Here is a 115343-nt window from a genome sequence, read left to right as displayed (position 1 = left end):
TACGTCTTTGTAGTCAATCTCTTGTACGCCTTCTGCAGTGAAACGGCAGAATTTACGACGACGGAAGAAACGAGCCATGGGCTATCTCCTGATCTTAAATTTAGTAAAGCGGTCTTTCACAATTATCGAAATAACTATCAACGACCTAAAACAAGTTGAGAATTTTTTAAGGCATTAAGCCAAAAAAGAATTACTCAGCAGCTGCTTCTGGTTTAGCTTCTGTACGCTCTTCACGACGAGGAGCACGCTCTGCACGCTCTTCTTTTTGCTTAAGCATAATAGATTGCTCAGTCACAGCGCCTTTAGTGCGCATGATCATGTTACGTAGAACTGCATCGTTGAAACGGAAAGCAGTTTCTAGCTCGTCAATCACTTCTTGACCAGCTTCAACGTTCATAAGAACGTAGTGAGCTTTGTGAAGCTTGTTGATTGGGTAAGCCATTTGACGACGACCCCAGTCTTCTAGACGGTGGATAGTACCGCCAGCTTCAGTGATAGAACCAGTGTAACGCTCGATCATGCCAGCAACTTGCTCGCTTTGATCAGGGTGAACCATGAATACGATTTCGTAATGACGCATTTGGTTGCTCCTTACGGATTATTAGCTTCCACGAGTGGCTCGGTCGTCCAGAGGAAGCAAGGAACTAAAGATAAATGACCGAGTTTTAAGGACGGCAAATGTTATAGAAAGAACCCGGTATTGGCAAGCGCTATTTGGTGAATAATGAAACAGTTTTTCTGTCGCCATCTAGCCATCCGACAAACCGATGGATTTTGCTATAACAGCCTAAAAAGAAACGCCCACCAGTAAGTGGTGAGCGCTAATAAATTCATAGACTTAAAGCAGCGTTAACGCATTACTGAGCTAAACGCTGTCTTACCGCTTCGAACAGGCAAATACCCGACGCCACAGAAACATTTAAGCTCGATACGCTACCTGCCATTGGAATCTTAATCAGATCATCACAAGTTTCACGAGTTAAACGACGCATACCGTCACCTTCGGCTCCCATCACAACTGCAAGTGGGCCTGTTAGTTTCGCTTGGTAGATATCATGCGTTGCTTCGCCGGCTGTACCTACGAACCATACGCCTTGTTCTTGCAATGCACGCATAGTACGAGCAAGGTTAGTTACACGTACTAGAGGAACCGTTTCAGCCGCACCACACGCTACCTTGCTAACCGTTGCCGTTAAAGGCGAAGAACGGTCTTTCGGTACGATAACCGCAGCAACACCCGCCGCATCTGCGTTACGCAGACAAGCGCCTAGGTTGTGCGGATCTGTTACACCATCTAGAACCAACAGTAACGGTTGTTCGTGCTGCGCTAGGATGTCGTCTAGGTGAGTTTCATTAAGCTGCTTAGCAGGTTTCACCTTAGCGATAATGCCTTGGTGATTCGCGCCTTGTGATTTTTCATCAAGCGGCTTACGACCCATCTGTTGAATCGACACACCAAACTGCTGCAGTTGGTTCAGCAATGGAAGAAGACGCTCGTCTTGGCGACCTTTCAGTACATACGCTTCGATAAAGCGTGCTGGATCTTTTTCTAGTACGGCTTTCACCGCGTGAATACCGTAAATAAATTCGTTACTCATTGTCTCAAATTACTCTTATTGCTCAGAGAAGAATGACATCAAACCGACGTATTCATCTCTGTATTGTTTATTTCGAGAGTATGCATCTTCCGCCTGATACTCTCGCATTTAGATACGCTCATATAAAATGAGTGAGGCGCTATAGCTGATTTAGCACAGCGCCTTATTGACCTTAAGATTTATCAGTCTTAAGACTTATCAGCCTTTGGCTTACGGGTTGCAGCACGTTTTTTCTTAGCACGCGCTTTAGCAGCACCGGTTTTGTTCGATGACTTTTTCTTCTTAGCTGGGCCTTCGCTGCTTCCATCTGGTCGCTTAGTTGGCTCAACCAAAGGCTTCGCTGAAACGCCCGGCTTATTGCTCTTCACCGCTGAGCGCTTCTTGCTTTTCGCCTTTTTCATCGCTTCTGCTGCACGCTTCTTGGCTGTTTTGCCTTTACCACGTGGCTGACGATCGGTGTCTTCTAAATCAAAGTCGATTTGGCGAGTTTCTAAGTTTACTGCAGAAACCTTCACTTTAACCGAATCACCCAATCGGTAGATGTTACCTGAGCTTTCACCTACCAGACGCTGACCAACAGCATCAAATTGGTAGTAATCGTTCGCTAGCGCAGAGATATGTACTAAGCCATCGATGTGCAGTTCAGTTAGACGCACAAAGAAACCGAAGCCAGTCACGTTGGCAATCACGCCATCCATCACTTCACCGACATGGTCTTGCATGTATTCACATTTCAGCCAGTCGTTCACTTCACGCGTCGCATCATCGGCACGACGCTCAGTCATAGAACACTGCTCGCCGTAGAAGTCCATATCATCGAAAGTGTAGTGGTAACCACCCGTCGGCGTCCAACGTTCGCTGTTACGACCGCCTTCTTTCGCAATTAGGTACTTAATCGCACGGTGCAATAACAAGTCAGGGTAACGACGAATCGGCGAGGTAAAGTGAGCATAGCGCTTAAGAGCTAAACCAAAGTGACCTGCGTTATCGGCGTTGTAGACCGCTTGCTTCATTGAACGCAATAGCATGGTTTGGATTAACTCACGATCTTCACGCTCGTTAATCTGTTGCATCAGTTGTGCGTAGTCTACCGGAGATGGTGACAGACCACCTTCCAGTGTTAAACCTAATTCACTCAAGAAGCTCTTGAAGCCCATCAAGCGTTCTTCACCTGGAGTTTCGTGAACACGGTACAGCGCAGGCTCTTTCGCTTTTTCTACGTAAGACGCCGACGCGATGTTCGCAAGAATCATACACTCTTCGATGATCTTGTGTGCGTCGTTACGAACAACAGGCTCAATACGGTCAATCTTACGATCCGCATTAAAGATAAACTTGGTTTCTACAGTTTCGAACTCAATCGCGCCACGCTCATCACGAGTCTTCTTCAGCACTTTGTACATCTTGTGCAACTCTTCTAGATGCGGCACTTCTTGAACGTAACGCTCACGAAGCTCTTCGTTGCCATCTAAAATCGCGCCTACTTTGTTGTAAGTAAGACGAGCATGAGAGTTCATTACCGCTTCGTAGTGCTTGTAGCCCGATAGCTTACCTTTGTCTGAGATAGTCATCTCACACACCATACACAAACGGTCTACTTGCGGGTTCAATGAACACAGGCCATTAGAAAGTACTTCTGGCAGCATAGGCACAACTTGCGATGGGAAGTATACCGAGTTACCACGGTTAATCGCTTCTTTGTCTAGCGCAGTGTCTGGGCGAACGTAGTAACTTACGTCAGCAATCGCCACCCAAAGGCGCCAGCCTCCGCCTTTCTTCGCTTCACAGAAAACGGCATCATCAAAGTCACGCGCGTCTTCGCCATCAATGGTAACCAATGGCAGCTTACGCAGATCAACACGGCCTTCTTTTGCTTCTTCAGGAACATGTTCACCTAGGTTTTCGATTTGCTTATCAACCGCTTCAGGCCACTCTTGTGGGATCTGGTGAGTACGGATCGCGATCTGCGTTTCCATACCCGGCGCCATGTTCTCACCAAGAACTTCAGTCACTTTGCCCATCATGTTACGAGAACGACCGCCACGATCCGTAATTTCAATCACAACCACATTACCCATTCGAGCTCCGCCTTTATGCTCGGTTGGGATTAGGATGTCATGACTGATACGTGAATCATCAGCAACTACGTAAGAGTGACCGTACTCAAGGAAAAAACGACCCACTAACGGAGTAGTACGCTCTTCAAGTACGCGAACCAAACGACCTTCACGACGACCACGCTTACTGTTGTCTGTAGGCTGAGCCAATACATAGTCACCATGCATGATGGTTTTCATCTGGTGGTGTGGTAGCAAGATATCGTTATCCTTACCCACGCTGCCATCTGGGCGAACCCAGCCATGACCGTCTTTATGACCAATCACATAGCCTTTAATCAGCTCTAACTTTTCAGGTAGTGCGTAGCATTGGCGACGCGTAAAGACCAGTTGTCCATCACGTTCCATAGCACGTAAACGACGACGCAGCCCTTCATATTGCTCCTCGCCAGCAAGGCCAAGAGCTTCGAATAGATCGTTGCGGTTCATTGGGATATTCGCTTCCGTTAGAAACGATAGAATGAACTCTCGGCTTGGTACTGGGTTGTCGTAATTTTTCGACTCTCGGTCGGCAAAAGGGTCAACATTGGTTGTAGCTGTCGTGTTTTCTGACATCGGTGTGTTTTTTGACATAGGCGGGCCTGCTTAAGCAAGGAAGGTATATACCCCTAGTATATCTGATGCTAGAGGTAAGCTACAGATATGCTTTAGAAAACCCTCAAATAACCTCAGATTGATACATATCTTCATTTTGTGAAACATCACTTCATAGCTGCGGACTATCATCAGATTTTTAAGCAAACGATAAAACAAACGTTTGCGCCATGAATGAAATACACTATTATCCACGCACTTTACCAACTCCTGTTCTGAGTATTGATATGAAATTAAAACGCACCCTATTGGCTTCAGCTATGGCGAGCCTAGCGCTGTTCCCATTCGCAAGTTCTGCAATGGAAAAAGCTGACCTAATGATTACCGATGCGATGGTTCTCACCATGAACCAAGACAAAACGGTTTATGAGAGCGGTACGGTTGTCGTCAAAGACAACAAAATTATTGCCGTTGGTGATGCTTCATTGGAAAAGCAGTACCAAGCGAAGCAAGTGTTAGACGTTGATGGCGATATTGTGATGCCGGGTCTTATCAATACGCATACTCACGTATCAATGACAGTTTTCCGCTCACTGGCCGATGATGTGCCAGATCGCCTACACCGCTACATCTTCCCACTAGAGAAGAAGCTAGTATCGCGCGATATGGTGCGTATTGGTGCCAACTTAGGTAACGTTGAAATGGTGAAAGGCGGTGTTACCACTTACGCCGACATGTACTACTTCGAAGACGAAGTGGCAAAAACCGTCGATAAAATCGGTATGCGTGCCATTCTTGGTGAAACCGTAATTAAGTTCCCAGTTGCCGATGCAGCCAATGCGGAAGAAGGCATCAAATACGCGTTGAACTTCATTGAAGAATACAAAGATCACCCACGTATCACGCCAGCATTTGCGCCGCATGCCCCTTACACCAACACCACAGAGATTCTGCAAAAGATTTCTAAGCTGTCATTAGAGCTTGATGTGCCTGTAATGATTCACCTCGCTGAATCACATCGTGAAGAAGAGAAAATTGCAGAACGCTCAGATGGTTTGTCTCCGGTTCAATACATGGACAGCATCGGTGCGCTAAACAAGAATCTAGTTGGTGCGCACATGATCCTTGTTGATGACCATGACATCGAACTTGTGAAGAAATCGGATATGGGTGTGGCTCATAACATGAGTGCCAACATCAAATCGGCAAAAGGTGTATCGCCAGCACTTAAGATGTATGACGAGAACGTGCGTATCGGTTTAGGTACTGATGGCCCAATGTCGGGTAACACTCTAAGCACGATTGATGAGTTCAACCAAGTGGCTAAGGTTCACAAGCTAGTAAACAAAGATCGTGCAGCGATGCCGCCGATCAAAGTGATCGACATGGCAACCATGGGCGCAGCAAAAGCACTACATATGGAAGATAAGATCGGTTCTCTTGAAACGGGTAAGCTAGCGGACATCATAGTGATCGACACTAAAGCGCCGAACATGGTGCCAGTGTACAACCCATATTCAGCGCTAGTGTATTCCGCGAACTCTGGTAACGTCCGTCACACGATCGTTGATGGCAAGATCATCATGCAAGATCGCGACATGCTAACGGTAGACGAAGACAAGATCCGCCAAGAAGCGCTCGATTTCACTAAAGTCGTTCGTGATACTGTGATTGAGTCAGGTGAAGTGGTTCAATAAGTTCGCTATCGAATAACATGACCATCTAAACGTAAAAAGCCCCGCACTAATTCAGTTAGGCGGGGCTTTTTATATCTTGTAACCTGTAACAATGAGTGCAGGGATCGTTACAGATTTCTTGATCGTATTACCAGAACACGTCTCGACGTTTTGCTCGAGCAATAATATTGTCTGGCATTCTTTGTTCTAAACCACTTCTAAGCACAGTAATACGCTTGTGCTGTCTTTGATCTGCGGTTACCGAGTTATATAACCAACGGTAAGCATCTTCATAATCCAACGGGCTGCCATAGTCGCGCAACAACAGTTCAGCTAAGTGAATACTCGCACTTAAATTGCCCATAGATGCCGCTTCACGTAGATACGGAATCGCGCGCTCTTTGTCTTGTTGCACCAAGGTGCCACGAGAATAATAACGTCCTAATTGCTCAAGTGCCGCTGGTAAACCTTGATGTGCTGCGTTTTCCATATAGTAAAGACCAAGCTCTACATCTTGTGGAACACACACGCCCCAAGCCAGCATATCACCGTATAAAAACTCATAAGAAGGCAAGCTAATACGCGTTGCACGAGCAACGATATCTTCGACTAACTGGCACTTATCAGCTTTCACTCGCTCTAGGTGTTGATTATTTTCGATTAATTTTATCAGTTCAGCTTCTGTATAGATTGGAACAGGCTCTCCCACATCAGCCAAATTAGCATGACTCAAGGGTGAGCTCAGCGCCATTATCAATGAAGCTGCTACAATTCGTAGCTTCATACCTGCACTCTATTATCTGTCGCTAAAGTTATCTATTGAGGGCGATAAACAATGTCTACACGCACCAAAACAGGGTGAACTTCACTTTCCATGATATCTGTATCGGCAATAACCTTGACGGCTTTAGACAAAACTTGCCGCTAATGGGCAATATTTTGCCAGATGGCGTTCAAAAGATCATCACCTACTGTTTCGATACTAAATTACAGGTATTAAAAAGCCGACTTAATAAAGTCGGCTTTTAGAAACGATTTAATTATCAAGCACTTTACGTGCTGTGGTAATCACTCAACAGGCATTATGCGCCGTATGGGTGAACCTTGATGATAGTTTCGTTACGATCTGGGCCAGTTGATACGATATCAATTGGAACGCCAGTTAGGTCTTCGATACGCTTGATGTAATCTAGAGCAGCTTGTGGAAGCGCGTCGATAGATTTAGCACCAAATGTGTTTTCAGACCAACCAGGCATTGTTTCGTAGATTGGCGTCGCTTCTTCGAATGACTCAGCAGCCATTGGAGAAACTTCTAGGATAGAACCGTCTTTCATCTTGTAACCAGTACAGATTTTCAGTTCTTCTAGGCCATCTAGAACGTCTAGTTTAGTTAGACACATACCAGATAGAGAGTTGATTTGGATTGCACGACGCATAGCAACAGCATCGAACCAACCAGTACGACGTAGACGACCAGTTGTTGCGCCAAACTCGTGACCAACATCGCCTAGGTGCTTACCAACTGGGTCTTGCTTCTCAAGGCCATCGTATAGCTCAGTAGGGAATGGACCTGAACCAACACGAGTACAGTAAGCCTTAGTAATGCCAAGGATGTAACCGATGTGACGAGGACCGAAACCAGAACCTGCAGCAACACCACCAGCAGTCGTGTTAGAAGACGTTACGTATGGGTAAGTACCGTGGTCGATATCTAGTAGCGTACCTTGAGCACCTTCGAACATGATCTTGTCGCCGCGCTTACGTGCTGCGTCTAGTTCGTCAGTTACGTCGATAACCATCGCAGTTAACATATCTGCGTAGCTCATCGCTTGCTCAAGAACTTCTTCGTAGCTTACTGTTTCAGCTTTGTAGAAGTGCTCTAGTTGGAAGTTGTGGAATTCCATAACTTCTTTTAGCTTCTCAGCGAATGCTTCTTTATCGAAAAGGTCGCCAACGCGTAGACCGCGACGAGCAACTTTATCTTCGTAAGCTGGACCGATACCACGACCTGTTGTACCGATAGCTTTAGCGCCACGAGCGATTTCACGCGCGTTGTCGATAGCAATGTGGTACGGAAGAATTAGAGGACAAGCTTCAGAGATGAAAAGACGTTCACGTACTGGAATACCGCGATCTTCAAGAGGCTTCATTTCTTTAAGAAGTGCGTCAGGCGATAATACTACACCGTTACCAATAACACATTTAACGTTATTACGTAGGATGCCTGATGGAATTAAGTGAAGAACGGTTTTTTCACCGTCAATTACAAGTGTGTGACCTGCATTGTGACCGCCTTGGTAGCGAACCACGTATTTTGCATCTTCAGTTAAAAGGTCAACGATTTTACCTTTACCTTCATCACCCCATTGGGTGCCTAGAACGACTACGTTATTTCCCATCTTTCCAATTTCTGTTGCTAATTAAAAATGGATTCTAGCACTGAATCACACTTCTTGCAGTCACTTTTTGTTCATAAACGTTAATGCTGTACAAAAATAAACCAGCGATATTCGAACGAAGATGTGTAAAGATACTGATATCATTGTGTTTTTACAGACAAAAGGCAGAAGCATGTCTCAATCAATTTGGCTCGCTATTGGGCTTGTTCTTATCGTCGAAGGGCTTGGTCCCTTAATTGCGCCCAATGGTTGGAGAAACATGGTCGCTCAACTCAGTGAGCAGCCAGACACTCAACTGCGCCGTATCGGAGGCTGCCTTGTTGTTGCGGGAGCGGTTATCGCGTTCATGACTTACCGTTAGGCTTTCTCAAAGCACAACGCTGTTGATCGACTCCCCTGAGATTCCAAAACAGTGAATGATCAGCAGCAAGAAAACAAAAAGGCTCCCATGATGGGAGCCTTTTTAATTTTTAGTGTGTTTCGCTACTTGAACTAAGCATTTGCTTTGCCAATTAACGAATCAGCTTATTTTGCTTGAACACCGCTTGCTTGATTCATGTATTGGAAGAAGTCTGTCTTCGGATCCAGTACTAGAATGTCGCTCTTATCGCTAAATGATGTCTCATAAGCTTGCAGTGAACGCATGAAGCCAAAGAACTCAGGGTCTTTGTTGTACGCGTCAGAGTAGATCTTCGCAGCTTCTGCGTCAGCATCACCACGAGTCACTCGAGCAGTACGGTCAGCTTCAGCAAGAACAGTCGCTACTTCTAGCTCAGCTTGAGCACGGATAACTTCTGCTTTCTCACGACCTTGAGAGCGGTGTCTACGAGCAACCGATTCACGTTCTGCACGCATACGGCGGTAGATAGATTCACTGATTTCGTCAGGAAGGTTAATCTTCTTCATTCTGAAATCAACAACTTCAACACCTAAATCAGCCATCGCACTTTCTGACGTTCCAGATAGAACGTTTTCCATGATCTTATCGCGTTCGCCATCAACTTCTAGAGCTTCTGCAGCCGCTACCGTTGTAACAACTTCGCTATCAGCAGAGTCTGGCAGGATGTCCTTATTACGAGGTCCTGATACGATCTGCTTAATTTCACGAGAACCAATCTCAGAACGAAGAACATCTGTCACTTTACGCTCAAGAAGTGCTTCTGCCGTCATGATATTACCGCCACCGGTACTAAGATAAAAACGTCCAAAATCAGCAATACGCCATTTTGCGTAGGTATCAATTAGAACGTCTTTTTTCTCTGATGTTACGAAACGGTCAGAGCGACCATCCATCGTTTGAATACGAGCATCAAGTACTTTTACGCGATCAAACATTGGCAGTTTAAAGTGCAGGCCTGGTTCATAGATTCGTGATACGCCGTTGTCATCGAGAACTCGACCAAAACGAATTACCATGCCACGCTCACCTTCTTGAATCACAAACAGTGACATCAACAGAAGGGCAATCGTCACAACTAATACAGGGATCATTAATTTACGCATTATTAGTATCTCCCTTGGCGTGAACTGTCTGAACGAGTTTGAGTGCTAGGCTTAGGATCCGCTTGAGTTTCTAACTCAATTTGATCGTAAGTTGATGATGCTTTTGCAGGGCGAGTACCCGACTGAGAACCACCTTGTGCGCCTAGCTTATCAATTGGTAGGTATAGCAAGTTACCGCTTGATTCAGAATCAATCAGGACTTTCGATGTGCTTGAGTACACTTTTTCCATTGTATCAAGGTACATACGGTTACGTGTTACTTCAGGAGCTGCTTGGTATTCAGGTAGCAGCTTCTCGAATTGAGCAACTTGACCTAGAGCACCATTAACTGTGCGCTCTGAGTAACCCACCGCTTCTTTCTTCAAACGCTCAGCACGACCTGTTGCTTTTGGAAGAATGTCATTTCGGTATGCTTCAGCTTCACGTTCGAAACGCTCTTCATCCTCACGAGCCGCGATTGCATCATCAAATGCATCTTTAACTTGCTCAGGTGGACGTGCTGACTGGAAGTTCACGTCAACAATAAGAATACCCATATCGTAGCTATCGATAATACGGTTTAGCGTTTCTTGAGTGCTTTGACGAATCTGTTGACGACCACTTGTCAGGATACTATCCATTAGTGAGTCACCAATTACTGCACGAAGCGCAGAATCTGTCGCTTGGCGTAAACTGTCGTCCGCATTCGTTACACGATACAAGTACTTGTATGGGTCAGAAACACGGTATTGAACACCCATTTCAACGGTCACAACGTTTTCGTCTTTAGTCAGCATGGTGCCTGACGCACGTAGAGAACGAATCGCTTGAACGTTTACTAGCTGCTCATCACTGATTTCATCGATGAAGCGTGGGTGCCAGTTAAGACCAGGTTCTTCGATACGGTCGAACTGACCCAGTCGAAGTACTACTGCTCTTTCTGCTTCACCAACGGTGTAGAAACCCGCGAAGAACCAGATAGCAATCGCGATAACGGCAATGACACCAAAGCCAATTGCACCGCCACCACCGATAGATGGTCCGTTACCGTTGCCACCTTTTTTACCAAACTTGCCACCTAACTTTTGACTTAGTTTACTAAACACTTCGTCTAGATCTGGCGGTCCTTGATCTCGGCCGCCGCGATTATTTTTATTACCCCAAGGGTCATTATCGCGGCCGTTATTATCGCCGTTGTTATTATTTCCAGGCTCATTCCACGCCATTAGAAAGCTCCATCATTTGATATGACGTTATACTGTAGCAGTCTCTTTGGTAACGATAAAGTCACCTAAGAGCGCCCCTTCTCTTTTTTCAAGTTTAGACCAATCTATTTGTTGCATTCGGATATCTATCAACAAGTTACCATTTTCATCATACTCTTCCTGTTGAATACATTTCATCTCGAAGAATAAGCTGCGAATACGGCCCTGATGTTGATGTGGAATACACAACCGGAATTGAACCATCTGGCTAGCTAAACGCTCAGTTAAAGCTTCGAACAGCAGTTCAATACCTTCTCCTTCCATTGCAGAAACCCAAACAGCGCGAGGTGCGCCCTCTTCGTCTCTTTCAATTCGAGGTTTTTGGTCTTCCATGCAGTCAATCTTATTCATGACTACAAGGGTTGGCACTTCATGAGCATCGATTTCTTCTAATACTTCATGAACCGCCTGAATGTTCTCACGAAAGCGGTCGTCACTGGCATCAACAACATGTAACAAAATGTCAGCTTCCTGCGTCTCTTGTAACGTAGCCTTGAACGCAGCGACCAAGTCGTGTGGTAGATGACGGATAAAACCTACGGTATCTGCGAGAATTGCAGGCCCGACATCTGCCAAATCAATCTTACGTAGTGTTGGGTCTAGGGTTGCAAACAGTTGGTCTGCAGCATAAACACCTGCACTAGTGATTCGATTGAAAAGTGTTGATTTCCCTGCGTTGGTATAACCAACCAAAGAAATTGTTGGGATTTCAGCTCGATTACGAGCACGTCGTCCTTGTTCACGCTGTTTAGCTACTTTCGCTAAACGACGCAATATTGCCTTTATACGGTCACGCAACAAACGTCGATCGGTTTCCAGTTGAGTTTCACCTGGACCGCGAAGACCAATACCACCTTTCTGCCTTTCAAGGTGAGTCCAACCACGAATCAATCGAGTAGAGATATGACGAAGCTGAGCGAGCTCAACTTGTAGCTTACCTTCATGAGTTCGTGCACGTTGTGCAAAGATATCTAAGATCAAACCCGTGCGATCAATCACACGACATTTACACAATTGCTCGAGGTTTCGCTCTTGGGCAGGAGAGAGGGAGTGGTTAAAAATCACAATTTCAGCACCGGTTAGCTGAACAGCTTGTGCGATTTCTAGGGCTTTACCTTCTCCAACGTAGTATTTAGGGAGTGGGGATTGTCGGCTACCAGTAATCACTTGTAGCGTTTCTACCCCCGCTGAGGAGACCAGCATTTCACATTCGCTCAGGTCTTCCCATTCTCCCTCTTGCGTGAAGTTGATATGAACAAGTACGGCTCGCTCGCCGGATTCATAACGGTCAAACAAGCAACCAACTCCTTATTACAGCGCAAGCTGTATCAATTGAACTATTAATCTTCAGTCTTCTCTGGACGATCAGATGGCGTGCGTTGCTCGCCGCTGTGGTGACTTACTGCACGTGCAGGTACCACAGTAGAAATCGCATGCTTGTAAACCATTTGGTTTACAGTGTTCTTCAATAAGATCACGAATTGATCGAAAGACTCGATCTGACCTTGCAGCTTAATGCCGTTAACAAGATAGATAGAGACTGGAATGCGCTCACGACGGAGTGCATTTAGGAATGGGTCTTGTAGCGATTGCCCCTTAGCCATTTTATTTTCCTTATTTGTATTTTGTTGTAATTATTTAGCTAGTGGTGCACAAAAAGGTGCGGCCTTTGCATCTGAGCTAAATGAATAAAAAAACTCCGTTGTTATTGAAAGGCTGTGATTTTTTAAAAGCCTCAATAACGGATCCTTTCCAGAGTATATTCACGCAAAAGCGATCACATTATACACAGCAATACTAATCAGATGCTATTGCATCTGAAAGAGTTTCTAACGCTTGTTCAATGTTTTCGCTATCTAACCAAGTTAAATCATCCCAGCTGCGCAACCAGGTGATCTGTCGCTTGGCCAACTGACGGGTTGCACAGACACCACGGAAAACCGCTTCGTCTAAATCACAATTACCGTCTAAATAATCCCACATCTGCCTATAACCAACGCATCGGATCGATGGTAGCTCAGGGTGAAGATCTTCTCTGGCGTACAACGCCTTCATTTCCTCTTCAAAACCCGCTTCTATCATCTTCTCGAAACGCAGCTCAATGCGGCGATGGAGTTCAGTCCTTTCCTTGGGAGCTATAGCAAATTGTTTTACACGAAATGGCAGGCTATCGCCTTTCGTTTGAGTTAGCTCAGTTAATGTTTTACCCGAAATTCGATAAACTTCCAATGCCCTTGAAAGCCTTTGTGGATCATTTGGGTGTATTCTTTCAGCGGATACGGGATCTATCTCTCTTAATTGATCATGCAGAGCCTGCCAACCTTGCTCGATAGATTCCGCTTCAATCTGCTTACGAATCTCTTGATCCGCTGCGGGTAATGGCGATAAACCTTCCAACAATGCCTTGTAGTAAAGCATGGTTCCACCAACAAGCAGCGGAATTTTGCCTTCCGCTACAATTGCATTCATTTCATTGATCGCATCACGACGAAAATCTGCCGCAGAGTACGCTTCGCTTGGATCAAGGATATCAATCAAGCGATGAGGCGCGAGCGCAAGCTCTTCCGCATCCGGTTTAGCGGTGCCGATATCCATGTCTTTGTAGATCAATGCCGAATCGACACTGATAATCTCTACTGGGTATTTCTGACGTAAGCGGATAGCTAAATCTGTTTTGCCTGATGCCGTTGGGCCCATTAAAAACAACGCTAAAGGTAATTTTTCAGTCATGATATTTAGTATTTGTTTCTCTGTTATAGCGCTTTATAGCAAAGGGCTTTATGTCGCGAGACATTCTGTTAAGAAGGAATGTCATCGCCAAAAGTTGAATCACAAACAGCCTAAGCCGTAAATAAGCTTAATGTACTCGTAAACTAAGCCATAAATGCCGCAATAGTCGCTGAAAAGTCGATAGGATTAACAAACTCTGGATCATCTAATGGAAGTAGACCATGCCAAAGTTGTTCAAGTTCCCCAACTAATTGAACCGCTTCAGATAAAGTGTAGTCGCTTTTTACTTGTGCGGTTTGAATCCCGATCCAGTTAACCAAGGATGGCAACAGGTCGTTAGACTGCTTCACTGCACTTTGGGCATTTATTGAAGCCGCGTACGATAACAGATCTGGGATCAGAATTTGTAAGTTTTGCTGCCTCAAAGGAGACGGCACACCCATCACCATCACAGCTTCACTGTTTCGAGCTCTAAGCTCAATACCCAGCAATGCCAATGTTGGGCTCAGCGCCTTCGCCACCTCAACCAACTCGCTACCAAGCTTGATAGATAACGGAACCAATAACGGTTGGCTTTTTAACGCGCCACCCCGAGTATCAAGCTGACCAACAACACGCAATAATTCAGCCTTAGCTAAGGAAACCAAAACACAGCCATTCTTGTTGCCCATCACGAGATACTGACGCTCAACAATCGAGACCGCTTTCCCTAAATCCGTCACAGGTGTTCTTGGCTTCGAGCTAACTGGTTTCTGTTGAACCACCTCTACTTCTGTTGGCGCTATTTGTGTCACTTGTTCTTGAGGAGGGGTGAGGGCCACAGTACGCTCATCAAAGTCTGGCGTTTTTAAAAGCTCTTTATAGGCCTTAACCTCGCGCTTTGAGGGCGCTGGCTCAGCATGATGTTGGTGTGGTTCTTTTTCTTTCTTCGGTGCAGGTCGAGACTCTATCCACTCTTGGCGAGGCGATCCTGTAAAGCTGCTTTCACTAGCAGACGAGCTTCGGCCTGTTGATGAACTTGGACTGATTGATGAGCTTGGTCTAGCTGATGCAGCATAGTGTCGCCCGCCATCATTAACGCTGTGTTGAGGCTTGTCATAAACCTGCTCAGATTCGATTTTTCTCGGGTAGGCTGGCGTTTGCTCAATGGCATGTCGCTCCCTATCTGAGACCTGTGTATCATCCGAGTTAGTCGGTGTGCTGTTTACTGGCTCAGAAAAGCCCGCACTATTATCTATGTCAGCTATCGAACCATCTTGTTGATAATTCGACGCTTCCGATTGGTGGAAAGCAGACTGATTGATAGGTGCAGCATCTATCTGCTTGCTCTGCGCTAAGCCATCACTCAATGCTTGATAAATAAAGTCATGCACAAGGCGCGCTTGATGGAAACGCACTTCATGTTTAGCAGGATGAACATTCACATCGACTTGATGTGGGTCCAACTCAATGAACAACACATACGTTGCGAATTGGTCTGGACGCAGGCTGGTTTCGTAACTTTGACGAATCGCATGATTGATCAGTTTGTCACGCATCATACGGCCATTCACATAACAGTATTGCAGGTCGCTTTGCTGTCTTGCGCCTTCAGGCGTAGTGATCCAGCCATGAAGTTTTAACCCTTGATGTTCAAGTTCAATCTTGAGCATGTGACGAACAAACGCATTACCACACACTGCAGCGATGCGCTTCTCAGCCTGAATATCGGTTTTTGCCGCACGATACTGACGAATCATTTTACCGTTATGACGAAGGTTGATCGTCACATCAAAACGGCTCAGTGCGATACGTTTCAACAGCTCATCAATATGCGTGAATTCGGTTTTCTCGGTGCGTAAGAACTTACGACGAGCGGGAGTGTTGAAGAACAAATCCAACACTTCAACAGAGGTACCAATGGGATGCGCCGCTGGCTGCAGTTTCACCTGCATATCTCGGCCTTCACTGTGTGCAGCCCACGCTTGATCTTGAGTCGCAGGGCGTGAAGTCATAGTTAAGCGCGCAACAGAGCTGATACTCGCCAGCGCTTCACCACGAAAGCCTAGACTGACGATTGCCTCTAGGTCATCAAGAGTATGGATTTTGGAGGTAGCATGACGACTCAGTGCCAAGGCAAGCTCATCTTTAACGATGCCCTTACCGTTGTCACGAACGCGGATCATCTTGGCGCCACCTTTCTCGATATCAATATCGATACGTGTCGCACCAGAATCTAAACTGTTCTCAACCAGCTCTTTTACAACAGAGGCTGGCCTTTCTACCACTTCACCCGCTGCGATTTGGTTCGCTAAGCGAGCTGGCAGTATTTTGATCGTCATATTAATTGCTACCTTACTGCCATTGATGAAAACGCTTTTACGCTTATGTTCGCACTTCTAAGTTAGTATTCTCACGCTTGAAGTCACTGAGTTGTTGCCAAAATTATTTATGCGGAATAATCAGAATTTGGCCTATCGCCAATTCATCAGAGCGTAACTTGTTCGCTTGGCGAATACTGTTAACGCTCACGCCATATTTCGACGCAATCTTGCCAAGGTAATCGCCTCTTGCGACTTTATGTTTGCGCAGAGGGACATCTTTCACTTCAACCGTAATACGTAACTTTTGGCCCACTCTCACCGTCTCTGATTTCAAGCGGTTCTCACGTTTGATATCTGCCACCGATACTTTGTAGCGGTTGGCTATCTTGCCTAGGTACTCTCCAGACTTAACCGTGTGAGTGATAGTTTTCGTTTTAACAGCACTGCTCGATGATGAACTTGAAGCGCTGCCCGGAATCTTAAGCACTTGACCGATCGCTAGGCTGCTTGATTTCAGATTGTTCAGTTTCATCAAGGCCTGTGTTGATGTGCCATATTTGCTCGCAATCACCGATAAAGATTCGCCGCGAGACACTTTATGCTGGCTTACACTACCCGTTGATGATGTCGCATTCGACAAGATAATCCCTTCAGGTGGGTTAGCTTTCAAATACTTCACTACGGCTTTGGTTACAGCACGCGCTAATTTGTCTTGGTGCGAACGTTGGAAAAGCAGCTTCTCTTCCGTCGGATTCGAAATAAAGCCAGTTTCGACTAGTACTGATGGTATTTGTGGTGAGCGCAGCACGGCCAAACTGGTGTTGATCGGCTTGCTGTTGTGTAGCTTAGCAACCTTGCCCATTTCAGAAAGAATTGCCGTTGCCAGCTTATAACCTTCTTTTTGCGAGTGACTGAACTGCAAATCCAATAAGGTTTGGTTTACGTTCTTATCATCAATATTGCCTGTGAACGCAGCACCGCTACCACCTAGCAGTTCAGACTGCTTCTCTTTGTTCTCAATCCAGCGAGAGATCTCTGTATTTGCACGTCGAGTATTCAATACAAACACCGAACCACCTCTTGGTTGAGGCGTCGTGAAAGCATCGGCGTGAATAGAGATCATCAAGTGAGCTTCATTCTCACGAGCAATCGCAACGCGTCGGTTCAGGTTTACAAAGTAATCGGCATTACGTGTTAAGCGTGTCTTTATTCCCGGCACTGCATTGAGATGTGCCGCGAGCTTTTTAGAAATGCTGAGAGTCGCGTCTTTTTCATATTTACGCGTCGGACCAATCGAACCCGGGTCTTCACCACCGTGGCCAGGATCAATCACGATCAAAATGTCTTTCTGACGCTTAACCTGATTAATGTCTTTGCTTACGGTCGGCTTGCTCGGCGTTGTAGCTGGTTTGCTCTTACTCTTCGCACCATGAGGGAGATCGATGACTAAGCGGTGACCATATTGACCACCCGGTGTTGGGCTCAGCTTAAAGAGCTCAGCATTAGAAGATTTCTTTAATTCAAAAACTAAACGATACGTCCCTTTCTGTGGTGGAGAGCTCTTACGAACTTTCGATAGCACAGGGCTATCTTTCACCACAACAGGCAGCTTGGTTGCTAACTCAGTATTTTTTAGATCGACGACTAAGCGACTTGGGCTACTCAGGGTGAAATAGCTAAAGTCGACTTCTGACTTGAGATCGATAACCACACGAGTTTCTTCAGGTGAAGGCCAAACCCTCAAACCTTTCAGTGAATTCGCAGAAACAAGTGATGAAAACAATAAAGAGAAAACAGCAGCCATCATGGCTACTGTTGAAAAAAGGCGTTTAGAAATCAACATAACTCCAACTGACTAAGTAAGCGCTGTCCGTATTCACTATTAGCGGTTAAAGAAACAATACGGTGATCGTCTTGGTAACGAATATCAATATCCATGTCCGCTTCTGGTAGCATGCCATAGCCTTTTTCAGGCCATTCAACCAAACAGATCGCGTCCGGAGTAAAGTAATCACGAATCCCCATGAACTCTAGTTCTTCAGGATCGGCTAGGCGATATAGGTCGAAGTGATACACCTGCCAATCTACAAGTTGATAAGGTTCAACTAGAGTATACGTTGGGCTCTTTACATTTCCTTGATGGCCAAGTGCTTTTACAAAGCCACGACTGAACGTCGTTTTACCTGCGCCAAGATCACCATGCAGATAAATAGTCGTCTGCTGTGAGCAAAGATTAGAAAGCTCCGTTCCTAGTTGAATCGTTGCTTGTTCATCTTTCAAAGTAAATTGTTTAGTGCTCATGAATACGTTCTCTAAAAATCGATCGTTGACTATATAAAAATCAAAAGAACAAGAATAGTAAACCGTGATGCTTTTGGGAGACAAGCACTCAAGTGTAAGTTCTATGAAAAATACTGATCAAAACACGTCTGTTCTGGTCAATACCACTAAGATCCGTTAAGATCCGCCCCCATTTTTGCCGAACCTAATTTTAATCGATAAGAATCAAGCCATGAACCTAGACCATCTTGCTGAAAAAATTAAAATTTGGGGAAAAGAGTTAGGCTTTCAAAAAGTTGGCATCTGCGATGTTGATTTACGTGAACACGAAGCTCCTCTTCAAGCATGGCTAGATGCGGGTAATCACGGCGAAATGGATTGGATGGCTCGACATGGAATGATGCGAGCACGTCCTGATGAGCTTCACCCTGGCACCATTCGAGTGATCAGCGCCCGAATGAACTACCTACCACCAGAAGCTCAATTTGCCTCTAACCTAAGCGATACCACTCAAGGCTATATCAGCCGCTACTCTTTAGGCCGCGATTATCACAAATTGTTCCGTAACCAGTTGAAAAAGCTGGGACAAAGAATAGAAAAAGAAGTCGAAGGTTTAGACTCACGCCCTTTTGTGGATTCAGCGCCTATCTTGGAAAGACCACTTGCTCAAAAAGCAGGGCTTGGTTGGACAGGTAAACACTCGCTTATTCTCGATAAAGACGCTGGGTCTTGGTTCTTCTTAGGAGAGCTACTGGTTAACATCCCTCTTCCGGTCGATCAGCCTAGTGTTGACCAGTGTGGTAAATGCACCGCATGTATCACCTCTTGTCCTACAGGGGCTATTATTGCTGATGGCGTTGTGGATGCGCGCAAATGTATCTCATACTTAACCATCGAATATGATGGCGTGATCCCTGAAGAATTTAGAGACGCGATAGGAAACCGTATCTACGGTTGCGATGATTGCCAATTAGTTTGCCCGTGGAACCGTGAAGCTGATATCACAGAGCAAACTGACTTTCACCGCAGAGAAGATTTCCAAGAGGCTGATCTCGTCTCCCTTGCAAGTTGGGACGAAGCAACCTTTCTGAAGAAAATGGAAGGTTCAGCAATAAGACGCATTGGCCATACTCAGTGGTTGCGCAATATTTTTGTCGCGATGGGCAATGCACCATTCCAACAACGTATTGTTGAAACGCTTGAGTCTCATCGAGGGGAAAGTGACTTATTGGATGTGCACATTGAGTGGGCTTTGCAAAAACAACTACAGCAGTTACCCAACTCAAATAGCGTGCAAGAAGGCAGCAGCAAAATCGCCACGAAAAAGCACAGATTGATACGTATTGTTGAGAAAGGCCTTCCAAGAGATGCCTAGCCCTTTAAGTATCAAGGATTGTCTCGTTACACCACATCAGCAGTCCAATATTTAAGACAACCCGTTGCACATAATTTTAGAACAATGTTTGACCTTGTTCTCAATTTTAACAATGTGGAAAAAATTCAGATCTCTCGTAAACTTCCGACACCCGCACAAAGTTAAACACAGTGCTGATAAATGATTAAGATCAAAAAACAACAAGTTAACGATCTTTTATCAAATTGAAGATGCACAGCTAACCTTATAAAAAACAGCAAGTTACCGACACCACAATTCAGCTAATATATTGAAAACAAGAAAGATCTTTTTGAGATATATAAAGAATTAAGCCTGAAATAACTTTATCAACCAAGTTATCCACATCGAACTATTTGTGGATAAGTCTGTTTATAGATGTGAAAAACCTCAAGTATCTGCTTCAGAGACCTGATGTTTACTAGCATTCCAGTTGCTAAGAAAAATTTAAGACAAAAAAATATCCACCATAATGGAGGATTATTTGCTTTTTTGGGGGATTATGCTTCGCAGCATTAAAGAAAGAGCGTGACCTTTAAGGTCGCCTTTAAACTCTGTGATCTAAAGAAAAACACGGTGGTTTAAAGTATCTTATTAGCTTTTTTAGAAGAAAGCTGGAGCGATACATCGGGTTCGAACCGATGACCTCAACCTTGGCAAGGTTGCGCTCTACCAACTGAGCTAGTATCGCATAAGTTAACCGCTGTCGCGTTTAACTGTAATGTGGTTGCGGGAGCCGGATTTGAACCGACGACCTTCGGGTTATGAGCCCGACGAGCTACCAAGCTGCTCCATCCCGCGTCCGGATGCATTGTTTAAGTCAATGACACTTTAAATTGGAGCGATACATCGGGTTCGAACCGATGACCTCAACCTTGGCAAGGTTGCGCTCTACCAACTGAGCTAGTATCGCATAAGTTAACCGCTGTCGCGTTTAACTGTAATGTGGTTGCGGGAGCCGGATTTGAACCGACGACCTTCGGGTTATGAGCCCGACGAGCTACCAAGCTGCTCCATCCCGCGTCCGGATGCATTGTTTAAGACAATGAGGCTTTAAATTGGAGCGATACATCGGGTTCGAACCGATGACCTCAACCTTGGCAAGGTTGCGCTCTACCAACTGAGCTAGTATCGCATGAGTTAACCGCTAGCGCGTTTAACTGTAATGTGGTTGCGGGAGCCGGATTTGAACCGACGACCTTCGGGTTATGAGCCCGACGAGCTACCAAGCTGCTCCATCCCGCGTCCGGATGCATTGTTTAAGACAATGAGGCTTTAAATTGGAGCGATACATCGGGTTCGAACCGATGACCTCAACCTTGGCAAGGTTGCGCTCTACCAACTGAGCTAGTATCGCATGAGTTAACCGCTAGCGCGTTTAACTGTAATGTGGTTGCGGGAGCCGGATTTGAACCGACGACCTTCGGGTTATGAGCCCGACGAGCTACCAAGCTGCTCCATCCCGCGTCCGGATGCATTGTTTAAGTCAATGAGTCTTGTCTCTAGGAGACTAATTTGGAGCGATACATCGGGTTCGAACCGATGACCTCAACCTTGGCAAGGTTGCGCTCTACCAACTGAGCTAGTATCGCATAAGTTAACCGCTGTTGCGTTTAACTGTAATGTGGTTGCGGGAGCCGGATTTGAACCGACGACCTTCGGGTTATGAGCCCGACGAGCTACCAAGCTGCTCCATCCCGCGTCCGGATGCATTGTTTAAGACAATGAAACTAAACCATTTTCATTCTGAGTACTTTCTCTAGGAGATGACTTCTAAGAATATGACTTCTTGTTCGAATAAAAGTGGAGCGATACATCGGGTTCGAACCGATGACCTCAACCTTGGCAAGGTTGCGCTCTACCAACTGAGCTAGTATCGCATGAGTTAATCGCTATCGCGCTTAACTGTAATGTGGTTGCGGGAGCCGGATTTGAACCGACGACCTTCGGGTTATGAGCCCGACGAGCTACCAAGCTGCTCCATCCCGCGTCCGGATGCATTGTTTAAGACAATGAGGCTTTAAATTGGAGCGATACATCGGGTTCGAACCGATGACCTCAACCTTGGCAAGGTTGCGCTCTACCAACTGAGCTAGTATCGCATAAGTTAACCGCTGTCGCGTTTAACTGTAATGTGGTTGCGGGAGCCGGATTTGAACCGACGACCTTCGGGTTATGAGCCCGACGAGCTACCAAGCTGCTCCATCCCGCGTCCGGATGCATCATTTAAGTTGATGATTCTTTAATTTGGAGCGATACATCGGGTTCGAACCGATGACCTCAACCTTGGCAAGGTTGCGCTCTACCAACTGAGCTAGTATCGCATTATAAAAGGTCTTTCACCTTTCGATTACCGCTTTCACCATAACCTACAAATTGGAGCGATACATCGGGTTCGAACCGATGACCTCAACCTTGGCAAGGTTGCGCTCTACCAACTGAGCTAGTATCGCAATCTGAAAACGTCTTTCGCCGTTCAGGGCTGCGAATTATAAGAGCATTTTTTTGTGATGCAAGTCCTTAATGCAAAATTACGAAACTTTTTACTCAACTGCTGTAAAAGCACACAGATTTGCAAAAAAATCAGCTCTTATGTCCCTGAAAAGTTAGATAAACGTGATCATTTTATCCGACTAGATGTTAATAATCGTTTTTCGGTAGTACTGCAGCTCTGCGATCGACTCTCGAATATCATCCAATGCTAGGTGACTTCCAGACTTTGAAAAACCGTCTAACACTTCAGGCTTCCAACGACGAGTCAGCTCTTTCAGCGTGCTTACATCGACATAACGGTAGTGAAAGTACTCTTCCAATTCTGGCATGTGTTTGTATAGGAAGCGGCGATCTTGACCGATGCTATTGCCACAGATTGGAGACTTACCTTTTGGTACCCACTTCTCAAGAAACTCAATCGTTTGTTGGATGGCATCTTGCTCTGAAACCGTGCTTTCTTGGATTCGTTTCACTAGGCCGCTGCCGGTGTGAGTCGTTGTGCACCACTCGTCCATCTTGTCTAATTCACTCTGAGGTTGGTGAATAGCCAAAACAGGTCCTTCAGCAAGGATGTTAAGCTCACTATCGGTAACGATAGTCGCAATTTCAATGATTTTATGAGTTTCAGGATCAAGTCCTGTCATCTCTAGATCAACCCAAATTAGGTTCTGATCGCTAAAGGACATAAGGCGTCGCCTATTTGTTTAAGTGTAAAAGAGGTACTATACCCAAATAACTATACTCAAACTAGCTTTAGGGCCATCGAAATCACGTGGCACCAGCAACACCCGGTTTGAGTTCCCAATCATCAAGTTAGATGTGTTAAGTGAAAAATTGTGGCTAAAAAAAAGAAGTTAACCAAAGGTCAGGTACGTCGAGTACGTAGCAACCAGAACAAGCGACTCAAGAAAGAAGATTCTATCCAATGGGATGAGAACATGCTGGGCGGAACCAAAAGCGGACTCGTGATTACGCGCTTTGGCCAACATGCTGATATCGAAGATCTTGAAACAAACGAAGTTCATCGTTGTAACTTACGCCGTAGTATCGAGACTTTGGTCTCTGGTGACCGAGTGACTTGGCGTGCAGGCTTAGAATCCATGGCTGGTATTTCTGGCGTTGTAGAAGCCGTTGAACCAAGAACTTCAATGCTGACTCGCCCTGATTACTACGACGGCCTAAAACCGGTTGCGGCTAACGTTGACCAAATGGTTATCGTATCGGCTGTGCTACCAGAGCTATCACTTAATATTATCGACCGCTACTTGATCGCTTCTGAAACGGTCAACATCGCGCCTCTTGTTGTTCTGAACAAGGTAGATTTACTGACTGAAGAGCAGATTGCGGAATACCGCGAAACACTCAAAGAGTACGAGAAGATCGGCTACAAAGTGATGTTCGTGAGTAAAGAGTCTGGCTACGGCATCAAAGAGCTGGAAGCTGAACTTAAAGATCGCATCAACATCTTTGTTGGTCAGTCTGGTGTAGGTAAATCAAGCCTAGTGAATGCGTTAATGCCAACACTGGACATTGAGGAAGGTGAAGTCTCTGAGAACTCAGGTCTTGGTCAACACACAACCACGGCAGCGCGTTTGTACCACTTCCCTTCTGGCGGCGACCTTATCGATTCTCCAGGGGTTCGTGAGTTCGGCCTATGGCACCTGGAAGCGGACGAAATCACTGAAGCCTTCATCGAATTCAAGCCTTACCTTGGCGGTTGTAAGTTCCGCGACTGTAAGCACAATGATGACCCGGGTTGTATCCTGCGCGAGGCTGTTGAAGATGGAAAGATCAGTCGACTGCGTTTCGACAACTACCATCGCATCATTGAAAGCATGGCAAACAACAAAGATAACCGTCAGTATTCACGCAGCAAAAAAGCGGATCTCTAATCGCGTTTTTGTGAACAAATGTGTGCATTTACTGACAATTGGCGCGAATTTAAGTAACATCTCGCGCCCTAAAGCGTCATCGACAGATTTAATTGAACAACACATAGCATTGGAAAATTAATACAATGGATAAGATTAAAGTTGGATTGCAGTACTGGATTCCACAACATGGACTGACTCGTCTAGTCGGCAAACTTGCGTCTGCTAAAGCGGGCGGCTTAACGACAGCGATCATCAACTGGTTCATCAAGCAATACAAAGTGAACATGGATGAAGCGCTGCATAGCGATCCAAAGCACTTTAAAACATTCAATGAATTCTTCGTACGTGAATTGAAAGAAGGCATGCGCCCTATCGCTGAAGGCGAGTCTGTTATCGTTCACCCTGCCGATGCTCGCGTAAGCCAATTTGGTCCAATTACTGACGGCCAACTGATTCAGGCTAAAGGTCACGATTACTCAGCTCGCGAGCTACTGGGTGGTGATGCAGCCTTAGCAGATGAGTTTAAAGACGGTGAATTCGCAACGCTTTACTTGTCTCCAAGTGATTACCACCGTGTGCATATGCCATGCGACGGCACACTACGCCAGATGATCTACGTTCCGGGTGACCTTTTCTCTGTTAACCCATTAACAGCAGAGAACGTTCCAAACCTATTCGCACGTAACGAGCGTGTCGTTTGTATCTTCGATACTGAGTTTGGCCCAATGGCACAAGTACTGGTTGGCGCAACTATCGTAGGTAGCATCGAGCAAGTATGGGCTGGCACCATCACTCCACCGCGCGGTAACTCTGTATACAAATGGGATTACCCAGCACAAGGCGATAAAGCAATCATCTTGAAGAAAGGCGAAGAAATGGGTCGCTTTAAGCTTGGTTCAACGGTTATCAACCTGTTTGCGAAAGATGCAATCAAGTTTGACGACACTATGCAAAATGGCGAGAAGACCGTTCTAGGTACACCTTTCGCGCACATTGCTGGTAAAGATGCTGAGACTGAAGCTGTTGATTCAGCAGAGAACACAGACCAAGCTTAATAGTTTGAGTTAACTCATTCAGTTTTAAAGGCGTGTTATTTTTCTATATTTAGAGAAGAACGCGCCTTTTTCTTATCTAGTTCGAGACACTTCCCTTCAAGATTTCAACCAATCTAACTACCGACAAGCTTGCTCTCAACGATCAGTACGTTGAATTCCCCAGAAAAAAGATTGACCAAAAACAAAACAACTGTCGAAACCTTAAACAATGTTTCGATTTTATAACCCGTCTCCAAGTACCAAAAAACCAGATAACTTATTCTATTTGAAGATATTTTATTCATAGGGTCTTTGTACATGCCTAAACTCAATGTTGGCGTTCTGGTCAAGCTGTTGATTTGTTTTGCGATTCCCTTAGGCGTGTTATTCATGCCGATAGATTCAATACCTATCGATGACCTAACGTTAATTCAACACCGCCTACTGGCGATATTCCTGCTTGCTGCACTACTTTGGGTGCTTGAGCCCGTTCCAGTTTTCGCCACCTCGATACTGATCATTGCACTTGAACTGGTGATGATCTCCGACAAAGGCCTGCACCTATTTCGAAATCCACCAGCAGGTCACGATCTCGGTGAGTTAATCAAATATACCGACATCTTCGGTGCGTTTTCATCGCCAATCATCATTCTATTCATGGGTGGTTTCGCACTCGCGATCTCGGCATCTAAGTACGAACTCGATAACAACCTCGCTCGAGTACTATTGAAACCATTTGGTACAGAGCCGCGCTTCATCATGCTTGGTTTAATGCTGATCACAGCAGTGTTCTCGATGTTCATGTCGAATACCGCTACCACAGTTATGATGCTGGCACTGCTCGGTCCTATCGTGGCATCTGCACCCAAAGGCGATATGGGGATCAAAGCACTCGTGTTGTGTATTCCAATCGCGGCCAATACTGGTGGTATCGCGACACCGATCGGCACTCCACCCAATGCCATCGCACTGCAATACCTAACAGGTGAAAACACCATCGACTTCCTGAGCTGGATGATGATGGGCTTACCCTTTGTGATCATCCAGCTCACCATAGCTTGGTTCCTTCTTCAGAAAATCTTTCCTTCCAAGCAGAAGAACATGGTGCTCAAACTCAATGGGCAATTTAGAAAGAGTTGGCGTGCGATCGTGGTTTACATCACCTTCGCAGCGACCATCTTGTTGTGGATGACTACCAAGCTGCACGGCATGAACACCTACGTGGTCTCTATCATTCCACTGGCTGTATTTACTCTGACTGGAATCATAGGCAAAGAAGAACTCAAGCTGATTAACTGGGATGTGTTGTGGTTGGTTGCAGGTGGTATTGCGATTGGTATCGGCCTGGATAAAACAGGTTTAGCGGCGGCGTTAGCACACGCGATTGACTATGAGTCGCTCTCACCTACTGCTGTAGTTCTCACACTATCTATCGTGTGTTGGTTGATGGCGAACTTCATGTCGAACACCGCGACGGCCAACTTACTGATGCCTATTGCCGCTGCGATCGGCGCATCGATGGAAAGCTTAGTCGCAATTGGTGGTCTACAAGGCTTGCTGGTTGTGGTCGCCTTCTCCGCCTCACTGGGTATGATTCTTCCGGTATCGACACCGCCCAATTCGTTGGCTTACTCAACCGGGCTTATCGAAAGCAAAGACATGGCGAAGATGGGTATCATCTTAGGTATCGTAGGCTTATTAATGGTCTACCTCGCGCTGTTTATTATCACCTAACACGGCTTATTATCACCTAGCACGTTAACTTTTCACTACAGCCCTCCAGATAGCAGTCCTAATTTCGCTAGCTGGAGGGTTGATCAGTTTTCAATCGATAAATAACTGTGATTCCACTTCACTGTTTGTCAAAAAGTAGAATCGATATATTTAGAATTTATGATTTTAAGCACATTTATTCCACTTGAGAGAGCGGCACTATACACGCATCAAAGACGCGTCAATTCACCATTAAGTACGTAATTAGGTTTTTGTCTAATAGAGAGGAATGGACCTTGAGACATACTATTAAATTTAAAATTCAGATCGCCATTGCGATCATTATCGCCGTTGTGAGTGGTACCCAAGCTTGGATATCGGTTAATCAACTCACTCAAGAAACTGAAATCGCGATCAACCAAGAAATGAAAAATGTCAGTGTTGGCACCACAAATTATATTGCTGATTGGCTCTCCATCCGTAGTGATATGATGCTTGCCAATGAATCGACCATTTCAAGCAATAGTAATTCTGACCGCGAGTTATTAATCACCAAACAAGCCGGGCAATTCCTGTCTGTTTATGCAGGGTTCAGCGATGGCACAATCGCTTATGGCGACAAAGGTGAAGATTGGCCAGCAGGCTACGATCCACGAACCCGCCCTTGGTATCAAGATGCCAGCGCAACATCAGACCTCATCATTACCGAACCTTATCAAGATTTTGACGGCAGTATCGTCATCAGCTTTGCCAAAGCATTCAACGGTGAAAAACAGGGCGTCCTCGCGGCGGACTTAACCGTTACCAGCATTATTGATACCGTACTCAATGTAAAACTCGAGAACGATGGTTTTGCATTTTTAGTGGATGGTAACAACAACATCGTGGCGTACAGTGATGAAGCCTTGAGTCAAAAACCACTGACCAGTTTGAATCCGGAACTAACAACCAGCAAGGTGTCACAACTACTCCAAGACCAAATGATCACTACGCTAACTTGGCCTGGTCAAGGCGATAAACTGGTCTATATTGCCAATGTCCCGAACACCGATTGGTCGCTAGGTATTGTTATCGATAAAGAAATGGCGTTTTCTGCAGTATCCGATGCCATTCAATTCATCACGCTGACCTCTTTGATTTTGTACATCATCATTTCAATAGCGAGTACCGTGGTTATCAACCGCCTACTTTCTCCATTACAAACACTGTCTACAGCGCTGACTCAACTCGCTCAAGGCAGAGGTGACCTCACTCAGCGGATTGATATCACACGCATGGATGAGATTGGTAAGCTTGCCGAGCTCGTAAACCAATTCTTGAGTCAGATGCAAAGCATGCTGAAAGGCGTTATCGAGCACAGCCATGATTTAAATAATCACGCAGAAAAAGCCAACCAATTGGCCACTCAATCCTCCATTCGAGTCGAGAATCAACAAAACGATATCAACCAAATTGCCACCGCGATTCATGAGATGTCAGCGACTGCTGCCGAAGTAGCAAGCCATGCGGAATTAACTGCGTCCGCATCTCAAGCTTCGGCGACCGCTTGTAATGATGGCCAAGAAGTTATTCAACAGAACCGCGATGCGATTACTAGCCTTGCAAGCCAAGTAGAAGACGCAGCCAATGTTATCCGAGAACTGGAAAACAATGCACAAAGCATCAACCAGATCCTGTCCACTATTCAAGGCATTGCCGAACAAACCAATCTATTGGCATTGAATGCTGCAATTGAGGCCGCACGTGCTGGTGAACAAGGTCGTGGGTTTGCGGTTGTCGCAGACGAAGTTCGAGTACTCAGCCAAAGAACGCATGGTTCAACGGAAGAGATCCGCGTGATGATTGATACCCTGCAAAAGAATACCGAACATGCCGTCGAAAGCATGACCACCAGCACTCAACTGGCAGAAAACAGTGTTGGTTTCGCAGAGCAAGCCCATGGCAGCCTCACGAAAATCACGCAAGCCATCACCGAAATCAACGATATGGCACTGCAGATAGCGAGTGCAGCCGAAGAACAACGCGCGGTTAGCGAAGACATCAGCCGCAATACACAAGGAATCAAAGATGCCTCTGACGATCTTGCACAACAAGCAGAAAGCAGCCGCAATAGCTCAAATGAAATGAGTAGCGCTGCTGAGTCGATGCGTCGAGATGTGGAACGCTTTAAAGTGTAACGCGTAATTAATCACATCAAGCCGAGCTGTAAACGTTCATGGTTCTTTTATTAAGAATCACTTTGTTCTCAGTTCGGTTTGATGCATATTGATGAGCTAATTTATCCCAGACACAAGGATGTTATTCAGATGGGATTCGAATGGTTAGCTCTTGCTGCCGCTTTTCTTTGGGCCATTGCGAGCCTAATGTCAGTGAAGCCTGCTCAACACTTAGGTTCTTTCGCCTATAGCCGCTGGCGCATGGGCTGCACTGCGGTCATCTTATCAAGCATGGCTTGGTTTACTGGTGGCTGGTCAACTGTCGAAGCAGATTTAGTCACACCGATGATGCTGTCTGGCCTGATTGGTATCTTCATTGGTGATACTGCCCTATTTGCCTGTCTGAACCGCATGGGGCCGCGCCAAGCTGGTTTGCTGTTCTCTTGCCACGCCATGTTCTCGGCGCTCCTCGGGTACTTCCTGTTTAGCGAAAGTATGACCTCTGGCGAGCTAATTGGCTCAGCGTTAGTGTTTAGCGGAGTGTTAACCGCGATCTTCTTTGGTCGTCGCGGACAAGCCAACAACCAACTTGAAACCATCAAAGGCACAGTTTGGATTGGCGTCGCTCTCGGAATCACAGCGGCTATCTGCCAAGCATTGGGCGGTATTATTGCCAAACCCGTAATGCAAACCAGCATCGACCCAGTTGCCGCCTCTGCTATTCGAATGATCACCGCCTTTGTCGCCCACTCCGCATTTCGTTTAACGGGTGCTAAGCTTTCACGCGCACTGAATCCGATGAATGGTCAAATATTCGCGATTACCGCAGTGAACGGTTTTCTCGCGATGGCAGTGGGAATGACGCTGATCTTGTATGCACTGCAAGAAGGGAACGTCGGCATGGTTGCTCTATTATCTTCAACCACACCTATCATGTTACTGCCAATTCTATGGTTTTACACCAAGCAGAGGCCAAATGCCTACGCTTGGATCGGTGCCATTGTTGCAGTGGTCGGCACGGGTATTCTTGTCAGCTAATCGCTCTGCTAGCTAACTTCTGTTAGCTAACTAACGTCAAGAACGTGGGAACGGGAAAGCGGTTACGCCATCGATATGGTCGTAACCCAAAGCCAGCATGATTAGCCTGTCGATACCCAATGCAACACCCGCACAGTCTGGTAAGCCTGCTTTTAGCGCCTCAATCAAATGATGATCAATAGGTTGAGGCGACAAACCCATCTCAATACGCTTGGCATTGTCGTCTTCAAAACGCTTAAGCTGCTCTTGTGGCTTATCTAGCTCATGAAACCCGTTTGCCAGCTCGATACCTTTGAAGTACACCTCAAAGCGGTCAGCCACTCGCGAATCACTCGGATTAATCTTAGCTAATGCCGCTTGTGAAGCTGGGAAATCATAAACAAATGAAGGCACTGATTGGCCAATCTTTTCTTCGACACCCACGCTGAACAGCAGTTGCAGTAAGGTGTCGCGGTCCTCTTCAGGATCGGCAATATCACTTAACCCAAGCTTCGCTGCCGCTTGTTTTAGGGCATCCATCGAATCTTCAAGCGGACACACACCCAACACGTCAATAAAGGCTTGTTGGTAAGTCATGCGTTCTGCCTCACCTGACTTTAAGATTTGTTGTAATAGCCGATCCATTTCATCCATCAGGTCATGATGATCAAAACCAACACGGTACCACTCCAACATGGTGAACTCAGGGTTGTGGTAACGGCCGTTCTCTTCGTTACGAAACGACTTACAAATTTGGTAAATACAGCCACTTCCTGCTGCCAACAAGCGCTTCATATGAAATTCAGGACTTGTCATAAAGAACAGGGGTTGGCCTTGCGCATAACCCGGACCGACGAATTCAGTTTTGAAGGTATGTAAATGCACATCCGTCACCGTGGCGTGACTCATGGCTGGCGTATCGACCTCCATCACGTCTCGCTCTGCAAAAAACTGGCGGATTTGATTAAGGATATCAGCACGTTGCTTTAACTGCTTAATGGTTGCGGCAGGTTGCCATGTTGAGTGCATTACTAAGTTCCATATCACTGAATTCTAGGCGACGAAAATTATCACTTTTCGCCGCTTTTGTAAGCTTCTATCTTTGTATTAATGAGGTCATCATACGGTTTTCATGAAGCCATAAAATCACGTTCTACAATACATTTATACATATTTGACCTCTCCCAGCATTGATAACAAAAATCATACTCAACAAGCCGTTAACACGAGCCTTGTGGGGGAATCGTTATCAACAATTGATTGCCGTGATTGCAGTCACATAACCTATAAATTCTATGCCTCCATATGCATTACCGAAGCAAAAACCTAAATACATCAATTTTTCAAACACCCTCCTCTCTTACACTGAACCTACCACTTAAGGCTTAGGGGTGATGATCGGTTGATGCCGTTTACTGCTCTCTAAATAGGCTTTTTATAATAACAAGCGGAATACTCCGCATCACACTGGAGAATAACTGTGAAGACAATTACCACAGATATCGCAGTCATCGGCGCAGGCGGCGCTGGTCTTCGTACAGCTATTGCTGCGGCTGAAGCTAATCCTGAACTGGAAGTAGCACTGATTTCTAAAGTTTACCCAATGCGTTCGCACACGGTAGCAGCAGAAGGCGGTTCAGCAGCGGTAATTAAAGACGAAGATAGCTTAGATAACCACTTCAACGATACTGTTGGCGGTGGCGACTGGCTATGTGAACAGGATGTTGTTGAATACTTTGTTGAAAACGCGACTCGCGAAATGATCCAAATGGAACAATGGGGCTGCCCATGGAGTCGTAAAGAAAACGGTGAAGTAAACGTACGCCGATTCGGCGGTATGAAGGTAGAGAGAACGTGGTTCGCAGCGGATAAGACGGGCTTCCACATGCTTCATACTCTGTTCCAGACTTCGATGAAGTACGACACAATCAAACGATTTGATGAGTACTTTGTGGTGGATTTGATCGTTGAAGAAGGCGAAGTACAAGGCCTTATCGCGATTCATATGTCTGAAGGTGAGCTTGTTACCATCAAAGCGAAATCTGTTGTTCTAGCAACAGGTGGCGCAGGCCGTGTTTACCACTGCAACACCAACGGCGGCATCGTAACGGGCGACGGTATGGCAATGGCTTATCGTCATGGTGTACCACTGCGTGATATGGAGTTCGTTCAATACCACCCAACAGGCCTTCCAGGTACTGGTATCTTGATGACCGAAGGTTGTCGTGGTGAAGGCGGTATCATCGTCAACAAGAACGGCTACCGTTACCTACAAGATTACGGCATGGGCCCTGAAACTCCAGTGGGCGAGCCGAAAAACAAATACATGGAACTGGGTCCTCGTGACAAAGTTTCTCAAGCATTCTGGCACGAGCAGCAAAAAGGCAACACCATCAAGCACCCGCTTGGTGATGTAGTACACCTTGACCTTCGCCACCTTGGTGAAGAGTACCTGCAAGAGCGTCTACCGTTTATCTGTGAGCTTGCAAAAGCCTACGTAAACGTCGATCCAGCAAAAGAACCAATCCCAATTCGTCCGACTGTTCACTACACCATGGGTGGTATTGAAACTAACGGTACTTGTGAAACTCGCATCAAAGGCCTATTCGCTGTTGGTGAATGTGCTTCTGTTGGCCTACACGGCGCAAACCGCCTAGGTTCTAACTCTCTGGCTGAGTTCGTAGTATTTGGCCGCGTAGCTGGTGAAGAAGCGGTGAAACGCGCTGCTGAATTCAAAGGCTGGAACGAAGAGTCTATCGCTAAGCAAGTTAAAGCGGTTGAAGATCGCATCGCAGGTCTACTAAACCAAGAAGGCGATGAGAACTGGGCTGATATCCGTACTGAAATGGGTCACACCATGGAAGCGGGTTGTGGTATCTACCGTCAAGAAGACTTGATGCAAGAGACCATCAACAAGATCACTGAACTGAAAGCGCGCTACAAGAAGATCAGCATTAAAGACAAAGGCAAAGTGTTCAACACTGACCTACTTTACGCTATCGAAGTGGGCTACGGCCTAGAAGTCGCAGAAGCGATGGTTCACTCTGCGATCCTTCGTAAAGAGTCTCGCGGTGCACACCAACGTCTAGACGACAACTGCACAGAACGTGATGACGTGAACTTCCTGAAACACTCTCTATCGTTCTACAACGAAGATGCAGCACCAACTATCGACTACAGCGGCGTGAAGATTACTAAATCTCAACCTAAAGCTCGTCTATACGGTGAAGCAGCAGAGAAAGCCGCTGCCGCTGAAAAAGCTGCAGAAGCTAATAAGTCTGCAGAAGCTGGTGCTAAAAAAGATGAGAAGAGCGAAGAGGAGCAAGCATAATGTCAGCGAACCGTATCCAAAAAGTAGACATTCTGCGCTACGACCCAGAGAAAGATGCAGAACCTTACATGCAGACTTTCGAAGTCCCATTCGATGAAACCATGTCAGTACTTGATGCGATTGGTTACATCAAAGATCACCAAGACAAAGACCTTTCATACCGTTGGTCTTGTCGTATGGCGATCTGTGGCTCTTGCGGCATCATGGTTGATGGCGTGCCTAAGTTAGCGTGTAAGAGCTTCTTACGTGACTACCCGAACGGTCTAACTATCGAGCCGCTTGCAAACTTCCCAATCGAGAAAGATTTGATTGTCGACATGACGCCGTTCATCGAGCGCCTTGAAGCGATTAAGCCTTACATCATTGGTAACGACCGTAAGCCTGAAGACGGCACTAACATTCAGACTCCAGAGCAAATGGCGAAGTACAAACAGTTCGCTGGCTGCATCAACTGCGGTCTTTGTTACGCAGCGTGTCCTCAATTCGGTCTGAACCCTGAGTTCATCGGACCTGCGGCTCTTACTCTTGCTCACCGTTACAACCTAGATAGCCGTGACAACGGTAAAGCTGAACGTATGAAGCTTATCAACGGTGAAAACGGCGCTTGGGGCTGTACGTTCGTTGGTTACTGTTCTGAAGTATGTCCGAAGAAAGTAGACCCAGCAGCGGCAGTGAACCAAGGTAAAGTTGAGTCTTCAATGGACTTCGTTATCTCGATGTTCAAGCCAGACGGGTCGCAAGTAAAAACAGCAGAGGAGGCATAATATGAGCAATCGTAAGCCTTATGTTCGTGAGATGAAGAGAACGTGGTGGAGCAACCATCCGTTCTACCGCTTCTACATGCTACGTGAAGCAACTGTACTGCCTTTGATTCTGTTCACTGTGTTCCTAACCTTTGGTTTAGGTGCGCTAGTGAAAGGCCCTGAAGCGTGGGCGGGTTGGCTGAGCTTTATGGCGAACCCTATCATTGTCGGTATTAATATCGTGGCACTGCTAGGCAGCTTAATGCACGCTCAAACCTTCTTCAGCATGATGCCTCAAGTGATGCCAATCCGCCTGAAAGGTAAATTGGTTGATAAGAGAATCATCGTACTGACTCAGTGGGCAGCGGTGGCTTTTATTTCTTTAATCGTTCTTATTGTGGTGTAAGGAGCTTTCGTTATGAACACAAATTACAAAGTAAAACCTGTTAACCACAATCCTCAACGCTCTGATGAGCCAATCTGGTGGGGTCTGTTTGGCGCTGGCGGTACTTGGTTCGCGATGATCACACCAATCACGATTCTAGTGTTAGGTATCTTAGTGCCAATGGGTATCATCGATGCGGACGCAATGAGCTACGAACGTGTGTCTGAATTTGCCACCAGCATTATCGGTGCGCTATTCATCATCGGTACGCTAGCACTGCCAATGTGGCACGCAATGCACCGTCTTCACCACGGCATGCACGACCTGAAATTCCACGTCGGCGTTGCAGGTAAAGTGGGGTGCTACTTCTTTGCAGGCCTAATCAGCGCGTTATCTGTTATCTTCATCTTTATGATTTAACAGTTAAGAGCAGATTCGGGATTCGAGTAATCGAGATGCGAAAAGTTTAAGAGCGAAAAGACTAAAAGCAGAGCTAGGTTATCCGGCTCTGCTTTTTTGTTGCTTGTCGAATTTCACACATCCAGATAGCTTGCTCTTCCAGGTCTTCATATCCCGAATCCCGTTTACTCGTATCTGCTCTTCCCTCGATCTCCAGATACAAAAAAGGCCGCCTAAGCGACCTTTTTCAGATACTTGAAGTAAATTACTTCACACGACCAACGTATTCGCCAGTACGAGTATCAACTTTAACAACTTCACCGATTGCGATGAATAGAGGTACGCGAACTACCGCGCCAGTTGCTAGAGTTGCAGGCTTACCGCCAGTACCTTGTGTGTCGCCTTTAAGGCCAGGATCGGTTTCTGTTACTGCGATCTCAACAAAGTTTGGTGGAGTTACTGTGATAGGGTTATCATTCCACAACGTTAGAGTACATACGTCGTTTTCAACTAACCATTTAGAAGTCTCGCCTACTGCTTTTGCATCAGCAGCGATTTGCTCGAATGTTTCGTTGTTCATGAAGTGGTAGAATTCGCCATCGCTGTATAGGTAGCCTAGTTCAACGTCTACAACGTCCGCTAGTTCTACTGTATCGCCTGACTTAAATGTTTTCTCTAACACTTTGCCTGACAGCAGTTTACGAAGTTTAACACGGTTAAACGCTTGGCCTTTACCTGGCTTAACGTATTCATTTTCGATAATTGAGCAAGGCTCGTTATCCATCATGAATTTTAAACCGCCTTTGAATTCATTGGTGCTTACTGACGCCATGATTTTCTCTTCCACATCTTTGAGTTAATTTCAATGCCGCATATCATAACCCGAAAAGTCGAATCTGTTGAGCAAAACTGGCTCAAACAACTATCGAATGCGATCTCTGACCCGACAAAACTGCTTGAGGCATTGGAAATAGACCCAACACCGTGGCAAGCAGGCTTTGCTGCACGTGAGTTATTTGCGCTTCGGGTTCCTCTTAGCTTTGTCGAACGAATGGAAAAAGGCAACCCACACGACCCTTTGCTGCGACAGGTTTTGCCGCTAAGCGAAGAGTTTGAGGTTCATCAGGGCTATTCCGCCGATCCATTGGAAGAACAAGACAACGCTATTCCCGGGCTACTACACAAATACAAAAATCGCGCATTGATGATTGTAAAAGGTGGCTGTGCGATTAACTGTCGCTACTGCTTCCGTCGTCATTTTCCGTATCAAGATAACAAGGGCTCAAAAACGGTTTGGCAAACCAGTCTCGATTACGTAGCTCAGCACCCGGAGATCAACGAGGTCATCTTATCTGGTGGCGATCCTCTAATGGCTAAAGACAGTGAAATAGAATGGCTCATTAAAGCCATTGAGCACATTCCACATGTCAAAACCGTTCGTATCCATAGCCGCTTACCGGTTGTGATCCCCGCTCGAGTGACTGACGAGCTGTGCCAAACATTGGCTAACACTCGTTTAAATGTGGTCATGGTTAGCCATATTAATCACGCTAATGAGATCAATGAAGAGCTCAAACAAGCCTTCCAAAAACTTAAGCAAACTGGTGCAACTCTGCTTAATCAAGGCGTGATGCTGAAAGGTGTCAATGATAGCGCTAACTCATTGAAAGATTTAAGTGAAAGGCTATTCGATGCCGGTGTTTTACCTTACTATATGCATGTACTTGATAAGGTTCAGGGCGCGGCGCACTTCTATATTTCGGATGAAGAGGCAAAGCACCACTTCAAGGGTTTGATCTCTGAGGTTTCTGGCTACCTAGTACCAAAACTCACTCGCGAGATTGGCGGTCGCACCAGCAAGACCCCACTCGACCTACACATTGAATAGAGAAGTCGTATCAATGAAATGCCTCAGTTATGCCACCAGCGACAAAACACCGTTCAAAAGGCTTCACCATTATTGAATTGGTTGTGGTGATTGTAATTCTGGGTATTGTGTCAGTGACAGCGGCTTCTAAGTTTCTCAACCTTCAAACCGATGCTCGCATCTCGACATTAAATGGTCTCAAGGGCGGAATGGAGGGCGCAAGTGCTATGCTTTATGGTAAGACATCAGCACTAGGCTTAGATAAGGCTGTCAGCGCATCGATTAATGTTGAAGGTGACGATATATTAGTGGCCTATGGCTACCCCGCAGCGATGAATAAACAGACTTGGTCACAACTCATCGAATCCACCTTCTTAGATGCGGTTTGGGATACAGGTCGAGCAGACTGGTTCTTTACCAATGTAAGTGCCGGAGATGGGACAATTATCTATGCTCCTTCTAGCCGAAAAAATCAGTCTGATAACTGCTACCTTGAGTACCAAGAAGCGACTGAGACCACGACACCAGTCTTCACCTTAACAACAGACGGCTGCTAGACTTTAAGTCATCTTTATCAATCGTTAAGACAAAAAGTTTTTGTTCGATCGTACGGTCTATTATTAGCATACTCGGCTCTATTCTAAATTTTTAGGAGGGGTGATATGACACAATTTATAGAACAAACTCTCAACCTTGCCCCCTTTAGCTGGGCAGGCCTTGCTGTGTGTATGCTGTGTGGTTCGTTAATCGGCATAGAGCGACAAACGCGAGGTAAACCAGTAGGAATCAGAACCTCGATTCTGATCATAAGCGGTACTTACTTCTTCCTCACCATGGCGATTAGCCTTTCCCCCAATACGCTAGATCAAGCTCGTGTGCTTGGTCAGATCATTACTGGTGTAGGTTTCCTTGGTGCAGGCGTGATGATGACGCTCGACGGCAAGATTCATGGCGTGACCTCAGCTGCAATTATCTGGGTGCTTGCTGCACTTGGGATGATGATTGCCCTTGGCCACCTTTCTCAATCGGTCATTATCACGCTAATGGCGCTAGTGATTTTGCTTGGCGTCGACAAGGTAGAAAACAGCTTCCAAAGCTTGCGTCGTGGTGTTCACCAGAAGTGGATGCGTAAAGGTCGCGTGAAGAAATAATACCGCCCTTTATAACCTTTTGTCTCAAGACCTCAATGCACGACCACTGATGCAAAGAAGCCTAGTCAATCGACTAGGCTTTTCGTTATTTGGTGAGTAGCTACTAATACACCTCAATACACACTTGATTCTTACCCGCAGCCTTCGCTTTGTAGAGTTGTTGATCAGACGAACGAATACTCTGGTTCTCCCACAAGTGCCCGACGCTTTCAAACTTATACAGAGAGTAGAGCGTCGCACCTCCAGAGACAGAGATACTGATTTTATCGCCTGTTGGGCATCGATAACTCTGCAAACTGATGTCGTTTTGAATTCGCTCAAAGATCGATGAAAGCAGTTCAGATGATTCACCCGTGATCGCGACAACAAACTCCTCACCACCAAAGCGAGCTACAATGTCTTGTTGCCTAACGCTGTTCATCATCAGTTGAGCAACGTGGCAGATCACCTCGTCTCCTACTTTATGGCCATGTTGATCGTTCACCACCTTGAAGTCATCGATATCAAACACGCCAACACCAATAATCGGCTCTTCATCTTGTGCCAATAATCGAGCTTCAAAACCGCGTCGATTCAATAACCCTGTCAGTGGATCTTGCATCGCTAAATCGTTTAAACGCTTATGTTCTTGCTTGGTATAAAAGCGCCACAGTGACAAGGCTGATACAAAATACAAAACCAGTAAAATGAATAACTGAACCCGCTCCATCTCCAACACATGTAAGAAGTGCTCGCTCTTATCCTCTTCGATAGTCAGGTAGAGTTGTGTGTTGATGCCATCGACATACAAAGGTCGTGAATGGGTAAAGTCCATCAGGCCATATTTGTTGGCACCTCTGACACTCGTCACCTCATAACCATGTGCTGGATTCGATACGAGATTAGAGACATAACCATCAACACCTAACACCCCTTTAAACTCACCATTGACGTAGATCCCTTTGGTTAAAGTCACGACTTTTTTCCCGGTAAGGTAGTCATCATATTGCCCGGTATACACCACCTGCTCTTTGCCCTGAGAGAGACCAAAGCGAATCGTATTCACCCAATAAGGACGGCTGTTCACGACCGAATCAAAGGTATCGCCCTTAATGTAGCTAGCAAAGTCAGAAGGTGAAGAGATGATGAACTTCTCTTTCGAGATGAAGTAAATCGCAGAGATGGTCTCTATAGTATTGGCGAAATAAGCCATGGTAGGTGCGATGAATAAGCGCTTGGCCGCTTCAGAGTGAAGTTCTGAATTAGGGTCGCACATCTCGCTCGGGCCAGAGAACATAAAGTCAAAACGAGGGGCTTGCTGCTCCTCACTAATGAAGTAACACGTCTCACCGTCTACCTTTTTGTCATGCGAGAATACATAAGTATCTCCATGCAATGGGTAAAGCGCAGTGATGTTGTACTCAAGCGCATTAATGATCTGTGTGAGCTCGGTTAAAGAGCGTGTCACGCCTTGGTTTTCAATTCCATACTGTTTATCTGATTCTTCCGCTGAATCAACGAGCAACAAGCTCAAAACTACTAAAAAAATGGCGGTCAGGCTTAAAAAAGCCCTTTTAAAATCGACGGTATGGTGATTAATCAAAGCATATAAATCATCGCTGGGAATTTATCGAACATTGTACTTATAAATGAAAATAGCGCAACATTAAATATAAAACAACATGCTTATCTGTTTTGGAGGGGCGTTTGGAAATCTATAAGAAAATGCTGAGTTGCAATAACGCCTAAGTCAGATGCACTTAGGCGTTATGAATCACTATAGTAACACTAAGCCTTACTTAGCAAAGTTTACAATCGGGAAGCACGGGAAGAAACCGTTATCAGCACAGTTGATCAAACCAACCTGTACGCCTTCGATTTTGTTGGTTTTGTTGAAGATACCAACCTGAACCGTAGACACTTCTGAAAGGTTCGCTGCGCCAACATCAACCATAGTGTTACCTTCTGAGTAGTTGACGAAACTCACGTTCGCGCCTTTCACATCGTTAGTGATGTTAACTGCACCTAAGTTAAGACCCGTTGTTTGGCCTGTGTTCCAGTTAAAGAAACCCAGTGACGCGCCTGTCATTTCTTGGTTCACTTTAGATGCACCAAAAATACCCAGGTTCACACCTGTTGTTGTTTGCGTTTCTGACATACCCACAACCGCAAGATCAAGACCTTTAAGATCGTTAACTTGTCCATGAAGTAAAGCCAAACGCACACCGCCAACGGCATCTGAATCAGGTGCGTTGAAGCCGTTGATTGTTGAAAACATAACTGGCGAAGAAGCGAATGCCGCAGGTGCCATTACTGCTGCCGACACAGCAAGTACTGAAAGTAGTTTTTTCATTGGGGAGTCTCCACTGACTTATTGTTGACTTGATTTATACATTATCAATCAAGCGTTTATTGTCCTTTATTCAACAGCTATCCATGTTAAATCGATGTCATAACCGTACTGTTGAATATAAGACTCTAAATCATAAAGAGCAATATAAAGAAAGGGATACGATAAGAGGTAAGAGTAGCCGTCGGCACACATTTCGATGCACAACACTAAAGATTCCCAATCACGCTCGTGCCTCGCTGTAAGGAATGACGAATTCAAAACATAAAAAAACGGAGACCTAAGTCTCCGCTTTAAAGCTTGTGTATGGCTTTCTCTGCTATAGAGAAAGGGGATGATACATCATGCCGCCCATAGCAACCTAAGCTATTACTTTAAAAGAAAATTAAAAGTAAAGCATAACAAAATACCCTTCATTACACCCTCAACTATAATCAAATGATTGAATCATCGGCAATATATAGCTTTATCGTTACACTTAGAAGAATGGCACAATATCAATCTCTTTTATACTAAAAAACGAAGCACCATATAATCAAGTGATTCCAGAAGGTTAAGCTCCTGTAATGCGGTATTCATTTCTTTGTCAAATTAAAACCCTAGTGTTTAATATCGAGTTGGTAGAAACTAACCTGAGTATAATCTCCAGCCTCAATACCTTCGTTTTTACAACGTACAACACCCGTACTACATTGATTGTATGCACCCGCTTTAAAGAAGAACCATTCATTTTTATATCCAGCATCGTACTTATTACCAAGGTAGTGCCCCTTCGCTAAGTCAATCGCAAAAGAACGAGTGATTGGCATTTTGCTCTCCAAGTTTTTCGTGAACTCGAGATACATTACATCACCATCAACTTGGATCTCGTAGGAAAATTTCTCCCCGAGTTTGATACCATCAGTGGGTTCTGGCTCACCAAATCGAATTTTAGCCTTACCAAAAACATTGTGAGAAATATCCAAACGACGATGGTAATCATCACCTAATGCGTTATTTTCATAATTCCAATATACCGAACCATACTCTTGATCAGGCAACTTACGGTAGAAAATTTTAAGAGGTTCATTCGTCCCTGCATGAATCTGTCCAATAACAACAGAGAAAGAGTCATTATGACGATGGTCACCACTTTGGCTTACATGGTCGACAGCAAGAGTCGCATTCATTTTTCCACCAATGGCACCAAACTCATCAGCATCAGGATGTGATGCAAGGACAAAATTGTTCGCAGGTTCATAAGGGCCAATCGATGCATTATCTGAGATTAAAGCATGAAGCTCAGACCGAGCATTACTCGAATTCGGTGTCGTCATCGCTTTATTCGGAGCCGCAAACACCATTGCGCCACTTTCTTTGTCGGTATAAAACCACGGTGCATGTTGGTAGTCTTCATTCAACTCAGCTTTGGATATTTCCATCACTTTACCTTTACGCTCAGGTTTTGTGTCTTCCATCGGAGTTACTATTTTCCACTTGGACAAATCAAAATTTTCAGACGGTGCTTTGCTTGGATCAAGTTGCGCCATCGCATGAGAAGAGATAGCCGAAATGCTCAACGCTAGTAGGGTTTTAGAAGTAATATTCATTGTTGTTTCTCTTTATTGTTATGTTGAAAACCCACCGCAATAGCATTGCAGCGGGTTTGGTGTATCACTGTGGTTGAAGAAGACGCTCTTTGACTCCGAGATGAAAAAGCACACCGTCCCAATCGATAACTGCCCCCTCTTCATTTAGATGACAGCTCAAGTTCACCTCCTTTACACAATTCATCAGTACACGGTGGTTAAAACGTGCTGGTAACTGCCACTCTAGATGGTTGATTTGCTTCTGAGCATCCGATTCAACGTCACCATAAAAGTCACTAGCATCATTGATTTCTGGAACGAACCTGGGGCTCCCCATATCTTCTCCAGTAAGCTGAAGGCAGTACTCAAGATTGCCTTGAAGAAGTCGAGTCTTATCAGCTCCAAGCTCGACGTCACTCGGAGTGTGCAAACGCCATTGGAGCTCTCTCGCTTCAGTTAGCTCGATGTCGTCAAAAATCACCACACCTTTATCTGCTACTTGAACAAGCGTTCGCCAATAATGTTTGCAGCCCACGTAAGCCTCGGTTAAATCAAGAACAACGTAGTTGAAATCCGCGTCGTTTTTCTGTTTGATCAATTGAGCAACACCTGAAGGACAATCCAGCTTTTGCCCCATTCCAGCAATCAAAGGCAAGTTGTGCGCTTGAGTGGTTCGAGTCCACAAGCTGTGATGTTGGCTACCAAATCGATAACCATAACTGCCACTTGGGGTTAAGATATTTTGGCCCTGATCAACGAAGGCAAAGTTACCTTGGTCGGCATGACGGTGTGAGCTGTTGCCAAATTGACTCGCGCGGTAATACAGAGCCATCTTGTTTTTCGACAACTTGCCCAGGCCAGCGTATGAGTAATAAATATGCGCTAAGTCATTTGAATACTCGTCGACGCCATCCGTCACCTCACGATGGCTCAACTGCGGTATGGTTGGCACCACATCTAATAGATGCAGTTTGTAAGACTGGACTTCATCTTCTAGCACTTTATCCAAACTACGGGCGGCCTGATCACCGTAGCGTTGTGCGTAAATACGTAGTGGATTTTGAGCGAAGAACCCGGGCCACTCTTTGCCTTCTCGTTGACACCAAAAGCCGTCACCAAACGGGTGAATACGTTCTTGAGTCGCCACAAAGTCCATTGCAAATTTGACATAGTTTTTGTAAAACGGATGATTATAGAAAGAGAATCCACTCAAACGCTCCACAGCTAAAAAGAATGGATGATGCCATTTGGTATAAGACGACGAATAAAAAGGCCCCTCTACCCAACTTCCATCTTCGCCTCCATAAAATGGCAAAACACCTCGATAAATCGTCAATGCGTAGTCCAACCAACGTTCACACGTGGTGATATCAAACTCTTTATGCAAAGTAAGGGCGGCAATACCTAAGTAAGCAGGAAGCCTTGATGTATGAGAATGTCCCGGAAACTGCTTAAACTGGTCTTGTTCTAGCCTTTCTTCCATTTGAAACGCTAAGCGAACCAATAATGGACGAACAAAATCACGTTCTTCCTCTGTCAATAAAGGCGACAGCCAGTGGTAAGCGAGATATAAGTTCCTTGCTAAAGACAAACCGACCTCATCTCCCCAAGTACATGGGCGAAGCAAAGAAGCGGGTCCCTCTGGACTCCACTCAGCAAGGCGCAATAACACCTGACAAGCTTGATGACCAGCAGTATCGTCACCCCAAACTCGATAGAGTAACGTTAAGGCAATCAAATCACGGTCAATCCAGTTACGCACATTTGCGATGGCTGTGCGCTTCCCTTCTTCTTGCCCTCTGCGATAGTGATTAGGGTATTGGATAGCTTCAATATCAATGCCTTCAACACTTGCAGCAAATTTCGATCGAAACTCTGAAACCGATTTTTGTATGGTTGGGATATCAATGTCGAAATACAGTAAGAACTGCTCATGCTCTTCACATAAAGCAAACAGCTCTTTCGCAGATGGAGCTAAATATCCCTCGGTCTCCGCATCAATAGAGAACTCGTGCCAAAGAGATAATTCACCACTTTGTTCACATCTTACTCGCCAACGGTAGTTGCCCTGTTCAAGGGAAAAGTCCAGCTGCATCGGAGACTGAATACGCTCCCAATGCCATGATTTTTTATGATCTACAGCCTCTAACTCAAGACAATACAACGCTTCATAACGCTCATGAGGCCAGTTAAAACTGGGCGGATTTACCACGACAGTATGCTTTGTTGGTGAAGTGAATAACTGAAAGTCATGTTTTCTTGTTAGGGTTAACATGGATTAATTACTCCTTATTAAACCAGTGATATTGGCCTGACTCAGGGTCAATCCGACCAATTTGTTTAGCTGGTGTGCCAGCAACTATCGCATAAGGGAGAACATCTGATGTAACCACGGAATTGGCACAGACAAGCGCGCACTCACCGACCGTCGTTCCTGGTGTAATAACGACACCAGAGGTAAGCCAGACGCCTCTTTGAATGACTACGCTCCCCTCCTCCCAACAACTTCGTCCACTAAAACAATTCGTCATTGGGTCAAACACATGGTTACCCGCAACAATAGAAACGTGAGGACCAATCGCGACATCTTCACCAATGACGATGTCACCGTTGATGTAGCTGTACAAACCAACATAGCTACGTGGACCTAATTGATTGTCTCCAATGCGAACGATGGCCCCCGGCGCAATACGCACATTTTCATTCGTGAAACCAAGAATTTGAGCTCGTGCTTCATCGTCCTGTTTGTTGTTGCTTTGAGTGGTATATAAGGTCAATTTGCGAAACTCTTCATCGGTGAGTTCGCCACCAAACTTTTCTTGTACTGACATAGTGAGATCCTTGGGCTGAACGAATTCAGCCCATTTTGATTAAACATTATTTGTTATAGATATGGGCTTTATTGAGCGGCTGGCTCTTTTTGAAGCAAGTAGAAGTAGGCCACCAATACCACCGATGATCAGAGCAACAATCATAAACAACATGCGCCCCCACATTGGATTCGGAATAAGAACCAACATAGAGAGGAACACCGCGGCAACCAGCAGCATTTTTCCAAGCATATCGCGCTGTTTGTTGTCCATTGCGATGCTCGTAACGTTGTCTTCCACCAGGACTTCAGTATCAACATTGCTAAAGAAACGATTAACTTCAACTTCTCGCTCAGGAGTGTGCCCTTTATAGAAGAACTGGGAGAGAACAAAGAACGGCAAAGTAATTGACATATGGCCAACCACGCCAAGCGTCACTGATTTCATTTCCGCAAACTCACGAGCAGATAACGGTTGGTCGAGCCCAAGAATGCCTTGCATCACCTCTGGTGTGATGAAGAACGCAATGATAGATGACACCACCATACCGACTAAGATAGTGCCCCATCCGGCCCAATCTGGTGTTTTTCTGATGAAGAAACACATAATAGATGGAATAAGGACAGGGAATCCAACCAAGGTGCCAACAAGCATCATGAGGTCAAAAAGACCAAACTGCTTCAAAGAAGTGAGGAACAGGGCAGAAATGATAATGATGATTCCGAATGCAGCGGTAAGCACTCGGCTCGCACTCATTAATTTAGCTTCTGTTGCCTCTTTACAGAAATAAGGTTCGTACACGCTTTTTAAGATGATCCCTGCGTTACGGTTTAGTGCAGAGTCCATTGATGACATTGTCGCGGCGAACATGGCTGCCAACATCAACCCAACCATACCAACTGGCATCTCGTTCTTAACGAACATGTAGTAAGTTGCGTCTGCGACTTTACTGCCTAAACCTTCAAGTCCCCAAGTGCTGGTATCTGGATAATTTCCCGCGACAAACCAAGCAGGTAGGAACCACATCAAAGGACCAATGATCATCAATCCACATGCTAACAGCGCTGCTTTACGAGCATTCTTAGTGTCTTTTGATGCAATAAATCGATAAGAGTCCACCATGTTGTTGGTACTGAAAAACTGCTTAACAAAAATACAGATAAACCAACCAACAAATAGATATGAATAACTGTAGCCATCGCCGATGAGCTGTTGTGTCGGTAAACCCACTTCAAGTAAGTTGCCAACACCACCTGATTTCCAGATAGCAACCATCGCAGCAATAAAGGTCATGACGGTGATGATGATCATCTGCATAAAGTCAGAAGCGATAACAGCCCAGCTGCCACCAACCAAAGAAATAAATAGAACAACCAGCCCCGCACCTACGATAGTCTGTTCTAAAGGGACGCCAATTACGGCGCTAGTGAAAACGGCTAAACCATTCAGCCAAATAGCAGCTTGCAGCACACTTAGGGGAACGTTAGCCCATGTAAATACTTGTTCATTGACACGGCCAAGACGTAAACGTACACCTTGGATCGGGCTGATCACACGCATTTGGCGGGCTTTCGCCGCAAAGAAAAGATAGTTGACAAAATATCCAAGGGCGTTAGCGAAAAAAACAATCGCAACTGACATACCACTAGTCAGTGCTTTACCCATCAGACCGGTGAATGTCATGGCACTCAGCGCCATCATGAAGGCGCTAGAACCGACCATCCACCAAAGCATCTTACCACCACCACGAAAGTACTCGCTCGTGTTCGCTGCGGCAGAACGAAACACCCAACCCAACCCGATAAGGAAGGCGAAGTACCCTAAAACTATAATTACATCAATGTCCATTTTTTGTTTCCTGTTTTGTAGGGAGGTATGCACATCTCATGCAGTTCGACACGCTCTAATCGACATGTTTTAGAAACAACTGAGACTTACACCATAAACAAAACTAAACGGACTTAAACAAAGTTGGAAATAGCATTAATGTATAACAATAATACAAACAAAAAATAGGCACTCGATGGATCTAAAAACACTCACCACTTTTGTCACAGTTGCACGTTTGAAGAACTTCACAGCAGCCGCTAGAGAACTTCACACGGTACAGCCGACCGTTTCTCGTCATATTTTTGATCTAGAAAATGAACTGCAAACAAAGCTGTTTGATCGCACGACCCATCAGGTGGATCTGACCCCATCAGGAGAACGATTACTGCCAGAAGCCCTACATATCATCGAGAATGATCAACGAGTAAAATCCGTAATCAAGCAAATAGATTCTGATGAACATCAAGAAATTAAAGTCGGATATCTTGCTACGGCGTGCACTTTTTTCCTTCCGGAACTGATTAACCGATTTCGCGCCAGGTACACCAATGCCCAACTGCGTCTGTATGAAATGACACCTGCCGAGCAAATTGAGGCCATGGTCGACAATAAAGTTGATATCGTTTTCAGTCGTGAAAGCCATCACTTAGACGAAAGTTATTTTTCTTCTTATCTTGTCTACGAAGACAGCTTGACTGCACTCTTGCCTCGCAATCATTCTCTCGCGGCTAAAAAATGCATCGACATTGAAGATCTCCAAAATGAAAGCATTCATCTATTTCATCGCAATGAATGGTTAGGTGTTTATGAGAGAATCATTCGGGTTTGCAGGGAAAACGGTTTTGCGCCCAATGTCGTTGGAAACCCAATGAATATGCGTCACTTGGTTACGACCGTCTCTTCAGGGTTAGGTATCTCCATCACCCCTCGGTGCATTAAATTTATCGCCGATGACAGTTGCGTGTGCAGGCCAATCAACCAAATCGACATTCAATTACCTTTAACAGCCTATTTCCGTAAGTACAACAAAAGCCATATCGTCGATGAATTTATTTCGCACACTATTGCTGAGAGCACCAAAATTCAAGCAATGCTTTAAACTTAACAACCACCTACTAAAGTAGGTGGGTTAGTATTACGGACTGAAAGTCCGGATACGGGTCAAAGACCCGTTGTTAGTCGCTTTCAGTTCGGAAGTTATCTTCGACCTTTGGCTCAAAATGATGCTCTAGGTATTTGTTTGAGTTAACTAGCCCGAAGTAACACAGAAGTAACCTCGAGCCCAAAAATGTCGACCCCAATACCTTCTTTTGAGATCTGGGAAACTCTCAAACAATTTGCTAGAAGAACGCCCTTTGATTCGACGCATTATTTCGCTAGGAGCCATATTAGATGGTGCTGATACCAAAAGATGCGCGTGATCCTTACTGACTACACCTTTGAGTATGTCGATTTCAAACATTTGACATGTTTGTCTGATTAATTCACGTACTTTCAATCCGACATCACCAGACAAAACCTAATACCGATATTTTGTAACGAATACAAAATGATACTGAATTTTAAAAACCGTATGACCATCCGTAACGATGGTACATGACCAACTCCATCTATGTACAGAGTTGTAAAGTATCATAGCTAAAGCTGATCGACTAAAGTCGGTGGTTTTAACCTTTTAGGAGACTAATAAAAACGAGGTTCATTGCAGGTTTACAAGAATGATAAAGGGACAACTCGCGTCCCTAACTTCAGATTCGACCAATGAGATAATCAAAGTTGTAGAAGAAAACCAGAAGCTCATCAACGAAGTGACCACCATGATGGCTGAAATGTCGTCCATTACGGAAGAAGGCAATGCCAAAATTACCCAAGTCTCGACCGTCATGGATGAGATCCATAAAGGTGCAGAGAATGTTTCGAGCACAGTGATGAATCTTTCTAATAGCCAATAGTAATCAACAATTTAGCGATAGATCAATTTACGACGTGATAGAGAAATTCACGACATGATAAGCCCGCAAGCAGGTCGCTCCGTGTTAACTCAGCGCGAGGTAAACACCATTGAGTCGCCGATCGGTTAGTCGGCTGTTCGGTTAATAGGTTAATAGGTTAATAGGTTAATAGGTTAATAGGTTAATAGGCTAATAGGCTAATAGGTCAGTCGGTTAATGACAGAGCTTAAGCTAAAACCTCAGCCTTGAATAACCATAAGCTTTGGAACTGAAACCTTGTCATTAAAGGCAAAGAAAAGATCCGAGCCGTGGTTAATATATCGAATAGAGTTGTGCATTTTATTGGATGTCTTACTTGTTGGATTTCTTATTTGTTGGGTGTCTTAGAAAATAGAAACTAAAATGTATGGTCCGCCCCGTTATTGCAACTACAATTAAGTAATAACGGAGTTGGTTTGCGCTAATGTATTCGGAGTCCTTGTTGGGAGCACTAGCTTCCCAGCTCCACGATGATATCCGCGCCAGATTATCCTTAAAAAGCCCAAAGCATTAATTGCTATTTTTTGTGTCAGGTTCTTAATCTGGCCGATTGACCGTTTTTGTCATCACGTTCATTGGCGTTGCAAACTTGGTTATAGCTAAACAGCCTTAAAAGCTTGGCGGTGGTATAACACCGCCCAAGCTATCCTCACTAGCTTGTTGGCTAATGCGACTACCACTACATTAAATGGTTTGGTGGCTCGTAGATTCACAAGCCACTCTCCAAACACTTTCCCTGTCGTCTCTAGTCTAGAGAGTACAGCCCTTGCCCCATGGATAAACAGAGTTCTGAGGTGTTTATTCCCTCGTTTACTCATACCAAGTAGCTTGGTCTTTCCTCCCGTTGAGAATTGCCTTGGCACAAGCCCCAACCAAGCCGCCATCTCACGGCCATTGGTAAAGTTACTCGGAGAGCTTACATCGGCAATACACAATGTGGAGGTAAGATCACCAATTCCAGGGATAGTTTTTAATAATTGAGCACTTTCGTTATTATTAACAATAGTTTGAAGCTTGTTATCTTGAGTTTTGATTTGTTCATTAAGGTACTTGTAATGTTCGTGAATAGATATCAATTCACATAGCAAGCTTTTTGGTAATGAGACGGTTTGTTCTGCTAACCATTGAAACAGAGACTTCATCTTTGCATGCCCTTTGGGAAAGCTAAGGCCGAACTCAAGTAAGATCGCGCCGATCCGCGACATAGTGGCGGTTCTCTCCTTGATATAACTATCTCTGACTCGATGAATCGCTGCGATGACTTGAGCCTCTTCACTTTTTACAGCTACAAACCTCATGGTCGGTCGACCCGCAGCCTCTGCGATCGCTGAAGCATCGATGAAATCGTTTTTATTGCCTTTGACATAAGGTTTAACATACTGAGGAGGAATAAGTCGGGGTTGATGTCCAAACTCACTACACTTTCGAGCAAGCCAATGAGCACCGCCACAAGCTTCGAAAGCAATGGTTGTTGGTTCTATTTTACTAAGAAAGATTAAGAGTTGAGTGCGATTAAATTTACGACGCAGCACCTCCACGCCACAACGGTTATGTGCGATAGCATGGAAGCAATGTTTACCTAGGTCGATACCTAAAATATGAATAGAAGACATATGGTTCACCTCATTCTGAGAGCCTACTCTAAGCTTAAGGGCTTGAGAGTGAGGCGGACCATATAATTAAGCCCCGTAAACACAACGTTTACGGGGCTTTTCAGACTTTATAGGATTAAGTCAGGGGGATGACTACATCATGCCGCCCATACCACCCATACCGCCCATGCCACCCATATCAGGCATTGCAGGAGCTGAATCTTGAGGCTTGTCAGTGATCATCGCTTCTGTTGTGATCATAAGACCAGCAACTGATGCTGCGAACTGAAGTGCAGAGCGAGTTACCTTAGTTGGATCTAGGATACCCATTGCAATCATGTCGCCGTATTCGCCAGTCGCCGCGTTGTAACCGTAGTTACCTTCGCCAGCACGAACGTTGTTAGCAACAACAGATTCTTCATCACCTGCGTTCTTCGTGATTTGACGGATAGGCGATTCCATTGCACGTAGTGCAACACGGATACCGACGTTTTGCTCTTCGTTGTCGCCTTCAAGGCCAGCAACTTTAGATGCAGCGCGGATAAGTGCAACACCACCACCAGCAACCACACCTTCTTCAACGGCAGCGCGAGTTGCGTGAAGTGCATCTTCAACGCGGTCTTTCTTCTCTTTCATCTCAACTTCAGTTGCAGCGCCCACTTTGATTACTGCAACACCGCCAGCTAGCTTAGCTACGCGCTCTTGAAGTTTCTCTTTGTCGTAGTCAGACGTTGCATCTTCGATTTGTTGACGGATTTGAGAAACGCGACCTTGGATCATTGTTTCTTCGCCCGCGCCATCGATGATGGTTGAGTTTTCTTTAGTGATAGTTACACGCTTAGCTTGACCTAGGTCTTCTAGCGTTACTTTCTCTAGGTCTAGGCCGATCTCTTCAGAGATAACCGTACCGCCCGTTAGGATAGCGATATCTTGTAGCATAGACTTACGACGGTCACCGAAACCAGGCGCTTTAACAGCCGCGACTTTCACGATGCCACGCATGTTGTTCACAACAAGCGTTGCTAGCGCTTCGCCTTCTACATCTTCAGCGATGATAAGAAGTGGACGAGATGCTTTTGCTACTGCTTCTAGAGTCGGAAGAAGCTCACGAATGTTCGAAATTTTCTTGTCGATAAGAAGAATGAATGGGCTTTCTAGATCAACAGAACCCGCTTCTTGGTTGTTGATGAAGTAAGGAGATAGGTAACCGCGGTCGAACTGCATACCTTCAACTACGTCTAGCTCGTCTTGTAGAGCCTGACCTTCTTCAACAGTGATAACGCCATCACGGCCTACTTTTTCCATCGCTTCAGCAATGATGTTTCCCACTGTAGCGTCAGAGTTTGCAGAGATAGTACCGACTTGCGCGATAGCTTTCGTATCTGCACATGGAACAGAAAGGTTCTTCAGTTCTTCTACAGCCGCGATAACCGCTTTGTCGATGCCGCGCTTGAGATCCATTGGGTTCATACCCGCAGCAACCGCTTTTAGGCCTTCAGCGATAATCGACTGAGCCAATACTGTTGCTGTTGTTGTTCCGTCGCCCGCCGCGTCATTCGCTTGCGAAGCCACTTCTTTAACCATTTGTGCGCCCATGTTTTGGAACTTGTCTTCAAGTTCGATTTCACGTGCAACTGAAACACCATCTTTAGTGATAGTCGGTGCGCCAAATGATTTGTCTAGAACAACGTTACGGCCTTTAGGACCTAGTGTTACTTTTACTGCGTCAGCCAGAACGTTTACACCTTCTAGCATTTTAATACGTGCGTCATTACCAAATTTAACGTCTTTAGCAGCCATCTTAATTTCCTTTCAAATTCTTTGTTTCGGGGCGTCTCAGCGTTATCGCGTCATTCTGAACAGTGAGGGACGAACGTGATTCAGAATCTACTCAAATCGCACTCTGTTTAGATTCCAGATAATTCGTTCCTCATTTCTGGAATGACGATATGAATCATCCAATACTGGCTCTGATAACTTTTACTGAGAGTTAAATGAAAAATAGATTACTCGACGATCGCCATGATGTCGTTTTCAGACATGATCAGAACTTCTTTGCCGTCGATTTTTTCAGTTTTCGTGCCGTAACCTTCAGCAAAGATAACGGTATCGCCAACTTTTACGTCCAACGGTTGCACTGAACCGTTTTCTAGAATGCGGCCTTTGCCAACAGCTAGAATGATACCGCGAGTCGATTTTTCTGCGGCAGAACCAGTTAGAACGATGCCACCAGCAGATTTAGATTCAACTTCTTGGCGCTCAACGATAACTCGGTCATGTAGAGGACGGATATTCATCGGTCTTATCTCCTGATAATTTCCATTTAAATTTTGATAGTTGCCACGATTAGCGTGGGTCAAACAATATGTTGGGGACAATGTGATGAATCCCAAGGGGGGAACGAAAAAATTGTGAGCTAAAGTGCAGATTCTCACCCCTCATCTTTCCCTGCTTTTCGTTTACTCGTATCCCGCATCTGTTTATCCTACGGTTTTAGTTTCAATCGGCGTTTTACATGCAAGATAAGCACGGGCTATTAACCGCCCCTATTGAGAGTACATTGCGTACCATGACCATACCGACCATATTCGGTATGGTGGCGATCTTGATGTTTAATCTCGTCGATACTTTCTTCATCTCATTGCTCGGCACCCAAGCCTTAGCAGCGGTGAGTTTTACCTTTCCAGTCACCTTTGCCATCAACTGCATCACCATGGGGATTGGTATTGGCTTATCGACATGTATCGGTCGGTTACTTGGCCAAGGTTGTGCGCAAAATGCGGCTCGCTTTACCTGTCACGGTTTATTGCTTGCAGTTCTTCTTGTAGGTTTTGCATCAACTCTGGGGCTCGTAACGCTAGAGCCTATGTTTACACTGTTGGGAGCAGAACCTGAGTTACTGCCACTGATATCCGAATACATGTCGGTCTGGTATTTATCGATACCACTGCTTGTCATTCCTATGGCAGGCAACAGCGCAATACGTGCGAGTGGCGACACCAAAACACCCGCTAAGATTATGATGCTGGCTGGCCTGATTAACGGCATTCTCGACCCGCTGCTGATCTTCGGTTGCGGGCCTTTCCCTGAGCTAGGGATTCAAGGTGCAGCCATTGCTAGCGGATTCAGTTGGTTTGGTGCATTGTGTGGCTCACTGTATGTATTAATCATACGAGAAAAGCTACTTGCTCCGCCCAAACTAAAAAGCATCATCGATGACTGGAAACAAATTCTCACTATCGGCACTCCAGCTGCACTCTCCAATGCGCTAAACCCACTAGCTGGTGCCATCATTATGATGATGTTAGCCAAGCAAGGGACTGAAGCGGTGGCGGCGTATGGCGCAGCGCAACGTATTGAGTCCATTCTTATCATTGTGTTGATGTCTCTTACTTCGGCTCTGACGCCTTTCATGGCGCAGAACTTTGGCGCAAACAACCCTCAGCGCAGTTTTAAGGCCCTGTTTCTAAGCATGCGCTTTGCCCTACTATTCCAAGGGTTGGTCTTCTTAATGATGGTGCCACTGAGCATCCCTTTGGCCGCTTTGTTCTCTCAAGAAGAGTCGGTGCGAGGCATATTGTGGCATTACCTGCTAGTCGTGCCCTTTAGCTATGGGTTCCAAGGCATTGTGATGATGTTGATCAGCGGCATGAACGCGATGCACCAACCACTTAAAGCCTTCCAATGGAGCTTCATGCGTCTGTTTGTGTTTACCTTACCCTTTGCGTGGATAGGCAGCCAAATCGACGGCGTTGAAGGGCTGTTTATTGGTTTAGCACTCGGCAATGTTCTGGGTGGTATATCCGGGTATTGCTTTGCGCTTCGTGTTAGAGCTCAAGCCAATGCGGAATGCGAGTAACCGAAATACGAAAGGCTTTAAAGTAACAGCAGATAAAAGACTAGAAGACTAGAAGACTAGAAGACTAGAAGAAGGAATATGACATGGAAGACACCACTTACAAAATGCTCTACAACGCGCCAATGGGCAAAATGGTCATCATAAGCAATGGCGATGCAATCATTGAAATTGACCATCTCAATACCGAACCAGAGCTGACAGAAAATCCCGACTCGTTATGCCTTGAAACCGCTCGCCAACTGGACGAATACTTTGCAGGCCAATGCACTAGCTTTGACTTACCTTTAGAACCCAAAGGTACCGATTTCCAACGCAAAGCCTGGGTCGCCTTAACCAGTATCCCTTATGGAGAAACCATCAGTTATGGCGAACAAGCAAAGAGAATGGACAAACCAAAAGCCGTCAGAGCAGTGGGTGGTGCAAATGGCAAGAATCCATTTAGCATCGTAGTCCCCTGCCACCGAGTCATCGGTGCGAATGGAACATTAACTGGCTACACCGGCGGCATGAACCGCAAAGAGTGGTTGTTGGATTTTGAGCGTTCGGTTTTAGATAGAACGCAATAAGCCTTATCATGCTAGACCGATCATATAAAGTTTCACCATCAAGAAGTGCCGTTGTCATCAGACTAAATATAGTCTACATTTAAACCTCCACATTAAGAGGTGATGATAATGTCAACTGAAACGATAAGTTACTTAAAAAAGCACGCGGCCAACCTCGATTTATCTGAGCCTATGACCATTACTCAAAATGGTAAGCCCGCTTATACGATTGAATCCTATGAAGATCGAAAGCGCAGAGATGAAGCTATAGCGCTAATGAAACTATTGTCGTTTTCTATTGATGATGAAAAATATGGCCGAGTAAACTCCAGCTCTCAGGTTCGAGATAAACTGGCAAAGCGTAAGTAGTCGGCTCAATAATATGACCACCATCGAGTACACCAACACCTTTGAGCAACTACTTGATGCTTTAATTAATTACTTAAGTGATTATTCGAGTGAAGTGGCTGTTATTGAACGCATAGAAGCTCTTCTCGACCGATTTGAAGCCTTAGTCTCTGATAACCCTCATGCTGCAAACATTGCCCCTTCTTTACTAGAGCTTGGAGTGAAAAACTTTCGCGAATTTCATCTCGATAGTTTTCGTATTATCTACCGAACGTTACCGTCAGCTCATCCGAAAGAAACGAGAGTCGTTGTTGATGTGATCGCATTGCAAAAACAAAATTTAGAACAACTACTCATTCAACACTGCATACTCTACAAATAGCGTTTAGCTCTTCGAATCTCGATTACCTACATCCCGTACCCGCTCTTTCTCATTACACTTTTTACAACATCATTCCCTACAGCGAGGCACGAGCGTGATAGGGAATCTCTCTTGATGTAAAACACCAAATATGAAAAGTAATACGTGGTACGAGATTCCAGATATTTCGTTCCTCAATTCTGGAATGACAGTCTAGAGCAGATGAGAGTAACGAGATTCGAGATGCGAATATATATAACAGCTCTCATTCTGTTAGTGACCGGTTTACTCGCATCCCGTATCTGCTCTTAAAGCTCTTCGAATCTCGTTTACCCGCATCCCGAATCTGCTCTTCGCTCTTCGTATCCCGTTTACTCGTATCTCGCATCTATAAAAAAGCCCGCACTTTGAAGTGCGGGCTTTCAAAATCGTTAAAGCTCAACGTGAACCGCTGAGCCAAACAATTACTTAACGATCACGTCACCTGACATCTCAGCCGGGATTGCGATACCAGACAGAGAAAGCATCGTTGGTGCTAGGTCAGACAGCTTACCGCCTTCTTTGAACTCAACGTCTTTGTTACCTACGTAGATAAGTGGCACTGGTAGGTTAGTGTGTGCAGTATGGATGCCGCCCGTTTCTGGGTTAACCATCATTTCTGCGTTACCATGGTCTGCTGTGATAAGCAGTTGGCCGTCAGCTTCTTTGATTGCTTCAACCACTTTGCCAAGACACTCGTCTAGAGACTCTACTGCTTTCACTGCTGCATCGTAAACGCCAGTGTGGCCAACCATGTCACAGTTAGGGAAGTTACAAACGATAGCGTCGTACTTGCCACCTTTGATTGCTGCAACTAGCTTTTCAGTTAGCTCTGGAGCGCTCATTTCAGGCTGTAGGTCGTAAGTCGCTACTTTTGGAGATGCAACAAGTTGACGCTCTTCGCCTTCGAACTCGTCTTCGATACCACCATTGAAGAAGAAAGTCACGTGCGCGTATTTCTCTGTTTCAGAGATACGTAGCTGTGTTTTACCTTCCTTCGATAGCCATTCACCGTAGGTGTTCTCAAGAGAAGCCGGTGGGAATGCACATAGAAGCGGGATGTCTGCAGCGTATTGAGTCAGCATCACGAAATCGATCGCTGGGAATACGTTGCGAGCAAAACCATCGAAATCAGGAACGAATGCACGTGTAATTTCACGAGCACGGTCAGCACGGTAGTTCATGAAGATAACCGCATCGCCATCAACGATAGCTGCAGACTCTTCGCCTTCTGCTTTGATTTCAGTCGCTTTAACAAACTCATCGTTCTCGTCACGAGCGTAAGCCGCTTCTAGGCCAGCTACTGCAGTGTCGAATGTGAATTCTGCTTTTGCTTGCGTAAGCAAGTCGTAAGACTCTTGAACACGATCCCAGTTGTTATCACGGTCCATTGCGTAGTAACGACCAATAAGCGAAGCAACACGACCTTTACCCAGTTTAGCGAATAACTCTTGGAAGCGTGCTAATGTGTTTTCTGCGCTACGTGGCGGCGTATCACGACCGTCTAAGAATGCGTGTAGGTAGATTTTCTCTGCGCCACGCTCTGCTGCCATTTCAACCGCTGCATAGATGTGGTCTTCATGAGAGTGAACGCCACCTGGAGACATAAGGCCCATGATGTGAACCGCTTTCTCAGCTTTCACCGCTTTATCGATAGCGTTAACTAGCGTTTCAGTTTGGCCGAACTCGCCATCTGAAATTGACTTAGTAATACGAGTAAGGTCTTGGTATACCACGCGACCCGCACCGATGTTGGTGTGACCCACTTCAGAGTTACCCATTTGACCATCTGGTAGGCCTACATCTAAGCCAGAAGCCGAGATTAGCGTGTTAGGTTGGTTAGCAATAAGACCGTCTAATACAGGTGTATTAGCGTTCGCGATAGCGTTGTCTTGGTTGTCTTCACGGTAACCGTAACCGTCAAGGATCACTAGAGCCATTGGCTTCTTAGCTGACATAGGACTGACCTCGTTCAATTCAAAATAAATCGGTATAAAAACAAATTAGCGTAATTTTACTACAGTTTACAGTCAAAACTGTAGTGGAAGATCAAGAAAGGGCGCAGGTAGGATGATCGAACATGAAAAAAAGCGTCATTTTAGGAGGGAGTAAAGTAGGGATATGAACACTTATATCCCCACCATCCATATCGAAAAAACGCAACAACGGTAGCCTCACGGCTCTTCAGTTTAGAAGATTAATTTCAGTGTCATGATCTTCATCATCGTCCTGTGATTTTAGATCATGCACCACCGGTTGCTCTATCACTGTGGTTTTGTTGGTAACATATTGAAAGCTAAAATCATCCCACAATATTTGATCCAAACTTTCTTCAATTTCTTGATTAGATGAAATATCTATTATCATGATTACTGCCTCATATCGCTATTAAAGCTCATAGTAATTATGGACAATAAACAGAACATCTTCGAAAGAATTGTGTAAACAACACGCTAACGGAAGGTCATAATTCACATCACCGAACCCAATATCGGTCTAGGTTCTAGGTTCTAGGTTCTAGGTTCTAGGTTCTAGGTTCTAGAAGGAGCGTCTCTTTGTACTGAGCAGCATTCCAAACCAAATCCCCTATCCCGTCTGTCGGCTTAAACCCAGTTGGTGCATCGAGCAGAAGCCGGCGAATCGTATCATGTTGTAAGTTGTGACAAGCGAAATCCAAAGATTCAAGTAGCGTGTCATATTCATTAATCGGTAAGAAAACTTCTTGTGCAGCCATGATTCGCTCATGAGCTGTTGGGGATACATTATCGCCAATCAATAACTCTTCATAGAGCTTCTCACCTGGACGTAAACCTGAGAACTGAATCTCAATATCACCATGAGGATTCTCTTCATTCTTAACTGAAAGACCAGAAAGGTTAATCAAATTTTCTGCAAGGTCGGTAATTTTGACTGATTCGCCCATATCAAGAACGAATACATCACCGCCTTTACCCATTGCCCCTGCTTGGATAACCAACTGTGCCGCTTCAGGGATGGTCATAAAGAAACGGGTAATATCACGGTGGGTAACGGTGAGTGGACCACCGGCTTTAATCTGCCTTTTAAACAGAGGAATGACAGAGCCAGACGATCCCAGCACATTACCAAAACGAACCATACAAAAACGAGTACCGTGCTCTTTTTGGTTCTCTTGTTCAGCCAAGGCTTGCAGCCCTAATTCCGCCATACGCTTGGTCGTGCCCATCACGTTAGTTGGGCGTACCGCTTTGTCTGTTGAGATAAGCACAAACGATTCAACACCCGCTTCGATCGCCGCTTTCGCCGTATAGTAAGTCCCGTAAACATTATTACGCACACCTTCTACCACGTTGTACTCAACGAGAGGAACGTGCTTATAGGCTGCTGCATGGTAAACCGTTTGCACACCAAAAGACTGCATTGAGGTTAACAATCGATGTGAACGCTGCACCGAACCTAATAGTGGGACGATCTCCACTTCATAACCTTTAGTTTCTTTGACGAGCGAAAGCTCACGATCAATTTGGTATAAGCCAAATTCAGACACTTCAAACAACACTAATGTTTTAGGTTGTTGTTTAAGGATTTGACGACAAAGTTCAGAACCAATAGAACCGCCAGCACCGGTCACCATCACCACTTTGCCTTTGATATTGGCTTCCATCAGTGCTTGCTGAGGTGCCACCGCATCACGACCGAGCAAATCTTCGATAGGCACATCGGTAAGCTCATCAATTTTTGCTTTACCTGACACAATATCGGCCATTTCAGGAACGGTTTGAATCTCAACTGGCAGCTGTGCCAACAAATCCAACACTTGCTTACGACGAGCACGAGAAGCGCTAGGTATCGCGAGTAAGATTTTAGAAACGTCGTGCTTCTCAATTAACCCTTCCGCTTTATCCAAATCAATAACAGGCAAACCCAAAATAACAGTATTGGTGAGCGTTTTATCTTCATCAATAAACGCGCGTACTCGATAGTTTTCAGACGCTCTTAACGCGACTGCCAATTGTCGGCCACCAGAGCCTGCACCGTAGATCAGCACTTCTTGACGAATATCTTTTGACGTCGTCGCGACAAGATTGCGAACCACCAAACGAGAACCACCGCACAACAAGGCTAAATAAGCACCGTAAATAATAGGCACCGTACGAGGGACAGGTTCTTGCAGGTAATAAGCAAACAGAGCCAAAGAGATTGCCGACAATATTGCGCCAGCCGTTACCACAAACAGCGCTTGAAAGGTGAGAAACCTAAGTACTGCGCGATAAAGCCCTAATTTAGTAAAAATAAGCACGGTAGTTATTACTGTTAAGCCTGTCAGTAATAAATTATCGCCATCATTCAAAAATTGGAAATCGCCTAGCCTTGTCCACAGCGCAATGTGCAGAGAGAATATAATGAGTAAAGCATCAATAGAAACACTGATAACCCGCTTTTTAAAACGAGAAAGGTGCCATATGAAGTTTAGACGTTGCATAAAGTTATTCTTATTTATGAGTATTTAATAAACCACAAAAACTGCATGAGTGGATGTGTTGAACATTATTTAAATTCGCAAAGAGAACTTGCAAAAGATAACCCGAATATTTAATTCGCGCTTTAATTTGTTATTGATATAAAAGCCCCAACAGTTCGACAACTTTCAGCTATTGGGGTATTTGTGACGTGTCCAAGAAAACATCTTATACGAGCGTCCATTTCATACCTGAAACGCCTAATCCAGAAAACTAATAATAAAAGCCGCGAAGAAATACCTTTATAATAGGAGTGCCATTTATCAAACAACAACTCTCGTTACCAGACACATTGTTATTTAGTCCTTAATCAGAACCAAATAAATCGCGTGTATACACTTTATCTTTCACATCCGTCAACTCTTGGGCCATACGGTTTGAGACAATCACATCACAGCTTGATTTAAACTGCTCGAAATCCGTTAGCACCAGTGAACGGAAAAACTCTTTTTCTTTTAGTTCTGGTTCAAACACCACCACTTCGATACCTTTGGCTTTGAGGCGTTTCATGATGCCTTGAATACTAGAAGCACGGAAGTTGTCAGAGCCTGATTTCATTACTAATCGATAAATACCAACACGTCTTGGGTTGCGTTTGATAATCGAATCAGCAATAAAATCTTTGCGAGTGGTGTTCGAGTCTACAATTGCACCAATAATGTTATTTGGTACATCTGAGTAGTTCGCACGTAACTGTTTAGTATCCTTTGGTAAGCAGTAACCACCGTAACCAAAAGAAGGGTTGTTGTAGTGCGAGCCAATACGCGGGTCTAAACAGACGCCATCAATGATTTGACGCGTATCTAGCCCGTGTGATTCTGCGTAAGTATCTAGTTCATTAAAGTAAGCTACGCGAAGTGCCAAATAAGTGTTAGAGAACAGCTTTACGGCTTCGGCTTCTGTTGAATCGGTATACAGGATTTCAACATCTTTTTTAACCGCCCCTTCTAGCAACAAGTTCGCAAAAACTTGTGCGCGTTCAGAGCGTTCACCCACCACAATACGTGATGGGTGCAGGTTGTCGTATAGCGCTTTACCTTCACGTAGAAACTCAGGAGAAAACATGAGGTTTTCACACTCTAGCTCTTGCTTAATACGCGCGGTATACCCCACAGGAACGGTAGATTTAATCACCATCACTGCATTTGGGTTAATCGCCATCACATCTTTAATTACCGCTTCAACGGAAGAGGTATTGAAGTAATTAGTTTCAACATCGTAATCAGTAGGAGTGGCAATGATGACGTATTCCGCATTGGAATACGCTAACTCTTTATCGAGTGTCGCAGCGAAGTTTAATGACTTATTCGCCAAGAAGTCTTCAATTTCAGCATCAACGATTGGAGATAATTTATCGTTCAGTAACCTCACTTTCTCTTCTATAATATCGACTGCGACAACGTCATGATGCTGTGATAACAGCATCGCATTTGATAAGCCTACATAGCCTGTACCGGCAATTGCAATTTTCATTTTCATTTTCATTTTCATTTTATTCTTAGTTGACGTTGTAATAAATTTGATACGTTCTTAAATAGGGGGAAATTATTACTTTCCCTATCAAGATACATTGTTAAAGCTGAGCTTCGAGTAGAACGGTACGTATAACTTCAGCCGTTTTATTGATCTCTCCCAGCGTTAAGGTTGGGTGCACTAAAAACATTAAGCTGGTTTCACCTAGCTCAACCGCATTCTTTAACGGTGTTTCTGGCCTGTAACTTGTGCCATCAAATGCTTTTTCTAGATAAACCTCAGAACAACTGCCTTGATATGCAGGCACACCGTGTTCAACAATCGCATCAACAATTTTATCGCGAGTCCAACCTGGTTTTAGATGTTCAGGGCGAATGAACATATAATGCTTATATTCAGCATGTTCAATGTATTCAGGAATATCCACACGGCGAACAATTGGAAGATCAGCCATCTCCTCTTCAATCACAGCAGCGTTAGCTTGACGCTTTTGCGTCCAATCAGTCATACGTTGAATTTGGATACGACCAATAGCGGCTTGCATTTCTGTCATGCGCCAGTTGGTCCCAAAGCTTTCATGAAGCCAACGGAAGCCCGGTGGGTGCTCGCGGTTGTAAATGGCGTCATAGCTTTTACCATGATCCTTATAAGACCACATAAACGACCACAGATCTTTGTCGTTAGTGGTTACCATGCCGCCTTCGCCGCCAGTGGTCATGATCTTGTCTTGGCAGAAAGACCAAGCACCAATATGACCTATAGTACCGACACTGCGACCTTTGTATTTTGCGCCGTGTGCCTGAGCACAATCTTCAATAACCTTAAAGCCATGCTGTTCAGAAAGCGCCATGATCGCATCCATCTCGGCTGGCATACCTGCAAGGTGAACAACAATCACGACCTTGGTTTTTGGCGTAAGTACCGCTTGTATCGATTCAGCAGTGATGTTTTGACTGTTCAGATCCACATCCGCAAAAACAGGCGTCGCACCAGCTGTCACAATAGAGGAAGCCGATGCTAAGAAAGTACGAGATGTGGTGATCACTTCATCACCTTGACCAACCCCAAATGCTTTTAATGCAAGATCTAACGCTAATGTACCGTTACCCAGAGCCACTGCATATTCACAACCAACCCAAGCCGCAAACTCTTTTTCGAATTCACGACCTTCTTGACCCGTCCAATAGTTAACTTTATTTGAAAGTACAACCTTACTTACGGCGTCCGCTTCCTCTTGAGTAAACGAAGGCCAAGGGGAAAAATGAGTATTTAACATTTTGTATCTCTCTAAGGAACATAAAGCTCTGCAACACCATCGATAACTGTCTTATTTCTCACTTTACAAACGGTATCAAAAAAGACTCGACGTTTTCTATCGTCAATTTTCGTAACGGTTGCTGTTGCTGTAACAGTATCACCTAAATAAACAGCTCGTTTAAAATTAAAAGACTGAGCAACATACACACAACCAGGCCCCGGAAGTTTAGTACCAAATAACGCAGAAAAAAAACTACCAGAAATCAATCCGTGGGCAATTCTCTTTTTAAAGCGTGAGCCTTCTGCAAATTGCTCATCCACATGAACAGGATTATGATCACCAGATAATCCGGCAAACCCTTTTACATCAGCATCTGTTATTGTTTGTGAATAACTAACAAACATACCGACTTCAATATCTTCAAATAGGACACCAGAAACGACTTCTTTCACTACTTCCCCCTTTTTAAAGATTTAGCAGGATTACCAAATACGATATCACCCGCCTTAACACTCTTGGTTACTACAGCCCCCATACCGACGACTGCGCCTTCACCAATAACAATTGGGCGTTTAGGTGTACCTTGTTTGATAACTGCACCAGTTCCAATGTATGCAAAATCCTCGACGACGACATTCCCATTACATTTAACTGATGGCGCAAAAGTAACATAATCACCAATGACACAATCATGCGCAACATAACTGTATAAATTAGCATGGAAGAAATCACCAATTTGAACATTTGAGGTAATAGTTGTAAAAGGGCATAAAATACTCCCTTTACCGATTTGGTTGCTGTCTAAAAGCACTGAATTGTTAGAGTGAACATCTAAATGCTCAATTCCATCTGAAGTTAATTTTTCTGCTAATGCTTTTCTAACATTAGAGTCTGCAATAGCTATAACTGCATACTTTTTGCAATAATTAGTATTTATGAATTCTTCATACTTAAAGACTTTGTAATCATTTAAATTGAGACCATCAAAATTATCGTCAATAAACACCAAATCATAATAAGAACCATATACAGATTTCACTAATGGAATCACTTCCTTTCCAAAACCACTAGCTCCATAGACTGCAATAATATTTTCATTTTTCATTAAAGTTACCTTTAAAAGCTGGCATAGTAGCTTCACCTTCTGCTGAAATACCTTCTTTAATGAATACCTTTTTAACAGTTAAAAATAATATTTTCATATCTAATAAGAAAGTTCGATTATCAACATACCAGACATCTAGTGCGAATTTATCTTCCCAACTAATTGCATTTCGACCATTGATTTGCGCCCATCCCGTTATCCCAGGACGAACGTCATGGCGGCGAGCTTGCTCTTTGTTATAAAGGGGAAGATATTGCACTAATAAAGGACGAGGGCCGACTAAACTCATGTCCCCTTTCAATACGTTCCAAAGACCTGGTAACTCATCTAGGCTACTTGAGCGTAACTTGTCACCAAACGGCGTCATACGCTCATCGTCTGGTAGTGAGTTGCCATTAGCATCAACAGCATCTTTCATGCTGCGAAACTTCACCATTTCAAATGGCTTTCCGTTCAACCCAGGACGAGTTTGCCGAAATAAAACGGGAGAGCCAAGGTTTTTGCGAATCTTCCAAGCAACTAAAGAGATAACAGGAGCTAAACAGATAAGTGCAATAAGAGACGCGAGAAAATCAAACGGTCTTTTCATTGTTGACAGCCTCCAAGAGCGCATCTTCTAATCGTTTAGCCATGATATCCCGCGAATAATGGTTATAGGCTAAATCCTTACAAGAAAATTTAGCAGAAACGTAAGCTTTTTCGTCATTTAAAAACTCATTGATTGTTAAAGCTGCTTGTGAAAAATCTTTCTCATGTAAAACAACTCCACATTCATATGTTTCAATTAAGTCTTTTTGCCAGCCGCCATAATTAATAGCGATAGGAGTTCCAGAAGCTAAAGCATCAAACAACTTATTGGCTGAATTATGCCACATTTCTTCTACTGGGCCGAAGAGGGATAATGATAGGTCAGCGGCCGATAAAAGCTTTACTATTTCAGTTTTTGGGACGGGATCTAATATAAACAAGTTATTATTTAAAACCCCCTCTGATTTTGCTAACTCGAGAACTAGTTCTTTTTGCATACCGGAACCAATGGCAACAAAACACACGTTACTTGATTGATTTAAAGAAGCTTTAGCCAAACTTACGATATAACTCACATCATTTATTGGTCCGAATGTTCCTGTATAAACAACAAGTTTTCTATCGCCGACAAAAGATACCTTTTCTTTCTTATAGGTAGCCCCGACATTTTCATCTACATCGAAAAGCTCGGTATCACAACTATTGGTCGCAAGAGTTATCTTATCACTGGCTATACCTTTCCTTTTGATGCCATCACACATGCCAGGAGACAGCCCAATTAACCTAGTTGCATTATGATAGGCATAGCTTTCGAGATTTTCTGCCAACCATATTAAAACTTTATTTTTAATAGCACCAACAGCAACTGGCAGCTCTGGCCATAGATCTCTAACCTCAAAGACCATGGGGATTTTATTTATCTTAGAGCAAATTATCCCGGGGATTGCAATAGTAAGTGGTGTACTTGTAGCGAGAATAACATCTGACTTAACTTTTAATGATTTTGGGATAGCCTTTAAAGAAAACTGTACAAATTTCAAACTTCTTTTCAAATAAGAATCGTTGTTAGAGTATGGCAAATGAAGTACATTTAATTTAATCCCCTCAATATCGATTTCATTCCACCCTGAAGAAAGACAATAATCTTCAGATAGAAAAGCGGAAGAGGTAATAAATGTAACATTATGCCCGTTTGAAACAAAGCGTTTTGCCATTTCAAACGATCTCGTGCCCCCATTTGATTCAGGTGTTGCAAAATATTGATGTAGATATAAAATATTCATTAAAATAACCTTTTTACCCAACGCTTGAAGCCACTTTTATTTGGTGCAATAGGATAACCTTTATGCAATGAGAAAAACAAAACTGATAACATTTTGAATAAGCTTATTTTTCTCGCTCTACTTATACAAGAAACAGCTGCTATCTGTCTGCCTTCACACAATTCTCTTTTCACAAAATCATTATATCTACATAATACTTTAAATCGAGAATCAACAACTTGCTCACTAATAACCTTTGTTAATGAATTATGGCTTTCAACAACACAATAAATTGTTTCATTAGAAACCTTGAAATTATCTCCATAAAACCCTGTTAATAATGAAAACATAACATCATTAGATGCAACAACCTCATCAAACAAGATATTTCTTTCTTTAATAAAGCTTAATTTAAAAAGTTTACTCCAGGGTACAAAGTATTCATACCTTATTGTATCATCACTATTTTCAAGATATTTTATAACCAGGTCATTATATTTATAATGTCTTGTTGATGGTGTCCCGTCATCATAAGTACTTGTAGGCGAGAAATATACAACATCATGCTCCCCAGATAAATAAGGATTTATAGTACTAAAGGCCTCTGGCACAAAATAATCGTCAGCATCAGCAAACAATACATACTCTCCCCTGGCATGACTAAGACCTTTATTCCGAGCTGCGCCAGCCCATTTTTTTCCTACGTCCTGTGTTAAAAATTCAACCCAATTGAAAGCACGACGAACATCAGTCAAATCTATTGAACTATGGTCATCGATTACTATAACTTGACAAGAATCTACTCGTGGAATGGAAGATAACAGTCTTTCTAAGCTTGACGGAGAATTGTAGTGGGGAATGATTACAGTTAGTAAGATTTTATTTTCTAAGTTCATTAGCCTACCATTTTAGAAAATACCACTTTTAGCTTGAAAAGCTAATAAGCGGAAATTAAAATAAAGATCACGTATCATTAACTTTCATATCAAACACGTAAAAACACAAAGTATTAGGTTAGTTATACATGAATAAATTTATATCATCGATTCCTATATTCTGGAAATTAATAAACAGATATGCATGGTATTGCTGACCGAATTAGACCAAAGGCAGGTCTATCATAGCTACTAGATAAGTTATTTATCGCTGAAAAGTTCGTTCATAAAAACTAAGGTTGATGTAAAATCAAAATAAGGTCATGTATAAAAACCCAGCAACAGAACGCTTTATCATATAATTTCAATTAAAATAAGGGAAAACAATTACACACTAAATTTTGTTTGAAATTTTTTCGACAAGCATTTTAGCCCCATGTTTTGACAGATGATCATCATCGAAATAATAAAAGTTAGAGTCATTATTTGCTAAACACCCAATTTTCGGTGAACAAAATAAGTTTTCAGGATAAACTCTAAAAACGTTAACACCATCAACTGCATCAAATACAGCGTACGAAGAAAAAGTTCTGCTCTTGAATAGAGAGTAAGAAGTTGTTATTAATTTTTCAATCTTATCTTTATACACTAGAGGCTCTAGGTTATTGATAAAAGCATACTTTGTTACATCCCAACCAACCTCAGGGACTGGATAAACAAGGATTAATTTGTGCCCTAAAGCATTCCAATGGCTTAACTTACTCGATATTTCTTCTCTAGAATTACGTTCTGTGGTTGACTCAACCCAAGCCTTAGGTTTTGACTCTTTACCGCCTTCTCCATTATCAAAGCGTTCGCCACTCAGATATAGAGGCATCCTCACCATGTAAACAATCGTATATCTAGGTGATATGGAATTTTCTAGATGATCAGCAACCTCCTTACTAACACTAGTACAGCGAGTATCTTCCTCTTTACCAAACCGAGATTCATTGTATCTTACAACAGTGTCAATTTGTGTACACCCACCATGTGTAAATTGCCTATATGAATACCCTTTTTCATCCGATAAAGCGTAAAGTTCAGCTGCGATTGTCCCAGCATGACTGTCGCCCAATAAAAGAATATTAGGTTCTAGTGAACGACTACGCCCACAAGACGATTCGAAGTTTGCCGAATTATGACATTTTTCACCATCGACAACTAAGCTAAAAGAATCACTTAAATTCAATGTAATATCACTACTAAACCTTTCTGGGTATCCTTTCTTCAAATATATAGAACTTCCTAATATAATAATCAAAATTGATAAATAGAGTGGCGGACTCTTTAACAGGCCAGAGAAATTAATATTTTTTTTAAAACGAACAGTTTCAATAAACCTATAACTAAAGAAACCTACAACGATAGACAATAACAGACCAACAAACTCGGAACCAATGATATTTATCTTTTGATTAAACAAAACGAAGATTGGCCAGTGCCATAAATAAATGGAATATGACCAACGCCCCAAATATTGGCTAACTCGATTTGAGGTAAAAATGCTATCCTGCCTATTTGATATAATAACCAGATACGTGCCCAGCACTGGTAGAATTGCCATATATCCTGGCCACAGTGTTTTTTCAGATACAAAGATAAAAGAAGAAAAAACAAAAAGAAGCCCTAGTCCTTCAATTGTTGCTTTCCCTCTACCCTTAATATTTAAAGGATAGATATACGCAACTCCTCCGGCTATCATTTCCCATGCCCTTGTAGGCAATAAATAATATGCAGCATCGGGCCAAATTTGTGTTGCAAATGCACTGTATATAAATCCAAAAATCATTCCTGAAAAGATTATACGTTTTACTAAGGAAATAGAGAAAAACCTTTTCAAAAAGATCAAAATAATCGGATAAAGGATATAAAATTGCCATTCTGCCGATAAAGACCATGTATGAAGTAACCACTTTTCATGAGACTCTTGCGCAAAATATCCAGATTCGTGCCAATAAAAAAAGTTAGAAAAGAAAGTGACACTTGAAGTTATGTGTTTACTCAGCTGTATGTAGTCTTTTGTTGATAAATAAAAAAAACCAAAAACTATTAATATAAAACAAAGGAAAGCCAGAGGCGGTATGATCCTATTCCCTCTTGAAATATAAAAATCAACAAGACTAAAAGTATTATTTTCTAACCCTTTTAAAATAATACTAGTCATCAAAAAACCAGAAATAACAAAAAAGACGTCAACTCCAGCAAAACCTCCTGGAAGCCAACCTGAATTGAAGTGAAATATAACTACAGCAATTACAGCTATGGCTCTTAAACCGTTAATGTCATGCCGAAAATTCAATTTTTTTTCCTATTTAAAAGAGTAAATTTACAAAAATTAGTTTTATTAAAGATTGATATCCTAAAAAACCTATAGCAGAATTGAAACTGACAACTTGAGAGGAACAATGAAAACAATATATATAACTTGGTGGAACATTTAACTCTAAAACACCGCAGCCTTTAATATTGCACGAAATATAGATTGAACCATAAAGCACCTTTACAATATTATTTTTGTACTTTGGATTCTAAACTATATGGTGTTTACAACGCCAATAGACATCTGAGAGCTTATATTTGTATAATCGTCCATATAGATGTTTCCTCTTACTTGTGGTGAATAAAAGGTTACTTTTAGCAGGCGCACTTCTTCAGTGCTATAACCTCAAGGAGAAATCCCCCCAATCCTAGGCGGTAATTCTGAGAATCAAATAAAACTAACTTAATACTAATAATCAATCTAACTAAAGTCATTTAGGATAAATTCTACAGCTATCAGGTCCGTTTAACATTAGACTTAAATAAATACCCTAGCATAATTGCAGAAATAAATGCCATCTTTGATTGCTCTATCATTACACCGCTTAACTGTGTCACAGGTAAAGTAATTAACCAAAGACTAAGAACGAAATAAATTGCGAAATTTTCTTTCCCGCCTTGAACCAACTTATAGACTGAAAATATAAATAAAACCAGATTGATTATATAGAAAAAAATCAAACCTATTAGTCCATATCGATATAAGAAAACCGCAGGTAGAGACTCGATACTTGCTGACTGGCCAAGACCCGCACCAAATATAGCGCTATAACTCTGGCTAAGTTCAAAAGAATCAATAACTTGTTGACTTCGAGTAATTACCGAACCCGAATTAGATGAATCATAAAGTAAAGTTTTAATAGAACTTAAAGCTGGAACACCAGCGTCAGAAAGCATTTCAGAAATCTCAGCTTGGTAATAAAACAAGATAAAAGTAAACAATAGCGGGATAAAAAATATAAAGAATCTAATCAGCTTTACCCTGACGTAAACTAAAAGCATCAAATACGATGATATTAACAGAGAAAAAATCATTGTCTTACTCAAGCTTAAAAAAACCAAACAGAAAGCCATAGAAAGAACAACTTTATCTATCAATCGACGGTTATTGTATAAGCTCACAAAAGAAAGGAGATATATACAATAAAATGAGTAAGCCGAATAATATGATGTACCAAAAAAGGTCGTACCAACAAAGAATAGTTCAGGCCGAAACTCTCTCTTATAAAACAATGTGATAAAGGATTGACTGTATTGTAGAAAAAAAACCTCAAATATTACATATATAAAAGAAATAAAAATTAAAAATTTAAATTCCGGAGTGGTATAAAAATCATAACGTCTACAGATTTCTAACGTAGAAAAATATAGTAAAAATAATAATGTTGGCCTTAAAACAGAAAGTATTGAAGAACTAGATAACTCTTCATGACTAATAGCGGACCACACACTTCCAAACAAAAAAATCTGCATGAAAAAAAAGTAAATTGCCAAGATATAAAATGAATTATATGCAATTTCACTTCTGAATTTGACTAAAAATAAAACACTACATACTAATGTAATGAAATTTATATGAATCTGAGAATTCCCCATCACCATAGGAATAAGAGGGAAGAAAAATATTATAAGAAAATAACTAGAAAAAATCTTTCTCACACTGGTGCCATTATAATTCTATTTAAAGGACCATAAGTTTTCACTTACGTTATATTGTAATATATTTTTCGTTTCTTTGTTAATATAAGTTAACTCATAAAGTCTAGCATTCAATGTCGGTAGATCATTTGAATTTTTAAATTGAAAAATTGTCTCATCGAAATGGTTAGAGAAATGATGGTTGATCCAAAATAATATATCAGGGTTATCAAATGAAGTGTATGATATTGCAACAGCAATTTCCAAACCGACAGGGTTATATGATGAGCCATATCTATTATTTTCTTGGTTAGTTCTAAAATTATCTGTCTTTGTCACTTTAAGAGATTCAACAATTCTTCCTAAAATTTCTTTTTTACCGTCATTGTATAATCGAACAAACGCTAATAAATTAAAACCATGATAGCCGTATTCTTTCTGAACCATATCAACTCTGTATGCTCTAGAAATTAACCTTTTTATAAATGTTTTATGGTAGTGAGGGTATGTACCTAATGTGTGGTAAATCGTACCAACATGGTTAGTTTTTTGGTTAACGTGCAAGTTATTAATAAAATGACTAACATCTTCTAATGGCTCATTAGAAGCAAGCAATTTATATGATTGATACTTACTAGCTGCAAACCAAAGTTGATGATTAAATGTTCTATCTAAACCTAGCCGTTTACCATCAGGTTCAACCACATTAGGCCAATTACAATCACTTAGACTATAATTATAATGGTTATAAATATCCCTAATCATCTTTAAGAGTGTCGCTTCGGCATCTCTGTACTCAGTAAGAGAATACATTCGGCACAGCTCAATGACAGAAACAATACCCTCTATATTCCACGCTGTACCGATTAAACCATTACTAGTGTCTTTTGTTAAGGAATCCCTTGCTTTAAACGGTCCAACTTCCAAATCATGATTTTCAAACTCATTTAAAAATAAATCAATAAAGCCAACCACTCCATCCTTACCTATTTTGGATTCTTTTATAAGTAATGACCAATGAGATAAAATCCTATACGATGTCTCTACTTCTCCATAGAGACCATTAGTGCCTGTAATTATACTGTCTTTTTTGGGTAAAAAAGGTGAGCGCTTCAGAAACTCAGAAATAAAATCTATATAATTCAATTTATAGCCTTACTAGTATATTTAATGAAATTTTTGAATAAGAATTAGTCATGATAATTTGTTTAAATTAGCTATGAATTTCCTGATCACTTGATAGTCTATATTTTTTTCAATTCTACCACTTGGTCAGAATAATTAACAATATCCGGATTATGAGATATTATTATTACACATATATTTTCAGACAACTCTTTAATTAATAGTAATAAGCTTTTTTCACTATTTTTATCAAGTGCACTCGTAGGTTCATCTAGAATAAGGATCTTAGGGTCACGTAATAATGCCCTACACATTGATATTCTCTGCTTTTGTCCTCCAGACAAGCCTTGACCACCTAAATCCAAATTCCTTTCTAAATCTTCCCTGCTTTTGACAAGCCCACCTAAACCCAATTTGTCAGCTAATGCTAGCAGTTTCTTTACGTCGAATTCCTCAATATTTCTATAAAATAAAATATTTTCCAATAAAGTACCTTCAATTAGATCATATTCTTGAGGAACATAACCTATGCAATCCATAAAGGTGTTGTGATCTGAATAATTAGGTGAATAGGTTATTAATCCATTTTTGACATTTTCAAAACCCAAAATAAGATCAAGTAGAGTTGATTTACCACTTCCACTTTCCCCAATAATGCTTGTTACTCCCACATTTTTTATGGAAAAATTTATGTCCTTAAGAATTACTTTACCATCATAGTCAAAAGACTTTATTTTTATTTCAACGCAATTACATTCTTCAGCATGGTTAGAAAATTTTGATTTATTGAGAACTTTAGTGATTGTGGAGTAAACATTTTTAAAGGCAGGTAATCCAAACCGAAGGTGATTAAAAGAATGATAAAAGGTTTGAAATGAAGGTAATAATTTTATTGCTGACAAACCTAACACTAAAATCATTTCTATTCCTGTGCCTTCCTCATAAGCTAAGACAAGATATAATGCGACTCCTATATATACTAAAGATTCTATTGCGTACTTAGGGAATACTCCTATAGTTTGGTTGCGTCCAATGTTTTTAGCTAATCTTCTTGAGTAGTTATCAAAACGATCAAGTGTTGCTTCTTTTGCACCATATACTGCAATAGTTTTATAAGTGGTTATTACATTACTGACTAAACTAAATCGTCTATCGTTATCGTGTAATCGTTCTTGAGCTATCCTTTTAGAATATTTATTGGTAACAGCAAATATACAAAGATATAGTAGTGAGAATACTATAAACAACACGATAGTTACTTCAGGATAAAGATATAACAGACCACAACAAATGAAAAGACATACAATCCCGCTTTGTAGCAGATTTGAAAAAGGAACTATGTAGGAGTTTATGACCTGCTCTACTTCGCTGAAAATGTCAGATGACAAGGATGTCAAGCCTGAACTTAACATAGAAGGGCCTAAATCCAAAAACTTCGTCAAAATTTCTCTTGAGAGTAAGTGTCTTATACCATGAATTGAATCATTTAAAGATCTAAGAATATAAAATCTAACTATAATCGATACAAGTAGAGCCAGTATAGTTGCATATAATATTTCGGGTGTTAAGCTTATATTTTTAGTGGTCGAAAACCTTATTATCGTATAGGCTAGAGCTAGTGAGGCGACGTCAAGACATGATGCAACCAATACTTTTGCTATAATTTTCGGGACTACTTTACCACTAGTGATAAAATTAAAACTCTTTATGTTTTCTAAAAGCATTATAGTATATCTTAAATATAGGGATAAGGAAGAACCTAATATACCTTACCTTAGAGAAACGTCTAAAGTAATTAAATTCAAATTGGCTTGTCATATATTTTTTATTAATACCGAATGGTATCAATCTATACTCTTCTTTAAGACATGACAAATCTATAGATGAGGATGGCAATAACTTATATATTACATCACCAACTTGATCAATTTTTTTCTTCATGTATTTTTCTGGGCTCAAAGGGTATATGGATCCACTTTCTATTTTCAATCCAGTTGTTTGATCATCATAATCATAATTAACAAATAAATTATTCATTAAGTTATTGTCAATTAAATATAACCAATCACAAAAGTGATCTATCCACTTATTATTAATAAATTGCGACTTTGTTGTCACATCAGTAACATAAACTGTTCCTGTTTGTCTCACGGTTAGTCTAAGAACCTTATCAATATTAACGATTATATCACTTCTGATAATAAGCACCATGTCGGAAGTAACACTCGCCTTGGCATTGGAAATTCCATGAAAAAACCGTTTTAAATTAAGAGGCTTTTTATATGGTCCTTTATCTTGTCCAGGATCATAATATCTTGAATAAATTATTTTTTTATTACTGTAACCCAAGACATCGTTATCAGTTGTAGAAATTATCACCTTGTTTATATGGCTGGATTCACAAATATCACGAATGAAATTTAAATATTCATAATTATTTGCGTGAGTCATAGGACCTTGTATTATTACATCCAATTAAAACTGCCTCCATAAACCAGTTTTTTTTATAAATCCGATAAATTTATTTTTGCACTTCAAATTAGGAAGAAATGTAAAAATAAACGTATATAAATGTAAATATTTCCGGTTGATTTCAAAAAATTTTTTTTCTCTTATTATTTCAACATTGAGATTTTTTAGTTTCCATCTCAAATACCCCTCATTAATAAAGAGTGGGATAGGTTGCTTCTCTTTAATTAGTTGTTCCCAGTCATTCATTAAATAATCAAATGCATCACAGACGGTTAATATTATTTTTCTTTCACCTATAAGAAACTGATCAGAGACTTCTTCTGAACTATCTTTTGTATTTGTAACAAATCCAGAATTAAATAAATTTTTATATGCTTCTGTATCATAAAAATATAAATCAGGTCTAATCAGTACAACAAACTTTGCTGGTTTCCTTACTTTTTCCCGATAAATACTTGCACCCTTTTTTAGCAAATAGTGTTTTGGTAACATAGCTCTATGATGCTGAAAGCCAAATGAATGATTCATAACACAATCGGGAATTTTTGTTGAATCTATTTTAGTGAAAAATTCTGATTCGAAGTCTGTATAAGTCACATGAACATTTTTATTCAACATGTATATTTCATTTGGAATAATCTGATCTGTCCATGTGGATATAATTATATTTTTTGCATTTTTTATAATATCACGGTGAGAAACTATATTTTTCTTAAATGTTCTTATTTGACCGAAGTATATTAGGTCATAGTCATCGTTGTTCAAATCCCACCTACCAAAATATTCATATCCTGAGATAATATCAATTCAAATTTCAATGTCATTATTTCTGAATGAATGACCATTAGTTTACGTTTCAATCTCAAGAAAATCTATATACTCTTGCGGTATCCCACAAAAAACAACATGTTCTCTTAAAATTAAATTGTAATGTATTTTATGATTATCATTTATCAGATAATTATATAACGGTGCAACATATAGCTCACCTTTTTCCCATTCTTTTTTCGGTTTCTTTAAATAGTCATAATACGCATCAAAATAAAGTTTCAACGACCGAAAATGATATAACCCGGTACAACATAGATCTGATATTGGTTTTTTTTCAGCGGTCCTCTTCACTAAAGTTGTAGTATCCGACATTGGTTGCGCAAAAGACCAATTAGAGCCTTCTCCTCTAAATACCTCTAAGTAGCCTGCCCCAAAATTACCTAAGTCGGGGTAGCTAAAACCAGGTCGGAATGTGTCGATATTAAAAATAGTAAGACTCTCTTCATAACTGACCATTTCATTATTTATCAGTTCTTCAACACCAAGAGCTACGGTTTCAGCTTGTCCTCGTGTTTTCCTATCTAATTTAACTATATCGTATCGAGTTATCCCAAGTAATTCGGCCTGTTCAAGTACAAATTCATTTGTATTATATTCATCTCGAATTATAAATAGAAAATGCTCAGTTTTAAAATATTTGGAAAAACTTTCAACAGCATGGGAAAAAAGAGTTTTACCATGTGCTGGCAACATATATTTAGGTTGAGTATAGCCAGCTTTAAAAAAACGTGAGCTCATGCCAGCCATAGGTATAACGATCATTGTTCTAGTCTCTGTAATATTTGATATAGTCGAAAAGCATTTGCAAATAAAGCATCTTGTCGTGGCTTGTCATCTGCATGTAGTGGTAGCATTGATAAAAAAAGTTGAATTTGCATAGCATATAGGTTTTGCGCACTAATCCCAAACTCGCGTTCAACTAACTGAATGAAAGCTTGTTGAGTTTCTCTGTGGATACCATTGTCTGCAATACTTAGCTTGATTTCTTGTCCATTTATAGATACTTCATAATAGCCTGCAATGATCCAGTCATACAAACCTAAAATAGAGTGACTCAGTTTGGCTAGGTCATAGCGAATATCACCGAAAATTGTTTTAGTCCCATCTGGAGTCATACCTCTTGGATCAATTGTTTTAACTTGGTTAGATCTGAAGTCATAAAGTATGTTACTAAAACAAAAATCCCCATGAAGAACTCCCAGAGCCTCTTCGCCATTAGGAAGGTGTTTTTCACTCTGAACTAGGATTTCGTTCAAGCTTGTTGTTTGGCCTTCATAAAGCCAGTTGCTGTTTAAATCAATATTTCGTGATTTACAATACTCGGCCAAGCGGCTCGAAGTTTTACCTCCAAATAGCGAGTCCAGTCCGTTGACCTTAGTGCTGAAGTCTACAGTCTGTTTACTACAGCTTGATAGAAACTCCACACACCCATTTAGTATCTGTTGCCAAACCTGAGTTGGTAGTTTAGAGAATACAAAGAGTTCATTTAAAGCTGTAAGGTGTAGGTACTCTAATCGATATGAAACTTTACCTTGACTAATGTCGCTTCCCATATACTGAGGAGTATATACACGAAGTGAATATGGAAGATTTTCAAACCAATTGGCTTCAGCTGCGATTTTATTGTTTTTTATACTTGCTTTTTCTATCCACTTTGATGTGATGGTGAGCTCATTAAATGCTCTTTGAGTCGTATGCTCTGCTTTGGATTTGTAGTAAGTATTTACATGACCAAAATCGAGCCAACCATTGGAGCTTACTGGCGTCAACCCCACCGATTGAAAGTAGCGGTTAAGCCCTTCTATAAAGTTCCATGCAGATTGCGTAATGCAGCGAACTAGTTCCCGAGGTTTACTAAACTTAAAATAACCATCTATAATTCTATTAACTTCTGAACTGAATTCTTGTTCAGCATCTTTTAGCCAATGAGCGTTATCATCGGTTAGTAGCGCCCAATTATAACTGTCTGTTGCAATCGAAACGCTGGCTAAGTCATCTCCAATTGGTAGCTGTCTAAAAAGTGTATCTCCATAAAGAATATGAAGAGGACTATCCAAGGAATGTCCACTTATATTTATCGCTGCTACTAATGAAGCACCCAGGTTCATGCTGTCTGGTGTGTAGATCAATGTCACCTTTTCTCTCTCGAGCCATTGTTGATCTAATTTAGAAACGGAATAGGATTCAGGAACAGAGAGAAATATATCAACCCCTTTTGGTGCTAGCGCAACTTGGTGCTGAAAAAGTCTGCGATTTCCGAGAGGTAGAAAGCTGGGTGGAATACGACCAAATTCAGATTCCAGTTCCTGGCCGACATATGCTCCAGATAGAATTATGAACATTTGGCCTCTTCCTCTAGTAGTTGAGTAATTTCAGAGAAAGATAAGTTAGCAAACTCAGAAGGTCTTATTGCACGATCATCAATATAGAACCCTTCTTTACCGCACCACGGCTTTCCTACTATAATCTCATCATAAGGAACTTTATGGGTATCTAACCAGGCAATTATTATTGGAAGTGTGTGGATATTAATTTTTCCAACATTACCTTCATAGGTACGCATGTTACGAGCCGTTGCAATCACAATACTAAAGCCTTGTTTCTGGTATTGCCTTAATTGCCCAATAACATCTTCCCGAGGCAACACATTTCTGTAATCAGAGGTGTTTGCCTGTGTTAATGTTCCATCAAGGTCTACTACTAATTTTTTCATTATTTCACCTACAATAATCTCAGATATAATCACACTGGTGAGATACTTTTTATCCACTTTAAGGCTGCCCCTTGTAGGCCGCCTCTTATAAAGCCTAGATTTTGCTTACTTTCTAAAAACCGCACCAATAGGCCGCCAAAATGGCTTTTCAGCCTTTAGGCTTGCTGCACTTTTTAACTTGCTAGCCACTCGCATTTGGGTACGCTACCGCCCTTAGGTTTGGCTCCTACAGGCAATGAATCACAATTTATCACTGTGTTTCAGGTTTATGCGTTTTTCATACGGTTTTAATTTGCTGCGTATTCTAGCAAATCAAGTGCATATTGACCAGTTTGCAATTTACCTTATTCTGACAAGTGCCTCACAAAGCATTGACCCAGCGGCAGCAGTGTACGTCTTGTAAATACTGAGTCCCTATGTGGTACCTGTTTTCTTGTGCTGCGTCGCAGTAGCGTTTCTCTATATCAATGAAGATGTTGCCGTTGCGGTACAGCGACACAAAGCTTGGGTTGTTGTTTACCGCCAATAACGCTTTAATCTCTGTGCGTGTTAACCCTTGTGGGTAGTGGTTAACCAGCAGTTTCAAGAACTCGCCAATGCGCCCTTCCACTCGCGCTATCTCTTTTTCTAAAATGGTGACTTTTTCTTTTGTTGTCAGTTTTTTTAGGCTGATATCGTCCATTTTCCCTCTCCTAATTCGACTTTTGTCTCTTGACGTTTTTTGTCTGTATTCACGTTTGGTCTGCCTTCGCCTTCGGTTTTCCCCACCCCCCTAATTCCTAAGCTATTGTTTTTCAATAGATTTTAACTGTGTGAACAAGCGCTTAGTCTGTGAATAATCGAATGGTCACTGCTTAGCATCCGTGCCGAGCGATTTGGATTGAACTAGGGCCTTGATACGCGCTTCGAACGGGTTGGTGGTGCTTTTGGCTTGGTAGTCCGCGAGGGCCAGAGAGACAGGCGTGGGTTGTTGAGATTTGCTTTCGGCTTGATTGCTTTTGATTGGCTGCGCTTGGTTTGAAGCTGTTGTGAGCGCACCTGTTTTTCTTGATCCTACGGCTTTTATCGGTTTAGGTTTCTTTGAGGGTTTCACCGCTTGTGTTTGCTTAACCGCGTTAGTTTGCTTAAAGACCGGCGATGAGTCTCGCTTCGCCTTGGCTTGGGCGCTTCTTCTGAGCCAGCCATTCACAAAATGGCCAATGTGCTCAAACGGTTTGCGCTTATCGGGGTTAATGTACAACCAGGCTTGCATGGCGTGCAGTTCTTGCAGCACATCTAACTTGGGGTAGGTGCGCTCTAATATGGTGGTGAACTCATGGTAAATCGGCGCGCTGCCCTCTTGGGTGAGCAGGTGAATCACGGCTTCACTCTTTGAGCCTTCTTGATTGGTACTTTCCGTTTGGGATGTAGCATTTGCTTTAGCTTCGCAATGAAGGGGCTGTTCACAAGGAATGTCTGTTTTGTGTTCTTTATGAAAGATTATGTGTGCAGGATGATCACTCTCCGTGTTGGATCTTGAGTCACCCAGGGGAGTGTCTGAATGGTCTATTTTCTTTGTGTGCTCTGTTTTCTGTGGATATTCCGACGAGGCTGGCGGTAAACCTGTTTGTTCTACATTCGCGTTCTCTTGATTCGCTTGGTCTAGATCGCTCTGCTGAATGTGTCTGTCGTTGGGTAGGCGCAGCTGATATATATTGCTGCGCTGGCGTCCTGAATCATCAAAGCGCTTTATCCGCTTCACAAAGCCTTGTTTCTCGAGTTCGTTAACGTGTCGCTTAACGGTTCTTACCGACACTTCGCAATATTGCGCTAAGTAATTTAAGGATGGGAAACACACGCCGCGCGCGTCGGCGTTATCGGCCAATTTTAATAACACCAACTTGCTTATCGGCGATCCGGTTTTTAATGGGATGAAAGAAAGAATTAGAGAAACACACATGGTTAACGCTCCTTGTTAATTAGTCATTCGTATAGAAATCCATTGATATACAGAGCATTAACAACACTTTTTGGCGCTTTAGGGGCAAAACGCCCATGAGATAAGTTGTAAGAAAAGATGTTTGGTTAAACGCCTCGGATAGATATGCAACACCAACCTTATTGATCTGTAATTTTTCGAAGAACTTCTCACTTTTCTGTGTCCCTCCATTTTCGCGCTATTACCGCCAACCCCAATCAAGAATGTTGAAGTACATTGCCCTCCCTATGTAGCAATAAGGTGCTTAATGAAGGCGATAGTTTCTCTTTTTATTTCAGTGTACCAACCCGGAATGGCGAGCCTCGAGTGCCGTGCTAATTCCCTGAATCAATCACGCCAGCCGTTATTTTTTAGTGATAGTGATGGGTCTGGCCAAGTACTGAGCTATGAAGCCGGCGGTTATAAAGAAAGCCAAATGGACGGTTGTGATTTTAATGAGGATGAATCCGGTGACGTCCCCAGCTATGAGGATACTTGTTGGATGATCAGCCGAGCTCGGCGCAGGCAGCCTCTGGGTTATTACGTGATGTATTTACGTTATGTAAACCACCACTCTGGTTATGCCAAAACCGTAGCAGCGAGTTTGCGACAACACATCGCACTGCACCCTGATTTTGAAGATTCGTTATCCACGTTTTTAATCACCTGGTTACAACAACAAGAGGATTTATTTTGTCAAACACTCCACCAGCAACTGATCGAGTTCCACACCAGCCGTTAGCCGCTTCTGTTTTGCAAGAGTCGGCTGACTTACAAGAACAGGCTGACTCTATCGAGCTCATCCCTTCGTTAGAGCCTTGCTTATCTCCTACTTCCTATTCTCTAAGCTTGGTTTCAGTTTTACTCCGCTTACCTTTTTGTCCGCCATATTCTTTTATCACTGTGCATTGTAGCGCCACGCCGCCACAGCAAGATGTAGACGTAGCCGAGATTCGTCGATGGCATAAAAAGAGAGGCTGGCGCGATGTCGGATATCACTTTGTTATTCGTCGCAATGGGGATGTCGAACTTGGCAGGCCACTGTCACAAACCGGCGCACATGTGAAAGGACACAACAAAGGCAATATTGGGGTTTGTATGATCGGCGGTTGTAATGCCGAGCTGCAACCAGAGGATAACTTCACACTTGCGCAGCGCAAGGCGTTGTTTGGTTTGATGGCTGCACTGCAAGAGCAGTTCTTGATTTCAGATGAGCATGTTAAGGGGCATAAAGATTGGGGCGTGAATAAGGCGTGTCCTGTTTTGAAGATAAAAGCTTAAGAGCAGATACGAGATTCGAGTGAACGAGATGCGAAAGGCTTAAGAGCGGGAGTGACGAGAAAGGCGGTATATAACCATCAATCAACCAAGGAGCAGTATGACATTGTTCGGAAGAATATTCGGGAGCCAGTCTTCCATTAGCAAAGGGTTAGATGCACTCACCAACACAGGAGATGCGATGTTTTTTACTGATGAAGAAAAAGCAAAGCACAAGCTGGCACTGCTTAAAGCGTATGAACCTTTTAAGTTAGTACAGCGCTACATTGTGTTGTTGTTCACCATTCCTTATGTGGCACTGCATGTGATGGTGATTCTGGGTTGCATGCACGGCTACTATTGGAAACCGTTAGGGGAAATGACCAATGAAGCGTTTGGTTATCCGGTGTTGGCGGCAATTGGATTGTATTTGACGGGTGGCGTTATAAAAAAGTAGATACGGGTAACGAGTAAACGGGATGCGAAGAGCTTAAAAAGCAGATACGAGTGACGGGTAAACGGGATGCGGAGAGACTAAGAGCGGATTCGAGTGGGTAAAGAATAGATACGAGTGACGAGTAAACGAGATGCGAAGAGCGGCGCTTTTCGTTACTCGCCACTCTCATCCCGTATCTGCCATTTAGCTCTTATTTTTTCGATACTCGATAACTCGCATCCCGTATCTGCTCTTCGCTACTCGCATCTCGTTACTGCTTTCTTTACTTCTTGTCGCTCGAATATGCGTAGTTGTAATAACCGTAGCCGTATGAGCTTGATGCTTTCTTCTCGATGGCGTTGAAGATAACGCCTTTCACTTCGATACCCGATTGTTCGAAACGGTTACGAGCAACATCGATCTCTTTAATGGTGTTTTGGCCGTAACGCGCCACCATTAATGTGGTGCCAGCGAAGGCGCCAACAATACTTGGGTCGGTTACCGCCAGTACAGGTGGGGTATCGACAATCACCAAGTCATACTCTTTTGATGCCCATTCCATTAGCTCAGCAAAGCGTGGGTGCATCAGCAGTTCAGATGGGTTGGGTGGCACTTGGCCACGAGTAAGAATATCTAGGTTTTCTACTGGTGTAGTTTTAACAGATTGAGCGAACTCTTGCTTGCTGCTTAATACATCAGAAAGGCCGTTGTCCCATTTCACACCAAAGCTTTGTTGTAGGTAACCTTTACGCATATCGGCATCAATCAGCAGTACTTTTTGGCCTGTTTTTGCGGCTACTGCGGCAAAGTTGGTCGAGATAAAAGATTTACCAATACCCGGCGCTGGGCCAGAGATCATCAAGACGTTGTTTTTCGCTTCTAGCATCGCAAAGTGCAAGCTGGTACGAAGGCCACGCAGTGCTTCAACCGAAAGATCCGCAGGGTTCGATTCGGCAAGCAGTGCTTGCGTCCCCTTGGTTTGCTGCTTCTTCGATTTAAAGCGGTTAGTTAGCTCTATCTGCAAATCAGATTTTGGTACCGCGGCGTAAACCGGAAGGCCGATTTGTTCAATTTGGTCTGGGCTTTCCACACCACGGTGGAACGCCGCTTTCACTAATACAAACGCGACACTTAACATGCCACCCAGTAGCGTTGCTAATACTACAATCAGCGGCTTCTTAGGTTTTACAGCGCGAGCATACGCTTGCGCGTCATCTAAAATACGAACGTTACCGACGGTACCAGCCTTAATAATGCTTAGCTCTTGAACCTTGTTTAAAAGCTGGATGTAGATTTGTTGGTTTACTTCGACATCACGTGTCATACGCAGTACTTCACGTTGTGTTTTCGGTAGCTTTTGTACTTGCTTGTTTAGGCGCTCTTTTTCACCCAATAGCGTTTTACGCTTATCAAGCAGGGCTTTGTAGGCTGGGTGATCTTTAGTGAAGCGCTGGCTGATTTCACTCTCTTTAAACGTCAGTTCATTCAATTGCGCTTCAAGCTCTACCATTACCTTCAGGGTTGATTGTGCTTCTAAGCCCAAGTCGATCGATTCGTTCTTTTGGCGGTAATTGTTTAATACGTCTTCATAACCCGTCAGCTCAGATTTAATACCCGGAAGGTGGCTTTCTAAGAAAGAGAGGCTCTTCTCTGCTTCCGCTGAATTACGCTTCACGTTTTGTAAAAAGTAGATCTGGCTAATGTGATTGAGGATTTCAGAAATCTGCTGCTTGTTTTCACCTTCAAAGCTTAACTTCAAAATACCGGTCTGCTTACCTTGTTCAGACAATGATAAAGACTTCTTCAACCATTCAATCGCTTCTAGTCGGCTACGTTGACTAATAGAGAATTCAAAATCATTATGCGATTCAAAACCTGCCACAAACAAACTGTAGTCATCGGCTGTCGCTAGCTCACCCACTTGGCCTTTTAAGATAACGCGCTCATCGTCACGAACCAGTTGGTAAGTGCCTTGCTCGGCATCGAGAATTTGAATCGTGTGTGCGTAACCGCTCGCATAGCTTGGCAAAGTAAAGCGGCTCACTGCGATGTGGTTGATGTCACCGGTTAAGCGAGCAAAACCCTTACCGACGATGGGTGCGTAGTTCGGTGATGTCACCGTCGTTAGGTTAAACTTATCAACCGTTTCACCTAAGATCATACGAGATTTGATGATCTCCACTTCTGTCGTCGCAGAAGATTCTTGAGAGAACAACTCGCCCATGTCACCAACCATCGATGAAATACCGCCAGAGCTCTTCTCTTCAATTTGAATCAGTGCATCGGCTTTGTATATCGGTGTTGAAAGCAGGGCAAACGCAATACCAAACACAGCAAAAGCAAATGTGGTGAGCATGATTAGCCATTTAGCATCTAATAAGATACCAAGCAGTTTTCCTAAATCTATCTCATCAGAGTTATCTGTGTGTGATTGCTGAGATGGTTGTGTTGTCATCAGATTGCTACTTCCTAAATTATTGCTATTTAAGAGACGATATATACGCTCCGCGTACTTCTCTTTTATATGATTCTGTTGATGGCTTAGCCACGCCTACGTGTAGAGCATGACATTTAAAAAGCTGTCTATTTCAACCTACTGTATTTTTAAATCTACAGTTTTTTTACCCAAGCCTGTGCTGCTTCGTCAATCAACTTATAAGCATATTCAAACGCTTCGCGGCTTTGACGGTAAGGGTCAGGAATGTCTTTTTGGTCAATCCACTGACCAAACAACATGGTTTTACCGCGTGCCTCTGGCGATATTTGAGTGAGCGCTTCTAAATGGCCCTTCTCCATCACCAAGATCAAGTCATACTGTGCACAAAGCTGTGGCGTGACTTGCTGAGACTGATGATTTTCAACATCGACACCATTTTCAGCGGCAATTAAAATCGCAGTATCGTCTGCAGGCTTACCAATTAAACGGCTTTTTTCAGCAGCTATACCGGCAGAGGCCACTTCTTTGTTTGGAAGCAAGTTTTGTAAAACTCGCTCTCCAGTCGGGGAACGACAAATGTTGCCCACGCATACGACTAAAATTTTATTAAACATAATTCACTTATAGCGTTAGTTTTTCGTAAACCCAATGCATCTGTAAATCGAATGCATTTATAAACTGAACGTGCTTACAAACAAGGTTTACTTCTAGATGTAAAAAATCAGGTCACACGCTAAATGCAACCTGATTATTAATCTCCAGTTATTACCAATTACGAACGCGCAACATACCTTCAGTTAGGTCGTTGAAGCCAGAGATGGTCGGTACAAGCTGACCGATAACACGGTTCCAACGGCTGATTGGTGCAGCGGTGACATACACAATGTCGTAAGGTTTTAAATCAAACTCGGTACCAATCACCAATGCAGATGCATCTTCCATATTCAGTTGGTAGATATCTGCCATGCGTTCTGATTTATCATCTGAAGTGCGAATCACAAACACGCCCGTTGCATCTGCCGTCAGCTGGTTAATACCACCAACGTTGCTGAGTGCTTCGGTTAGGCTCATCCCAACACGATCAATCTTGAGTAGTTGAGGATCGTTCACTTCCCCCATCACGAACACTTTCTGGTTGTCGTTACGAGGCACGTGAACAATATCACCCGCTTGCAATAAGCGGTTTTGGGTTAAATCACCACGTTGCATTAAGCCGTAAAGTGAAAGGTTTTCTTCTACGCCATTACGCGTTAATGAAACATTACGCCAGTCTGCATCCTCAGACAAACCGCCCGAACGGTTCACGGCATCCAGTAACGTTAATGGGATATTAGTGATCGGCTGCTGGCCAGGGTTTGACACCTCGCCAGTAATATAAGTTTTCTTAGAGCGGAAAGCGGCGACGTTAACATCAACCTGAGGGCTTTCAATGTACTTAGCTAAGCGACTGGCAATATCAGCACGCACTTCACGAACGGTTTTTCCCGCCACCTCTACTGTACCAATATATGGATAGAAAATCGTGCCGTCAGCATGAACCCAGTTACCTGCTTCGGTACTACTACGATAAGAGCCCGCAGGAATGGTCAGTTCAGGGTGATCCCAAATGGTGATGTTTAAGATGTCACCAACGCCCACTTGGTATTCATACTTTGCAATATCAACATCTAATGTCGGGTTAGCTTGGGAAACCGATAAAGATTCATTTCGGAAACTCGATACTGATTGCGCGGTCAGTGGATAAAGGTTAACCACATCAGAGATATCAGATTCTTGCTGTTCCTCTGAAGGTTGAATCACATTCTTGTTGCCAGTAGAAAGATGAGTTCCTGGAGTAGTACACCCTGCAAGCAATACAGGAAGGAGCGCTAAAAGGAGACGATTTTTATTAATCTTCATGTTAACCAAGTCATAGAAACGGAATGTGTCGTGATATCCCAAAGGACACCCAAAGAAGTTAGAACAGACAACTTTATCAGCTACGCAGTATTTAAGAGAGTTAAGGATAGCCATTACCGTGACCTCGCTTCCATCTTAGCATCAAAGATAGGAACGCTACCGCCCCTTGATATTCCGCGACACCACATTGCGTAGTTAATCTGCCCCTATCAATATGGAATTTGAATAGGCGTATTTTGTCTAAAACGTAGCAATAAAAAAATGCGCTTGCATACGGTTAATTTAATCCGTAAGCATTATCCACAAATTGTGGTTATTATCAACCTAGTTGAATGGTTTTAAATGTAGATAAGAGCAGATGCGAAAAGCTAAAGAGCAGATGAGAGTAGCGAGATACGAGTAAACGAAGAGCTAAGAGGAGGAAAAGCCGTGACGGGAGGCTGGGAGGGGATGGTAACACATAGATTTCCTCCCCCTCTAACTCCCCCTTTGATGAACATCACCGCTCACAAACGAACGGCGTTCAAGGGGGAGAACTAAAAGCTAGATCCAATTAATATCACGAGCTCTTAAGCTATTCGTTACTCGTATTTCGAAACTGCTCTTTCCCGGCTCTTCGTATCTCGCTACTCGTTACCCGCATCTGCTTTCGATCTACTTAACGCTACTTGGTCTTTGGAACCAAGGTGAGCGCGCATCGGTTTGATCGAACAAGTTGTATTGCTTGTTCAGCACTTGTCCGCCGTCACGAGTGATCGGTAACCAGGTGAAACCTGCACGGCTTGAACTTGGTTTCACGGTGACTAAATCAAACGGAATCGATACGTAGAAGCCTTTGGTGTAGCTGCCCTCACCGTATTCTTCGGTTGTCATGTCGGTTAAGCTGACAAATGCACCGGCAATCACACCGCTCTTGAACTGCTTAGAGAAATCGACACGAGTACCGATATCACCCGCAAGGAATTTACCGACGCCCACTTTAAGCAAGGTATCACTCAAGAAGTCCCATTGTGGGGTGTAGTAACCGGTAATAAAGCCAGTCGTGCCTTTGTCGATTACTTTATACGTTCGGCTGCTGTCGTCGGGGTTGACTTGGATCTCTTCATCAAACCTACCAAACCAGCTTTCAGGGTCTCGTTGGCTTATTGCTGTCATGTCTGCGCCAATCGCCCAGTTTTGATTGAATGGACGATACAGGATTTCGCCACCCACACCCGCGAACATACTCTCTAGGTAACCACCGTAGGCTTGGGTGTAGACACCGCTGCCGTAGTCTTCAAACCAAGTCAGTTGTAAACGGTCTAAACGAACCGGATCGTCAACGTAAGAGCGGAACAAGGTTCTTACTCTTGGCGTTTGGTCAGTGCCGTCTGATGGGATTTCGTAATTAAACTTGTCGTAGTTGTCGACTAAGTTAACGTAAAGCGAGCCCGACAGTTCGACATTGTTCAACGCCCAGTACGAAGCATTGGTGTACAAACCCAAACTGTATAAGTAGAAGTTTTCAGCCGAACCGAATGATTGAGCTAGGTTTGGTGAAATCGACACATCGAATCGTTCACGCCCATCATGATAAATAACGGATTTCTTGCGCTCTAATTCGTGAGTGTTTGTTGCATCACTGGTTTGAGCATTGAGATAACTGTTATTAGCTGCCGCTTTGAACATTTGAGCATCTACCGTTGTCTCGGTGAGTTCCAACGATTTGTCGTTTTCAATGATTTTGTAGGTGTCGATGTAACTCGGTACCGCGTTGGCAATCACGGTCGCACCGCGCTCAAGGGCGACGTCTCTGTCTCGGTACTTAACCTGAGTACCCTTTACCACAATACTGTTATCGTCGACCAAGATTTGTGCTTGTTCATAGCCAGCGATCGTTTCAAGCTCTTCCGCGAGGGCTGCCATGTCAATATCGTCAACCGTCTCGACATCGCTTGGGCGCAATTCTGCTGTTTCAGTATCTCGCCACACAGAATACATTTCATTGAAATTGGTCGAGAGATCAAAACCAAGGGTTAAAGTATCGCCTCGCTCATAGCTGACTTTCGCTGAGCCCCAATCAGTGAAACGGTACACAGCACCTACGTTCCATGGCGTGTGTTGTGTCATGTCGACACCGCCACGTACTACTGGGAAATCTTGAGAGTAATCGTTGCCATCGTACTCAAGCTTCAAGGTTAGCGGCTTATAAGGGGTTTGATATTCAAAACCACCATAAATCGCAGCATCGCCTTTAAACCAACGCTCAAAATCGACACTGCCGCCATTGCCTTTAAAATCAGACGGGCGTTCACAATACTTGTCACTGGCTTTACACAATGGGTTAGTGAAATTGCCACTGGTGCCCATGTATCCCCAAGCCATGCCCAAAGTAAAATCAACAGGGCCAAAACGCTTGGTGGCCGCGACAAATTCGCCATCAAACAAGCCTGTACCACCGAAATCACGCACACCTACCGATACTTCTGGTAAGTAGTACCCTTCTTCGATTAAACGCAGTTTAAAGTCGATGCCTTTATCTGTGTATTTGGTGCAGCCACTGAATGAGTTTTGTGAGCAGTCTTGGTCTGCGCCTCCGCTATAAAGCAGATCTTGTACTTGTGTATAACGAATGGTGGTTTCAAGCCAAGGCATCACCTGTAGGCTGACGTTATAAAAGTAGTATTCGTTGTTAAACGAAGCGCTAAAGTTGAACTCCCCTTCTGGGGCCATTCGGCCTGTTGGCATTTGCATTAGGCCAACACCACCAAAGTTCATTTGCGACGTTCTATATTCAGTGTCGTCGAATGATGATTTCTCTGCTCGAATCGAAGAGGAATCAATGGTTGTTTCTGCTCTCGTCGGCACGCTATTAGTCATTAACAAAGCGCAGGTAACCGATGCACACACTGCCGATAGAGGGAATGATTTCTGTTTCAGCATTACAAGCCAACCTTATGACGTAGCAAATCGACAATATCTTGGTTCAACGTTGAGTATTCCGATGGCAAAGAGTAAAACGCCATAAACACGATGGCACCTGGTGCTAAGTAAACCGGCTGTTTGTTCCAGTAAGCGTATTGAATGGTTTGTACCACTCCATCTGGCTGAACAACATACGCCACGCTTTTATCTGCGGATTCACCAACAAAACCGTTCGGTAATGCATCTAGATAATTATTCAATGTTCCATGCTCAATCAGATTCATTGTTACCGACTCTTTCATTGCCCCCATCAACTGAATGGAAGTTGGTCGTTGTGGTAAGTACAGAGAAAAGGCTTGAGTTTGACTGCCTGACGACTTGTGAGTCTGAGAACTTGAAACAAGCAACGGATTCTTATCTGATTGCGAGATAACCGCATTGCGGTCCAATTCAATAAAAACTCGATTGAGATATTGGAAAGAAGCTAATTGTTGCTTTACTAATTTTGCTTCTGGCTCTTCTGCCGAGAAAGCGTCAAGTTGGTTAAATACATTGCGCTTTTTGGCTTCGATATCTTTGTTAGCTATATTAGGTTCGTTAGCTTTAGTATTGGTTTTATCAAACAGTTGAGATGAAAGAGGGAAGTAACCAATACCTCTGTTATCGTTCACGTTAGAGCTAACATTCGCGTCGTCTAATACCTGAAGTAGTCGAACATTAGCTTTATACTCAAGCGTCACACCTTGAAGAGGAAGCTCAATTGTTGTTTTTACTAAAGAAGAGCCATCAGGTGTAACAAAATTAGAAGCCGCAGAAGCGGAGCTCAAAGCAAACAAAGCGCTCATCATTAACAGAGCTCTCACTACTGGCAACCGACGCCCCGTCATTTTTGATGCGTGACTAATATAATTCATCATTTTAGTTCATTACCCTGTTCGTTAATTGCTTTGATAATGCTTAAGGACGGTTAACTCAAGCCTTGTCATATCAGGGCCTAAATACTGTATGGTTTTGACCACTTTGCCTTTGCTGTCGACCCAATACTCGTTGGTGATCTCTTGCTCTAACATAGGGAAGTTAATCTTTTCTTGGAACTTCTTAGTATCGATAGACGCTAACGGTGTTTCGACCGTTTCATTTCCCGTATACGTTCGGGTGATATTTGCTTTATAGCCGAATCGATAGTTGGGTTGCCAGTCGTAAACCGCTTGCCACTTTTGGGCACCGGGGTTCGCTGACACATCAAACGCAGAAGAAGAGTCTGCTGACGAGTTATTTGCAGACGAGTACTCATCCAACGGTTGGAATGCCAAACCAGAGAGGTTTTCATAAGGAAGCAATAACGTTTGTACGATGCGTCCATTTTCAGTGACGATCATCGCTTTGTCAGAAGACATCCACTTTAACTGCTCTGCGCCCGTTTGCGGGTTTTCACCAACATACGCTAAGACCATGAAGATTTTACCCTGGTCGTTTACTTCCGCATAAATACTCGAATAAGGTAAAGTTTGAATGTACTCCTTTGATAACTCTACATCGGAGTTTCCAAAAAAGGCTTCATCAAAAGTAGAATTAACGTCTTGAAACTGCTGAGAACAACCAACAAGAAAAAGACCAAGAGATATGATTAGAGGTTTAAGCATGACGTGTTCTGCTTCCTAGCAATCGGGTTGCTGCTGTCCCAATATGGAAAATTAATCAATTAGATATAAAAAAACCACTTTATGCTTTCACATAAAATGGTTTTAAACGCCAACTCAAAAATTATTGAGTCGTTGTTGTAGTCGTTGCGCCGCTTTCGTTAGAAGCAACCGCTACAGCCGCTGCTGCTGCTACTGCTGCTGTCGCTACTGCAACTGTTGTTGCCGTACCAGCTGCTGCTGCAGATGCACCCGCGCCTGCTGCTGTACCAGTACCCGAACCAGTACCTGCTGCTGCTGTAGTTTCAGCTGCAAACGCAGCACCTGAGAAGCTAACTGCTAATGCAGCTGCTAGAGCCATCTTTTTCATAATGATTTCCATTAATATAAACGTTTATATGTAGAAGATGATTTTCACATCCTCAAACAGTTGCTCAGCTTAAACAACTGATTGATCATCATAGATAATAACCACAATCAAGTAAATGGATAAATCATAAGCAATACCTTATAAAGCATCATTTGGGAAATAACGTCACATAAAGATAGATGATGCTTGAACCACTATCCGCACGGGGTGATAACCTTTTTTCTGCACGCATATCTTATCAATACACATGCGGCTCCTATCAACCCACCAAACATTGTCAAAATAACAACAATCAGAGCACGTTTAGGTTTATCCCGAGAAATTGGTTGTTGGACATTCTCTAAAAAACGAAATGTTTGAAACTCAACATTCCGGTCAACTTCAAGATTATTTAACATATCCAATTTTGCATTTATCTGCAGTAAACGAGGCTCGATAACACTCAAGTTTTTGACTGACTCTAGCGCTTTAACCTTCGCTTCTAACCCTTTTGAACCAAGCTCGATACTAAATAGTTCATTCTCATTACCTGATTGGATAGGCTTATCGGCACCAGCTGCGCGTGCTATACCCACAGCATATTTGGTCCGCTCTGTTTCAACCGACAATTGATTTTTGGCTTGGGTTTCCAAAATCCTTTTTTGTTGAATTAACTCATTTCGCTTGCCACTCACCAGAGCTTGTAAGTTGTTAAATGCGTCTTGGTGAATTTGAGATTCCGTAAAAGCGATGTAAGCGGAGAGTAAATCAAAACTACCTTGTCTTGTTGTAGATTGAAAACGCACAAAATATGGCGAATTATGATTTTCTATATTTTCCAAAGACGCCGTAATTCTTTTAAACCAATCCGAGTATAAAGTACGCTCTGCAACTTCCGACAAATCAGTACCATTAGCAGCCAGACCGCTTTTAAGCGCTTGAAAGTATGGGCTGTTATCTAAAAACACTCGTTTATTGTTAGCTGAGTTAAAAGTGTTAATAAAACGCTGGAAGAGAACTTTGGAGTCTCCAACACTATCAAGCTCCTTGCTAACTAAAACAGTACCATCTTCTTGGTAAACATTGAAAACAGGTTGAAACTGTCTAACTTGCTGCTGATAAGCAGCTATATTTTGAGGCTGAGCTTTTGTGATTTTAGCACTTGAAGACCACCACTCTTGAGCTAATAATGCAAAGCAGATACTAGCAATACTGAATAAAGCTGTAATCAAGATAACTACTAACTTACCGTCCCACAAAGCCTTAAAAAGCTCTCGAAAATCAAGTTCATTGTGGTCTGTATGCATCATTGAACTTTTGGTGGGAAATGGTTGTGATTGGGTCTTCGGTTTCACTGTAAATCTCTCAAAACATCTAAAATCGATAACGAAAAATACTATCACATCATATACTTTTAGTATTGTCTGAGTTGTAAACTTTATGAAAGTGATCTTATGAACCTGAATATTGATTCTAGGCTCCGACCTACCGTCTCAAAATACATCTAACAGAATTACAACCAGGTATGAAAAAGGGTTCAAGAAAAACGTCCAACTCTAAAGAAACTCCGGACATTACCCTTTCATACGAGCAAACAAAACTCATTGAGTCGCACTTCCTGTAAAGTGCCTTTAAACAAGGTAAACTTAGATTTACTAATCATTTACACGAAGAGATCACGGAGACCATAGCCTCCTCTTTAATATTGAGCTCAAATACACTAAAATCCCCCCAACATCCATTATTAGGCTTAGTCGTGCTCATTTCATTTCTTGACCTCTCTTTTTTGTTTTTCTTTTCTCTCGCGACTATTTTTCTAATGCGTAAGGTTGCTAAGAAAGTCGGATTAGTTGACAAACCTAATATACGTAAGCTTCATAAAGGAGCGGTGCCATTAGTTGGTGGAATATCAATATGCATATCAACACTTTACTTTTTGCTTAACAACCCGGACATCTTACCCAACAGTGGTCTTTATGCAGCATGTATCTTACTTCTTGTGGGGGTAGGCGCTCTAGACGACAAGTTTGATTTAAGCTTCAAGCTGCGCTTTGCTGTTCAAGCAGCACTATCTGTTGCGATGATGGTTGTTGGCGGCATTGAACTCAATACTATTGGGGACATTTTTGGTTCTGGAGATGTCGTAACATTGGGCTGGTTTGGCTATCTAGTTACGGTGCTTGCAGTTGTAGGAGCAATCAACGCGTTTAATATGGTTGATGGTATAGACGGGCTTTTAGGTGGGTTATCTGTAGTCACTTTCGGCGGCTTAGGGATCATGCTGAATTATGATGGACAATATAATTTAGCGTATATATGTTTAGTACTCGTAGTAATAATAGTACCGTACATTCTTCTCAACCTAGGTGCTTTTGGCCGAAAAAGAAAGGTTTTCATGGGAGATGCCGGAAGTATGCTCATCGGCTTTACCGTTATCTGGTTGTTATTGCTATCGAGTCAAAATGGTACAAGGCCCCCGCTACGCCCAGTCACTGCCCTATGGTTAATTGCCATACCATTAATGGATATGGCTGCAATTATGATCCGCCGTATTCGACGTGGCGACTCACCATTCAAACCGGACCGTGAGCATTTACACCACATTTTCCAACGTTTGGGGTTTAGCTCTACTCAAACTTTGGTCGTAATCTGCAGTATAGCTGTCTTATTTGCAGGTATAGGTATTTATGCCGAAATGATAGGCATACCAGAGTATATAATGCTTTATACATTTCTAAGTTGCTTTCTCATCTATCTGTTTCTTTTGAGTAATATTTGGAAAATAACCGCTTTTTTAAGGGTTAAGTTACATAAAGCTAACTCTGGTAAATAGTAAATCAACTAACTCAGCCTACCTTTGTTAAGTTAAGGATACGGGCCAATATGAGCAGTAAGCTCTCGATATCCATGGCAGCAAACAACCATAACTAAAGCATATAAGATAAAGTAAAAACCGCCTTAATGGCGGTTTTTACTTCCTACACTCTCACGAAAAGAATGTAGTCTGCATATAATTAATAATTGTCTGCAAGATATGATTGGTACTCAAAAAGCGAAAGTAACTAAAGACGAATTACTGTTAGTTGTAAGCTCGAGCAAGCTTCCCTTTTCCTACATGGCAGTAAGATGAGGTACTATAAGGAATAAATACGCTATCACCAGCCCTTAGCGTCAAATAAGTACCTCCAGTGCAAATTTTCGCCTCACCTTCAATACAGAATAAAATTTCGGCACTGCGAGTATACTGCTCTTTAACGGAGTGCCCCACATTTATAACATCAAAAGCAAAATCATCCACAGGTACTGGAAATCTCAACTGCTCTTCAACGGATATTGGAGTAAGCTTCAACTGCTCTAATGGGATAGATTCGAAAGAGGTATTTGAAATAAGTTCATTGACATCAATGTATTTAGGAGTCAAGCCCGCTCGAAGAACATTATCTGAACTTGCCATAATCTCAAGCGCTGTGCCTTTCACGTACGCATGAGGTGTTTCAGCGTGAAGAAACATCGCTTCACCAGGCTCAAGCTCAACTATGTTTAAGATTAATGGTGCCAATATACCAATATCATCACTATAATACTCGGCAAAGCTTTGACTATAACCAATCGCCAACTGAAGCATCACAGACATATTTGAACGCTCAAAAACATCTTGAAACTCATTCAGAATTGCTAACTTTTCCGCACCGGAGAATGCCATAAGAGCAGTAAAAAAGCGCTTAAGCCCATCTTTGGTTTGCGTAGTTTTAAGAGCATCAAGCTCTACCTCAAGAGAAGAAAGCGCTATCTCATCAAATAACGAAATAATATGTCGAATTGGCCTAAAACCATTCATTGCTTTGTATTTAGTTAGTGCATATACCAACTCGGGCTTATGATTGGGATCTTTATAGTTTCGATTGTTCGCATCAAGTGCAATTCCTTTCTTAGTTTCTAATTCAAAGCCACGCTCCGAATTAGCTTTATTGGGATGAACTTGTATCGAAAGTGGTGTGTGTGCAGCAAGCACCTTAAATAAAAATGGAAGCTGACCATATCGCTGCGTTGTATATCTCCCCAAAGCCTCATGTGCGTTTTTGTTAATATAGTCTGAAAGCAATTCCCCTAACGGTTCAAGCTCAGAGCACCCGCCTGGATGAGCCCCCATCCAAAGCTCAGCTTGTGGATGATTCTCTAAATTGTCAAAACCAAACAGATCAGCCATGGATGTTTTACTACCCCAAGCATAATTCTGTATCCGATTTTTAAGCTTAAACATTGCCATTAATCGTTACCACTCATCCATATCAAGGTTTTGAATAGTATTCAGCGCTTGTTTTACAATTTGTTGTGCTCTTTCTACAGTTGATGACTCTGCGTAACAACGGAGCTCAGGTGCGTTGCCAGAAGGACGAAGGTGAAGTATATCATTTGAGCTCAATGTCAAACGAAGACCGTCTGTTGTATCTACGTTTATGACCGTCAAATCTTTAAACCCTAGAGCATGGATCAAGTGACCTTCTTGTCTAGCAGCTTTAGTAAGAATGGCCTCACTCCTGTCTGTCTCAAATTTTTGAATTCGATCGCTACTAGTAAAACGAGGCTCAAGCTCACCAAGTAAGGAGGATATTTCACTATCCTTAGCTGCCCAAAATAGAATAAGAGCAGGAAGCACAGCATCACGCGTAGGTAGAGCCTTTAAAATTTCACCATTTATCTTTATATCACTCCCAAGTAAGAATCCTCCGTTCGCTTCAAAGCCTGCAATTGCTTTGTAAACTTCTGAAAGTTTTGAGAACGCTTCAATTACATACGGGGAACCAATTTTAGTTCGAGTAACTTTTTTAAATGACTCGGAGGAATCAATTACAGTATTACAGCTTACTGGTAGCGCTAACGCTTCGATATTCATGGCTTCCGCACAGAGCAAGCCTAAAATATCCCCCCTTAACCATTCTCCATTTTCATCAGCGACTAGCGGCCTGTCGCCATCGCCATCCGTAGAGAAGATAGAGTCTAGATTGTACTGTTGGGACCATTGACGAGCTTTCTCTTTATCGACTTCTGCTACAGCTTCGGTATCAATTGGGATAAATTCATCCGTACGTTCAAGAGAAATAACCTCCGCACCTAACTCCTGAAACAAGATTGAATATAAATCACGCCCGGCACTAGAGTGCTCGTAGATACCAATGCGTTTTCCGTTCAGGAAACTAGAAGCGAACAGTTGTGTATAGCGCTTGATATACTGTGTTTGAGCTCTAGACGATACTTGTAACTTCTCCAAAGTCGGTGCTTCAAATTCGACTTTCGCGTTCAGAATCGCTTGTTCATTGGCTTTTGTGATTTCGCCATCAGGTCGATAGAATTTAATTCCATTGCGGTCAAATGGAATATGACTTCCGGTGATCATGATACAAGGGATATTATCTTGCATTGCAGAGTATGCTAACGCAGGAGTAGGAAGAACCCCATAGTAGATAGCTTCATATCCCATGGTTCTGATAGCTGAAACAGTTGCCTGTGCCATTGCCAAGCTGCTTGGACGATTATCAATAGCAACAGCGACTCTTTGAAAGCTATAAGTACCTTCAAGACTGCCAATAAACGCATGACTAAAAGCAGCGCACACTTCTGGCGTGAATTGCTCAACGAGCCCCCGAGCCCCACTTGTTCCAAACTGAATGCCAGAATCTGAGATCACTTGTGATGTAATTAGCATAATAAGACCTTAAATTAGTTAGTAACCCTCACCCTGGCGGGGTGTTCTTACGATATCATCTTCACCTAAATAGCTACCTGATCTGACCTCAATAATTTCCAAAGGTAACTTCCCTGGGTTCTCAAAACAGTGCTCTTCACCAACAGGTATATAAATCGATTCATTTTCGGTGATAACGTACTCATCGCTACCTCTATATACTTTAGCTGTTCCAGACACAACAACCCAGTGCTCTGAACGGTGATAGTGTAATTGCATAGCCGTCTTCTCACTCGGTTTTACAATAACTTTTTTTACATGATAGCGATTGCCTCCGGCAATATATTCGTGCTTACCCCAAGGGCGATATACTTCGCGATGATGTAAGAATTCGGTTCGTTCTTTGGCCTTTAAGTTTGACACTATATTTTTGACGTTTTGAACCTCATCTCGATGTGCTACTAATAATGCGTCTTTAGTATCAACAACAACGAGATCATTTACACCGACAGTCGCAACTAATCGATGTGGTGAGTTAATGTAACAATTGTGGGTGTTATCAGTTAAGACGTCACCTTTTACAACGTTGCCATTGCAATCTTTATCACTGACTTCCCAAAGTGATGACCATGCTCCAACATCGCTCCAACCAACATCCATCGGACAAACGACAGCATCGCTCGTTTTTTCCATTACAGCGTAGTCAATAGACTCGTCAGGGCATTTAGCAAATACCTCTTCATCCAAACGAATAAAATCAAGATCAAAGTTAGAACCTGAGTAGGCTTTTTTTACGACAGCCAAAATATCCGGACGAAACTTCTCAAGTTCTTCCAAATAACGAGAGGCAGTGAACATAAACATTCCACTGTTCCAGTAATATCCACCGTCTTTTAAATATTGTTCAGCTACAACGCGGTTCGGCTTCTCAACAAAGGTATCAACAGAGTAAAGCCCACTCTCATCGATCTCATGACCTCCTCGGATATAGCCATAGCCAGTTTCAGGTTTGGTAGGAACTATACCAAAAGTTACGAGCTTCCCACTCTCGGCAAGTGGTTTCGCGATTGCCAATGTTTCTCTAAATGCTTGCTCATTTTTTATCAAATGATCGGCTGCCAATACCAATAATATCGGGTTTTGTTCGTTTTCAATTGCTCTCAAAGCAGCCAAAGCGACTGCAGGTGCCGTGTTACGTCCAAAAGGTTCTAAGATTATCCCAGAGTGCTCAATGTTATTGGAACGCAATTGCTCAGCCACTAAAAAACGATGTGCTTCATTACAGATTAACGACACTGGACCATGTTCAAGCCCACCCAATCGAAGGATAGTATCCTGCAACATTGTGGTTTCGTTTGTCAGTGGTAAAAACTGCTTCGGATAATGAGTGCGAGACATCGGCCACAATCGCGAACCTGAACCTCCAGCTAAAATAACGGGTAAAATATTGCTCATATAAAAAGCCTCTCAATCCAAGAGTTAATACTGTATTTTCTGCGAAGTTCACTCTCGATTGGAGAGTAAGGTGCATTGACGAAAGAATTAATTTCTTCTGAAGAAGTTTCATAATCCACATACAATATATTACTCGGATGATAAAAGTCATAAGATAATATTTGACTATTCGTCGTAACTATTTTCTTTCCTGCGCCTAGCATCTCAATAGTTCTCATCGTTAGACCGATTTGAGATGGATGGCTAATGTCTATTATTGTATTAGTTTTCGCGATTAAATCTAACACTTTATCTCTACTCATCGACGAGAAGGAGACATCGGATAAATTCAAGCCTTGCAACTCACCTTTTATATATTTCTTAAAAAGAAAAACCATATAACTAGGGCAGTAGAAAAATAAAAATTTGTTATCGAAATTTTTTACGATATTAGAAACCGACTCAAATCGTTCTGAATGAGCCGTTCCAATAAAAGCAAGGTCGTACTTAACCTCTTGATTATCAAAACTTTCATATTCGTTAACATAAAAAAGAGGCAAAAAAGCCACATTATGTTCTCTAGCATCACTTGGGTCAAATGTGAAAAATGAAGATGATACTTCTATATATTTGTTTGAGTAAGGTTTGTTGTTAAAGGAGTCCCACATGTAAGTGATGATTTTAATTTTTGGATTATTTTTCTTGGCTCTTTTTAAAACATCGACAGGTACAGTTTCGGGGTTGACCAACAGTATATAGTCTAATTCTGTTGCCTTGTTTACAAGATTTTCGCTATAAAATCTATCAATATAGGGGCTAACTAACCGATGAAAACCTAAGCGAACAAGGCCTCTACCTAAAGTACTTGTAAAGACACGCTCATCATACAAAAAAACCTTTGCTCCACTTCCTTCTAATGTATCTTTTATATCATTATCATAACCAAAAAAAGCAGGGCAAAAAAGTGCTATTTTCTTATCTTTGAGCTTTAAGTCTAACATCAAACCCTTTCCCATGACTCAGTTTCGAAGTTATATTTTTTAATAAGTTTTGCAGGGTTACCAGCATATATGGAATTACTTTCTAAACTCTTAGAAACTACAGAGTTAGCTCCGACTATAACATTTTCTCCTATAGTGACTCCAGGCAAAACTACGACCCCTTCTCCTAGCCAGACATTGCTTTCAATAATTACAGGAGATGAAGATAAAACTCGCTTTGCAGCCAACTCGGAAGGATGCGATTGGTAACATCCAGAATAAGAGCCATGATTAAGATCAGAAACAAACACTCTACTAGCAATCAGAACATTATCTTTAATCGTTACATTTTCACGTGCAACTATATGAACATTGTCGTTTATCTGGCAATTATGACCGATTTTTAGAACTTTTTCGTGGTTTTCAGAGTATGCTTCAATACGACAATACCGGCCAGTAGACAAGTTTTCAGAAAAAGATATATTTTTTTTACCTCTAACTTCAAAAGGAAATCGTATAATCTTCTGTTCTTTGTAAAGAATTTTTGTTAGCAGCCAACAAAATGACAAGTAGACCGTGTTAATAATTCCATTTTTAAAAATCATTTCTTAAATTTCACCAGATAAAAACGTCGAACAAACTTCAAAATAGAAAAAAAAGAAGCAGCTAGATAAGTCAACAATGAAATATCAAGTTTAGAATATGCATACTTTAAGTTATTCAATTCCCCTTTTTCCATTTCTTTTATATTAGCAGATAACCCAGATTCGCCAAATCCAGATTTCTCCCCGCCATCATAAATGACTAACTGCTTGTTTATGTGAATCATTCTTCCATACTTTGACAAATTGTAATAAAACTGGCCTTCTTCTGCATATTTTTGATTTTCATTGAAACAACCAAAGTCTAAAGCTATAGATCTTTTAGTCATTACAGTAGAAGTCTGAAAGTAGTTTTTAAACAACAAGTCTATAAGAGTAACTTCATTAACATCTTGAGCTTTCTTTAGTGAGATGCGTTGAACACTCTTATCAAAGTGATTTCCCCCAACCAATACAACATCATCTCTGAGTATATAATCGATTTGATTTTCTAACTTCTCGTTGCTCCACTCATCATCACTGTCAAGAAAAGCCAATATCTCATTTTTCGCATTTAAAATACCAAAATTTCGAGCTGAAGAAGCACCACCATTTATTTTACTTAAAACTCTAATATTTTTATCGCTATTATCAACAGCAAAGTCACTAATCACATTGAGTGAATTATCTTTCGAACCATCATCTACAATAATAATCTCATCAACGTCAATGGTCTGGTTTAGTACCGACTGTACCGCTCTTATTATGACAGATTCGGCATTGTACATCGGTATAACTACAGATATTTTTTTATTCACAGATACCTTTCCACATTTTTATTATATTTGACTCTACATACTTTAAAGCAGTAGTTCTTGCATTATTGCTAACTTTTTGACAAATTTCTGGGTTTTCAAATAATTCCTTGTAACAATCAGATAACCCATAAATGTCGTTGGCCTTAACTAAATAACCATTCACTCCATGCTGTATGAGTTCACTAGGTCCAGTGGGGCAATCGTAACTAATGATTACACATCCGCTTGCCATAGCTTCCAATATTACCATCGAAAAGCTTTCTCTAAGTGAAGTTACAAAGAAAAATTTCGTATTATTAAGTTCTTTATAAATATTTTTAGTTGTGCCGGCTTGAATAAGCTCTGGAACCATACCATTTGATATCAATATATCACTTAATTTTTTACTCTCTGGGCCATCCCCATATAATTTAAAAGATTGTTTTTCTCTCAGAGGCTCTATAGTTGACAAGAATTGATAATAGTGATCATATTGTTTAATAGGCACAAGTCGACCAGCAGCTGCGCAATCGATAATGCGATCACTATGTTTTAAGGTATGTTCTGGGTAATACCCTAAAACGTTTGGAATAATATAAACATTTGAAAAATGTTTTTTATATAAGTTGCTATCAGTTTCAGTCAAAGCAATAATCTTATCCACACCACGATAAAAGATGCGACGTAATAACCTAGTTGATATACGATGCGCAAAATAATCAGCGTGCTGACATGCATATAACTTAAAATCACTTTTTAACACACTTCGAATAAGGCTTAGTTTAATACTAAACCTATCATACATTGATAAAACGATGGTGTCGGGTTCTAAAGATTTAGAGAAGCGGAATAGTTTCCTATTTTCATCTTTACCACTCAGAACTTTAATATACGAAGAATCACTTTTCCCATGAATAGAAATTATTTCAACATTAGAAAGAGATTTATCTTTCTTAAACATATCAATCATATTGAAAGCAACTCGCTCAATACCTCCAATATCATTAATATTGAGAACTAGTATTTTTATTTTCATTTTAAAACCAAATTTTAATCATTAAAGCTAACATTGAGAATCAACATCAAAAAACCACGTTTTTATAATCAGCATATAAATCTGGGTAAAAAGCAAGAGCTGAGTTTAACTGCCTTAAACATAAGACAAAGATAATGAATATTAGAAAAATACGATGAGCTTTACTTTTCGATGTTGCAACTATTAAAGACACAATAACTATCTCTGATATTCTAAAGTAGACACTAGCTCTCATGAATGCAGCATTAATTGGACCAACAACCGCATCAAATATCACAGAAAAAAAGTACAAGTTATAGAAAACATTACATAATTCTTTTTTTACCTTACTCAACACCTGTTGGTAATATAAATCAAAAAAGAGTAGTATAATAATTTTCTTAAGCATTGACGTTATACTAAAATTATCAAAAATTACACTTTGATATGTCGTCAACTTGTCAACCACATATGTAACACCAATAAGCGAAAATATTTTTATTGCAATTGCTATCAGCGCTGGCGCTAGATATGAACCAAAAACCACACATCCCACTAGAATGAAGTATCGTCTTTTGGCTGATACATAATCAATAGTAAAAAAATATGCTACAATATAGATGATTGCTGAAATATGAAAAAGGGAAGCTAATAAAATGCACGAAATAAAACCAAATTTATTCCTATCTATGATAAAAGCATTGCTAAGAAACACTATTCCAATTGCTATTATTTGGCGATTCCCTCCCATAAAGGAAAGCATATAGTTTGCAACAAAAAACATTATTGCAACGATAGCATAATCTACTCTTGAAAATAAAAAATACGATATAAAGAAAATAGAAACTAAAGTAACAAAAAATAGAAAGTATGAGTATTCCAGGTTATTGGTATAGAATATCTTTTCCAAGAACACATAACCTAATTCAAACTGCTCGCCTTGAACAACATTGTAATGGTTTAAATAAACATCCCAATCAGAACCAACCTCCCACCTAAACCCAATAAATACCGAAAGCATTAGTCCGACAAACAATAAAAATATTAATTGAATTTTTTTATCATTATTGTATGCCACATCAATATTAGCAAGAAAATAGACTAGCGTAAGGACGAGAAAATATATCATGATAATTGGCTAATCTTTCTTATATAATAATCATTAGATAGCTCGGACTTAACCTGTTGCAAGTTTGAGACTATTTCTAATATCCCCTGATTATCATTGGCAATTTTGTCCATAACCACAGCCATCTCACTTATATCGTTACAGAGGTAACCTAACCGACCATATTTTTTAAAATAACTTTCTAGCATATTAGTTCTAATTGCTATTATTGGCTTCTCTAGTGAAATACAATCAGAGAAAACACCACTAGGCGTTAGTTCGTAGTTACTGTTATTCTCATTAAAAAATAGAACGCAATCAATTGATGCTACATTCTTCATAAATTCATCAAAAGGTATCAAGCTATCTTTCAAAAGCCCCTTACACTGGTGTTGGACCTTTTCATTGCGGTCATATGAAAATGTACCATCGGATACACCGACCGTAATTAAACTGTTTGATTTATAAAAGTCATTTGACAGAAGAGTAGAGAGAGCATAAATTTCATCACTACTTTTATTGACTGACTGTACCCCAAAAGTACCAAAAACCAATCCATCATAGTTACTCTTTGATATCTCATATTTGCTTTGAATTGGATGTTCTATATGAACAAAATTATCACCTTTGTATAGCTTTTTTAAGTTATCGTAAATGTATGCATTAATAGCTATAAACTTTACTTTTGACTTTAAACTAAAAGCTAGGCTTATAAATCTTGCTCCCAGTTTTTGACCACGACCGTTTGCTTTTTTCAAGTAGCCAAGCTCACCATGCATGAAAATATTAATTTTCATTCCAAATAGCTTAGATACAATAGACAAGATTATGTATTGTAACGGTGTTGATGAAAGAAATGTATAAGTATTCCCCTTTCCGCTAGTGAATAATATTTTAGCAAGAAGTATATTAGATGCGAACCAAAGATAAAACTTTGTTGCCTTAACATCTATTAGCTTTACATTATTTTGGTCTTTAACGCACTCGACAGAAGATGAATTTTTATCCAAAAAAAATATAGCACCACCTAACAAGTCAAAATATTTCACAATTTCAGAATTAAAGACGTGATGTTCATTATTGCGTCTGATTAAATCAACTATAATATTCACTATTTTAACCTCAATAAAGATGTTACTGGTTCTAATCCCCTAATGTTCAACTCTCGAAATACTAATAAAGGCCACTTCCAGTTATTGTATAGGATTTGTAATATTAATTGAGATAAAATCACTCCCCACAAACCATAAAAGTATGCAAAAACAATAGAACAAAATGAAATCATCACACCAGTTATAAATAGAGGCCACATAAATATGATCTCATTTTTCGTGGTTAGAAATGCCGTGCATAGCGAATGATTCATCTCTAAAAAAGCAGCAACCAAGAAAACAAACAACATAGCACTAGGGAGAAGCTGCGTATTTTTAGATACAAAAGCTAGTAAGTGTGGCCCTATGGTGAGAAGCGCAATGGCAAAGATAAGAAATAATAACCATGATAGACCGAGTGAGCGACAAAAAGCTCGCTTTATCCCTTCAATATTGCCCTTTACTTGCTCAGAGTTAATATAAGGAAGCTGGAGCCCAAAATACATAGATGCCACTATGACAGCAATGGATGTAATCTGTAAGGTAAACCCATACATAGCAGCGGCTTCTAAGCTAATAATAGACGATACTATTAATACGCTTGCCCTAACTGTAAGGAAGTTACCTAACTGTACAACCCCCATAAGCTTTGCATTTTTCCATATAACGTTAGTATAACCTTTGGTACACTTTAACTTAAATGCCTCTATCGTTTCATATGCACTATTATCAAAAACACTCAACCTCACTAAAATCCGGTCAACGACAGCACTACATAACATTCCAATAGACAGTGATAGCAACCCGTAACCCAAGTACAGCAAAGGGATCGCGCATGCAATATTGGTTAATTTCGAAAAGACAATCACTTTATTCAACTGTGTTTGGTCCCCCCTTCCCTTCAATAAAGCATTATAGTATCCAAAATAAAATAAGATAACTGTAGCTGAACCATACACTAGCCAAGAAAAGTAAAGAAGAACTCTATCACCAGAGTAATCTAGTGTTGAAAGGTAATAAGTCCCTCCGACTGAAATTATAGCAAATGAAATTATCGAGACGAATAGATATATATTCCTTGATGCAGATATAATGTTTGATAGCAATTGCACATTCACACTATCTTTATTAACCTCCTCAGGGATATACTTGTCTGATATTTCATCCGCACCAGAGAAAACATAAGAAATATATCTGGAAATAGTAGGTAAGAATCCAAACTCGAGTAGTTGAATTAACCCAATAAAGGTTATAAACACATACCAAACCCCAACATCTTCTTGAGTTAGAAAATATAGAATAAAAGGTAATAGCATTAGACTAGATGCCATGTTCAATGCTTGTGACAAGTACCCCCAAATAACATCTTTTTTTTCTACTCTATACTTCATTTGGTTGTAACTTCTTTTTAAAATCTTCAATAAGAAGTTTTAAATCATCTAGTACATACCTAGGTTTGTAATCAATAAGTGAAACTAAGGTGGAAATATCCGTTTCAGGAAAGAGCTCCTCTCCCTTTTGGCCTTCATTCAACCAGTTAATTTCAGTATCGATATTTTCGGTTAATACCTCTGAAATTTCATTTGCAGTAATGTTTCTTCCGTATGCAATATTAACTATACTCGGTGTAACGTCTAACTTGAGTAAGGATAATGTACCAAAAACTACATCATTCACTGATACATAATCTTTAGCGTAAGACTTTGCAATATACATGTCGATTTTGCCATCATTTATTGCATTTCTAATTATAGAAGGTAGAAATAAGTTACTATTAATAGCTAAGCCGTATACGTTACTTGGCCTTATTATTAGACAGTCCCGGTTACTTTTCAAACACAACTCTTCAGCTGTCAGTTTAGTAAGATTAAACAATCTTCGACTATCTTCTTCACAAATTTTTAAGTCACTGTTCTCACTTGCATCACTTTGGTTCATATATACTCTTGTCGAAGATACGTAGACAAGTTTGCTAAATTGTGCCTTCTTTAATAGAGAGCTAAGTAAGACTACGTTTGCGTCAAGAACATTAAATGGGTCCTTATTACAATCACCATAACCAGCACTGTATATGACCGTTCCTAGATCACTGTTGTAAATACTTTCATCGTCTCTTTCTGGTACATTAACATCATGACCTTGCTGTTTAAGTTCGTTTACAAATGCAGAGCCAATGAACCCTCTTCCACCAAAAACTGTGAACTTTTCCATCATACCCACCCTAGTCTAATTCTATCTTCAATTTCGCTCAGTAGTGGCTGAACTCGATCCTTCTCGGACAGCTGTAGCTCAAGAAGAGGCCATTCAATTTTTAGTTCTGGATCATTCCATAGTAAGCCGCTCTCATCACTTGGATCATAATAGTCTGTACACTTATATTGGAAGTCAGCAGATTCACTTAGTACACAAAAACCATGAGCGAAGCCTGGAGGTACATAAAATTGAAGCTTATTGTCGCCGGTTAGAATTACTGCTTCATGCTGACCAAACGTCTCTGAGTTCGGACGTAAATCAACAGCAACATCAAAGACCTCCCCATGCGTTACACTAACTAACTTGCCTTGTGGCTTCGACTTCTGAAAATGTAAACCCCTTAACACACCATGAGTGGATCTAGAACGGTTGTCCTGCACAAAACGTTCTTTAATACCAGCTTTAAAATACCTTTCTTCTTGAAAGGTTTCTAAAAAGAAGCCCCTATTGTCACCAAAGACTGTTGGCTCAATAATTATACAACCCTGCAACTTAGTTTTTGTGACTTTCATTATCGGTTCACCTTTAGAGATTCTCTTAAAGTTCGATTGTTAATCAGAGAGATCAAGTATTGGCCATAGCTATTTTTCAGCATCGGCTGAGCAAGGCGAATGATATCTTCATCAGACAGCCACCCATTAGCCCAAGCAATTTCTTCTAGACAAGCAACCTTTAAACCTTGAACATTTTCCAATGTTTCAACAAAGGAAGAAGCCTCATGAAGACTTTCATGTGTCCCTGAATCTAACCATGCAAACCCACGACCCAGTAACTCCACACTTAATGAAGCGTCATCAAGATACATCTGGTTAATAGACGTTATTTCCAACTCGCCACGCTCTGATGGCTGAACTTGTTTTGCAAAGTCAACAACTCGGTTGTCATAAAAATACAACCCAGTCACTGCCCAGTTTGATTTTGGTTGTAGCGGCTTCTCTTCAATGCTTAGAGCTTTGTAATCACCATCAAACTCCACAACGCCAAAGCGCTCTGGATCTTTTACATGATAACCAAAGACAGTCGCACCTCTTTCTCGCATGGTCGCATTTTTTAATGTTCGACTAAATGACTGCCCATAGAATATATTATCCCCTAACACTAGACAGACATTATCATCACCGATGAATTCTTCACCAATAATAAAGGCTTGAGCTAAACCGTCTGGTGAAGCTTGAACTGCATACTCTAAGTTAATGCCAAAATCCGCCCCATTTCCAAGTAAACGCTTAAAAGCAGCTTGATCTTCAGGAGTGGTAATAATCAAAATATCACGAATACCCGCCAGCATAAGGGTCGAAATAGGATAAAACACCATCGGTTTATCGTAAACGGGAAGTAGCTGTTTAGAAACACCACGAGTAAGTGGATATAAACGAGTGCCTGAACCACCAGCTAATACAATACCTTTCATAAATTACTCCACACCTAAACGTTCACGTTGATAACTGCCATCTTGGACATTTTTACACCAAGTGGAATTGTTTAAATACCATTGCACAGTTTTACGAAGCCCCGTTTCAAAAGTCTCCTCCGGTGTCCAACCTAATTCTTGTTGCATCTTCGATGAGTCGATAGCGTAGCGGCGATCGTGACCAGGACGGTCTTGTACATACGTTATCTGTTCAGCGTATTTAGTATCTTTCGGAACTAACGTATCAAGGATGTCACAAATAGTATTAACAACTTCGATATTCTGCTTTTCATTGTGACCACCAATGTTATAGGTCTCGCCGACTTTGCCCTCAGTCACTACTTTGTAAAGAGCTTTAGCATGATCTTCAACGAACAACCAGTCACGAATTTGGTCACCTTTACCGTAAATCGGAAGTTCTTTCCCTTCCAAAGCATTAAGGATAACCAGTGGGATCAATTTTTCAGGGAAATGATACGGACCGTAGTTATTTGAGCAGTTAGTGACAATTGTTGGTAAACCATAAGTACGCAGCCATGCGCGAACTAAGTGGTCACTTGATGCTTTTGAAGCAGAGTAAGGACTAGATGGTTCGTAAGAGGTCGTCTCCAAGAACATTGGTAGCTCGGTTCCCTCAGGGACTTCGTCTGGGTGGGGAAGGTCACCGTACACTTCATCGGTAGAGATATGATGGAAGCGAAACTCTGCTTTCGCTTGATCTTCAAGTTTATTCCAGTACTCGCGCGTCGCTTCCAACAACGTATATGTTCCAACTACGTTCGTTTCAATAAATGCAGCAGGACCAGTGATAGAACGGTCAACATGCGACTCAGCAGCCAAGTGCATTACAGCATCCGGTTTATGCTCAGCAAAAACACGATCAAGTTCTGAGCGATTACAAATATCTACTTGCTCGAATGTATAACGCTCATTTGAATCAACATCGACAAGTGACTCTAAGTTACCCGCATAAGTCAACTTATCAACGTTTATCACGCTGTTAGATGTGTTACTGATAATATGACGAATAACTGCAGAACCAATAAAACCAGCCCCACCGGTGACTAATATCTTCACAAAAACTCCTAAGATAAACCTAAACAATCAAAAACTTAACACGAGATAGCAAACCCCACCAGGCACGCTACCGCCCTTTGGTAACAAAGCGGTAACCACACTACGCATTCAGATTTAAAAATGTAAATTCTCCCATTATCTATGTATCAGAAATTATAATCAAAAAAATCGTAGACTTTACTATCGGGTTTGTTCAAATATTAAGAACTCTGTGTACACTAAACTCCAAATCTCGCTATACTCCTACCCTATAATTTTTCGCCCAATAACGAATAAGAGTTCAAGACATGCAAGAGTTAGTTCCATTTGTTCAAGAGAATATGATTTTAGCCATCGTATGGATCGGCTTGGTTGTTGCCATCATTGCGAACGTAATCAAAACATCAAACGCAGCCTACAAAGAGATCACGGCAGCGCAAACTACACAACTGATCAACCGTGAAAACGGCGTTGTGGTTGATATTCGTACTAAGGATGAGTTCAAAAAGGGCCATATTACTGACGCACTTCACATTTTGCCGTCAGACATCAAAGCAAATAGCTTTGGTAGCCTTGAAAGCCACAAAGCAGACCCAATCATCGTAGTATGCAAGACAGGTCAAACCGCTCAAGAAAGCGCTAACCTGCTGGTTAAAGCAGGCTTCGAAAACGTAAGTGTGCTGAAAAGTGGCCTAGTGGCTTGGAGCGAAGCTAACCTGCCTTTGGTTAAAGGTAAGAAATAGTAAAGGCAAAAAGTAAGCTGACCTAATCAACAAACTTTCGGGCTTTGTTCGACAAATATAGTGAATAAAGTCTAATTTAAATTTTTAAGGACAAGAAAATGGCTGAAGCAGCACAACAAGACGCACAACAAAACTTCGCAATCCAACGTATCTTTCTAAAAGACGTATCTTTCGAAGCGCCAAACTCTCCAGACATGTTTCAAAAAGAGTGGAACCCAGATGTAAAACTGGACCTAGACACTCAAAGCCGTGAACTTGGCCAAGGCGTTTACGAAGTAATCCTACGTCTAACAGTGACTGTTAAGAACGCAGATGACACAGCATTTCTTTGTGAAGTTCAGCAAGGTGGCATCTTCTCTGCAAGCGAAATGGAAGCAGGCCAACTAGCACATTGCCTAGGTGCATTCTGCCCGAACATCCTATTCCCATACGCTCGCGAAACAATTTCTAGCCTAGTAGTTAAAGGTACGTTCCCACAACTGAACCTAGCACCTGTAAACTTCGATGCTTTGTTCATGAACTACCTACAGAACCAAGCTCAGCAAGCTGAAGGCGAACAGGCTTAAGTCTCAAAGTAGAGCTTAACTCTAACGAACGCTTAAATAGCTTATTTGATAAGAAGCTTAGCTTTTAAATGCACATCGCAGCTTCTGCGATGTGCATTTTTTCTTTACACTGTTACTTAGATAAAGAGCTATTTATTATTAGTAGCAAACTTTTCCAGAACTCTTCGATTTCCCTCATTATTTTTAGGTGGAAGCATGACAGAAACAACTCGCCCGACTCACACGACAAACGCTTACGGCAAAGACATCGCCATGACAGTAATTGGCGCAGGTTCTTACGGAACCTCTTTAGCTATCTCTCTAGCGCGTAACGGTGCAAACGTTGTTCTTTGGGGGCATGACCCTGTTCATATGGCTCGCCTTGAATCTGAGCGTGCGAATAATGAGTTTCTGCCGAATATCGACTTTCCAGAAAGTCTGATTATCGAGACGGGTCTTGAGAAAGCTGTCACAGCAAGCCGTGATCTTCTCGTTGTCGTTCCTAGCCACGTGTTTGGTATCGTTCTAAATAGTTTAAAACCTCATTTGTCAGCGAATTCTCGTATTTGCTGGGCCACAAAAGGATTAGAACCAGAAACTGGCCGCCTACTTAAAGATGTCGCACACGATGTACTTGGTGATGGTTACTCACTAGCAGTTCTATCTGGCCCTACTTTTGCCAAAGAGCTTGCGATGGGTATGCCGACAGCAATTTCAGTTGCCTCACCAGACGCGAACTTCCTAGAAGAGCTGCAAGAGAAGATTCACTGCGGCAAAACATTCCGCGTGTATGCAAACTCAGATTTCATTGGTATGCAACTTGGCGGCGCAGTTAAAAACGTTATCGCGATAGGTGCAGGCATGTCAGATGGTATTGGCTTTGGTGCTAACGCTCGTACAGCATTGATCACGCGTGGTTTAGCTGAGATGAGTCGATTGGGCGCAGCACTTGGCGCACAACCAGAAACTTTCATGGGCATGGCTGGATTAGGCGATTTGGTACTGACATGTACCGATAACCAATCACGTAACCGTCGCTTTGGTTTGGCGCTAGGCTCAGGTAAAGACGTCGATACTGCACAAGAAGAAATAGGTCAAGTGGTCGAAGGTTATCGCAACACCAAAGAAGTTTGGTTACTATCAGAACGCATGGGCGTTGAAATGCCAATTGTTGAACAAATTTACCAAGTGCTGTATCAAGGGAAAGATGCTCACTTAGCGGCGCAAGACCTACTTGCTCGAGATAAAAAATCAGAAAGATAATAAAAGCAGATACGGGATTCGAGTAAACGTGTAACGAAAAGATTAAGAGCACACTCAAGATCGATTTTTCGAAGCTCATGACTCTAACCTGCTCTATCGCTCTTCGAATCTAGCATCTCGCTACACGTATCTGGTTTATAAAAATGGATGGAAAAATGAAACACTGTGAACAACAAAAAGTTTGGCAATGCATTGTGAAGGAGGCTCGACAGCAGTCCGAGCAAGAGCCTATGCTTGCGAGTTTTTACCATGCCACGATCATCAACCACGAAAGCTTGGGCGCCGCGCTCAGTTATATTCTGGCAAACAAGTTAAAGACTGCTTCGATGCCAGCAATGGCAGTGCGTGAAGTGGTTGAACAAGCATTTAAGCAGGACCAATCGATTATTGATGCTGCCGCTTGTGATATTTGTGCAACAGTGACTCGAGATCCGGCGGTAGAGATGTATTCAATGCCTCTACTTTATCTTAAAGGCTACCATGCTCTACAAGGTTACCGAGTCGCTAACTGGCTATGGAAACAAGGTCGTATTGCTCTTGCGACTTACCTGCAAAATCAAATTTCAGTCGCTTGCCAAGTAGATATCCACCCGGCTGCACGTATCGGCAAAGCAATCATGCTCGACCACGCAACAGGCATTGTGATTGGTGAAACCGCTGTAGTCGAAAATGACGTGTCGATTCTTCAAGACGTGACCCTTGGTGGTACCGGTAAAGAAGGCGGTGATCGACACCCTAAAATCCGTGAAGGCGTAATGATTGGCGCGGGCGCGAAAATCCTTGGTAATATTGAAGTGGGTGAAGGTGCTAAGATTGGTTCTTGCTCTGTCGTTTTACAAGCTGTTCCTCCTCATACCACTGTTGCTGGCGTTCCAGCAAAGATTGTCGGAAAACCAAAGACTGACAAGCCATCTTTAGACATGGACCAGGGATTCAACGGTCGTTCACAGAACTTTATTCATGGTGATGGGATTTAAACAACAGCAGCGGGAGACGAGTATCGAGATGCGAAGAGCTTAAAAGCAGATACGGGATTCTCGTAACCGAGATACGAAAAGACTAAGAGCAAGTTCGGGATACAAGCAACCGAAGTGCGAAAAGACTCACAATAGCTGTTGATGAATGAATAAGAGCAAAATGAAGATAATGATGAAACAAATTCTAGCCATTAGCCGGACTCTTCTGATATCTACCAGCCTTTGTGCTGCTCTTTTATCTACATCGTCATTTGCTGCCTCTCAGGGAGAACTGAAAGGTGTATCGAGCGAGATATCTCGCCAACAAAAAAATCTATCCTCACAACAGAAAAAACTCGATAGCCTGCAAGCTAGCCTCAAAAAACAAGAGCTTTCCATCGCTTCGCTTGAGAAAGCAATCCTAGACAGCAAAAAGCAGCTGAATACCGCTAATGCTAATATTGCGAACTTAGACACCAAGATCAAAGCGCTCACAGCACAGAAAAAAATCCATACTGATAAGCTAGAGCAACTGATTCAGGCTTACTACATGACAAGTCGAGCTAAAGCTTCTTCTCACATCCTCAACACCGGCGTTGAAGAAGATCGCATCAGCCATTATTACCAACATCTTGCTAAAGCTCGCTCTGCAACAATCAAAACGATTGAACAAACTCAGCTTGAGTTAGAAGAAAGCCATAAGCAGCGCCAACTTGAACAAGAACAGATAGCAACACTATTAAAACAACAAACCACAAAGCGCGATACGCTAGCCAAAACCCAAACACAACGTAAGAAAACCGTTGGTAGCATCAAGAAAAACATTTCGGGTGACAAAAACTATTTAGCAGAACTTCAACGCAATGAAACTCGCCTGAAAGCTGAAATAGCAAAAGCTGAGAAGGCGGCTCGTGAGAGACGTAATGCTGTCCCTATGGACGGCTTAGCTAAGCGTAAAGGAAAGCTGCCTTGGCCAATCAAAGACAAAGTACTGCATAACTACGGTTCACGCCAAACGGGGCAAGTTAACTGGAAAGGCATGGTGATCAACGCCAAGTACGGACAACAGGTCAAATCTGTTTACTCCGGAACGGTTGTGTTCGCCGAATACTTGCGCGGTTATGGTTTAGTAGTACTACTTGACCATGGCAAAGGCGATATGACGCTCTATGGTTTTAACCAAGCACTTTTAAAGAAAGAAGGTGACAAAGTTAAAGCTGGCGAAGCTATTGCTCTAGCCGGTGACACTGGTGGACAAACACGCCCATCTCTGTATTTTGAAATCCGCAGAAACAGCCAAGCTCAAAACCCAAAGAGCTGGTTAGTTAGGTAAGAGCAGATACGGAATGCGAGTAACCGAGATGCGAAGAGCAAAACCAAGTCGTGAAAATACCTGGGGCCGCATTTATAAAAATCAGTCATTCCAGAAGTGAGGGACGAAATATCTGGAATCTCGCTGCTATATTGTTAACCTCGAAGATAAAGGGGATTCCCTATCATGCTCGTACCTCGCTGCAGGGAATGACGTCGAGGTTCATATACCACAACTCGAATCTACTCTTCCCGCTCCTCGTTTCTACTTGGAGTTCAACGCCCTTACGCCATCTTCCAATAATGTCAGCTGTTCAAAGCCTTGTGCTGTCGAAATTGGTTTAACGGTCGCTATCATCTGTAGCATACCTTGGTGAACAACTTGTTCAGTTATTTGGGCTTTTGGAGACATCGCAGACTGGTATCCTAACCAACCGGATGCAATCAAGTGAAGAGACGTCACCATCGACTTCATCTCTGAATCTGTCGCTTTCAGCAAATTCAATTCAACAAACGCTCTCATGATATCGACAAGGTTAGTTTGCAACCTTTCTTGAACAGCCATGTAATCGAGATGAAGTTGCTCATCGCGAGACAAAATTTCAGGAAGGTTTGCATAGAAGAATCGGTACTTCCACATCAGTGTGAAGATAGAATCTAAGTAGGTCTTTAGCAGCGTCAGGCTTTCTTGTTGGCCTTGAATCGGCGTGAACCTTTCAAGTAACTCTGTTGAATAGAGAGTGAAGATATCACGGACAATTTCTTGCTTGTTACGAAAGTGGTAGTAGAGGTTACCAGGGCTGATCTCGATGTGCTCAGCTATATGATTGGTCGTAATACTACGCTCGCCATGCTCATTAAACAGCTCTAAAGCAGCGTAAACAATCTTGTCACGTGTTTTCATTGATTATAAGTATCCCTATCCGTTTAGCGGTTCAGTATATCGCCACTAAACGGATAGATCGAGCTGTTAACATCTGGTCTAATTAGAATTAGTAAAATAGAGATGTATCAGTCGCTGCCAAACAGATCTCGCGTATACACCTTATCTGCAACGTCTGCGATCTCTTCTACCATTCTGTTAGAAACAATCACATCGGATACCGCTTTGAACTCAGCAAGGTCAGCATACACTTTTGAGTTAAAGAAGTGCTCTTCTTCCAGCACAGGTTCGAACACCACCACTTCGATACCTTTCGCTTTCAAGCGCTTCATAATCCCTTGAATAGAAGAGGCTCGGAAGTTGTCCGAACCTGCCTTCATGATCAAACGGTAGATACCCACCACTTTAGGAGCACGCTTGACAATAGAATCCGCAATGAAATCTTTGCGGGTGCGGTTAGCATCAACAATGGCACCAACAATATTGTTTGGCACATCTTGGTAGTTAGCTAATAGCTGTTTGGTATCTTTTGGTAGGCAATAGCCGCCATAGCCAAACGAAGGGTTGTTGTAGTGATTGCCAATTCGAGGGTCTAACCCCACACCTTCAATGATCTGACGAGAATCTAAACCATGTGCTTCCGCGTAAGAATCAAGTTCATTGAAATAAGACACACGCATCGCTAGATAAGTGTTAGAGAACAGTTTTACCGCTTCGGCTTCCGTCGAGTTGGTGAACAAAACATCGATATTCTCTTTTTCAGCACCTTCAACAAGTAGGTCGGCAAACACTTTAGCGCGTTCAGAACACTCGCCCACGATAATACGTGATGGGTTCAAATTATCGTACAGCGCTTTACCTTCGCGTAAAAACTCAGGGGAGAACATGACATTTTCGCAGCTCAGCTCTTGTTTGATACGCTCAGTATAGCCAACAGGTACCGTTGATTTGATAACCATCACTGCTTTAGGATTTACTGCCATCACATCTTTGATAACAGACTCAACGGAGCTGGTATCAAAGTAGTTATTTTTTGGATCATAATCGGTAGGCGTTGCGATGATGACAAACTCTGCACCTTCATACACTGATTTATCGGTCGTGGCTCTAAAGTTCAGCGCTTTATTTGCCAGAAAGTGTTCTATTTCAGCATCAACAATAGGCGACTGCTTGTTATTAAGCATTTTCACTTTTTCATCGATGATATCCACCGCGAGCACTTCATGATGCTGAGCTAACAACATCGCATTAGAGAGACCTACATACCCTGTACCGGCTACTGCAATCTTCATGATAATACCTATAGTTTTGAGCAATTAACTCAACAAAATTTATAACTTAGCTTGCCGTATCATACTCCGGTTGGGGAATTATTCCACTAGCCCGCCTTATCCATTCCTTGCTATACTCGTGATAGTTTTGTATTCAAAAGAGTTAGAGAATTATGATTATCGTAACCGGTGGTGCTGGCATGATTGGCAGCAATATTGTTAAGGCGCTTAACGAAGCGGGCCACAACGATATTCTAGTCGTCGACAACTTAAAAGACGGTAAGAAGTTTAAGAACCTTGTCGACTTAGACATCACAGATTACATGGATCGTGATGACTTTCTAACTCAAGTGATGGCTGGCGATGACTTCGGTCATATTGAAGCGATTTTCCACGAAGGCGCATGCTCTGCGACCACTGAGTGGAATGGCAAGTACATGATGCTTAACAACTATGAGTACTCAAAAGAACTGCTTCATTACTGTGTTGAGCGTGAAATTCCGTTCCTATACGCCTCTTCCGCTGCAACGTACGGTGAAACTGATACCTTTATCGAAGAGCGAGAATACGAAGGTGCATTGAACGTATACGGCTACTCAAAACAACAGTTTGATAACTACGTTCGTCGCCTAACGGCTGATGCAGCAGCGCACAACGAGACACTTTCACAAATCGTAGGCTTCAGATACTTCAATGTGTATGGTCCGCGTGAACAACACAAAGGTAGCATG

Annotated in this window: 101 protein-coding genes, 16 tRNA genes and 2 pseudogenes (2 of these 119 only partly in view); 31 read left to right on the top strand and 88 right to left on the bottom strand. The window is 42.4% G+C overall.

The features are described 5' to 3' along the window. The 4 genes from rpsR to rnr form a co-directional block, all read right to left on the bottom strand. Nucleotides 1-78: the start of a 30S ribosomal protein S18 gene (rpsR, locus tag L0992_01375; GenBank protein XGB67399.1), read on the bottom strand. Its footprint begins 150 nt before the window's first position; the window shows 78 of its 228 coding nt (coding positions 1-78); its start codon is at nucleotides 76-78; the stop codon falls past the left edge of the window. A gap of 112 nt (nucleotides 79-190) precedes the next feature. Further along, a complete protein-coding gene (gene rpsF / locus L0992_01370) occupies nucleotides 191-580 on the bottom strand; it encodes a 30S ribosomal protein S6 (GenBank protein ID XGB67398.1) in 390 nt (129 codons plus the stop codon). 277 nt (nucleotides 581-857) lie between these two features. Next, on the bottom strand, nucleotides 858-1598 hold the full coding sequence (gene rlmB / locus L0992_01365; protein XGB67397.1) for a 23S rRNA (guanosine(2251)-2'-O)-methyltransferase RlmB: 741 nt from the start codon (nucleotides 1596-1598) through the stop codon (nucleotides 858-860). A 188-nt stretch (nucleotides 1599-1786) separates the two neighbouring features. Continuing rightward, nucleotides 1787-4288, bottom strand: a complete 2502-nt coding sequence (gene rnr, locus L0992_01360; GenBank protein ID XGB67396.1) for a ribonuclease R — start codon at nucleotides 4286-4288, stop codon at nucleotides 1787-1789. A 248-nt stretch (nucleotides 4289-4536) separates the two neighbouring features. Here rnr and L0992_01355 point away from each other — a divergent pair, with 248 nt between their 5' ends. Continuing rightward, entirely contained in the window at nucleotides 4537-5946 is a 1410-nt protein-coding gene (locus L0992_01355) for an amidohydrolase (protein XGB67395.1), read from the top strand. A gap of 127 nt (nucleotides 5947-6073) precedes the next feature. Here the strand turns inward: L0992_01355 and L0992_01350 are convergent, their stop codons facing one another. Together L0992_01350 and L0992_01345 are read right to left on the bottom strand one after the other, a co-directional pair. Then, a complete protein-coding gene (locus tag L0992_01350) occupies nucleotides 6074-6709 on the bottom strand; it encodes a sel1 repeat family protein (GenBank protein XGB67394.1) in 636 nt (211 codons plus the stop codon). 298 nt (nucleotides 6710-7007) lie between these two features. Beyond that, a complete protein-coding gene (locus tag L0992_01345; GenBank protein ID XGB67393.1) occupies nucleotides 7008-8324 on the bottom strand; it encodes an adenylosuccinate synthase in 1317 nt (438 codons plus the stop codon). 172 nt (nucleotides 8325-8496) lie between these two features. Between L0992_01345 and L0992_01340 the strand changes: the two genes are divergently transcribed. Beyond that, nucleotides 8497-8685 (top strand): DUF2065 domain-containing protein, encoded by a 189-nt coding sequence (locus L0992_01340; protein ID XGB67392.1) that lies wholly within the window; start codon nucleotides 8497-8499, stop codon nucleotides 8683-8685. Nucleotides 8686-8849: 164 nt separating this feature from the next. Here L0992_01340 and hflC read toward each other — a convergent pair whose 3' ends face one another. The 8 genes from hflC to tsaE form a co-directional block, all read right to left on the bottom strand. Then, a complete protein-coding gene (gene hflC, locus L0992_01335) occupies nucleotides 8850-9827 on the bottom strand; it encodes a protease modulator HflC (GenBank protein ID XGB67391.1) in 978 nt (325 codons plus the stop codon). Nucleotides 9828-9829: 2 nt separating this feature from the next. Continuing rightward, on the bottom strand, nucleotides 9830-11032 hold the full coding sequence (gene hflK, locus L0992_01330) for an FtsH protease activity modulator HflK (protein ID XGB67390.1): 1203 nt from the start codon (nucleotides 11030-11032) through the stop codon (nucleotides 9830-9832). 27 nt (nucleotides 11033-11059) lie between these two features. Beyond that, complete coding sequence (gene hflX, locus L0992_01325; protein ID XGB67389.1) at nucleotides 11060-12367, bottom strand: GTPase HflX; 1308 nt, start codon at nucleotides 12365-12367, stop codon at nucleotides 11060-11062. 44 nt (nucleotides 12368-12411) lie between these two features. Further along, nucleotides 12412-12675 carry an RNA chaperone Hfq gene (gene hfq, locus L0992_01320; GenBank protein ID XGB67388.1) on the bottom strand — a complete coding sequence of 88 codons (264 nt, stop codon included), beginning with the start codon at nucleotides 12673-12675 and terminating at the stop codon, nucleotides 12412-12414. Nucleotides 12676-12868: 193 nt separating this feature from the next. Continuing rightward, nucleotides 12869-13801, bottom strand: coding sequence for a tRNA (adenosine(37)-N6)-dimethylallyltransferase MiaA (gene miaA, locus L0992_01315; GenBank protein XGB67387.1), 933 nt, complete (start codon nucleotides 13799-13801; stop codon nucleotides 12869-12871). A gap of 143 nt (nucleotides 13802-13944) precedes the next feature. Continuing rightward, nucleotides 13945-16122 carry a DNA mismatch repair endonuclease MutL gene (mutL, locus tag L0992_01310; GenBank protein ID XGB67386.1) on the bottom strand — a complete coding sequence of 726 codons (2178 nt, stop codon included), beginning with the start codon at nucleotides 16120-16122 and terminating at the stop codon, nucleotides 13945-13947. 103 nt (nucleotides 16123-16225) lie between these two features. Further along, nucleotides 16226-17947, bottom strand: a complete 1722-nt coding sequence (locus tag L0992_01305) for an N-acetylmuramoyl-L-alanine amidase (GenBank protein XGB67385.1) — start codon at nucleotides 17945-17947, stop codon at nucleotides 16226-16228. Then, nucleotides 17941-18405, bottom strand: a complete 465-nt coding sequence (gene tsaE / locus L0992_01300) for a tRNA (adenosine(37)-N6)-threonylcarbamoyltransferase complex ATPase subunit type 1 TsaE (protein ID XGB67384.1) — start codon at nucleotides 18403-18405, stop codon at nucleotides 17941-17943. Before tsaE ends, L0992_01305 begins: the two co-directional genes overlap by 7 nt. Before the next feature lie 211 nt (nucleotides 18406-18616). Between tsaE and queG the strand changes: the two genes are divergently transcribed. Then, nucleotides 18617-19759: a tRNA epoxyqueuosine(34) reductase QueG gene (gene queG / locus L0992_01295; GenBank protein XGB67383.1), complete on the top strand. Its 1143-nt coding sequence runs from the start codon at nucleotides 18617-18619 to the stop codon at nucleotides 19757-19759. A gap of 633 nt (nucleotides 19760-20392) precedes the next feature. Here the strand turns inward: queG and L0992_01290 are convergent. The 17 genes from L0992_01290 to orn all read right to left on the bottom strand — a co-directional run bounded on the left by L0992_01290 (nucleotide 20393) and on the right by orn (nucleotide 22956). Next, nucleotides 20393-20468 (bottom strand) — tRNA-Gly (locus tag L0992_01290). A 33-nt stretch (nucleotides 20469-20501) separates the two neighbouring features. Then, a tRNA-Met gene (locus L0992_01285) sits at nucleotides 20502-20578 on the bottom strand. 36 nt (nucleotides 20579-20614) lie between these two features. Further along, a tRNA-Gly gene (locus tag L0992_01280) sits at nucleotides 20615-20690 on the bottom strand. A gap of 33 nt (nucleotides 20691-20723) precedes the next feature. Beyond that, nucleotides 20724-20800, bottom strand: a tRNA-Met gene (locus tag L0992_01275). A gap of 36 nt (nucleotides 20801-20836) precedes the next feature. Then, a tRNA-Gly gene (locus L0992_01270) sits at nucleotides 20837-20912 on the bottom strand. A 33-nt stretch (nucleotides 20913-20945) separates the two neighbouring features. After that, nucleotides 20946-21022 (bottom strand) — tRNA-Met (locus tag L0992_01265). 36 nt (nucleotides 21023-21058) lie between these two features. Further along, nucleotides 21059-21134: transfer RNA gene (locus L0992_01260), tRNA-Gly, on the bottom strand. A 33-nt stretch (nucleotides 21135-21167) separates the two neighbouring features. After that, a tRNA-Met gene (locus L0992_01255) sits at nucleotides 21168-21244 on the bottom strand. Nucleotides 21245-21293: 49 nt separating this feature from the next. Beyond that, a tRNA-Gly gene (locus tag L0992_01250) sits at nucleotides 21294-21369 on the bottom strand. Nucleotides 21370-21402: 33 nt separating this feature from the next. After that, nucleotides 21403-21479, bottom strand: a tRNA-Met gene (locus tag L0992_01245). A 102-nt stretch (nucleotides 21480-21581) separates the two neighbouring features. After that, nucleotides 21582-21657, bottom strand: a tRNA-Gly gene (locus L0992_01240). A 33-nt stretch (nucleotides 21658-21690) separates the two neighbouring features. Continuing rightward, nucleotides 21691-21767 (bottom strand) — tRNA-Met (locus L0992_01235). 36 nt (nucleotides 21768-21803) lie between these two features. Then, nucleotides 21804-21879: transfer RNA gene (locus L0992_01230), tRNA-Gly, on the bottom strand. Nucleotides 21880-21912: 33 nt separating this feature from the next. After that, nucleotides 21913-21989 (bottom strand) — tRNA-Met (locus L0992_01225). A 36-nt stretch (nucleotides 21990-22025) separates the two neighbouring features. Further along, nucleotides 22026-22101, bottom strand: a tRNA-Gly gene (locus L0992_01220). A 53-nt stretch (nucleotides 22102-22154) separates the two neighbouring features. Continuing rightward, a tRNA-Gly gene (locus L0992_01215) sits at nucleotides 22155-22230 on the bottom strand. A 180-nt stretch (nucleotides 22231-22410) separates the two neighbouring features. Further along, entirely contained in the window at nucleotides 22411-22956 is a 546-nt protein-coding gene (gene orn, locus L0992_01210) for an oligoribonuclease (protein ID XGB67382.1), read from the bottom strand. A gap of 150 nt (nucleotides 22957-23106) precedes the next feature. Between orn and rsgA the strand changes: the two genes are divergently transcribed. The 5 genes from rsgA to L0992_01185 all read left to right on the top strand — a co-directional run bounded on the left by rsgA (nucleotide 23107) and on the right by L0992_01185 (nucleotide 30085). Beyond that, nucleotides 23107-24162, top strand: coding sequence for a small ribosomal subunit biogenesis GTPase RsgA (gene rsgA, locus L0992_01205; protein ID XGB67381.1), 1056 nt, complete (start codon nucleotides 23107-23109; stop codon nucleotides 24160-24162). A 125-nt stretch (nucleotides 24163-24287) separates the two neighbouring features. Beyond that, a complete protein-coding gene (gene asd / locus L0992_01200; GenBank protein ID XGB67380.1) occupies nucleotides 24288-25199 on the top strand; it encodes an archaetidylserine decarboxylase in 912 nt (303 codons plus the stop codon). Between the two features lie 297 nt (nucleotides 25200-25496). After that, nucleotides 25497-26912: an SLC13 family permease gene (locus L0992_01195; protein XGB67379.1), complete on the top strand. Its 1416-nt coding sequence runs from the start codon at nucleotides 25497-25499 to the stop codon at nucleotides 26910-26912. 275 nt (nucleotides 26913-27187) lie between these two features. Continuing rightward, complete coding sequence (locus L0992_01190; protein ID XGB67378.1) at nucleotides 27188-29068, top strand: methyl-accepting chemotaxis protein; 1881 nt, start codon at nucleotides 27188-27190, stop codon at nucleotides 29066-29068. Nucleotides 29069-29197: 129 nt separating this feature from the next. Beyond that, nucleotides 29198-30085: a DMT family transporter gene (locus tag L0992_01185; GenBank protein XGB67377.1), complete on the top strand. Its 888-nt coding sequence runs from the start codon at nucleotides 29198-29200 to the stop codon at nucleotides 30083-30085. Nucleotides 30086-30121: 36 nt separating this feature from the next. Here L0992_01185 and epmA read toward each other — a convergent pair whose 3' ends face one another. Continuing rightward, on the bottom strand, nucleotides 30122-31093 hold the full coding sequence (gene epmA / locus L0992_01180) for an elongation factor P--(R)-beta-lysine ligase (protein XGB67376.1): 972 nt from the start codon (nucleotides 31091-31093) through the stop codon (nucleotides 30122-30124). A gap of 451 nt (nucleotides 31094-31544) precedes the next feature. Here epmA and frdA point away from each other — a divergent pair, with 451 nt between their 5' ends. From frdA to frdD, 4 genes are read left to right on the top strand one after another with little or no spacing between them, the layout of a single operon-like run. Beyond that, the gene (frdA, locus tag L0992_01175) at nucleotides 31545-33395 is read left to right on the top strand and encodes a fumarate reductase (quinol) flavoprotein subunit (GenBank protein XGB67375.1); all 1851 of its coding nucleotides are present in this window, start codon (nucleotides 31545-31547) and stop codon (nucleotides 33393-33395) included. Continuing rightward, nucleotides 33395-34159 carry a succinate dehydrogenase/fumarate reductase iron-sulfur subunit gene (locus L0992_01170; protein XGB67374.1) on the top strand — a complete coding sequence of 255 codons (765 nt, stop codon included), beginning with the start codon at nucleotides 33395-33397 and terminating at the stop codon, nucleotides 34157-34159. Before frdA ends, L0992_01170 begins: the two co-directional genes overlap by 1 nt. A gap of 1 nt (nucleotide 34160) precedes the next feature. Next, a complete protein-coding gene (gene frdC / locus L0992_01165) occupies nucleotides 34161-34544 on the top strand; it encodes a fumarate reductase subunit FrdC (protein ID XGB67373.1) in 384 nt (127 codons plus the stop codon). 12 nt (nucleotides 34545-34556) lie between these two features. Next, entirely contained in the window at nucleotides 34557-34943 is a 387-nt protein-coding gene (gene frdD / locus L0992_01160; GenBank protein ID XGB67372.1) for a fumarate reductase subunit FrdD, read from the top strand. Nucleotides 34944-35187: 244 nt separating this feature from the next. On the opposite strand, the gene efp is transcribed toward frdD, so the two are convergent. Next, nucleotides 35188-35754 (bottom strand): elongation factor P, encoded by a 567-nt coding sequence (efp, locus tag L0992_01155; protein XGB67371.1) that lies wholly within the window; start codon nucleotides 35752-35754, stop codon nucleotides 35188-35190. 33 nt (nucleotides 35755-35787) lie between these two features. Here efp and epmB point away from each other — a divergent pair, with 33 nt between their 5' ends. The 3 genes from epmB to L0992_01140 all read left to right on the top strand — a co-directional run bounded on the left by epmB (nucleotide 35788) and on the right by L0992_01140 (nucleotide 37940). After that, nucleotides 35788-36810 (top strand): EF-P beta-lysylation protein EpmB, encoded by a 1023-nt coding sequence (gene epmB, locus L0992_01150; GenBank protein ID XGB67370.1) that lies wholly within the window; start codon nucleotides 35788-35790, stop codon nucleotides 36808-36810. A 29-nt stretch (nucleotides 36811-36839) separates the two neighbouring features. Next, entirely contained in the window at nucleotides 36840-37346 is a 507-nt protein-coding gene (locus L0992_01145) for a prepilin-type N-terminal cleavage/methylation domain-containing protein (protein XGB67369.1), read from the top strand. Nucleotides 37347-37451: 105 nt separating this feature from the next. After that, nucleotides 37452-37940 carry an MgtC/SapB family protein gene (locus tag L0992_01140; protein ID XGB67368.1) on the top strand — a complete coding sequence of 163 codons (489 nt, stop codon included), beginning with the start codon at nucleotides 37452-37454 and terminating at the stop codon, nucleotides 37938-37940. Between the two features lie 103 nt (nucleotides 37941-38043). Here the strand turns inward: L0992_01140 and L0992_01135 are convergent, their stop codons facing one another. From L0992_01135 to L0992_01110, 6 genes are all read right to left on the bottom strand, one after another. Then, on the bottom strand, nucleotides 38044-39468 hold the full coding sequence (locus tag L0992_01135) for a diguanylate cyclase (GenBank protein XGB68663.1): 1425 nt from the start codon (nucleotides 39466-39468) through the stop codon (nucleotides 38044-38046). Between the two features lie 246 nt (nucleotides 39469-39714). After that, nucleotides 39715-40272 (bottom strand): phaC PHA synthase, encoded by a 558-nt coding sequence (locus L0992_01130; GenBank protein XGB67367.1) that lies wholly within the window; start codon nucleotides 40270-40272, stop codon nucleotides 39715-39717. A 596-nt stretch (nucleotides 40273-40868) separates the two neighbouring features. Next, a complete protein-coding gene (locus L0992_01125; GenBank protein ID XGB67366.1) occupies nucleotides 40869-41858 on the bottom strand; it encodes a polysaccharide lyase family 7 protein in 990 nt (329 codons plus the stop codon). 64 nt (nucleotides 41859-41922) lie between these two features. Beyond that, complete coding sequence (locus L0992_01120; protein ID XGB67365.1) at nucleotides 41923-44112, bottom strand: heparinase II/III family protein; 2190 nt, start codon at nucleotides 44110-44112, stop codon at nucleotides 41923-41925. A gap of 7 nt (nucleotides 44113-44119) precedes the next feature. Then, nucleotides 44120-44668 (bottom strand): acyltransferase, encoded by a 549-nt coding sequence (locus tag L0992_01115; GenBank protein XGB67364.1) that lies wholly within the window; start codon nucleotides 44666-44668, stop codon nucleotides 44120-44122. A 39-nt stretch (nucleotides 44669-44707) separates the two neighbouring features. After that, entirely contained in the window at nucleotides 44708-46495 is a 1788-nt protein-coding gene (locus L0992_01110) for a transporter (GenBank protein ID XGB67363.1), read from the bottom strand. A gap of 175 nt (nucleotides 46496-46670) precedes the next feature. On the opposite strand from L0992_01110, the gene L0992_01105 reads away from it, so the two are divergent. Further along, nucleotides 46671-47576, top strand: a complete 906-nt coding sequence (locus L0992_01105) for a LysR family transcriptional regulator (protein ID XGB67362.1) — start codon at nucleotides 46671-46673, stop codon at nucleotides 47574-47576. Between the two features lie 76 nt (nucleotides 47577-47652). Here the strand turns inward: L0992_01105 and tnpA are convergent. Further along, nucleotides 47653-48075 (bottom strand): annotated as a pseudogene (gene tnpA, locus L0992_01100) (IS200/IS605 family transposase). A gap of 120 nt (nucleotides 48076-48195) precedes the next feature. Here tnpA and L0992_01095 point away from each other — a divergent pair. Further along, the gene (locus L0992_01095) at nucleotides 48196-48429 is read left to right on the top strand and encodes a hypothetical protein (GenBank protein XGB67361.1); all 234 of its coding nucleotides are present in this window, start codon (nucleotides 48196-48198) and stop codon (nucleotides 48427-48429) included. Nucleotides 48430-49067: 638 nt separating this feature from the next. Here L0992_01095 and L0992_01090 read toward each other — a convergent pair. From L0992_01090 to L0992_01080, 3 genes are all read right to left on the bottom strand, one after another. Further along, the gene (locus L0992_01090; GenBank protein XGB67360.1) at nucleotides 49068-50081 is read right to left on the bottom strand and encodes an IS110 family transposase; all 1014 of its coding nucleotides are present in this window, start codon (nucleotides 50079-50081) and stop codon (nucleotides 49068-49070) included. Between the two features lie 132 nt (nucleotides 50082-50213). After that, nucleotides 50214-51860 (bottom strand): chaperonin GroEL, encoded by a 1647-nt coding sequence (groL, locus tag L0992_01085; GenBank protein XGB67359.1) that lies wholly within the window; start codon nucleotides 51858-51860, stop codon nucleotides 50214-50216. A 206-nt stretch (nucleotides 51861-52066) separates the two neighbouring features. Further along, complete coding sequence (locus L0992_01080) at nucleotides 52067-52357, bottom strand: co-chaperone GroES (protein XGB67358.1); 291 nt, start codon at nucleotides 52355-52357, stop codon at nucleotides 52067-52069. 218 nt (nucleotides 52358-52575) lie between these two features. Here L0992_01080 and L0992_01075 point away from each other — a divergent pair, with 218 nt between their 5' ends. From L0992_01075 to L0992_01060, 4 genes are all read left to right on the top strand, one after another. Next, a complete protein-coding gene (locus L0992_01075) occupies nucleotides 52576-53919 on the top strand; it encodes an MATE family efflux transporter (protein ID XGB67357.1) in 1344 nt (447 codons plus the stop codon). A gap of 83 nt (nucleotides 53920-54002) precedes the next feature. Next, entirely contained in the window at nucleotides 54003-54485 is a 483-nt protein-coding gene (locus L0992_01070) for a methylated-DNA--[protein]-cysteine S-methyltransferase (GenBank protein ID XGB67356.1), read from the top strand. 108 nt (nucleotides 54486-54593) lie between these two features. Further along, nucleotides 54594-54833 (top strand): type II toxin-antitoxin system Phd/YefM family antitoxin, encoded by a 240-nt coding sequence (locus L0992_01065; GenBank protein XGB67355.1) that lies wholly within the window; start codon nucleotides 54594-54596, stop codon nucleotides 54831-54833. 13 nt (nucleotides 54834-54846) lie between these two features. After that, the gene (locus L0992_01060; GenBank protein XGB67354.1) at nucleotides 54847-55194 is read left to right on the top strand and encodes a type II toxin-antitoxin system RelE/ParE family toxin; all 348 of its coding nucleotides are present in this window, start codon (nucleotides 54847-54849) and stop codon (nucleotides 55192-55194) included. A gap of 443 nt (nucleotides 55195-55637) precedes the next feature. On the opposite strand, the gene gpmM is transcribed toward L0992_01060, so the two are convergent. The 21 genes from gpmM to L0992_00955 form a co-directional block, all read right to left on the bottom strand. Further along, on the bottom strand, nucleotides 55638-57170 hold the full coding sequence (gene gpmM, locus L0992_01055) for a 2,3-bisphosphoglycerate-independent phosphoglycerate mutase (GenBank protein XGB67353.1): 1533 nt from the start codon (nucleotides 57168-57170) through the stop codon (nucleotides 55638-55640). Between the two features lie 226 nt (nucleotides 57171-57396). After that, nucleotides 57397-57579 carry a hypothetical protein gene (locus L0992_01050; protein ID XGB67352.1) on the bottom strand — a complete coding sequence of 61 codons (183 nt, stop codon included), beginning with the start codon at nucleotides 57577-57579 and terminating at the stop codon, nucleotides 57397-57399. Between the two features lie 157 nt (nucleotides 57580-57736). After that, the gene (locus L0992_01045; GenBank protein XGB67351.1) at nucleotides 57737-59674 is read right to left on the bottom strand and encodes a polysaccharide biosynthesis protein; all 1938 of its coding nucleotides are present in this window, start codon (nucleotides 59672-59674) and stop codon (nucleotides 57737-57739) included. Nucleotides 59675-60017: 343 nt separating this feature from the next. Continuing rightward, complete coding sequence (locus L0992_01040) at nucleotides 60018-61184, bottom strand: nucleotide sugar dehydrogenase (GenBank protein ID XGB68662.1); 1167 nt, start codon at nucleotides 61182-61184, stop codon at nucleotides 60018-60020. Nucleotides 61185-61284: 100 nt separating this feature from the next. Further along, a complete protein-coding gene (locus L0992_01035) occupies nucleotides 61285-62460 on the bottom strand; it encodes a DegT/DnrJ/EryC1/StrS aminotransferase family protein (protein ID XGB67350.1) in 1176 nt (391 codons plus the stop codon). 11 nt (nucleotides 62461-62471) lie between these two features. Next, nucleotides 62472-62894, bottom strand: coding sequence for a MaoC family dehydratase (locus L0992_01030; GenBank protein ID XGB67349.1), 423 nt, complete (start codon nucleotides 62892-62894; stop codon nucleotides 62472-62474). After that, entirely contained in the window at nucleotides 62894-63547 is a 654-nt protein-coding gene (locus tag L0992_01025; protein XGB67348.1) for an acetyltransferase, read from the bottom strand. The genes L0992_01030 and L0992_01025 overlap by 1 nt, the downstream gene beginning before the upstream one ends. Further along, complete coding sequence (locus L0992_01020) at nucleotides 63537-64160, bottom strand: sugar transferase (protein XGB67347.1); 624 nt, start codon at nucleotides 64158-64160, stop codon at nucleotides 63537-63539. The genes L0992_01025 and L0992_01020 overlap by 11 nt, the downstream gene beginning before the upstream one ends. Then, entirely contained in the window at nucleotides 64120-65358 is a 1239-nt protein-coding gene (locus tag L0992_01015) for a glycosyltransferase family 4 protein (protein ID XGB67346.1), read from the bottom strand. The genes L0992_01020 and L0992_01015 overlap by 41 nt, the downstream gene beginning before the upstream one ends. Continuing rightward, nucleotides 65358-66233 (bottom strand): glycosyltransferase family 2 protein, encoded by an 876-nt coding sequence (locus tag L0992_01010; GenBank protein ID XGB67345.1) that lies wholly within the window; start codon nucleotides 66231-66233, stop codon nucleotides 65358-65360. The genes L0992_01015 and L0992_01010 overlap by 1 nt, the downstream gene beginning before the upstream one ends. A 373-nt stretch (nucleotides 66234-66606) precedes the next feature. After that, nucleotides 66607-68553: an acyltransferase gene (locus L0992_01005; GenBank protein ID XGB67344.1), complete on the bottom strand. Its 1947-nt coding sequence runs from the start codon at nucleotides 68551-68553 to the stop codon at nucleotides 66607-66609. Nucleotides 68554-69029: 476 nt separating this feature from the next. Next, complete coding sequence (locus L0992_01000) at nucleotides 69030-70232, bottom strand: hypothetical protein (protein XGB67343.1); 1203 nt, start codon at nucleotides 70230-70232, stop codon at nucleotides 69030-69032. Between the two features lie 18 nt (nucleotides 70233-70250). Then, entirely contained in the window at nucleotides 70251-71357 is a 1107-nt protein-coding gene (locus tag L0992_00995; GenBank protein ID XGB67342.1) for a hypothetical protein, read from the bottom strand. A 98-nt stretch (nucleotides 71358-71455) separates the two neighbouring features. Further along, nucleotides 71456-73060 (bottom strand): ABC transporter ATP-binding protein/permease, encoded by a 1605-nt coding sequence (locus L0992_00990; GenBank protein XGB67341.1) that lies wholly within the window; start codon nucleotides 73058-73060, stop codon nucleotides 71456-71458. Further along, a complete protein-coding gene (locus L0992_00985) occupies nucleotides 73032-73811 on the bottom strand; it encodes a hypothetical protein (GenBank protein XGB67340.1) in 780 nt (259 codons plus the stop codon). The genes L0992_00990 and L0992_00985 overlap by 29 nt, the downstream gene beginning before the upstream one ends. After that, nucleotides 73812-74573 carry a hypothetical protein gene (locus L0992_00980; GenBank protein XGB67339.1) on the bottom strand — a complete coding sequence of 254 codons (762 nt, stop codon included), beginning with the start codon at nucleotides 74571-74573 and terminating at the stop codon, nucleotides 73812-73814. It lies immediately after the preceding gene. An 84-nt stretch (nucleotides 74574-74657) separates the two neighbouring features. Further along, a complete protein-coding gene (locus tag L0992_00975) occupies nucleotides 74658-75401 on the bottom strand; it encodes a glycosyltransferase family 2 protein (GenBank protein ID XGB67338.1) in 744 nt (247 codons plus the stop codon). Next, entirely contained in the window at nucleotides 75398-76981 is a 1584-nt protein-coding gene (locus tag L0992_00970; GenBank protein XGB67337.1) for a capsular biosynthesis protein, read from the bottom strand. The genes L0992_00975 and L0992_00970 overlap by 4 nt, the downstream gene beginning before the upstream one ends. Further along, a complete protein-coding gene (locus tag L0992_00965) occupies nucleotides 76972-77352 on the bottom strand; it encodes an HAD-IIIC family phosphatase (GenBank protein ID XGB68661.1) in 381 nt (126 codons plus the stop codon). Before L0992_00965 ends, L0992_00970 begins: the two co-directional genes overlap by 10 nt. A gap of 361 nt (nucleotides 77353-77713) precedes the next feature. Beyond that, nucleotides 77714-78034: a hypothetical protein gene (locus tag L0992_00960; GenBank protein ID XGB67336.1), complete on the bottom strand. Its 321-nt coding sequence runs from the start codon at nucleotides 78032-78034 to the stop codon at nucleotides 77714-77716. A 165-nt stretch (nucleotides 78035-78199) separates the two neighbouring features. Next, the gene (locus L0992_00955) at nucleotides 78200-79291 is read right to left on the bottom strand and encodes a helix-turn-helix domain-containing protein (GenBank protein XGB67335.1); all 1092 of its coding nucleotides are present in this window, start codon (nucleotides 79289-79291) and stop codon (nucleotides 78200-78202) included. Between the two features lie 286 nt (nucleotides 79292-79577). On the opposite strand from L0992_00955, the gene L0992_00950 reads away from it, so the two are divergent. The 3 genes from L0992_00950 (at nucleotide 79578) to L0992_00940 (ending at nucleotide 81023) form a co-directional block, all read left to right on the top strand. After that, nucleotides 79578-80051, top strand: coding sequence for a hypothetical protein (locus L0992_00950; protein ID XGB67334.1), 474 nt, complete (start codon nucleotides 79578-79580; stop codon nucleotides 80049-80051). Then, on the top strand, nucleotides 80003-80590 hold the full coding sequence (locus tag L0992_00945; GenBank protein XGB67333.1) for an N-acetylmuramoyl-L-alanine amidase: 588 nt from the start codon (nucleotides 80003-80005) through the stop codon (nucleotides 80588-80590). Before L0992_00950 ends, L0992_00945 begins: the two co-directional genes overlap by 49 nt. A gap of 97 nt (nucleotides 80591-80687) precedes the next feature. Then, entirely contained in the window at nucleotides 80688-81023 is a 336-nt protein-coding gene (locus L0992_00940) for a hypothetical protein (GenBank protein ID XGB67332.1), read from the top strand. Nucleotides 81024-81285: 262 nt separating this feature from the next. Here the strand turns inward: L0992_00940 and L0992_00935 are convergent, their stop codons facing one another. The 8 genes from L0992_00935 to L0992_00900 all read right to left on the bottom strand — a co-directional run bounded on the left by L0992_00935 (nucleotide 81286) and on the right by L0992_00900 (nucleotide 91586). Continuing rightward, complete coding sequence (locus L0992_00935; GenBank protein ID XGB67331.1) at nucleotides 81286-83457, bottom strand: polysaccharide biosynthesis tyrosine autokinase; 2172 nt, start codon at nucleotides 83455-83457, stop codon at nucleotides 81286-81288. A gap of 155 nt (nucleotides 83458-83612) precedes the next feature. Then, nucleotides 83613-84053: a low molecular weight phosphotyrosine protein phosphatase gene (locus L0992_00930; GenBank protein ID XGB67330.1), complete on the bottom strand. Its 441-nt coding sequence runs from the start codon at nucleotides 84051-84053 to the stop codon at nucleotides 83613-83615. Nucleotides 84054-84204: 151 nt separating this feature from the next. Continuing rightward, nucleotides 84205-85338, bottom strand: a complete 1134-nt coding sequence (locus tag L0992_00925; protein ID XGB68660.1) for a polysaccharide export protein — start codon at nucleotides 85336-85338, stop codon at nucleotides 84205-84207. A gap of 654 nt (nucleotides 85339-85992) precedes the next feature. Beyond that, the gene (locus tag L0992_00920; GenBank protein XGB67329.1) at nucleotides 85993-88260 is read right to left on the bottom strand and encodes a YjbH domain-containing protein; all 2268 of its coding nucleotides are present in this window, start codon (nucleotides 88258-88260) and stop codon (nucleotides 85993-85995) included. Then, a complete protein-coding gene (locus tag L0992_00915) occupies nucleotides 88260-89159 on the bottom strand; it encodes a capsule biosynthesis GfcC family protein (protein XGB67328.1) in 900 nt (299 codons plus the stop codon). The genes L0992_00920 and L0992_00915 overlap by 1 nt, the downstream gene beginning before the upstream one ends. A 21-nt stretch (nucleotides 89160-89180) precedes the next feature. After that, nucleotides 89181-89885 carry a YjbF family lipoprotein gene (locus L0992_00910; GenBank protein XGB67327.1) on the bottom strand — a complete coding sequence of 235 codons (705 nt, stop codon included), beginning with the start codon at nucleotides 89883-89885 and terminating at the stop codon, nucleotides 89181-89183. A gap of 121 nt (nucleotides 89886-90006) precedes the next feature. Beyond that, entirely contained in the window at nucleotides 90007-90252 is a 246-nt protein-coding gene (locus tag L0992_00905; GenBank protein ID XGB67326.1) for a hypothetical protein, read from the bottom strand. Nucleotides 90253-90446: 194 nt separating this feature from the next. After that, complete coding sequence (locus L0992_00900) at nucleotides 90447-91586, bottom strand: Wzz/FepE/Etk N-terminal domain-containing protein (GenBank protein XGB67325.1); 1140 nt, start codon at nucleotides 91584-91586, stop codon at nucleotides 90447-90449. 401 nt (nucleotides 91587-91987) lie between these two features. Here L0992_00900 and wecA point away from each other — a divergent pair, with 401 nt between their 5' ends. Continuing rightward, entirely contained in the window at nucleotides 91988-93064 is a 1077-nt protein-coding gene (gene wecA / locus L0992_00895; protein ID XGB67324.1) for a UDP-N-acetylglucosamine--undecaprenyl-phosphate N-acetylglucosaminephosphotransferase, read from the top strand. Nucleotides 93065-93310: 246 nt separating this feature from the next. Here wecA and manA read toward each other — a convergent pair whose 3' ends face one another. From manA to rfbB, 14 genes and pseudogenes are all read right to left on the bottom strand, one after another. Then, a complete protein-coding gene (manA, locus tag L0992_00890) occupies nucleotides 93311-94498 on the bottom strand; it encodes a mannose-6-phosphate isomerase, class I (protein ID XGB67323.1) in 1188 nt (395 codons plus the stop codon). 6 nt (nucleotides 94499-94504) lie between these two features. Then, a complete protein-coding gene (locus L0992_00885) occupies nucleotides 94505-95935 on the bottom strand; it encodes a phosphomannomutase (protein ID XGB67322.1) in 1431 nt (476 codons plus the stop codon). A gap of 18 nt (nucleotides 95936-95953) precedes the next feature. Then, the gene (locus L0992_00880; protein XGB67321.1) at nucleotides 95954-97369 is read right to left on the bottom strand and encodes a mannose-1-phosphate guanylyltransferase/mannose-6-phosphate isomerase; all 1416 of its coding nucleotides are present in this window, start codon (nucleotides 97367-97369) and stop codon (nucleotides 95954-95956) included. Continuing rightward, on the bottom strand, nucleotides 97366-98349 hold the full coding sequence (locus tag L0992_00875) for a lipopolysaccharide biosynthesis protein (GenBank protein ID XGB67320.1): 984 nt from the start codon (nucleotides 98347-98349) through the stop codon (nucleotides 97366-97368). The genes L0992_00880 and L0992_00875 overlap by 4 nt, the downstream gene beginning before the upstream one ends. Beyond that, nucleotides 98349-98522 (bottom strand): annotated as a pseudogene (locus tag L0992_00870) (acetyltransferase). The gene L0992_00875 and the pseudogene L0992_00870 overlap by 1 nt, the downstream one beginning before the upstream one ends. A 407-nt stretch (nucleotides 98523-98929) precedes the next feature. After that, nucleotides 98930-99727, bottom strand: coding sequence for a glycosyltransferase family 2 protein (locus tag L0992_00865; GenBank protein XGB67319.1), 798 nt, complete (start codon nucleotides 99725-99727; stop codon nucleotides 98930-98932). Further along, nucleotides 99720-100742, bottom strand: coding sequence for a glycosyltransferase (locus tag L0992_00860; protein ID XGB67318.1), 1023 nt, complete (start codon nucleotides 100740-100742; stop codon nucleotides 99720-99722). The genes L0992_00865 and L0992_00860 overlap by 8 nt, the downstream gene beginning before the upstream one ends. Before the next feature lie 46 nt (nucleotides 100743-100788). After that, nucleotides 100789-101799: an EpsG family protein gene (locus L0992_00855; GenBank protein XGB67317.1), complete on the bottom strand. Its 1011-nt coding sequence runs from the start codon at nucleotides 101797-101799 to the stop codon at nucleotides 100789-100791. Between the two features lie 47 nt (nucleotides 101800-101846). After that, nucleotides 101847-102941: a hypothetical protein gene (locus L0992_00850; GenBank protein ID XGB67316.1), complete on the bottom strand. Its 1095-nt coding sequence runs from the start codon at nucleotides 102939-102941 to the stop codon at nucleotides 101847-101849. Then, nucleotides 102941-104311 (bottom strand): hypothetical protein, encoded by a 1371-nt coding sequence (locus tag L0992_00845; protein XGB67315.1) that lies wholly within the window; start codon nucleotides 104309-104311, stop codon nucleotides 102941-102943. Before L0992_00845 ends, L0992_00850 begins: the two co-directional genes overlap by 1 nt. Beyond that, nucleotides 104301-105131, bottom strand: coding sequence for an SDR family oxidoreductase (locus L0992_00840; protein XGB67314.1), 831 nt, complete (start codon nucleotides 105129-105131; stop codon nucleotides 104301-104303). Before L0992_00840 ends, L0992_00845 begins: the two co-directional genes overlap by 11 nt. Then, entirely contained in the window at nucleotides 105131-105685 is a 555-nt protein-coding gene (gene rfbC, locus L0992_00835; protein XGB67313.1) for a dTDP-4-dehydrorhamnose 3,5-epimerase, read from the bottom strand. The genes L0992_00840 and rfbC overlap by 1 nt, the downstream gene beginning before the upstream one ends. Then, nucleotides 105685-106584: a glucose-1-phosphate thymidylyltransferase RfbA gene (rfbA, locus tag L0992_00830; protein ID XGB67312.1), complete on the bottom strand. Its 900-nt coding sequence runs from the start codon at nucleotides 106582-106584 to the stop codon at nucleotides 105685-105687. The genes rfbC and rfbA overlap by 1 nt, the downstream gene beginning before the upstream one ends. 3 nt (nucleotides 106585-106587) lie before the next feature. Further along, nucleotides 106588-107661, bottom strand: coding sequence for a dTDP-glucose 4,6-dehydratase (rfbB, locus tag L0992_00825; GenBank protein ID XGB67311.1), 1074 nt, complete (start codon nucleotides 107659-107661; stop codon nucleotides 106588-106590). A gap of 287 nt (nucleotides 107662-107948) precedes the next feature. On the opposite strand from rfbB, the gene L0992_00820 reads away from it, so the two are divergent. The 5 genes from L0992_00820 to L0992_00800 all read left to right on the top strand — a co-directional run bounded on the left by L0992_00820 (nucleotide 107949) and on the right by L0992_00800 (nucleotide 112480). Beyond that, on the top strand, nucleotides 107949-108383 hold the full coding sequence (locus L0992_00820; protein ID XGB67310.1) for a rhodanese-like domain-containing protein: 435 nt from the start codon (nucleotides 107949-107951) through the stop codon (nucleotides 108381-108383). Between the two features lie 98 nt (nucleotides 108384-108481). Further along, nucleotides 108482-108949, top strand: a complete 468-nt coding sequence (gene secB, locus L0992_00815; GenBank protein XGB67309.1) for a protein-export chaperone SecB — start codon at nucleotides 108482-108484, stop codon at nucleotides 108947-108949. A 195-nt stretch (nucleotides 108950-109144) separates the two neighbouring features. Next, entirely contained in the window at nucleotides 109145-110191 is a 1047-nt protein-coding gene (gene gpsA, locus L0992_00810) for an NAD(P)H-dependent glycerol-3-phosphate dehydrogenase (GenBank protein XGB67308.1), read from the top strand. Nucleotides 110192-110346: 155 nt separating this feature from the next. Further along, a complete protein-coding gene (cysE, locus tag L0992_00805) occupies nucleotides 110347-111168 on the top strand; it encodes a serine O-acetyltransferase (GenBank protein XGB67307.1) in 822 nt (273 codons plus the stop codon). A 160-nt stretch (nucleotides 111169-111328) separates the two neighbouring features. Then, nucleotides 111329-112480 (top strand): peptidoglycan DD-metalloendopeptidase family protein, encoded by a 1152-nt coding sequence (locus tag L0992_00800; protein ID XGB67306.1) that lies wholly within the window; start codon nucleotides 111329-111331, stop codon nucleotides 112478-112480. Nucleotides 112481-112723: 243 nt separating this feature from the next. On the opposite strand, the gene L0992_00795 is transcribed toward L0992_00800, so the two are convergent. Both L0992_00795 and L0992_00790 read right to left on the bottom strand, forming a co-directional pair. Continuing rightward, nucleotides 112724-113362 carry a TetR/AcrR family transcriptional regulator gene (locus L0992_00795; GenBank protein ID XGB67305.1) on the bottom strand — a complete coding sequence of 213 codons (639 nt, stop codon included), beginning with the start codon at nucleotides 113360-113362 and terminating at the stop codon, nucleotides 112724-112726. Nucleotides 113363-113469: 107 nt separating this feature from the next. Continuing rightward, nucleotides 113470-114633 (bottom strand): nucleotide sugar dehydrogenase, encoded by a 1164-nt coding sequence (locus tag L0992_00790; GenBank protein XGB67304.1) that lies wholly within the window; start codon nucleotides 114631-114633, stop codon nucleotides 113470-113472. A 152-nt stretch (nucleotides 114634-114785) separates the two neighbouring features. Between L0992_00790 and rfaD the strand changes: the two genes are divergently transcribed. Further along, nucleotides 114786-115343, top strand: partial view of an ADP-glyceromanno-heptose 6-epimerase gene (gene rfaD / locus L0992_00785; protein XGB67303.1) — the 5' portion only. It continues 384 nt past the right edge of the window; only the first 558 of its 942 coding nucleotides appear in the window; it begins with the start codon at nucleotides 114786-114788; its stop codon lies beyond the right edge, outside the window.

The sequence above is a fragment of the Vibrio pomeroyi genome, assembly GCA_041879425.1.
Lineage (GTDB): Bacteria > Pseudomonadota > Gammaproteobacteria > Enterobacterales > Vibrionaceae > Vibrio > Vibrio pomeroyi_A.
This window is presented reverse-complemented; position numbering and strand designations above follow the sequence as displayed.

Coding starts and splice junctions, on each gene's coding strand:
- L0992_00820 (XGB67310.1), top strand. CDS start 107,949: ATGCAAGAGTTAGTTCCATTTGTTCAAGAGAATATGATTTTAGCCATC.
- mutL (XGB67386.1), bottom strand. CDS start 16,122: ATGACGATCAAAATACTGCCAGCTCGCTTAGCGAACCAAATCGCAGCG.
- L0992_01355 (XGB67395.1), top strand. CDS start 4,537: ATGAAATTAAAACGCACCCTATTGGCTTCAGCTATGGCGAGCCTAGCG.
- L0992_01090 (XGB67360.1), bottom strand. CDS start 50,081: ATGTCTTCTATTCATATTTTAGGTATCGACCTAGGTAAACATTGCTTC.
- miaA (XGB67387.1), bottom strand. CDS start 13,801: ATGACTGAAAAATTACCTTTAGCGTTGTTTTTAATGGGCCCAACGGCA.
- rpsF (XGB67398.1), bottom strand. CDS start 580: ATGCGTCATTACGAAATCGTATTCATGGTTCACCCTGATCAAAGCGAG.
- L0992_01045 (XGB67351.1), bottom strand. CDS start 59,674: ATGCAACGTCTAAACTTCATATGGCACCTTTCTCGTTTTAAAAAGCGG.
- L0992_01145 (XGB67369.1), top strand. CDS start 36,840: ATGCCACCAGCGACAAAACACCGTTCAAAAGGCTTCACCATTATTGAA.
- L0992_01095 (XGB67361.1), top strand. CDS start 48,196: ATGATAAAGGGACAACTCGCGTCCCTAACTTCAGATTCGACCAATGAG.
- gpmM (XGB67353.1), bottom strand. CDS start 57,170: ATGTCAGCTAAGAAGCCAATGGCTCTAGTGATCCTTGACGGTTACGGT.
- L0992_00975 (XGB67338.1), bottom strand. CDS start 75,401: ATGATCGTTATACCTATGGCTGGCATGAGCTCACGTTTTTTTAAAGCT.
- epmA (XGB67376.1), bottom strand. CDS start 31,093: ATGCACTCAACATGGCAACCTGCCGCAACCATTAAGCAGTTAAAGCAA.
- L0992_00965 (XGB68661.1), bottom strand. CDS start 77,352: ATGAAAAAATTAGTAGTAGACCTTGATGGAACATTAACACAGGCAAAC.
- hfq (XGB67388.1), bottom strand. CDS start 12,675: ATGGCTAAGGGGCAATCGCTACAAGACCCATTCCTAAATGCACTCCGT.
- L0992_00880 (XGB67321.1), bottom strand. CDS start 97,369: ATGAGCAATATTTTACCCGTTATTTTAGCTGGAGGTTCAGGTTCGCGA.
- L0992_01350 (XGB67394.1), bottom strand. CDS start 6,709: ATGAAGCTACGAATTGTAGCAGCTTCATTGATAATGGCGCTGAGCTCA.
- rfbC (XGB67313.1), bottom strand. CDS start 105,685: ATGAAAGTCACAAAAACTAAGTTGCAGGGTTGTATAATTATTGAGCCA.
- L0992_01010 (XGB67345.1), bottom strand. CDS start 66,233: ATGAACTTAGAAAATAAAATCTTACTAACTGTAATCATTCCCCACTAC.
- L0992_00990 (XGB67341.1), bottom strand. CDS start 73,060: ATGCTTTTAGAAAACATAAAGAGTTTTAATTTTATCACTAGTGGTAAA.
- L0992_00970 (XGB67337.1), bottom strand. CDS start 76,981: ATGTTCATAATTCTATCTGGAGCATATGTCGGCCAGGAACTGGAATCT.
- hflK (XGB67390.1), bottom strand. CDS start 11,032: ATGGCGTGGAATGAGCCTGGAAATAATAACAACGGCGATAATAACGGC.
- L0992_01115 (XGB67364.1), bottom strand. CDS start 44,668: ATGTCAGTACAAGAAAAGTTTGGTGGCGAACTCACCGATGAAGAGTTT.
- orn (XGB67382.1), bottom strand. CDS start 22,956: ATGTCCTTTAGCGATCAGAACCTAATTTGGGTTGATCTAGAGATGACA.
- efp (XGB67371.1), bottom strand. CDS start 35,754: ATGGCGTCAGTAAGCACCAATGAATTCAAAGGCGGTTTAAAATTCATG.
- L0992_00920 (XGB67329.1), bottom strand. CDS start 88,260: ATGCTGAAACAGAAATCATTCCCTCTATCGGCAGTGTGTGCATCGGTT.
- L0992_00790 (XGB67304.1), bottom strand. CDS start 114,633: ATGAAGATTGCAGTAGCCGGTACAGGGTATGTAGGTCTCTCTAATGCG.
- frdC (XGB67373.1), top strand. CDS start 34,161: ATGAGCAATCGTAAGCCTTATGTTCGTGAGATGAAGAGAACGTGGTGG.
- L0992_01025 (XGB67348.1), bottom strand. CDS start 63,547: ATGAAAAATGAAAATATTATTGCAGTCTATGGAGCTAGTGGTTTTGGA.
- L0992_01130 (XGB67367.1), bottom strand. CDS start 40,272: ATGAAAAAACTACTTTCAGTACTTGCTGTGTCGGCAGCAGTAATGGCA.
- rfbA (XGB67312.1), bottom strand. CDS start 106,584: ATGAAAGGTATTGTATTAGCTGGTGGTTCAGGCACTCGTTTATATCCA.
- L0992_00860 (XGB67318.1), bottom strand. CDS start 100,742: ATGAAAATAAAAATACTAGTTCTCAATATTAATGATATTGGAGGTATT.
- L0992_00955 (XGB67335.1), bottom strand. CDS start 79,291: ATGTGTGTTTCTCTAATTCTTTCTTTCATCCCATTAAAAACCGGATCG.
- epmB (XGB67370.1), top strand. CDS start 35,788: ATGCCGCATATCATAACCCGAAAAGTCGAATCTGTTGAGCAAAACTGG.
- queG (XGB67383.1), top strand. CDS start 18,617: ATGAACCTAGACCATCTTGCTGAAAAAATTAAAATTTGGGGAAAAGAG.
- L0992_00800 (XGB67306.1), top strand. CDS start 111,329: ATGAAGATAATGATGAAACAAATTCTAGCCATTAGCCGGACTCTTCTG.
- L0992_01050 (XGB67352.1), bottom strand. CDS start 57,579: ATGATAATAGATATTTCATCTAATCAAGAAATTGAAGAAAGTTTGGAT.
- frdD (XGB67372.1), top strand. CDS start 34,557: ATGAACACAAATTACAAAGTAAAACCTGTTAACCACAATCCTCAACGC.
- L0992_01020 (XGB67347.1), bottom strand. CDS start 64,160: ATGCGCTCTTGGAGGCTGTCAACAATGAAAAGACCGTTTGATTTTCTC.
- L0992_01120 (XGB67365.1), bottom strand. CDS start 44,112: ATGTTAACCCTAACAAGAAAACATGACTTTCAGTTATTCACTTCACCA.
- L0992_00885 (XGB67322.1), bottom strand. CDS start 95,935: ATGCTAATTACATCACAAGTGATCTCAGATTCTGGCATTCAGTTTGGA.
- L0992_01035 (XGB67350.1), bottom strand. CDS start 62,460: ATGTTAAATACTCATTTTTCCCCTTGGCCTTCGTTTACTCAAGAGGAA.
- L0992_00845 (XGB67315.1), bottom strand. CDS start 104,311: ATGAAGTATAGAGTAGAAAAAAAAGATGTTATTTGGGGGTACTTGTCA.
- L0992_01305 (XGB67385.1), bottom strand. CDS start 17,947: ATGTTGATTTCTAAACGCCTTTTTTCAACAGTAGCCATGATGGCTGCT.
- L0992_00950 (XGB67334.1), top strand. CDS start 79,578: ATGAAGGCGATAGTTTCTCTTTTTATTTCAGTGTACCAACCCGGAATG.
- L0992_00935 (XGB67331.1), bottom strand. CDS start 83,457: ATGACAACACAACCATCTCAGCAATCACACACAGATAACTCTGATGAG.
- L0992_01070 (XGB67356.1), top strand. CDS start 54,003: ATGGAAGACACCACTTACAAAATGCTCTACAACGCGCCAATGGGCAAA.
- L0992_01040 (XGB68662.1), bottom strand. CDS start 61,184: ATGAAAATTGCAATTGCCGGTACAGGCTATGTAGGCTTATCAAATGCG.
- rnr (XGB67396.1), bottom strand. CDS start 4,288: ATGTCAAAAAACACACCGATGTCAGAAAACACGACAGCTACAACCAAT.
- L0992_00940 (XGB67332.1), top strand. CDS start 80,688: ATGACATTGTTCGGAAGAATATTCGGGAGCCAGTCTTCCATTAGCAAA.
- L0992_01345 (XGB67393.1), bottom strand. CDS start 8,324: ATGGGAAATAACGTAGTCGTTCTAGGCACCCAATGGGGTGATGAAGGT.
- L0992_01065 (XGB67355.1), top strand. CDS start 54,594: ATGTCAACTGAAACGATAAGTTACTTAAAAAAGCACGCGGCCAACCTC.
- cysE (XGB67307.1), top strand. CDS start 110,347: ATGAAACACTGTGAACAACAAAAAGTTTGGCAATGCATTGTGAAGGAG.
- L0992_00905 (XGB67326.1), bottom strand. CDS start 90,252: ATGAAAAAGATGGCTCTAGCAGCTGCATTAGCAGTTAGCTTCTCAGGT.
- L0992_01195 (XGB67379.1), top strand. CDS start 25,497: ATGCCTAAACTCAATGTTGGCGTTCTGGTCAAGCTGTTGATTTGTTTT.
- rlmB (XGB67397.1), bottom strand. CDS start 1,598: ATGAGTAACGAATTTATTTACGGTATTCACGCGGTGAAAGCCGTACTA.
- L0992_00960 (XGB67336.1), bottom strand. CDS start 78,034: ATGGACGATATCAGCCTAAAAAAACTGACAACAAAAGAAAAAGTCACC.
- L0992_01125 (XGB67366.1), bottom strand. CDS start 41,858: ATGAATATTACTTCTAAAACCCTACTAGCGTTGAGCATTTCGGCTATC.
- L0992_01170 (XGB67374.1), top strand. CDS start 33,395: ATGTCAGCGAACCGTATCCAAAAAGTAGACATTCTGCGCTACGACCCA.
- L0992_01105 (XGB67362.1), top strand. CDS start 46,671: ATGGATCTAAAAACACTCACCACTTTTGTCACAGTTGCACGTTTGAAG.
- L0992_01110 (XGB67363.1), bottom strand. CDS start 46,495: ATGGACATTGATGTAATTATAGTTTTAGGGTACTTCGCCTTCCTTATC.
- hflC (XGB67391.1), bottom strand. CDS start 9,827: ATGCGTAAATTAATGATCCCTGTATTAGTTGTGACGATTGCCCTTCTG.
- L0992_01075 (XGB67357.1), top strand. CDS start 52,576: ATGCAAGATAAGCACGGGCTATTAACCGCCCCTATTGAGAGTACATTG.
- L0992_01080 (XGB67358.1), bottom strand. CDS start 52,357: ATGAATATCCGTCCTCTACATGACCGAGTTATCGTTGAGCGCCAAGAA.
- L0992_00915 (XGB67328.1), bottom strand. CDS start 89,159: ATGATGAATTATATTAGTCACGCATCAAAAATGACGGGGCGTCGGTTG.
- L0992_00875 (XGB67320.1), bottom strand. CDS start 98,349: ATGTTAGACTTAAAGCTCAAAGATAAGAAAATAGCACTTTTTTGCCCT.
- L0992_01185 (XGB67377.1), top strand. CDS start 29,198: ATGGGATTCGAATGGTTAGCTCTTGCTGCCGCTTTTCTTTGGGCCATT.
- tsaE (XGB67384.1), bottom strand. CDS start 18,405: ATGAGCACTAAACAATTTACTTTGAAAGATGAACAAGCAACGATTCAA.
- L0992_01060 (XGB67354.1), top strand. CDS start 54,847: ATGACCACCATCGAGTACACCAACACCTTTGAGCAACTACTTGATGCT.
- L0992_00925 (XGB68660.1), bottom strand. CDS start 85,338: ATGAAGATTAATAAAAATCGTCTCCTTTTAGCGCTCCTTCCTGTATTG.
- L0992_00795 (XGB67305.1), bottom strand. CDS start 113,362: ATGAAAACACGTGACAAGATTGTTTACGCTGCTTTAGAGCTGTTTAAT.
- secB (XGB67309.1), top strand. CDS start 108,482: ATGGCTGAAGCAGCACAACAAGACGCACAACAAAACTTCGCAATCCAA.
- groL (XGB67359.1), bottom strand. CDS start 51,860: ATGGCTGCTAAAGACGTTAAATTTGGTAATGACGCACGTATTAAAATG.
- L0992_01015 (XGB67346.1), bottom strand. CDS start 65,358: ATGAATATTTTATATCTACATCAATATTTTGCAACACCTGAATCAAAT.
- manA (XGB67323.1), bottom strand. CDS start 94,498: ATGGCAATGTTTAAGCTTAAAAATCGGATACAGAATTATGCTTGGGGT.
- L0992_01340 (XGB67392.1), top strand. CDS start 8,497: ATGTCTCAATCAATTTGGCTCGCTATTGGGCTTGTTCTTATCGTCGAA.
- gpsA (XGB67308.1), top strand. CDS start 109,145: ATGACAGAAACAACTCGCCCGACTCACACGACAAACGCTTACGGCAAA.
- L0992_00910 (XGB67327.1), bottom strand. CDS start 89,885: ATGCTTAAACCTCTAATCATATCTCTTGGTCTTTTTCTTGTTGGTTGT.
- L0992_00840 (XGB67314.1), bottom strand. CDS start 105,131: ATGGAAAAGTTCACAGTTTTTGGTGGAAGAGGGTTCATTGGCTCTGCA.
- L0992_00930 (XGB67330.1), bottom strand. CDS start 84,053: ATGTTTAATAAAATTTTAGTCGTATGCGTGGGCAACATTTGTCGTTCC.
- asd (XGB67380.1), top strand. CDS start 24,288: ATGGATAAGATTAAAGTTGGATTGCAGTACTGGATTCCACAACATGGA.
- L0992_01140 (XGB67368.1), top strand. CDS start 37,452: ATGACACAATTTATAGAACAAACTCTCAACCTTGCCCCCTTTAGCTGG.